Origin of the sequence: Salinicola salarius, from assembly GCF_002179555.1 — a bacterium.
Classification (GTDB): domain Bacteria; phylum Pseudomonadota; class Gammaproteobacteria; order Pseudomonadales; family Halomonadaceae; genus Salinicola; species Salinicola salarius_A.
Genome location: NZ_NHOU01000012.1, coordinates 1 through 100,455, shown reverse-complemented (window position 1 = coordinate 100,455; position 100,455 = coordinate 1). Strand labels below are relative to the sequence as shown.

The following is a 100,455-nucleotide window of genomic DNA, read 5'->3' as shown; positions in this document are numbered from 1 at the left end:
GGATCAGGCAGCGTGACCTGAATAGTTACATCAATTCTTTCTCATAGCGCTGGTTATCGCTGATCTGAAGCCAGGCGCCGGCGGCCACGCGCAGCACCCGCTTGATGCGCCACTCGCCGTGCACCAGCAGGTACATCCCCTCGTGCAGCGGATTGCGGCTTCAGTTCGTCTTTTTCTCCGAGAAACCAGCACCAATCCCACTGTGTCAGCTGCATGGGTGTATCCGAAGAGAAAGCTAGAAACGCTATGTCACCACTCCCAAGCTCACGGCTGCTCACAAAACTTAGGACGACAGTACCGAAAACCTGAACGGCTGTCATTCCTGAATTAGGAAATGACTGCTCAGATGAGGCATAGCTGCAGGAAGAGCGACAGCACGGGAGAAAGGCCGTCCAAGGACGTCTTGAAGGAGCCTATGGAAGCCAGGTGCTAGGTGTGGGTCAAAGTGTGGGTCAAAAAGATACAGACAAAGAAAAAGCCGCTGAAATCAGCGGCTTAATCAAAATTCGTGGCGGAGGGGGAGGGATTCGAACCCTCGAAGCCTTTCGACTTACACACTTTCCAGGCGTGCTCCTTCGACCACTCGGACACCCCTCCGCATTGTCATTCCGTTCGCAATGGCTGTGCCGCTGCGTTCAGAACGGCGCACATAGTATCGAGCTAAACCTGTGATCGCAAGCCATTTTTCCTTTTCCGGCGACCTTTTACGTTATTCGTGCACGACAGGCCGCCGAGTCAGGACCAGCGTTCCACGTATTCGTCCGGATTGCGCGCTGGCGCGCTGGGGTAGCGCCCTCCTGCCTGGCCCAGGTAGAGGTAGCCGATCAGTTCTTCATGCTCGCCGAGGCCGAGACCACGCCATACAGTCTTGTCGTGCGCGTAGGTGCCGGTGCGCCACATGGCGCCGAGTCCCTGCGCGTAAGCGGCGTAAAGCATGGCATGGGCGGCACAGCCGGCCGAGATGATCTGCTCTACCGGCGGTACCTTGGGCAGATCGGGGGTGATTCTGGCGATCACGGCGATGATCATGGGGGCGCGCTTGGGCTTCTTGCGGGCGGCGTCGAGGCTACCGTCGTCGATATGCGGGTTGGCCTGGTAATCGGACTGGGCGAAGAGTTCACCCAGCCTATCGAGCCCTTCCCCGCTGATCTCGATGAATCGATATGGCGTCATTTCCTTGTGATCCGGCGCCCGCAACGCCGCGCGATAGAGCGCGTCCAGCTGCTCGGCGGTCGGTGCCGGACCGGCCAACTTGCCCATCGAGCGGCGCTCGTGCAGCAGTGTCATGGCATCCATGTGTAGCTCCTTCGACGATACCGGTAATGAGACTCAATGCCTGGTCGCCTGACTCTACGTCAAAAGCGTCACTGCCGCAGCAGCCGTGCGGGCAGCTCCGGCGCCCAACCCGGCGTGGCACGCCACGGGTTGATATCCAGCCCGCCGCGACGCACGTAGCGTGCCATCACCAGCAGCGCCTGCGGGCGGCAGCGCGCCATCAGGTCGACGAAGATGTGCTCGACGCAGTGCTCGTGGAAGTCCTGATGCTGGCGATAGGAGACGATGTATCGCAACAGGGCGGCGCGGTCGAGCCGCGGGCCACGGTAGGCGATCAGCACGCTTCCCCAATCCGGCTGGCCGGTGACCGGGCAGTTGGATTTGAGCAGGTGGGAATGCAGCGTCTCCTCGACGACATCGCCCTCGTCGCAGGCAAGCAGCGCCGGTGACGGCGTGTAGCGGTCGATATCGACTTCGATCTCGTCGATGCACTCCCCAGCCGTCGGCCGGGGCGCCAGCGCGGCGTCATCGACACCAAACAGCTCCACGGTGACCGGCGCTCCGGCGGCCGCGCTCAGGTCCCGCTGCAGGAATTCGATCACCGCCTCGCGGTCGGCGAACGTCGTCTGGTTGAAGCTGTTGAGGTAGAGCTTCCAGGACTTGGATTCGATCAGCCGGGGCGAGTCTGCCGGCAACCGGAAGCGCGCGACGGCCACGACCGGCTTGCCGCGCAGATCGAGCCAGGAGAGTTCGAACGCCCACCACTCGTCGCCACCCACGAAGGGCAGCGACGATGCCTCGATGCCCAGCGGCGCACGGTTGGCCGCGCGCTCGATGGGAAACAGCAGCGAGGCGTCGTAGCGCTCGGGATAGCTGGAGACTTCCCCGAGCGGTGCGTCGACCAGGGTCTGCGGTCGATCCTGGTTCATGAGCGAATCCCCTTGCCGCGATTGAGCATCCACAGCGCCAGGAACCAGAACGCGACGATGAAGATGGCAATGGCGACCAGCGCGCCGCCGACGGGAATGTCGGAGATACCGAGAATGCCGTAGCGGAAGGCGTTCACCATGTAGAGGATCGGGTTGATCATCGTCACGTTCTGCCAGAACTCCGGCAGCAGATCGATCGAGTAGAACACGCCGCCCAGGTAGGTCAGCGGTGTCAGCACGAAGATCGGAATGATCGAAATGTCGTCGAACTTCTTCGCCAGCAGGGCGTTGACGAAACCGCCGATCGAGAACAGCAAGGCGGTCATGATCACCACCATCAGGGTCAGCAGCGGATGGTGAAGGTCGAGATGGGTAAAGAACAGCGACACCACCGTCACGATCAGCCCCACGCCGAGCCCGCGCGCCGCCCCGCCGATGACGAACCCGGCCAGGATGACCCAGTTGGGCATCGGCGAGACCATCATCTCTTCCACGCTGCGCTGGAACTTGTTGGAGAAGAACGACGAGGCCACGTTGGAGTAGCTGTTGGTGATCACGGACATCATGATCAGCCCCGGCACGATGTAGGACATGTACGAGATGCCGTGCATCTCGCCGACACGGGAGCCGATCAGGTTGCCGAAGATGATGAAGTACATCGTCATGGTGATGGAGGGCGGCACCAGCGTCTGCGGCCAGATCCGCAGGAAACGGCGTACTTCCTTGACCACCATGGTCCAGAGAGAAATCAGCAGTTGCCGGGTATTCAAGACGCCGTCTCCTTGGCCTGTGGGGATGTCTCGGGTTGCTTGTCGATACCGGTCGCGGCCTCCGGCTGCGAGGTCATCGACACGAACAGTTCTTCCAGCCGATTGGCGCGGTTACGCATCGAGAGCACGCGTACGCCCTGCTCCGTCAGTTGCTGGAAGGCGTCGTTGAGATCGGTACCCTTCCGTACCGACAGCGCCAACTGGTGCGAGTCGACCCGCTCGATCTCGAAGCCTTTGACCAGCGGTGCCGTTTCCAGCGGCTCGGCAAGGTCGAGCAGAAAGGTTTCGGTATCCAGCTCGGTCAGTAAACCCCGCATCGAGGTGTTCTTGATGATCTCGCCGCGATTGATGATCGCGATGTTGCGACACAGGCTCTCGGCTTCTTCGAGATAGTGCGTGGTCAGGATGATCGAGGTGCCCTCTTCCTCGTTGATCCGTCGCATGTATTCCCACATGCTGCGACGCAGTTCGATATCCACGCCGGCGGTGGGCTCGTCGAGAATCAGCAGGCGCGGACGATGGATCAGCGCGCGGGCGATCATCAGCCGGCGCTTCATGCCGCCGGAGAGCATGCGGGCGGCGCCGTTGCGCTTGTCCCACAGGCCAAGATCCTTGAGCAGGCGTTCGCAGCGCGGCCTGGCTTCCTTCATCGGCATGCCATAGTAGCCGGCCTGGGTGAGGATGATGTCCTCGACCTTCTCGAACTGGCTGAAATTGAACTCCTGCGGCACCACCCCAAGGGCGTATTTGGCCTTGGCGAAGTCCTGGTCGATATCGATGCCGAGGATCTTCACCTGCCCCGCCGTTTTCTGAACGAGCGAGCAGACGATGCCGAGCGTGGTGGATTTGCCTGCCCCGTTGGGGCCAAGCAATGCAAAAAAATCGCCCTGAGCGACATCGAGATCGATGCCCTTCAGGGCCTCAAAACCATTACCGTAGACTTTGGTCAGCCCGCGGATGGACAGTGCCGGTTCTGCCATCAGGGTTTCCTGCCATGTTTATGAAATCAAGGTTCGCAACATCAAGCGATACGAGGTGCCAGCCAATATGGGGGCAGTCCCGCCGGGTTCAATCTTTAGCAGACGAATGGATGGCCCGATAAGAACAACGCGAAAATTCCGACTACGCCGCACTGTCGCCAGCCTGATCCTAGAGAAACCGAAGAGAGTGGCGTCCGGGGTTCGAACCCCTGTTACCGCCGTGAAAGGGCAGTGTCCTGGACCACTAGACGAATGGGACGTAATTTGGAGCGGGAAAGGAGATTGACCGGGCTGGCGTTCCAGCTCACGACCCTCGCCTACCGTTCCTACGCTTACGATATGGAGCGGGAAAGGAGATTCGAACTCCCGACCCTCGCCTTGGCAAGGCGATGCTCTACCACTGAGCTATTCCCGCTTATCGCTGTCGACACCTTCCGGCGGCGACGTCATGACCTGGCGATCATGAAGTGGCGTCCCATAGGGGGTTCGAACCCCTGTTACCGCCGTGAAAGGGCGGTGTCCTGGACCACTAGACGAATGGGACGCAAAAGAAGAGATGCGATATGGAGCGGGAAAGGAGATTGACCGGGCTGGCGTTCCAGCTCACGACCCTCGCCTACCGTTCCTACGCTTACGATATGGAGCGGGAAAGGAGATTCGAACTCCCGACCCTCGCCTTGGCAAGGCGATGCTCTACCACTGAGCTATTCCCGCTTATCGCTGTCGACACCTTCCGGCGGCGACGTCATGACCTGGCGATCATGAAGTGGCGTCCCATAGGGGGTTCGAACCCCTGTTACCGCCGTGAAAGGGCGGTGTCCTGGACCACTAGACGAATGGGACGCAAAAGAAGAGATGCGATATGGAGCGGGAAAGGAGATTGACCGGGCTGGCGTTCCAGCTCACGACCCTCGCCTACCGTTCCTACGCTTACGATATGGAGCGGGAAAGGAGATTCGAACTCCCGACCCTCGCCTTGGCAAGGCGATGCTCTACCACTGAGCTATTCCCGCTTATCGCTGCCGACACCTTTCGGTGACGACGCCATGATCTGGCGATCATGAAAGTGGCGTCCCATAGGGGGTTCGAACCCCTGTTACCGCCGTGAAAGGGCGGTGTCCTGGACCACTAGACGAATGGGACGCATATTGGAGCGGGAAAGGAGATCGATCGGACCGGCGTTCCGGCTCACGACCCATACTGCCTATCTGACGCTACCAAAAAATGGAGCGGGAAAGGAGATTCGAACTCCCGACCCTCGCCTTGGCAAGGCGATGCTCTACCACTGAGCTATTCCCGCTTATCGCTGCCGACACCTTTCGGTGACGACGCCATGATCTGGCGATCATGAAAGTGGCGTCCCATAGGGGGTTCGAACCCCTGTTACCGCCGTGAAAGGGCGGTGTCCTGGACCACTAGACGAATGGGACGCATATTGGAGCGGGAAAGGAGATCGATCGGACCGGCGTTCCGGCTCACGACCCATACTGCCTATCTGACGCTACCAAAAAATGGAGCGGGAAAGGAGATTCGAACTCCCGACCCTCGCCTTGGCAAGGCGATGCTCTACCACTGAGCTATTCCCGCACCGTACTTCGCTTGAACCGAGTGGCGTCCCATAGGGGGTTCGAACCCCTGTTACCGCCGTGAAAGGGCGGTGTCCTGGACCACTAGACGAATGGGACGTGATGTCTCGGCTCCGTCGAAGTGGCGCGTATGTTACTGAGCCGTTTTTGAGGTGTCAAGCGATTGATTTCACCGATTTTCACCACAACCCAATCAAGGCTGGTCAGCGGCCGACAAATGGCCTGTAATGCAGGGCACGCAGCCGAAGCGAATAGTGCCAAAGCGATGAGGAGAGCGAACATGAGCAAGGTACAGAAGACAGAAGCCGAGTGGCGCGAGCAGCTGACTCCCGAGCAGTACCACGTCACCCGCGAGAAAGGCACCGAGCGGCCTTTCACCGGCGACTATCAGGTCGAGCCGGTCCAGGGCATCTATCATTGCATCTGCTGCGGCGCCCCGCTGTTCGAGAACGAGCACAAATTCGAAGCCCACTGCGGCTGGCCGAGCTTCGACCGCCCCTTGGCAGCGGCAGCAGTCGAGGAGCATCAGGACGACAGCCATGGCATGCGCCGGATCGAGGTGACCTGCCGGCGCTGTGATGCGCATCTTGGCCACGTTTTCCCGGACGGCCCGGCGGAAACCACCGGCCAGCGGTACTGCATCAACTCCGTGGCGATCACGTTCCACGCGGGCGAATAACCCCCCACTATCGAGCCACGCCGAGCGGGCAGCCATTCTGATAAGATGGCTGCCCGCTTTTCGTTGGGCTCGCCCGACAGGCACGACACAAGCATTGCAGGCATAAGCAGGCACGACGCAGTCATTGCAGGCACAAAAAGTAGGCAGGAGACAGGTATGCTCGGCTGGTATCCCGGACACATGAACAAGGCGCGGCGCCAGATCACCGAGGCGCTGCCGGAAATCGACGTGGTGATCGAAGTACTCGATGCCCGTCTGCCCTACTCCAGCGGCAACCCGATGCTGGCCGAACTCACCGAGCACAAGCCGGTCCTCAAGATTCTTTCCCGCGCCGATCTGGCCGATCCCGAAGCCACGAAACAATGGGTCGCGTTCTTCGACGCGCAGCCGGACAGCCGCGCCATTGCCGTCACCACCACCCAGGCTCGCGAGCTCAAGCAGATCCCGGCGCTTTGCCATGAACTGGCAGGCCAGGTACGCGCCGACCGCGATGTCCGCGTGATGGTGATGGGCATACCCAACGTGGGGAAATCGACCCTGATCAATGGGCTGGCCGGCCGCAAGATCGCCAAGACCGGCAACGAGCCGGCGGTGACCAAGCGCCAGCAGAAGATCCGAATCGACGGCCGCGTCTCGCTGATCGACACGCCAGGCGTGCTGTGGCCCAAGATCGAGAACCAGGCCAGCGCCTATCGACTCGCCGCCAGCGGCGCGATTCGAGACACCGCGATCGAATACGTCGACGTTGCCATCGTCTGTGCCGCCGAGCTGGCCAAGCGCTACCCCGAAAGCCTGCGCGAACGCTACAAGCTCAGCGAACTCCCCGTCTATGTGCCCCCGACCGACACCGACATCGTGGACGCCGACGGACCCAGGCTGGTCGACCTTCAGGCCAGGGCCGGCTTCGACGGGCACGCGATCATGAACGAGATCGCCCGCAAGCGCGGCGGACTGAAGGCCGGCGGCGTGATCAATCTGCATCGCGGTGCGGAAGTGCTGCTGCACGAGCTGCGCGACGGCAAGCTGGGCAGGCTCACCCTGGAACTGCCCGAAGACATTCCCGAGCCCATCGAGGAAGCTCTCGACGAATCCGAAGGCTGACCCTCACCCTGCTGAGCTGGTGAAATCCTGCCGCTTCTGCCCCTTGCGCCGCGCCCGCGCGGCGTTATGCTGGAACCTCGGCGACGCAGCCCGCCGAGAAGATACTGCCTGAACGCCTTCAAGAATGGCTCATGGCTTCATTCAGTACTTCCCTGACCCTCTAACCTTTATCCACCCGCCTGACTTTTTAGGCTGTGCAGCATACGGAAGCCCCATGAACAGCCCCATTCGGAAATCGCACAAGCTCGACAATGTCTGCTACGACATTCGCGGGCCCGTTCTCGATCATGCCAAGCGGCTCGAGGACGAAGGCCATCGCATTCTCAAACTGAACATCGGCAACCCAGCGCCCTTCGGTTTCGAAGCGCCTGAAGAGATTCTTCAGGACGTGATGCGCAACCTGCCGACAGCACAGGGTTACTGCGACTCCAAGGGGCTCTACTCGGCGCGCAAGGCGATCATGCAGGAGTGCCAGCGCAAGGGGATTCCCGGCGTCGGCGTCGAGGACGTGTTCATCGGCAACGGGGTTTCCGAGCTGATCGTGATGGCGATGCAGGCCCTGCTGAACGATGGCGACGAGGTGCTGATCCCCGCCCCCGACTACCCGCTGTGGACAGCTGCCGCCAACCTGTCCGGCGGCCACCCGGTTCACTACCTGTGCGACGAGGCCGCCGACTGGTCGCCGGATATCGCCGATATCCGCGACAAGATCACGGCCCGCACTCGCGCGATCGTGCTGATCAACCCCAACAACCCCACCGGCGCCGTCTATCCGCCGACCGTGGTCAAGGAGATCCTGACGATCGCCCGCCAGCATGGCCTGGTCGTGTTCTCCGACGAGATCTACGACAAGATCCTCTACGATGGCACCGAGCACGTTTCCACCGGCGCCCTGGCCGAAGACGATCAACTGGTCGTGACCATGAACGGCCTTTCCAAGAGCTACCGCTGTGCCGGTTTCCGCTCGGGCTGGATGATTCTGTCCGGCGGCCAGGGCAAGCAGAACGCCGAGGACTTCATTCAGGGGCTGAACATGCTGGCCTCGATGCGCCTGTGCGCGAACGTGCCGGCGCAGCACGCGATCCAGACCGGGCTTGGCGGCTATCAGTCGATCAATGACCTGATCCTGCCCGGCGGGCGCCTGCTGGCCCAGCGCGATGTGGTGTTTGATAAGCTCAATGCCATTCCCGGGGTTTCCTGCGTCAAGCCCAAGGGCGCGCTCTACGCCTTCCCGCGGCTCGACCCGGAGGTCTATCCGATCCACGACGACGCCCAGATGGTGCTCGATCTGCTGCTGCAGGAGCGCATCCTGCTGGTGCAGGGCACGGCCTTCAACTGGTCGACGCCGGATCATGTCCGCATCGTGACCCTGCCCTGGGCGGATCAACTGAGCGATGCCATCGACCGCTTCGCTCGCTTCCTGTCGCGCTACCGTCAATGATTCATGAGGCCGCGCGTCGCTGCGCGGCCGCTTCCCCTCTTGAAACCTATTCGCGAAAATCGTATCTAACGGTTCATAACTGCCTGATTATCGGGCGATAACGCATAACAGGCTAACTAAGACTATCGCGCAAGGCGGTGGTAGCGCTTTTCCACGACTGAGGGTAAAGACCGATGATGCGAATCATCCTGTTTCTGGCAACCAATCTGGCGGTGGTACTCGTCGCCAGCGTCACGTTGCGATTACTGGGCGTCGAGCCCTATCTCGATGCCAACGGGCTGAACATGAACAGTCTGCTGATCTTCTATTTCGTATTCGGCATGGCTGGTTCGCTGGTATCGCTGTTCATCTCCAAATGGATGGCGAAGATGAGCACCAAGGCCAGGGTGATCGAGCAGCCGAGCAACTCGACCGAGCAGTGGTTGCTCGATACGGTTCGCGAACTGGCGCAGCAGGCCAACATCCGGATGCCGGAAGTCGCGATCTTTCCCGCTCAGCAATCCAATGCCTTCGCCACCGGCTGGAACAAGAACGATGCGCTGGTCGCGGTTTCCCAAGGCCTGCTGGAGCGCATGCGCCCCGAGGAAATTCGCGCTGTCCTGGCACACGAGATCGGTCACGTCGCCAATGGCGACATGGTCACGCTGGCGCTGATCCAGGGCGTGCTGAACACCTTCGTGATGTTCTTCGCGCGCGTAGTCGCCCAGGTCGTCGACAGCTTCCTGCGTAGCCGCGACAACGAGGGTGGCCTGGGCTTCATGGGCTATTTCGTGGTGGTGATCGTCGCCGAGATCGTATTCGGGCTGGTGGCGTCGATCATCGTCGCCTGGTTCTCGCGCTTCCGCGAATATCGTGCCGATGCCGCCGGCGCCAAGTATGCCGGGAGCGGCGCCATGATCAACGCACTGGCTCGTCTGAAAGCCGAAACCAACCAGCCGGACCAGATGCCGGATTCGCTGACGGCGTTTGCCATCACCACCGGACAGACGCGCAAGGTCATGGAGAAGCTGTTCGCCAGCCACCCGCCGCTGGACGACCGTATCCGTGCACTGAAGGAATCCGCCTATCGCGAGTGAGCCGTGATCGGAGCCCGCTCTTTCGCAGGCCACGTCATTGGCTCACGCAACGCCCCGCATCGCGCGGGGCGTTGCGTTTCAGGCATCAAGAACTCATCCGGTCGACTGGTATCCCCTGCCAATCGATAATGAGAATGGTTGACACTTAGCTGCGCCGAGCGCTTAATTGGTTGATATTATCAACCGATAAGGCGACACATGTCCGGTACGACGGTGGGTGAATCCCTGCATCAGCTCATGCATGCCTACAAGCGAGCCTTGCGCCAGGCCTATGCCGAGGCTGGGTTGGCGCTCACCGTTTCCCACATTCGGACGCTCAAGGCCATTCGTCGCCAGGCACCCTGCACCGCACAGCACATCGCGCATCATACCCAGCGCGACAAGGCCCAGATCACTCGACTGCTTCGCGAGCTTATCGATGCCGACATCATCGTCAGGACCCCGCATCCAGACGATCGACGTAGCCAGATCCTGTCACTGACGGAGCATGGCCGCGCCGTGCTGACGCAAGTCGATGCCTGTGAACGCGAGGCACATACGCGACTATCGAGCGGGATGGCGCCGGCCGATCTCGAGGCATTCCTGCGACTGTCGCGGCTGATGATTTCCAACCTGAATTGACCGGGAGTTCCGATGCCTAAACCTGCCCCCAGACCCTATACCGTGCTGAACCGTCAGCTCGTCACCCCCCACATGCTGCGCCTGACCTTTGGCGGCGAGGGCATGGCGGGATTTCCTGCCGATCAGGAAAGCGCCTATATCAAGCTGGCCATCCCCACCGTCCATGAGTCGATGCCGGAAACCCCGTCAAGCGTGATGCGAACCTACACCGTGCGTCACCAGCGCGACGGCGAAATCGATGTGGATATCGTGCTGCATGAAGACGGTGGCCCTGCCGCGACCTGGGCGGCAGCGGCAGCGCCTGGCAACACGATCCTGATCGGCGGCCCGGGGCCAGCCAAACGGCTGCCGGAAAACGCGGACTGGTATCTACTGGTTGGCGACATGACATCGCTACCGGCGATAGGCGCCAATCTGGAACGACTTCCGTCGAACGCCCAAGGCCGTGCCATCATCGAAGTGACCAGCGAAGCGGATATCCAGGAACTGGACCTGCCAGACGGCGTGCAGATCGACTGGCTGATCAATCCGCACCCGGGCAGTGACAGCGATCGCCTGGTCGACGCCTTGCGCGAATTCGACTGGCGCCCGGGCACCTCGGGGATCTGGGTTGCCTGCGAATTTTCGGCCATGCGCAAGCTGCGCCGCCATCTGATCGATGAGCGCGGCGTGGGCAAGCGGGAGATGTACATTTCGAGCTACTGGAAGCTGGGTACCAGCGAAGACGGTCATCGCGTGGTCAAGCGCGAGGATGCCGACAGGGAAGAAGCCGAGAGCGCCTAGCCCGGCAAGACGCTGTCGCGAACGGCACTCTCGTTTCGGCTCGGCTATTTGCCGAGCTTGACGCTGAAGCCGAACCCTTCCAGAGCGTCACGAAGGCCGCCCTTGTTCTTCTTCAGCTCGACCCGCAGCGTCTGGAATTCACGCCGGGGCGGATATTCGCGGCGGTAGGCATCGAACCCTGCCGCCATGCCCAGGCGGCGGCGGTAGCGGTCGAACGCCAGCATGTCCCGACGCACGTCATAGCAGGCCCGGGCGCATAGCGACAGCGCCTCCAGCGGCGGTGTCCAGCTGTGCAGGACGATCTTGCGCAACCACGGGTCAGGCTTGAGCTGGCCCAGCTTCTTGCGCGCCGGCAAACCGAAATGACGCATGGTCGCCTGATAGATCATTTCGGTGCCCAGCATCTTGCCATCGACGCTATAGCCCGCGATGTGCGGCGTGCCGATGTCGACCAGCTCGAACAGTTCCTCGTCGATTCCCGGCTCGTGCTCCCAGACATCGAGCACCGTGCGCAGATCGGCCTGCCGCTCGAGCCGTTCACGCAGGGCATTGCCATCGAGGCAGTCGCCGCGTCCGGCGTTGATCAGCACCGTGCCCGGCTTGAGAGCCTCGATGCGCTCGCGGTTCATGAGATGATGCGTGGCATGTTCGCCTTCGGCCACCAGCGGCGTGTGCAGACAGACGATGTCGGCCCGCTCGATCAGCGCATCCAGGTCGAGAAAATCGTCCCGATTCTCGGCCTCGGCACGCGGCGGATCGCAGATCAGGCATTCGACGTCCAGGTTATCGAGCCGAGTGGCCAGCCGCCCGCCGACGTTGCCGGCACCGACGATACCCACCGTCTTGCCGGAGAGCGAAAAGCCCTCCTCCTCGGAGAGCAGCAGCAGGCTGGAAAGCACGTAGTCGACCACGGATTCGGCATTGCTGCCGGGAGCGCTGGCGAAGCCGATCCCGCGCTCGGTCAAAAGGTCCGTATCGATATGGTCGGTGCCGATGGTGCAGGTGCCGACGAATCTCAGCTTGTCGGCGCCTTCCAGCAGTGCCGCATTCACCTTGGTGATCGAGCGGACGACCAGAATGTCGTGACCCCTCAGGCTGGCCGCCGTCATCTCGCGGCCGGGCTGGCGAGTGACTTCCCCCAGTTCACCAAAGAATTCTTCCGCCAGCGGAATGTTCTCATCCAACAGGATGCGCATGACTATCCTCTTGTCTCGTTCATCCCGGCGCCAGGCCGGGCCCGGCGATGCGTCGGCTTCGAGCGTGGCACGTCAAAACCGGCGTCGATTTCTGCGGGGCTTGCTTTACAATGTCGCCTGACGCCGGGTTCGCCGCGGAGTTGAAAAACCGCGATGCTCGGCGCAGCCATATTAGGCCGGCCATTCGCGATGAACAAGCGATGAGCACCAAGCAGCAGGAGTCTCCGTGATCGTCCGTTGGGAAAGTGAACATGACTATGTCCTGGTCCATCTGCACCAGGACATGTTTGGCGACTGGATCTACAGCCGCGCCTGGGGCCAGATCGGCACCCAGTACGGCGGCCTGAAACATGCCGTCGCCGACAGCTACGATCAGGCCATGATGTGGATCGACGACCTCTCCCACATCCAGACGGCCCGCGGCTACCGCAAGGTGCTCGAGGCCGACGACGACAGCCCCGAGGGGCGTCAGGCCATGGCCCAGCTATCGCTGCTGGACTAGGCCCTGCCCGAAAACCAGCTGCGCTCGATCATGCAACGTAAGAATACCCAGGCTGGCCGCACTCGCTGAGTCAGACACGAGCCGGCCGTCCTCGACCGGCTAGCTCGCGTGCCGGATGCGGAAGCAGTGGTGCAGGTTGGCGCGCCGGGTGAAGTCCGGATCGTAGGTCTGGGCGGTGATCTCCTCGACTTGATAGGTCGACGCCACCGCGGCATCCAGGCTGAAACGCTGCTGATTGTTGGAGAAGATCAACTCGCCCGCCGGTGCCAGACGTGCCATTGCCAGCTCGATCAGTCGCACGTGGTCGCGCTGGATATCCAGCGTGCCCTCCATGCGCTTGGAATTCGAGAATGTGGGCGGATCCATGAAGATCAGATCGAACTCGCTACCCGCGGTTTCCAGCCAGCGCAAGCAGTCGTCGCGCACGACCCGGTGACGGCTCTGATCGAGCTTGTTGAGCGTGAAATTGTCTCGCGCCCACTCCAGGTAGGTATTCGATAGATCCACGCTGACGCTGTCGCTCGCCCCACCCAACGCGGCATGCACCGTGGCCGTAGCGGTATAGCAGAACAGGTTGAGAAAGCGTTTGCCGGCCGCCTTTTCACCCAGCATGCGCCGAACCGGGCGATGATCCAGAAACAGCCCGGTATCGAGATAGTCCTTGAGATTGACCCACAGCCTGGCGCCCCCCTCCTCGACCACGAAACGGTCGCCGCTGTCGGCCTGCTTGCGGTATTGCGCCTTGCCGCTCTGACGCTCGCGCTGCTTGTAGTGGATCTGCTCCGGCCGCACGTCGAGCGCGACGGGAATCGCGCTCAGCGCGTCCATCAGCCGACGCTGCGCCTTGTTCGGATCGACCGATTTCGGTGCCGCGTACTCCTGCACATGAACCTGATGGCCGTAGACATCAATGGCCAGGGCGTACTCCGGCATGTCGGCATCGTAGAGCCGGTAGCAGGACTCCCCGGATTTCTTGAGCCACTTGCCGAGACGCTTGCGATTTTTCTGCAGACGATTGGCAAACATCCGCGCGCCCTCGCTCAGCGCCGTCTCTTTCTGCACCGACCGGGCTGGCTCGTTGCCACCTTCCGAGTCTGTCCGGCTGGCGATATCGATCAACAAAAGCTTGCAGTCGAGAGGACCGTTCTTGAACGCGTACTGCTTGTGCGCCCGCAGCCCGAGACGATGGCCCAGGTCCGGGTTGCCGGTGAATAGCGCCAGTTGCCAGCCCGGGAACTGCCGGCGCATGCGATCGCCGAGATCGCTGTAGAGCGCGATCAGTTCCGGCAGCTCGCCCAGCCGCTCGCCATAAGGCGGGTTGGTGATGACCATCCCGCTGCTTTCGGCACCGTGCTCGCGAAGCTCGGCCGGGCAGTCGAGCGCTTTCACCGAGCCGCCGGATAGCGTGATCAGCGCGGGAATACCCGCACGCATGGCGTTGCTTCTTGCCGCCGAGATCGCCTGAGGGCTCTGGTCCAGACCGAACAGACGCGACCTGGCCCGGCGCCGACCGAGCTCGGCTCGTGCCTGCGCCTCGCGACGCAACTCTCGCCAGGCTTCGGCGTCGAAGTCGGCCAGCGTCTCGAACGCAAACCGCTCACGGCTCAGTTGAGGCGCCATATCCGCCGCCATCATTGCGGCCTCGATCAATAGCGTACCGGCACCACACATCGGGTCAACCAGCGGTTCACCGCGCTTGGCCCGCGCCGGCCAGCCCGCGCGCACCAACAGCGCCGCCGCCAGATTCTCCTTGAGCGGCGCGTGGCCGGTATCGCGACGATAGCCGCGCTGGTGAAGACTCGCTCCCACCAGGTCGACCCCGACCAGCAATTGCCCCTTGTGCAGGTGGGCATACAGCCGAACATCGGCCTCGCGAGGATCGATGCCTGGCCGTTCCCATCCGGCGTCGCGCAGCGCATCGACCACGCCATCCTTGACCACCTGTGCCCCGAATCGCGTATGCCGAATGGCGGCGGATTGGCCATGGAAGTCCACGGCCAGCGTCTGGCCGGGCTTCAGCACATCCGCCCACGGCAATGCCTTGACCGCGGCAATGATCGCCGCCGACTCCTCGCAGCCGGCTTCCCGGCCGAGGGTCAGGATTACCCGGTTGGCCAAGCGAGACCAGAGGCAAATGCGATAGGCCGTTTGACGGTCGGCGGACGCATGCAGGCCGGCGACCGTAGTTTTTTGTATAACGCCTCCGAGATCGGTGATCTCCTCGGCCAGCAGGGACTCGATGCCCCACGGACAAGTAATATAGAGGCTTAACAGTGAGTTATCGTCTTTCATGGCGGCGTCATCCGACCGTTATGAAGCGGTCATATTCCCGTGAGTGCAGTGAAAAAGAGACTTTATGACGAAACGACTATCGACATCGTTTCTCATTTCGACTAAAGCTAGGAGGTGTAGCTACGAAACAACGCATGCGGTTTTGCCTGTCCGGACGTTTTCGCGGGCAGTCGGTCGGACTTGGCCTAAGGTCGCTCGACAGACTGTGGTTTTCCCTAGGAGATGCACTTGTTCTGACAAGAGGCTACTACACGATGAAACGACAGAAACGTGATCGCAACCAGCGGGCATTTCTCCACGGCTACAAAGCGGGGGTCGTCGGTCGCTCACGCGACGAGTGCCCAAGCCAGGATGTGAATCTGCGCGAAAACTGGATGAGCGGTTGGCGTGAAGGTCGCGGAGACCAATGGGCCGGAATGACAGGCGTTTCGGGCATCCACAAGAACCCGGCGGTAATGACGTAGTTGACACTTACCTCAGTACACTCAAGGCTCGCTACTGGCGGGCCTTTTTATGGCGTGCATTCCACCAGGCGCCCGCCCGCATCATTTCTCACCTGCGCCACTTCTTATGGCCATTTCTAACCGCGTCACTACCCACCGTGTCACTTGGCGCACAGACCATTGCGCTGACCCGCTCCCCTCGTCGCCACACGCTGTCTGGCGCATCTACCGTTCGACGTCCGCTGGCTTCCGGCTCTCAGCTTAATCTCGTGTCTGACCGCTATCGAGCTGAGTCGCACGTACACACTCTCCGATCAGCTCCGGCCCGCGATAGATGAAGCCAGTGTAGAGCTGTACCAGATCGGCGCCAGCCTGGCATTTCTCGCTGGCCCGAACGCCACTATCGATACCGCCCGCGCCAATGATCGGCATCGTCGGCATCAGCTGTCTCAATTCCCTCACTACGGCGGTCGAACTCGCGAACAGGGGCGCGCCCGACAACCCTCCCGCTTCATGCGCATGGGGCGTTCCCGCGACGTGCTCCCGAGACACCGTGGTATTGGTCGCGATGACGCCGTCGATCTCATTGGCCTGGAGCGTGTTCGCGACCAGCGCGATCTCGTCACGCGTCATGTCCGGGGCGATCTTGACCGCCAAGGGCACGCGACGGCCGTGTTCGGCATTCAGCTTGACCACCTCGGTCTTCAACGCGCTCAAAAGGCCATCTAGATGATCGCCAAACTGGAGATTGCGCAGCCCCGGCGTGTTGGGCGAGGAAATGTTTACCGTAATGTAGTGGGCGGCACCGTGCGCCTTGCGCAGGCAGGTCACGTAATCGTCCACCGCTCGCTCGACCGGCGTGGTCAGGTTCTTGCCGATATTGATGCCGATGACGCCGTTGTAGCGGCTTTTGCGCACGTTAGCGACCAGATGATCGACGCCTGCGTTGTTGAACCCCATCCGATTGATGATCGCCTGCGGCCCGGTCAGCCGGAACAGACGCGGCTTGGGGTTGCCCTGCTGTGGCTTGGGCGTCACCGTACCGACCTCGACGAAACCGAAGCCGAGCGCCCCCAGGGCATCGAGATGATCGGCGTTCTTGTCGAGCCCTGCCGCCAGTCCTACCCGATTGGGAAAGGTCAGCCCCATGAGGTCCACGGATGCCGAAGCCACGTAAGTATCGCCGAGCATGCCGGAAAGATGGGCACGGTGTGCGACGTCCAGCGCGGTCAACGTCAGGCGGTGGGCGGCTTCCGGTTCCAGCCGGAACAACAGGGATCGAACGAGGGCGTACATGGATAGATCTCGTCGGTAACGAAAGGGATCGCTTGCGGCGGGCGAGTATATCCCAACTTCGCCTCTCGGGACGAACCCGACCTTTGGCGGTTTCAAGCGCCGGGACAGTTCGAAGCGCCGGGACAGTTCGAAGCGCCGAAACAGTTCGAAGCATCGAGGCGGTTCGACGCGTCGAGAAAGAGAATGGGAAAAGCGGTCATGCACATAAGCCAGATACGAAAAGCCCGGCGCCTTGGCGCCGGGCAATTCCCTGCCACACGATTACTGGGTATCGAGTTGCTGAACCCGCAGCGTGTAGTTGTTGGCAGCGTTCATGGCGGAACCGAACCGTTGCCCCTTGACCCAGACACGATAGCGACCGGGCTGCAGCACGGTTTCGATATCGAAGTCGCCGATCGCCAGTGAACCTTCGTCGCTGGCGACCGTGTTGCCATTGGCGTCGAGGAGCTTGGCCTGCAGACGATACGTGCCTTCGTTGCCGGGGAAGGTGGAGCTGGTGACCGACACCGTGCCCGCCTCGGCGACGTCGAAGCTCAGCACCTCGCCTTCCTGCAGCACCTTGATGTCGGCAACGATCTCGTCGAAAGCGTCCGGCATCTGAGGCTCGTTAGCGCTACCTTGGCCCGCCGCTGCCGAAGTGGCAGCATTTGGTGTCGCGGCAGCGCCGGTGTTGGTGGTGCCGAACGTGGCATCCCCGTCACCCTGCCCTGCCGAGCCAGCCTGAGTCGCAGCGCCGCCAGCGGCAACGCTGCTGGCAGCCTGGCGGCCCGGTGCGCTCAGGGTTGCCACCTGGTCGCTCTCGTCGACGAAGGCCGTGGTTCGGCCACTGGCGCCGGGGCCGCCGAACATGATGCCGCCGCCGTCGTCGACGCCGCCTTCTCCGCTGGCGACCACGTTGCCGCTGGCGTCCAGCCTTGCAACATCGATACTGAAGCTGTTGCCGCCGGTCTTGGTGGTGCCGAACTTCTGACCCGAGACCTGCAGGGAGTAGTCGCCGGGCTCCAGCGTCTCTCTCATTTCAAGGCCACCGGTACTACCCAGCCCGGAACTGCTGGCCAACACGTTGCCGTTGCTGTCCACGAGCTTGGCAGAGATCTTGTAGTCCTCCGACTCCCCCGGCAGGGTCGAGCTGGTGAACTGGTAACGACCCGCTTCGTCGACGGTGAACGGGTGCTGATGGAGGCCGCCGAAAAAGAAGCTGCGGCTATGTGCATCCGAGCTGGATTTGAAAAACTTGGTCAGGTCGACCTTGCTGGCAGCTTCCTGGGCATCCTTCAACGCCTCGCTCTGCGCCAGCGCCTGGGTACTGGCGCCCGCTAGGCTCAACGCCACGAATATGGTGGAAAATACGCGATACTTCATGGGGCCTCTCTGCATTCTGCGACCGAATCGGAGCCAAGCATAACAGAGACGCCCGCCGACGCACCTTAAAGGCCACCGGAGAGCATCTTTGCGCTAGTTAAATCGTGATCTGATGGAATGCGACGCCACCCTCGAATGTTCTTCGAGCGGCAGGTCACCTCCATCCGGCACGGGCGGCATGGCTGCCGCCCGGCCTGCAGGCCACCTTAGCCCTCGCTTTCGCTCTCGGCAAGATCGACCAGTTCGCGGATGGCGACGGCGACCAGCGGGAAGCTGATCTGCGTTCCCGTTCCGATCTCCGCCAGCAGCGCATTCCAGCGTTCGAACAGCGGCGCGTGCTGCTCCTGCCAATGCGCAACCCTGGGCTCGACCTCACGCGGAGCATCCGTCATTCCCAGCACCTTGACCGTCAATGCCAGCTGCTGGCGGTCGAGATCGTCGCGGAACGTTTCCCGCGCTTGCGCCTGCCAGCTGTCGCGGACTTCCAGGCTGTTGATCTGCTGCATCATCCGTGGCAGTTCCAGACGCTGGCCGATGGCATAGTAGGTTTCGGCGACCCGCTGGATCTTGTCGCCGCTGGTTCGCGCGGCCTGAATGATGCCCAGCCCGGCGTAGAGGCTCGAGGCCGCCGCGACGACCGACGCCAGTGCTTCCGGCACCTTCGCCTTGACCAGCGCGTCGCGACGCGTACTCCAGGCCTCGCGCTCGTCGCCGCTGAGGCGATTGCCGATATCCTCCTTCAACTGCGCCAGCTGCGGCGCGTACTGCTCGACGCACTCCTTGACCCCGAGCGACCCGCGATGACGCAGGAACCAGCGCGTCGCACGACGCAACAGCCGCATCAAATCGAGCATCATGGCGTACTGCGTCTGGCTGTCGACACGATAGTCCAGCGCCTCGATTTGCTCCCACAGCGGGTTGAGACCGAAGCTGTCACGGGCGATGACATACGCCTGGGCGATCTCGACTCGCGAGGCGCCGGTGGAATCGCGCAACTGGCGCACGAAAGTGATGCCCATGTGGTCGACCAGATCGTTGGCGATCTGGGTCGCCACGATCTCCCGCTTGAGACGGTGCTCATGAAGATCGTCCGGATACCGTTCGGCCAGCGTCGTCGGGAACGCCTTGGTCACATGCTGCTGCAGTTGCCCGTCCGCCGGCAGACCGGCCGCGATCAGATCGCTCTTGAGCGTGCTCTTGGCGTAGGAAATCAACACGCTCAGCTCCGGCAGCGTCAGGCCGCCGTCGGCATTGCTGCGCTCGATCAGCTGTTCGTCGGTGGGCAGGAACTCGAGCTCGCGATCGAGGCTGCCGGCCGCTTCCAGCTCGTTGATGAACCGGCGGTACGGGCCGAGCCCTTCCTTCGACTGCAGCTCGGAGAGCGACAGCGCCTGGGTCTGACGGTAGTTGTCGCGCACCACCAGCTCGCCGACCTCCTCGGTCATCTCGACCAGCAGCTGATTGCGCTGCTTCTCGGTCATGTCGCCGCGCTGAACGATACCGTCCAGCAAGATCTTGATGTTGACCTCGTGATCCGAGCAGTTGACCCCGCCGGCGTTGTCAATGAAGTCCGTATTGACCCGGATGCCCTTCTCCGCGGCTTCCATTCGGCCCCGCTGGGTGAGACCCAGGTTGCCGCCCTCGCCCACCACGCGGCAGTTGAGCTCGCGACCATCGATGCGAAGGCCATCGTTGGCCTTGTCGCCGACATCCGCGTGGCTCTCGCTGGAGGCCTTGACGTAGGTACCGATGCCACCGTTCCAGATCAGGTCGACCTTCGACTTGAGCATCGCGTTGATCAGGTCGTTGGGCGAGAGCTTGTCCGCCTTGATGCCGAAGACTTTCTTCATCGCCGCGGAAACGGGGATCGACTTGGCATCGCGGGAGAAGACGCCACCCCCTTCGGAGATCGTCTTCTCGTCATAGTCCGACCAGCTCGAACGCGGCAGTGCGAACAGGCGCTTGCGCTCGGCGAAGGACTTGGCAGCGTCGGGATTGGGATCAACGAAAATATGGCGGTGATTGAACGCGCCCACCAGCAGAATCTTGTCGGAGAGCAGCATACCGTTGCCGAAGACATCGCCGGCCATGTCACCGATACCCAGCACGCTGAACGTGTCCTTCTGGGTATTCAACCCCATCTCCCGGAAGTGGCGCTTGACCGACTCCCAGGCACCACGGGCGGTGATCGCCATGCCCTTGTGGTCATAGCCCTGGGCGCCGCCGGAGGCGAAGGCATCCCGCAGCCAGAAGTCGTATTCGATCGAGATCGCGTTGGCGTAGTCGGAGAAGGTTGCCGTGCCCTTGTCGGCGGCGACCACCAGGTACGGATCGTCCGGATCGTGGCGCACGACCGAGCGCGGCGGCACGACGGTGGTGCCGTCGAGATTGTCGGTGATGTCCAACAGGCCGCGGATCAGGGTGCGGTAGCACTCGATCCCCTCGGCCTGGATCGCGTCTCGATCGGCGTTTTCCGGCATCCGCTTGCAGATGAAGCCACCCTTGGCCCCGACCGGAACGATGACCGAGTTCTTGACCTGCTGCGCCTTCATCAAGCCCAGGATCTCGGTGCGGAAGTCCTCGTTGCGGTCCGACCAGCGCAGGCCGCCACGGGCCACCTTGCCGCCGCGCAGGTGAACGCCTTCCATCCGTGGCGAATAGACGAAGACCTCGAACATTGGCCGCGGCTTGGGCATGCCCGGCACCTTGCTGGGCTCCAGCTTGAACGAGATGTACTCCTTGACGCTGCCATCCTCGCGCGGCTGGAAATAGTTGGTGCGAACGGTCGCCTGGATCAGATCGACATAGCGGCGCAGCAACAGATCATCGTTGAGGCTCGCGACCTGATCGAGCATCGCATTGAGCTCGTCGATGCATTGCTGACACTGCTCATCGCGCTTGCCGCTCTCCGGCGAGAAACGCAGCGTGAACAGCCGCGAGAGCCCCCGGGTGATATCGGCATGGGCCGCCAGGGTATTGGCGATGTAAGCCTGCGAAAGCCCGATGCGCAGCTGCTTCATGTAGCGCGCATACGCCCGCAGTACCGCCACCTGACGCCAATCCAGATCGGCGCCGATGATCAGGCGGTTGTAGCTGTCGTTCTCCGCATCACCCACCCAGATCTTGGTGAAGGCATCGATGAAATTGCTGCGCATGTCGCCCAGATCGATCTCGCCCACGCCGTGATATTCGAAGGTGAAATCATGAATCCAGTAGGTCTGCTGCCCGCTCGCGATACGGTAGGGCCGCTCGCTGATGACGCGCAGTCCCAGATTCTCGAGCACCGGCAGCATGTCGGAGAGCGGGATCGGCGTGTCCTGGTGGTAGAGCTTGAGATTGACGCTCTCCGCGGCGCTCTCCGCCAGATGATAGAGACTGACACCGATCGGCGCGCCGTCATCGAGCGCTTCGAGATGGCGAATGTCGTTGGCGGCGGTACGCGCCGAGAAGTCGTCCCGGTAGCTGCTGGGGAAGGCATCGCGGAAGGCCTGGGCCCGGCGATTGCCCGCTTCCTCGCCGAAACTTTCGATCAGCGCCGTATGCAGGTCCTCGCGCCAGTTGCGCGCCAGATTGATGACCTTCTTCTCCAGCGCGCGGCTGTCGAAGTTCACTGGCTTGTCGCCGTTGAAGCGCAGCGTGAACTGGATACGCGCCAGGATCGACTCGGACAGATACGGGTTGAAGTCGGCGAAGGTCGCGTCGAGCTCTTCGCACAGCAATTTCTGGATGCGCAGGCGCAGATCCGTCGAGAAGATATCCCGCGGCACGAACACCAGGCAGGAGTAGAACTGCCCGGCGCGGTCCTCGCGGATGAACAGGCGCACCCGGCGACGCTCGCGGATGTTGAGAATGCCGAACGCGGTCCGGCTGAGCTCTTCGGTGGAGCTCTGGAAGAGATCGTCCCGCGGGTGCACTTCGAGCACCTGCAGCAGCAGCTTGCCGTTGTGCCCTTTCGGATTGACCCCGGCGGCGTCGATCACCGCCTGAACCTTGCGCCGCAGGATCGGCACGGTGCGCGGCGACTCGTTGTAGACCAGCGAGGTAAACAGGCCGAAGAAGCGCCATTCGCCGATCGCCTTGCCCTTGTCGTCGTAACGCGTAATGGCGATGTAGTCGGGATAGGTAGGTCGATGCACGCGCGCATGGTAGGCGCTCTTGGCGAAATGCAGCAGCGCGGACTCTTCGTCCTTCTCGAATCGCACGGGCTCCTGATAGCGCGGTTGATCCAGCTTCAGCACGCCGAGCGCACTGCCCTCCACCCGCTCGCTGTGAACGTTCTTGCCGCTACCGGCGAAGCGGCTTTCGGCGTAACCGAGAAACGTGAAATGCTCGTCCAGCAGCCACTTGAGAAAGGCCACGGTCTCTTTGCGATCCGCCGCCGTGACGCCGCCCGCCTGCTGGCTCTCCAGCGCTTCGATGACGTCGCGAACCTTGTCGCACATCGGGTCGAAATCGGCCACGGCAGTGCGCACGTCGAGCAACACGTCCCGCAAGCCCTGCTCGAGGTCGGACAGCGTCTCGCCATCGGTATGACGATCCACCTCGATCAGAATGATCGACTCGCGCGCTTCCGGCGCCTGCTGGGCGCGAGTCCCGGTAATCCGCGTGGCGTGATGGCGGGCATCGCGCTCGACCGCCAGCACGGCGTTGTGGATCGCATGCAGGGTCAGGCCACGGCGATTGAGCTCCATGCGGACCGAATCGACCAGAAACGGCATGTCCTGATGCAGAACGGCGACCACCGTATGCGGAGACTGCCAGCCATGGGTTTCGAAGTTGGGGTTGAAAACGCGCACCTTGGCTTCGTCGGGATCGAAGGTGCGCATGAAATGCCATGCCGCCAATGTCGCGCCGTAGATATCGTCCAGCTGTCGATCCGCGGCCTCTTCGAACGGCGCGGTAGCGTAGAGATCTTCGGCGAACGCCGTTATCCGCTTGACCTTATCCTCGGGGAGACGCTTGGAAAGCTTTTCCTGCAGCTGTTCCAGGAATTCCGTTTTTCCCTCGATCGCGACGTGTTGCATCTATCACCTCGGCTGGCATCGACCGTCAACATGGCGGCCACATTCAATAGGCTGGAAGCTTACGCCAGCGCCGCATGGCGCCCTACACAAGTGAAGCTTCGTCATGACGCATGTCGGTTATGCATCATCGGCGGCACTGCATGCGCTCGCCGGCAGTTGACAACGCTCGCCGTTACAGCCATGTCACTGGCGAACGGTGCCCAAAATCACGCTGCCGGCAGGCGTTCCAGCAAAACCCCGCACTCACAGTGGTCCGTCCAGGGGAATTGGTCAAACAGCGCCATGCGAACCACCCGGTGGGTCTGGCTCAGCTGTTCCAGATTGACGGCCAAGGTGTCGGGGTTGCACGAAATATAAACGATGCGCGGATAGCGCATCAGCGGCGCGCAACTCTCGGCATCCAGCCCGGCCCGGGGCGGGTCCACCAGCACGGTGGAGAAGTCGCATTCATCGAGTTGCATGGCCGCGACGCGACGCCCCTGCTTTTCCCCCGCCAGTGCCTGAGCGAACTCCTCGGCCGACATTCGCGCCACGTGCACGTTGTCGATGTCGTTGGCTTCGAGATTGGCCTGCGCGGAGGCGACCGATGTTCGGGAGATTTCGGTGGCGACCACGCGGCGGAAATTCTCCGCCAGCGCCACCGTGAAATTGCCGTTGCCGCAGTAGAGTTCGACCAGATCCCCCTGGCTTTCGGACGTCACATCGCGCGCCCAGTGCAGCATCGAGCGGCAGATCTCGGCGTTGGGCTGGGTGAAGCTGTTCTCGACCTGCTGATAGCGAAGTTCTTGGCCATCCACTTCGAGCCGTTCCCAGACGTGATCGCGATCCAATACCAGCCGCTGTTTGCGGGAGCGCCCGATCAGCGACACACCGAGCTGCGCCTGAAGCTCGCGAGCGCGTGCCTCCCACTCATCGTTCAGCGGCTTGTGATAGATCATCGTGACCAGCGCCTCGCCGCTCAGGGTGGTGAGGAACTCGATCTGGAACAGCTTGCGCCGCATCAATGGCTCGTCGCGAATCGCGTCCAGCAGCTGCGGCATCAGTTCGTTGATGCGCTCGCTGGCGACCGGAAAGCGGTCGACCCGGACGACACGCTGCGCGACCCGGCCCCGATGACGCGGCGCCTCCGGATCGGGCTCGAACATCGCGTAGTAGAGATCGTCGCCCTCATGCCAGATCCGGAATTCGGCGCGCATGCGGTAGTGCGACGGCGGCGACGCGAACACCTCCAGCGGCGGTGGCGAGAAGCGGGCGAACTGCCGCTCGATGCGCTCACGCTTGGCCTCGAGCTGAGCGTCGTAGCGGGAAGGGTCGATATCGAAAATCACCAAACCAGAAATCCTCAAGCAGAAATAGCGCAATGGCTCATGAAACGTGGACGGCAACGGCTGGCGAGGCGATCTCGAGCATCGCGGGCGGCGCATAACCGAAACGCATCAGCGCCGATGCCAATCCCGGCGCCGAGGCGGCCGTTGCCCAACTGTTGGTATCCGGCGAAGGGATGGCGCGCTCTTCCGCCTCGGCTGCAGCGGCCAACGCCGGTCGGTCAGCCGGCGCCGAGTCGCCCCAGAGCACGGACTCGAGACGCCTGGCAATGGCCGCCCCGGAATCGATCCAATGAACGCCTGACGGCAGCAAGGGCTCGAGATAATCGTGCAGCAGGGGGAAATGGGTGCAGCCCAGCACGACGGCATCGATCTCCTCCGCTGCCCTGAGCGGTGCGATGGCCTCGCGAACCCTGGCTGGATCGACCGCCTGCCCCTTGAGCAGACGTTCGGCTTCGATGACCAGCGCGTCCGCCGCCACCCGTATGACACGACAGCCCCGCGCATGGTCGTCGATCAGTCGATCCAGATAAGGGCGGCGGACGGTGGCGCGGGTGGCGAGCACGCCGATCGTGCGGCTTCGCGTCGTCTCGGCCGCCGGCTTGATCGCCGGGACCGTACCGATGACCGGTATCGACAGCCGCGCCCTCAGCGCCTCCAGCGCCAGGGTGCTGGCGGTATTGCACGCGATCACCAGTGCGCGGGGGCGAGCTTGTCGGCAGGCGCTTTCGCACACGGCGACGATTCGTGCCACCAGCCAGGCGTCATCCTTGGTGCCGTAAGGCAATGCGGCGTTGTCACAGACGTAGCCCAACGGAAGCCACGGCATCCGCCGCCGAATTGCGGCACTGACCGAGAGGCCACCGACGCCCGAGTCGAAAATCAGCGCATCAATCATACCGCTGACCCTCTCCGAAGTAGTCGAGCAAGGCATCGATCAGCGCCCGCAACCGGGCCGGCATGTAGTCACGCTCGGCATACAGCAGGTGCACATCGAGCGGCGGCATCTCGAACGCCTCGAGCACGCGAACCAGTTGGCCGGCTTTCTCTTCCGGCGCCGCCAGGGAGGCCGGCTTCAACGTCAACCCCATGCCCATCACCGCGGCTTCCACCAGCGCCCGACCGTTGTTGCAGGAAAACGCCGGCTGCAACCGCCAGCGATAGACCTCACCATCGACCCAGAATGGCCAGTAGAGTCCATGCCGCGACAAGGTGTAGTGCAGGCACCGATGATCCTTGAGATCGCGTGGGTGCCGCGGCGTCCCGTGACGGTGGAGATAGGCCGGCGACGCGTATAGGTGCAACGGCATCCGCATCAGCGGGCGGGCGATCAGACCGGAATCCTCCAGTTCGCCGATACGCACGACCAGATCGAAATCCTCGGCCAGCGGGTCGACGCGCCTGTCTTCCAGCACCAGATCCAGCGACACCGCGGGATGCGCCGCCTCGAAAGCCTGCAGCGCCGGCATCAGCGAGCGGGCACCGAAGTCCACCGGCGCCGAAAGTCTCAGTCGGCCACGTACCTCGCCGCGCTGCTCTCCGATTCCCGCCTCCAGCTCCTGCAGCTCGTCGAGCAGGCGAGTCGCCGTCGTCAGGTAGCGCTCCCCTTCCGCAGTCAATTGCAGACGGCGTGTGGTACGTACCAGCAGACGCACGCCGAGAGTCTCCTCGAGCCGCGAGACCTGCTTGCTGACCATGGCATTGGAAACACCCAGGCGCCGGGCACCGCCAGCGAAGCTGCCGGCCTCGATCACCGCACGGAAAACCTGCATCGCTTGCAGCCGATCCATCTTGTCCCCTGCCACTGTTTTCAGGGGGATCATTCTACGCAAGCGACGACGATCGCGCAGTGGCGATCGTCATCGTGGGCAAAGGCAGAGCGGGCAGGATGGAAAACCGGCGGGAGTTGGACAGCCCCGAGGCTACACCGGCGAGGGTGCCTCGCGAAACTCGGTGTACAGCTCCGGGTAGGCCTCCTGCAACCGCGCCAGTTCGGCGCCGGCCTGAGCAGGCAGCTCGGCGGCCAGCCGTGCCAGATCGTCTTCGTCGAAATGCTCCCGGATCAGCGGGAACAGCTCTTCACGTTCGGCTCGCAGGTAGGCCCGATGCGCTTCGAGATAAGACTTGAGATCGTCGGCGAACTTGTCCATCGGCATCACCCCGTCCATGAGGATCATGTCGATGTCCCGGGAGAGCCGCATCAATTGCTGGTGAAGGTGCTGATAATCGCCAGCCAAGCGCTCGGTCAGCGCGTTGATCCCGGATTCCCGGGCCACCAGTCGATCGCTGCAGATTCGCTCCAGCGGAATCGTGAACCCGCTCATGTAGTCGAGGATATAATCCACGACTTCTCGGATCAGCCGAAAATCGGGCCGTTCACCGTCGGCCAGCGTCTTGTGCTTGAGTTGCAACACATGCAGCAGGCGCGCCATGTTGGCATGGTCCTGACGCAATTGAGTCAGCATGGGCATGGTGAGTCTCCTGTCCGTGAAGCGCGATGTCGGGTAACGCCGCGTTTGTCAGCCTAGTGTAGCGCCTGTCTCAAGAGTTGGCGCTGGAACTCGTGATCCTCGCCCTGTCGCGGCGCGACGGGCAACGCCGGCCTAGGTAGACGAGTCTCGGATAGCCTTCCTGTCGACGATCGATTGGGTCTGCCTCCAGTCACACGCTAGAATTTCATACCCTAGCGGTTTTTACGATAAACGCTCTACGCCTAACGTCTGAATCGCTGTAGCGAAATGTACCGTTTCGCTGCCGTCAGCCAGCCTGGAAGATGCCATGGACCTTTTTGCCGACGACGCCTCTCGAGGTGACTCCCGCACCGACAACGCCCCTCTCGCCTACCGCATGCGGCCGCGCCGGCTGGAGGACTACATCGGGCAGCAGGCCCTGGTCGGCCCCGGCAAGCCGCTGCGGCGCATGGCGGAAACCGCCAGTGTGCGCTCGATGATCCTGTGGGGGCCGCCGGGTGTCGGCAAGACGACGCTGGCCGAAATCCTGGCGGAAGCCTCCGGCGCCCGGCTGGAGCAGCTGTCTGCCGTCATGGCAGGCGTCAAGGACATCCGCGCGGCGGTCGAGCGGGCTCGGGACGGCCAGATGCGCGAGCGGCAGACCCTGCTCTTTCTCGACGAGATCCACCGTCTCAACAAGAGCCAGCAGGACGCCCTGCTGCCCCATGTCGAATCCGGCCTGCTCACGCTGATCGGCGCCACTACCGAGAATCCGTCGTTCGAGGTCAATTCGGCGCTGCTGTCGCGAGCCCGGGTCTACGTATTGAAGACACTCGACGAAAGCGAACTGATCACGGTGCTCAAGCGCGCGCTCGGCAACGAACCGCTGGGGCTGGGGGTGCGCAATATCCGCGCCAGCGACGAGACGCTGTCGATTCTCGCCCGCGCAGCGTCCGGAGATGCCCGCCGCGCCCTGGGCCTGCTGGAAACCGCTTGCGATTTCGCCAAGACCGACGAGCATGGCGAACATCTCGATCGGGATGCCGTGATCGAAGTGATCGGCCATCAGGGCGCCGCCTTCGACAAGCAGGGGGAGCACTACTACGACCTGCTCTCGGCCGTTCACAAGTCGGTGCGCTCTTCACGCCCCGACTCGGCCCTGCTGTATATCGCCCAGTTCATCAGTGGCGGCGGCGATCCGCTGGACATCGTCCGGCGCCTGGCCGCGATTGCTTCGGAAGACGTGGGCAACGCCGACCCGCGCGCGCTGCCGCTGGTCATGGCGGCGTGGGATGCCTATCTGCGCCTGGGCGACTACGAAGGGCAGCGCGCCATCGCCCATGCCGCGATCCACCTGGCGATCGCCCCCAAGAGCAATCGGATCGACCAGGCCTGGAGCCAGGCCAAGGCGTTCGTCGCCGCGCATCCCGACCTGGAAGTGCCGGTCTACCTGCGCAACGCGCCCACTAAATTGATGTCGTCACTGGGCTACGGCGACGGCTATCGATATGCCCACAACGAACCCAATGGTTACCCCGCCGGCACCGAACATGACTGCTGGCCGCCGAACCTGCCCCGCGCACGTTTCTACGACCCCAGCGACTACGGTCAGGAAAAGCGCTTCCAGCAGATGCAGACATGGCGTGCCGAACTGGATCGGGAGGCGGACAACGAGTCCTGACCGGCGAACCCGCCCCGGCAGCCTGCTTCCTGAAACGCATTCGCCCCCGCCGTGACGAACACGACGGGGGCGAGTCGACCGAAAAGCGAGAGGGTTACGGCGTCGCGGGGGCCTGCTCGCGGATCACGTCGGCACCTTCGGGCGCCTGGAACTGGAACTGGCCGGGGTCGATATCGATATTGATCTGCGCGTTATCGAAGTCGATGGCCGTGCGCTGGCCGGTGCTGTCGGTCATCTGCAACGCATCGAGCTTCTCGCTGTAGAAGGTCAGCTTGAGCTGCTCGAACAGGGTATCGTTGGCCTGAGGAACCAGGGTAAAGGTCTCGCTGGCGCCCTGTTGCTGACGCGACACGTCATAATTGTCGGAGAGCTCCGAAGCGCTTCCGGAGAGCAGCAGCGCGGGCGTATGCGTAACGCGATCATCCAGCGGCTGAATGGTGACCTGCTCGAGATCCGGGTCGTAGAGCGAGACTTCGTTGCCGTCGGAGACCACCAGCTGGCGATACGGTTCGTTCACTTCCCAGCGGAAATGTCCGGGACGCGACAACCACATGTGCCCGCTGGTGTCCTGCAGGCTCGAACCCGAGGCATCCAGGATCTGCTGTTCGAAATCCGCAGAGTAGGTCTTCAGCGGCTCCAGCAGATGAGTCAGGCGATCGGCAGAGGCCTGGTCGGCCAGCGCGGTCTGCGTCATCAGCACCGGTGCCAGCAACAGCGATCCGGCGACAGCCAACCTCTTCATCTTGCGCATGGGCATTCCTTATCGTGAATCGTCGGACTTTCATCGACGATCTTGGATCAATGGCGTGGAATCATTGTGGTAATGACGTGAAATGATCGTGGTCATTGCTGAGACAGCAAAACGGCCATAGGGTTTTACCTCACCCTATGGCCGTCAGCTCTCGATCAATGGCCGACCGGTGGTGGTGCGAGAACCTCCCGCGAACCATTGGTGCCCATCGAGGAGACGACACCGGCCTGCTCCATCGCTTCCACCAGTCGGGCGGCGCGGTTGTAGCCGATCTTGAAGCGACGCTGGACGGCGGAAATGGAGGCGCGGCGTGTCTCGGTGACGAATTGCACGGCTTCGTCGTAGAGCGCATCCTGCTCGGCGTCGTCGCCGTCGCCGCCGTCGGCTTCGAGCCCGGCCAGGGCGTCGGCGGATACCCCGCCGGACAGGATCTCCTCGATGTACTCGGGCTCGCCGCGACGCTTCCAGTCCTCGACGATGCGATGCACCTCGTCGTCATCGACGAAGGCGCCGTGGACACGCTGCGGCATGCCAGCACCGGCCGGCAGGTAGAGCATGTCACCGTGGCCTAGCAGGTTCTCGGCCCCGCCCTGATCGAGGATGGTGCGCGAGTCGATCTTGGACGATACCTGGAACGCCATGCGCGTCGGGATATTGGCCTTGATCAGCCCCGTTACCACGTCGACCGAGGGCCGCTGGGTGGCCAGAATCAGGTGGATACCGGCCGCACGCGCCTTCTGGGCCAGGCGCGCGATCAGCTCTTCGACCTTCTTGCCGACGATCATGAACATGTCGGCGAATTCGTCGATCACCACCACGATGTACGGCAGCTTGTCGAGCACCGGCGGCTGCTCGTGCATTTCCCAGGGCTGCGGCTCCCATAACGGATCCTGCACCTGGGCGCCATGACTTTCGGCTTCGTCGAGTTTGGCGTTGAAGCCGGCGATGTTGCGCACGCCCATGGCCGCCATCAGCTTGTAGCGTCGCTCCATTTCGGCAACGCACCAGCGCAAGGCGTTGGCTGCCTCCTTCATGTCGGTGACGACGGGCGCCAGGAGATGCGGAATACCGTCATAGACGGAAAGCTCGAGCATCTTGGGATCGACCATGATCATGCGCACCTCGTCCGGCGTTGCCTTGAGCAACATCGACACGAGCATGGTGTTGATCCCCACCGATTTACCGGAGCCGGTGGTGCCGGCGACCAGCAGGTGAGGCATCTTGTTGAGGTTGGCGACCACCGGCTTGCCGCCGATGTCTTGGCCCAGCGCCAGCGTGACCGGCGACTCGGCATTCTGGTAGACGTCGGAATCCAGCACCTGGCGAATGCGAATCATGGCCCGGTTGGGGTTGGGAATCTCGATCCCCACCGTCGGCTTGCCGGGAATGATCTCGACTACGCGCACGCTCTTCACCATCAGCGAGCGTGCCAGATCCTTCGCCAGGTTACTGATCTTGGAAACCTTCACGCCGGCCGCCGGGCGGATCTCGAAGCGGGTGATGACCGGCCCCGGCCAGGTCTCGACGACTTCCGCCTTGACCCCGTATTCGCGCAGCCGCATTTCGAGCAGGTCGGCCATGTCGGCCAGCTGTTCCGGCGTATAGTTTGGCTGCTCCGGATCGGCGGGCGTGGTCAGGCGAATCGACGGCAGATCGCCGCTCGGCTCCGGCATATCATCCATGACCGGGCGCTGGCTCTGCAGATGCTCGACGGTCCACAATGTCGGCTGGTCATCGGCGGCGGCCCTGGCTTGAGCTGCCGTCGCCAGCCGCCCCTCGCTGGGGGGTGCCGATGCCGGCGTCGGCGAAGGCTGCGGCGCCGTCGAAAGGCCGGCAGCCACGCTTTCGCCTCTCTCGCCTCTGTTCCCGCTCCTGTCGCCGCCGCTCACGGATGTCCGATCATCGTCGGCGATATCGAAGCACGGTTCCTGACGCTGCGGCGTTCGCTCGGTAACTGAGCGGCTCGGCTCATGCGCCGACGATGGCGATGGCGATGGCGATGAAGAGATGATTGGCTCCGAGGGTATCTCGCCGCCGTCCGCTTCGGCTTCCCGCCAGTTGATGCCCGAATGGCGAGGCTGATCGTCTGTCGGCTCGGTCGAAAACGCCTCTTCCGGCGCCCTCGCCGATCCTTCGATATCGATCACCGGCTCTTCGGTGTCGGCTGCCGGCTCGTCGGCCTGGGAGGCCGCTACTGGACGCCAATCCGCCATCGGCTCCTCGCGTTCCGCGCGAATCCCCCACTGCTGGGTCGGCGCGTCCTCGTCGTTCGCGGAGAGCCCCGGCTCGCTCTGCGCGGATTCCCGCGCGTTCGTGACGGCACGCTGCTCGTCTGCAGCGAGCTCCGGCGCAGGTTCCCGCGGCTGACGGCTCTCGTCGTCAATCCGGGGCTCCTCATCGTGCCGGAACGCTTCACCGTACCGGAACTCTTCGCCGTGCCGGAACGCCTCACCGTGCTGGCGCTCGTCGATGTCGCCCCGGGGAGCCGGAGGCACGGACGAGGACTCGCCTGCTGGCGCTTGAAAGGCATCGGGTATGCGTCGCCGGGTGACATCGGCGCGGAACGGCGTACTTTCCGGCCCGGATTCCTCCCCGGCATCCGGCCTGCCCTGAGCCTCGGCGGCCGAGATCGCCGACGAGGCAGCGACGGCATTCGTCGAGTCGTCGGTTGCCGATATCCTGCTCGGCCCTGACTCGGTGGAAGATGGCTGCCGGGCCGAGGCCTCGCCTCCAAAGCGGGTCGCCGGCGCCGTTCGCTGCGGTACTTCGGGCTCCTCGCCCGGTAGCCGACCCAGCGTGGGCTCGCGGGCTTCGTCACGCTGCTGGCGAGCGGTGTAGGAAGCTTCAGGCCGTTTGGCAGACGGTGTTCGCGCCGGGACATCCCACGGAATGTCCGTACGACCGTCATGACGCCACATCGAGGTGTCACGAGGCTCGACCCTGTCGGTAGCCGCACCAACGGCGCTTTCCCAAGCAGGTTCCCGCCGGACTGGCCGTTCGGCGGCCATGTCGTCGTCTTCCCACTGCTCCAGATCCGGCGCCCTGTTCCAGGGCAGCCGGTTCCACGGCAGCAACCTGGCCCACCACGCGCTCCGGCGCGGCGCGTCTTCCTCATCCATCGCACCGGCATCGTCCGCCGCTGCCGCGTCATCGGCGGCCATGCTGCGTGCCTCGGCCTTGTCGAGACGACGAGTTTCCCGCGCCTCACGACGCTCGCCAGCGCGAGCTTTCGTCCAATGGAACAGCCGATTGAGCGAGCTACCGAGCTCATCCATCACCGTCAACCAGGACATGCCGGAGAACAGCGTGAAGCCGCACATGAATGCCGCGATGGCGATCAGCGTGGTGCCTCGCACACCGACCAGCGAGCCGAGAGAACCGGCGATGCCACGGCCGAGAATGCCGCCCGCCTGGTTAGGAAGATCGCTGGCAGCGTTGTAGAAATGCAGGTCGCCCAGCGTGGTCGTGCTCATCAACAGCAGCACCAGCCCGCCGGTGTGAACGGCGAGCGCCATGGGGTCCCAGGCGATCTGCACCTGGGTCTGGCGCATCAGTCGCCAGGCGCCCAGACCGAACATGCCTGGCCACCACAGCGCACTGGCGCCGAACAGCGAATAGAGCACATCGGATAGCCAGGCACCGATCCTGCCCATCCAGTTGGAAACCGATTGATCCGGCCCGCTATGGGACCAGCCGGGGTCCGTCGGCGTGTAGCTGAACAGGGCCAACAGCAGAAAAACGCAGATGGCGAGCAACAGAATCACGGCACCTTCGCGAGTCACGCCCTGTAGGCGCATGATCACGTGGCGGGCCTGCTCCTTGGCTTGCGCTTGCGTTGATGGACGACGGCTCTTTTTGGCCGAACTCTTGGCACTCAAATGATCAACCCCCTCGCGCCCGATCTGGCGTGGCGTAACACGATCAACTGCCACGCCGCTGGCGGCATTCCATTCCGCTCGCGGCATTGACGATCACGGCCGAGCCGCTGATGGGCTCGACCTCTTCAACCCGCCATCATACCGGGGGCCGCGTCGACATCACAGGGGGCGCCGGCAGGTCATGAAATCCATGATCCGCGAGGCGCCAGATCAAGCTGGAAGAGGCTCGCCGGCTGGCGTTCGTCGCCCTGTCTCGTCCAGGCGCGAGGCAGCCTCGGGCACTCCTGTCTCAGCCGGCGGCGCGTTACGCAACCGGAACAGCGAGACGGTTTCCGCCAGCCGGCGACTCTGCTCGTTCAACTGCCGGGTCGACACGCTGGACTGACGCACCAGCGCGGCGTTGCTCTGGGTGGTCTCGTCGATCTGCGATATCGCCACGTTGATCTGCTCGATACCGCGAGACTGCTCTTCGGATGCCAGCCGGATCTCCGAGATCAGCGTGCTGATGCGTTCGACCTGGGAGACGATCTCGGTGACCCGCTGCCCCGCCTCGGCCGCGCGCAGGTTGCCGCTGTCGACTTCGTCGACGGTCTTGCCGATCAACGCCTTGATCTGCTGCGCCGACGTCGTGCAGCGCTCCGCCAGGTTCCGGACTTCCTGAGCCACCACGGCGAAACCGCGACCGTGCTCGCCGGCCCGAGCGGCTTCGACGGAGGCGTTCAACGCCAGCAGGTTGGTCTGAAAGGCGATGCCATCGATCACGCCCACCACCTCGGAGATCTGCGTCGCCATGCCGACGATACGCTGCATCGCCTCCGACGTTGCCTCGACGGTGCTCTGCGCTTCACCCGCTGCCGCCACGGTTCGCTGCGCCTGCTCATCGCCTTCCTGCGCCCGCTGCGCATTCTGACGAACCGTCGCGTTGATCTCTTCGGTGCTGGCAGCGGTCTGCTCAAGGCTCGCCGCCTGGGATTCGGTGCGCGACGCCAGTTCAGCGTTGCCGGACGCCAGCTCCCGGGTATGGCTTTCGGTCTGCGCAACTGCCGTACGCACTTGCGCCACGATACGCTCGAGCCCGTTGCCGATACCGTTCATGGCGGCAACCAGTTGGCCGATTTCATCACGCCGGCTCGTGTCGATGCGCTGCGACAGGTCTCCCTCCGCCAAGGCTTGAGCCAGGTTGACAACGCGGCTCATGGGCTGCGTCACCAGCCGCTTGACGATCCAGTAGAGCGTCACACTCAGCGCCGCGGCCAGCACAAGTGCAATCAGCAGGAAGCGATCCCGCGCCGCGATCACCCCCGCCTGCATTTCATCGACCGAGACCGAACCGGCCACGACCCATTGCCACTCGGGATAGCGCGAGTAGCGCACCAGCCGCCCTTCGCCACTGCTGGCGGTATATTCGATGTCGCCGAATGACGCCTCGAACAGCGGTGCGAAGAGCTCCCCCATTTCGCCGTCCAACAAGTTCCGCCCCTCGTAGGGCCCGCCGGCAATGACCTCCCCCTTCTGATCACCGGCTGCCGAGGCCAGCATGGTGTAGCCGGCATCACCGATGCCCATTTCACGAATACGATCCTGAACCTGAGCCATCTCGGCACTGACATCGACACCCACGAACAGCGCACCGACGACCTTGCCATCGCCGTCCTGGATGGGCTGATACTTGGTGATGTAGTCGGTGCCAAAAAGCCTGGCGAGACCAATATACGGCTGATTCGCCATCAGCCTGGCATAGCTCTTCGAGTCCCGACTGAGCAATGTTCCCATCGCCCTTTCGCCATTCTCGTTCTTGAGGGACGTGGAAATGCGCACGAAGTCATCCCCGTCGCGCGCAAAGATCGTTGCTGGCGTACCCGTCTGCTTGGTGAACCGATCGAGCTTCCAGGTATTGTCGTTGAGCACTTCAAGCCCATCCTTGAGCGCCGGTGTCTGGCGCCCCGAGACTTCGACGAGCTGGTCTGGGCTCAATACGAAACGCCCCGAATACTGCTCCGAAAAAATACTCAGGAACCGGTCCGCCTGTTGCTGCAGGCTATAATCGAACAACGACAGCATGTCACCGATGGAATCCTGCTGGGTTTTCAGCTCATGCGTCGTGGCTTCACGCAGTTGCGTCGTGCTCGCCTGGGCCATCGCGAAGGCCAGCCCCAGGAGCACGGCGGCTTGAAGAAAGGCAACGATAAGGGCCAGCTTGGTACCGATGCCGGCACGGCGAAGTCGCTGTCGAAATGCAGCCATGATGGTTTCCGAGATTGAAGGGATCAGGGCTTTTATCGGCGGCGGCGAAGGCAATCTTGATGACACTCGCGACGAAAGATGCAATAGGCATCACGCCATTCAACTTTTGCTATGCTGATGGCCGCTCTCTTGTCCGGCCGAACGCATGCTGCCCTGGTTACCGCCACATATCGTCGCTTTTCCGCCAGCCTCTCAGGCGCTCGATGAACCCGACGGTCTGCTAGCCGCGGGGGGTGCGCTAAGCCCCGACTGGCTGCTGAGTGCCTATCGACAGGGCATCTTTCCGTGGTATGCCGAGGGCCAGCCCATCCTGTGGTGGTCGCCAAACCCCCGCATGGTGCTGTTCCCGGAGGAGATACGCGTCCGCCGAAGTCTGGACAAGCGCCTGCGCAACGGTGGCTTCGAAGTGAGCTTCGACCGGGCGTTCCCGCGTGTCATTGCCGCTTGCGCCGAAACCCGCGCCGATGCCGAAGGCACCTGGATCGACGACGCCATGCGAAAGGCCTACGTGGACCTTCACCGCCTGGGGCATGCGCATAGCGTCGAGGTTTGGCAGTCGCAGACGCTGGTCGGTGGGTTGTACGGGCTGTCGATCGGGCGCGTCTTTTTCGGCGAATCGATGTTCAGCCACGTTGCCGATGCTTCGAAGATAGCGTTGGTACATTTGGCGCGGCACCTTCAGCGCCACGATTTCGCGTTGATCGACTGCCAGATGCATACGCCCCATCTGGCCAGCATGGGTGCCAGAGACATCGCTCGCGAGACATTCCTCGACTACCTTGAGAAGAACGTCAACGCACCCAACCCGGCCAGCCTCTGGCCGACGGAGCCAACGTGAGCAGCGACAATGCGAACAGCCCGCAGCGTCAGGCACGCGATCTTCGTTTCTTCCTGACGGTGCCCCACCCCTGCAGCTACCTGGAGGGCCGGGAGGCAACGACACTATTTCTCGACCCTCAGGAGACCGTCGTTCCGGAGGTTTACGATGCGCTCACGCTACTGGGCTTTCGGCGCAGCGGCAGCAATCTCTACCGCCCCCACTGCGAGAGCTGCAGCGCGTGCACTTCGGTCAGGATCCCGGTCGACGACTTCGCGCCGTCGCGTACGCAGCGCAAGCTGATCAATCGCAACCAGGATCTGACATTCAGGTTACGGCCAGCCGAGTTCGATGAGCAGCACTATGCCCTCTACGCCCGCTACATTCGCGCCCGGCATGCGGATGGCGACATGTTCCCGCCGAGCCGGGAACAGTACCGGATGTTTCTGGCCCAGACCCATCCGTTCGCCAAGCTACTGGAATTTCGACTGGGCGATCATCTGATGGCAGTCGCTGCCACGGATCTGCTCAGCCATGGCCTGTCGGCGATCTACACCTTCTTCGATCCCGACCCGCTCTTCGAGCGGCGCTCGCTGGGCAGCTTTGCCGTCCTCAGCCAGATCGAGCTGGCACGTAAACGCCGCCTCCCTCATGTCTACCTGGGTTACTGGATCCGGGCCTGTCAGAAAATGCGTTACAAGCAGGATTACCAGCCGCTCGAGTATCTCAGTGGCGGACGCTGGCAACGCATGATCCCGGCAACGGCGTTTTCCTAGAGGCGCTGGGAACTTGGCGCGGGCGACCATGCATGGCGACGCAACGACAGCTCCGCTCCCGGATGGCTTTTAGCCCGATTTCAAGCGGTATTTTTGCCTTCCCTGGCGAGATAGCCCATAATATCGCGCACTTCAGAGGCCCAAGCGTGGCTGACTCGATGACGACGTGGATGGCGACACTGCTATTTGCGGTATATCACGTCGATTGCCGACCGCGCGGCGCCATGCCAGGCTCTCACACCAAGCCCCATGCTCAAAACGTTCAAGAGGGATCGCCTATATGGCACGAGAAGATCATATCGAAATGGAAGGCGTGGTCGTCGACACCCTTCCCAACACCATGTTCCGCGTTGAACTGGAAAACGGCCACGTCGTGACCGCACACATTTCCGGCAAGATGCGCAAGAACTACATCCGCATTCTGACCGGTGACAAGGTCAAGGTAGAGCTGACTCCCTACGATCTCTCCAAAGGCCGCATCGTCTACCGTTCTCGCTAATTCGCGAGCCCATCTCGCGCTTCCCGCCCTGCTTTGGCGGCCTTGCCCGTCATCCTGAAAAAACATCTGACATCGTAGTCTTGCGTCAGACGGGTGAGATGAGATGACACGAATCGAAAAACGCCTCGCCATGTTGCCATGGCGAGGCGTTATCGTTTCCGCAGGACCGAGACGTTGCGCCGTCAGGCGACCTCGGCCTCGGTCTCCAGCTGCAGCTCGTCGTTTTCGACCCGAACGTGCACGATACCGCCGTTGTCCGCCAGGTCGCCGAACAGGATCATCTCTGCCAATGGTTTCTTGAGCTTTTCCTGAATGACGCGGGCCATCGGTCGTGCCCCCATCTCCGGATCGTAACCCTTCTGGGCAAGCCAGACGCGGGCGTCTTCGTCGACATCGAGCTGCACGCGCTTCTCGTCCAGCTGTGCCTGCAGTTCGACCAGGAACTTGTCGACCACGTTGCGGACGATGGAAGGCTCGAGGCCATGGAACTGGATGATCCCGTCGAGACGGTTACGGAACTCCGGCGTGAACGTCCGGCGAATCACTTCCATGCCATCGGTGGAATGGTCCTGCGTCTGGAACCCGATCGAACGACGCGAGATCTGCTCGGCACCGGCGTTGGACGTCATGATGATGATCACGTGGCGGAAGTCCGCCTCGCGGCCATTGTTGTCGGTCAGGCGACCGTGGTCCATGACCTGCAGCAGCAGATTGAAGACCTCGGGGTGCGCCTTCTCGATCTCGTCGAGCAACAGCACGCAGTGCGGCTGCTTGGTGATCGCCTCGGTCAACAGGCCGCCCTGATCGTAGCCCACGTATCCCGGCGGCGCGCCGATCAGGCGCGATACCGTGTGACGCTCCATATATTCCGACATGTCGAAGCGAACCAACTCGATGCCCATCAGGTGAGACAGTTGCCGCGCCACTTCGGTCTTGCCGACACCCGTCGGACCAGCGAACAGGAAGCTGCCCACCGGCTTGTCCGGTGACTTGAGTCCGGCACGAGACAGCTTGATCGCGGCGGACAGGCTGGTGATCGCCTCATCCTGACCGAATACCAGCATCTTCAGGTCGCGCTCCAGATTGGAGAGCAGCTTGCGATCCGAGCTGGACACGCTCTTCGGCGGAATCCGCGCGATGGAAGCCACCACGACCTCGACCTGATCGACATCGATCGTGGCAATTCGCGCCTCCGGCGGCAGCAGACGCTGGTGCGCGCCGGCTTCGTCGATGACATCGATCGCCTTGTCGGGGAGATGACGGTCGTTGATATACCGATCCGCCAGCCGGGCGGCACTTTCCAACGCGCCGTCGGTGTACTTCAACTGGTGATGCTCTTCGAAGCGGCCACGCAGCCCCTTGAGGATGCGGATGGTGTCCTCGACGGTCGGTTCCGGCACGTCCACCTTCTGGAAACGACGTGCCAGTGCCCGATCCTTCTCGAAGATACCGCGGAACTCCTGGAACGTGGTCGAACCGATGCAACGCAGCTCACCGGAAGAGAGCAGCGGCTTGAGCAGGTTGGACGCGTCCATGACACCGCCGGAAGCGGCGCCAGCACCGATCACCGTATGGATCTCGTCGATGAACAGGATCGAGTTGTCCTGCTTGCGCAGCTCGGCCAGCAGCCCTTTCAGGCGCTTCTCGAAGTCGCCACGGTACTTGGTGCCAGCCAGCAAGGCGCCCATGTCGAGCGAATAGACCACCGCATCCGCGATGACGTCCGGCACGTCCTCCTCGACGATACGCTTGGCCAGCCCCTCGGCGATGGCGGTCTTGCCGACGCCCGCTTCACCTACCAGCAGCGGGTTGTTCTTGCGCCGGCGCGCCAGGATCTGCACCACGCGCTCGAGCTCGTGGTCCCGCCCGATCAGCGGATCGATCTTGCCCAGACGGGCCTGATCGTTGAGGTTGGTGGCGTAGCTGCTCAGCGGGCTCTGGCCATTTTCGGTGGCTGCCTCTTCGCCCTCCTCGGACTCCTGGGAAGGCTGCTGGGGCTGGCTGTGACCGGCCACCTTGGAAATGCCGTGGGCGATGTAGTTCACCGCATCGACCCGGGCCACGCTCTGCTGCTTGAGGAAATAGACGGCCTGACTCTCCTGCTCGGAGAAGATCGCCACCAGCACGTTGGCGCCGGTCACCTCGCTCTTGCCGGAAGACTGGACGTGAAAAACGGCACGCTGAAGCACGCGCTGGAAGCCCAGCGTCGGCTGCGTTTCCCGATCTTCCTGCTCTTCGGGAATCAGCGGCGTCGTGGAATTGATGAAATCCTGCAGATCGGCACGAAGCTTTTCCAGATTCGCCCCACAGGCATTCAGCACATCGGCTGCCGAGGCATTATCGAGAAGCGCCAGCAGCAAGTGCTCCACGGTCATAAACTCGTGTCGCTTGGATCGCGCCACGGTGAAGGCCGTGTTCAGGGTGAGTTCAAGTTCTTTACTCAACATGGCAGTCCCCTTTTAGCCACTGAGGGCGTCGGTCGGCACTTTCACAATCGGGCACAAACAGCGGTTTCGCAAGTCTTCGAAGACAAAAGCGTCGACGATGTGTGTCCGCTTCCTACTCTGCGGCATCCACGTCACACATGAGAGGATGCTCGCACTCTCTGGCATATTCATTGACCTGATGGCACTTGGTCTCCGCGATATCGCGGGTAAAAATGCCGCAGGTCGCTTTTCCCTGGGTATGGACGGCCAGCATGATCTGAACCGCCTTCTCGCTGTCCATGGCGAAGAACCGCTGCAGCACCTCGACGACGAACTCCATCGGCGTGTAGTCATCGTTGTACAGCACGACCTTGTACATGGGCGGCGGCGCCAGTTGCGGTTCGGACACCTGCTCGGCGACATCGCCCTGCTCTTCATGACCAGGGTCGGGCGGGCGCGTCATACCCATGCGCGCCGGCTCCCTGGAAAGGTACAACGACACTCTATCTAGGTTCTCTGACATACGGTTGTTGGCACAAATCTGGATGAATCCCTGAATGCATCGGCTCGGGTGCATCAAATTGGGACTGGGTCAGGTATTGGATACCATCGAAGGCCCGAGGTTCCCTGAAGATGCGGCCGATAGGGCCCGTATGCAAGCCTTCACTGAAAATAGTCGCGACAGGCTGTCAACGCCATGGCATCGTGGCCCCGATATTACCATCGCGGCTATTCGAGAGGAGCGTTGGCGACCCGGCATGAGTCGAATCTATCTATTGCACAAGCCCTACCAGGTGCTCTGTCAGTTCACCGATGACCAGGGGCGGCCCACCCTGGCCGACTATCTTCAGGTTCCCGACATCTATCCAGCCGGACGCCTCGATTACGACTCCGAAGGCCTGCTGCTGCTGACCGACGACGGTGCCCTGATTCACCATATCAGCGACCCGCGTCACAAATTGTCGAAGCAGTACTGGGTGCAGGTCGAGGGAACGCCGGACGACGATGCGCTCAAGGCATTACGCCATGGCATCACGCTGAAAGACGGCCCGACCCGGCCAGCCAGGGTTCGACGGCTGACCCGGCCGGAGCCTGCTCCACGGGTCCCGCCGGTTCGCTATCGGGAATCCATCCCCACGACCTGGCTGGAAATCGAACTTCGCGAAGGACGCAATCGACAGGTACGGCGCATGACGGCGCATGTGGGCCACCCCACGCTGCGCCTGATTCGCGCCGCCATCGGTCCATGGCAACTGGGCGAGCTGCAGCCCGGAGACTGGCGCAGCGAGACCGTGAACGCTCCCCGCAAGCGCCCACCGCAACACGGCCGCAACCCGCGTTCGAAACCGCGTCGCACTCGATGATCGCCTTCCCCATCCTGGACTTGGCCCGTTGCGGCGAGGCCTTCTTCCGACCGCGGGCTTTCGAATTGCCCCAGACCGGGTATGATCGGCTGAGTCCCGTGGCTCGTTGTCGAGGGCCGCGTACCGAGTTGGGAGAATGAAAAGATGAATCGCTGGACACCCCGCGTGACCGTTGCCGTGATCGTGGAACGGGCCGGTCGGTACCTGATGGTGGAAGAGGATCGCGGCGGGCCGTTCAGTCTGTTCAACCAGCCTGCCGGCCATCTGGAGCGCGGCGAACGCCTGATCGCCGCGGCCGAACGCGAAGTTCGTGAAGAGTCCGCCTGGCAGATCGCCATCACCGACTATCTGGGACTCTATGTCCACCAGACCTCGGATGGCCTCACTTTCCATAGTCACGCCTTCATCAGCCTGCCGCTGGCGCACCTGGGCAATCCGCTCGACAAGGGGATCATCGGCGCCCACTGGCTGACCTACGACGAAATCGACGATCTTGATCGCAGCCGCCGTCTGCGCAGCCCGGTGGTAATGCAGCGTCTGCGCGACGCGCGTGACGGCCGCCGCTACCCGCTCGATCTCATTCGCGAGCGCTGAGACCGGCCTCGTGTTCGGGTGACGGCAGCTCGCCTGACGGGGAATCCCGTCGGGCTCGATGCCCAGCCCCGCTTTCGGCTATAATCCCGGGTCATTTATTCAGGGCGGCGCCCGTTTCGTCGTCGCGCCCAGCCGTCGACGAATCCGATGTCATCGCCCGCCCTCACCTGTCCTCGGGAATCGCCATGACCACTGACAGCTTGCCCAGCGATAGCGTGCGCTCACCCAACGCAGGCGCCTTGCCGTCCCGCGAGAAGGCCAAGAAGGTCATTGTCGGCATGTCGGGGGGCGTCGATTCCTCCGTGACCGCACTGCTGTTGATCCAGCAGGGCTATCGCGTCGAGGGCCTGTTCATGAAGAACTGGGACGAGGACGATGGCACCGAGTACTGCACGGCGATGGCGGATCTGGCCGATGCCCAGGCGGTCAGCGATACGCTCGGCATCAAGCTGCACACGGCCAATTTCGCCGCCGAGTACTGGGACAACGTCTTCGAACACTTCCTGGCGGAGTATCAGGCAGGCCGCACGCCGAATCCGGACATCCTTTGCAACCGAGAGATCAAGTTCAAGGTCTTCCTCGACTACGCCGAGATGCTCGGCGCGGATCTGATCGCCACCGGCCACTACGTTCGCCGAGGTGCCGACGATGCCGACGGCCGGGCGCAACTGCTCAAGGGTCTCGATGGCAACAAGGACCAGAGCTATTTCCTGCATGCCGTTCCCGGCGATGCCATCGCACGCACGCTGTTCCCCGTAGGCGAACTGGAAAAGCCCGAGGTCAGGGCGCTGGCCGAACGTCACGGCCTGGCCACGGCGCGCAAGAAGGATTCCACCGGCATCTGCTTCATCGGTGAACGCCGCTTCAGCGACTTCCTCAAGCAGTACCTGCCCGCCCAGCCCGGCCTCATCGAGACGCCGGAAGGCGATCTGGTCGGCGAGCACATGGGGCTGATGTACTACACCCTGGGGCAGCGACGCGGCCTGGGTATCGGCGGTCTCAAGGATCACAGTGAAGAACCGTGGTTCGTCGCCGCCAAGGATCTCGAGCGCAACGTCCTGATCGTCGTCCAGGGCGAACATCCGCTGCTTTACAGCGATGTCGTGTACTGCGAGCCGGCAGCCTGGGTGGCGGGCGAACCGCCGGCGAAGTCGCGTCTCAGTGCAAAGACCCGCTATCGCCAGCAGGACGTCGCCTGCGAGGTGACACTGCTGGCCGATGGCGAGATCGAGGTTCGCTTCGATGAGCCTCAGCGGGCGGTCACGCCCGGCCAATCGCTGGTGCTCTACGATGGCGACGTGTGTCTCGGTGGCGCTGTCATCCGCGCCACCGAGACCGCCGATACGGCGGCCGTCGCCGAATTGACCGGCGCAGCGCGGCCCGACACCCACCTTACCGCAACGACGGGGAGCCAGCGTTCGGCATGAATCCAACGCCCATTCAATCGGCACCGCTCGACAGCAATGGCCGGCAGGCGCTGGCCCTGGCCGGTGTCTTTCAGGCGGCTTCCGTGGTCGATCAGCTCGCCCGTACCGGCCAGTGCGACGAACGCGCCTGGAACACGCTGCTCCGCGCGACGCTGGATACCAACCCGCCGAGTTTCGAATCGATCTACGGCGGCCATCACAACAACCTGCGCCTGGGCATCGATACCCTGCTCGCGGTGATGTCCCGCCAGCATGCCCAGCCGGCGGTGATGCGCTACGGCTTCTCGATGGTGTTGCTGATGCAACGGCTGCGCAAGGACGATGCCATGATGAGCACCCTCGGCCAGCGTCTCGTCCGCATCCAGGGCCAGGCGGAACATTTCGGCGAGACGCACGAGAACGTCATCGCCAGTCTCGGCGAGCTGTATCAGGAGACGCTTTCCACCTTTCGCTACCGGATCGTGGTGCAGGGCGAGCCCAGCCTGCTGCAGAGCCGAATGATGCCGGAACGTATCCGCACCGCCCTTCTCGCCGGCGTGCGCTTCGCCCTGCTATGGCATCAGCAGGGCGGCCGCCGCTGGCGTCTGATCTTCCAGCGCGGCGCCATCAGGCGCACGCTGCGCGAGCTCGACGCCCCCTGATGTCGAGCCCCATGAATTCGTTAACCGCGAGCTTCGAGCTCGTGCGAGCCTTCGGGAACCCAAGATGATCGAACTTTCCGCATTGACCGCCCTCTCCCCCGTCGATGGCCGCTACGCAGCCAAAGCCGCGCCGCTACGCGAACATTTCAGCGAGTTCGGCCTGATCCGGGCTCGCGTCACCGTCGAGGTGCGCTGGCTCGAACGATTGGCGGCCCATCCCGGTATCGCCGAAGTGCCGCCACTTTCCGCAGGGGCACAGGCGTTTCTGGACAAGCTGGTGAAGGAATTTTCCATCGCCGATGCCGAACGCATCAAGACCATCGAACGCACGACCAACCACGACGTCAAGGCCGTCGAGTACTTCCTCAAGGAAGCGATCGCCGATCAGCCCGAGCTGCACGCCATCACCGAGTTCGTGCACTTCGCCTGCACCAGCGAAGACATCAACAACCTCTCCTATGCCCTGATGATGCGCGACGGCCTGGCCGCGCTGCTGCCGACGATGCACCAGGTTCACGACGCCATCGCCAACCTGGCCCACGAGCATGCCGAACAGCCGATGCTGTCGCGCACCCATGGCCAGACCGCCAGCCCCACGACGCTGGGCAAGGAGATGGCCAATGTCGCCTACCGCCTGCAGCGCCAGCTCAAGCAGATCGAGTCGGTGGAACTGCTGGGCAAGATCAACGGCGCCGTGGGCAACTACAACGCTCACCTGGCGACCTATCCGGAGATCGACTGGGCCGACAACGCCCGCATGTTCGTCGAATCGCTCGGGCTTACGTTCAACCCCTATACCACCCAGATCGAACCCCACGACTACATCGCGGAGCTGTTCGATGCCATCAGCCGCTTCAACACCATCCTGATCGACTTCGATCGCGACGTGTGGGGCTACATCTCGCTGGGCTACTTCAAGCAACGCACCGTTGCCGGGGAGATCGGCTCCTCCACGATGCCGCACAAGGTCAACCCGATCGACTTCGAGAACTCCGAAGGCAATCTGGGGCTGGCCAACGCGCTGCTCGATCACCTGGCCCGCAAGTTGCCGATCTCCCGCTGGCAGCGTGATCTAACCGACTCCACCGTGCTGCGCAATCTCGGCGTCGGCCTGGCCTATGGGCTGATTGCCTACGAAGCCTCGCTCAAGGGTATCGGCAAGCTCGAGGCCAATCCGCAGCGTCTCGACGACGACCTGGACCAGAGCTGGGAAGTGCTGGCCGAGCCGATCCAGACTGTCATGCGCCGCTACGGGATCGAAAAGCCCTACGAGAAACTCAAGGAACTGACCCGCGGCAAGCGCATCGACCAGGCCGGTTTTGCCGCCTTCATCGACACGCTCGCCCTGCCGGACGAAGTCAAGATCGAGCTCAAGGCGCTGTCACCGGCAAGCTACATCGGTAACGCCATCGATCAGGCCAAAGCGCTTTAAGCCCTCAACGATACCCAACTGGAGATCGATATGACGTCGGCCAACTCGCCCCGCACCCTGCTCGGCGGCCTCACGCCCGCCCAGTTTCTCAGCCAGCACTGGCAGAAATCGCCGCTGCTGATCCGCGGCGCACTGCCCGGCTTCGTCTCGCCACTGGAGCCGGACGATCTGGCGGGCCTGGCCTGCGAGGAAGGCATCGAAGCCAGGCTGGTCGAGGAGCATGGCCCCGACAAGGCGTGGCAGGTCAGCCATGGCCCGTTCGACGAGGAGACTTTCTCGCGCCTGCCGGTCAGCGGCTGGTCGCTGCTGGTGCAGGCCGTGGATCACTACGTTCCCGAAGTCGCCGAGCTGCTGGAAGCGTTCGATTTCATACCGAGTTGGCGTCTCGATGACGTCATGGTCAGCTACGCTCCGCCTGGCGGCAGCGTGGGCGCGCACGTCGATCAGTACGATGTTTTCCTGTTGCAGGCAAGCGGCCGGCGTCGCTGGCAACTGGGCGGCACGCCCGGTGACGACGCCAGGCTGCTTCCCGGGATCGATCTGCGGATTCTGGAAGATTTCATGGTCGAAGCCGGCCAGGACTGGGTGCTGGAACCCGGCGACATGCTCTATCTGCCCCCCGGCGTCGCGCACCATGGCATCAGCGACTCCGACGACTGCCTGACCTTCTCGATCGGCTTCCGGGCGCCCTCCACCGATGAGGTCGTGACCTCGTTTGCCGACTATATCGGCGAGCAGCTCGGTGACAGCCAGCGCTATGGCGACGCCGATCTGCAGCCGCCAGCCGCTATCGGCGAACTGGACGATCAGGCGATCGCCCGTGTCCGCGCCTTGCTGCTGGATGCCATCGACAGGCCGGAACAGATGGCGCAATGGTTCGGTCGCGCCATGACCCAGCCCAAGTACCTGGATCAGTTGATCCCGCCCGAATCCCCGGCAGAACCGAGCGAGCTGCGCAGCGCTCTGGAGAGCGGTAGCGAGCTGACCCATAGCCTCGGCTCGCGCTTTGCCTGGCGCCGGCTGGATGACGCCCGGGCCACGCTGTTCGCCGATGGAGACGCCATTGTCTGCGATCTCGAGCTGGCACAGTATCTGTCGGCCAATTCCCGTCTCGATGCGAGGGTACTTGAGTTTCCGAATAGCGAGCCCCTGCTTGCCACTCTCATCAATAGCGGCACCCTGAGCGTACCCGAGGAGGATGATCAGGATTAGCGGGCCAGTGGCAGCGATGTCTACACTCCATGTAGGCATGGTTGGTGCCGTAGCTAAGGATATTCTGCACTGGACTCGTTTTAGAACACTGTTTTAATGTACTGATTCAGTGTACCCGGCACGAAGCCAAATCTGGATGTTAAGGAGAATGGATCATGAAACGACTTATCGCCCCCGCGCTGGTCATGAGCCTGCTGGCCCTGGCTGGCTGCACCAACAACTCGACCTATTCAGGCGACGTCTATCGCGGCGATCAGGCAGGTACCGCACAGACCGTCAGCTACGGCACCATTCAGTCGGTTCGCCCGGTACAGATCCAAGGCGGCAACGGCGAGAGCGTTCTCGGCAGCCTCGGTGGCGCCGTGATTGGCGGCCTGCTGGGTAACCAGGTCGGTGGCGGCTCAGGACGCACCATCGCGACCGCCGCGGGCGCCATCGGCGGCACCGTCGCCGGAAGCAAGATTCAGCAGGCAACGGACCGTGTCGACGGTTACGAGCTCGAAATTCGTCAGGACAGCGGTCAGAACGTCGTGGTCGTCCAGAAGGCCGACCGCAACTGGCAGGTGGGTCAGCGCGTCAAGCTGGTTGCCAGCGGCTCGAGCGTGAGCGTGGCCCCTTATTGATCCAGGCAACGAAGGATCAAGGCAACCAGGACGGCAGAAAACCGCGTCCAATGTAGAAAGCCTGTCTATAGTCAATAGACGTCAACGGCGCCCTCAGGGCGCCGTTTTTCGTTAGCGTGATATTAATTCCAAAGGTTATCGACGCTTTACCTTCGCTGTTGTATGTTGTGTAGAGCACACCATTCGTTCAAGGGAATAATACGATTCATGAAGGGACTAACGTGGGCAAGAACCGGCTCCGCCATCGCCTTGGCTGGAATATCCGGCTCGGTTTGGGCTGATGGCATCCTGACACTGAAATCGGAAAACGATATTTTTGCCAGCGGTGAAGACGGCCACTACACCAACGGACTGGAGATCGACTGGTCTTTCAAGCCCGACCGGGACCACTGGACTCGCGCCCTTGCCGATGCCCTGCCCGGCTGGAGTGCAAACTCGCTCGATGGTGCCGCTTATCGTTTCGGGCAACAGATCTATACCCCCGAGGACATCGACAAGCGTCGTTTGATCGAGGACGACCGCCCCTATGCCGGCGTTCTCTATGCCGGGCTCTCATTGTTCGATGACGAACAGCTCGTCGGGTGGCGTCGCACCAGCGGCCTCTATTTCGATGTGGGTATCGTGGGCCCTGGCGCCGGCGGTCGTACCGTGCAGAAAAATTTTCATCACTTGATCGGTAGCGACGAGCCCGAAGGCTGGCACAACCAGCTCCACAACGAGCCGTTCGTCAACGTAGCGTATAACACCGCCTGGTGGAAGCAAGGTCAACTGGGCACGCTGGAAACCGAATACGGCCCTTCGGTCGGATTCGCGGCCGGCAACCTCTATACCTATGCCGCGACGGGGCTCGGGCTGCGCCTGGGCCAAGGGCTGAACAAGAGTTTCGGCGTTCCGGCCGTGGCACCCGCCCAAGGCAGCCGGATCTTCTTCGAAGCCGACAGTGGCTTCAACTGGTACGTCTTTGCCAACGTCGAAGGCCGGCTCATGGCCTACAACATGCTGCTCGACGGCAATACGTTCGAGGACAGCCACTCCGTCGACCGACGCCCCTGGGTCGGAGATGCCCAGATCGGCCTGGCGCTCTCCTGGAACCGCTGGCAGCTGACCTACAGCTCCGTCTGGCGCACTCACGAATTCGAGGAGCAGGACAGTGGCGATCAGTTCGGCTCGATCACGCTCTCGACCTGGCTGTAAAGCTAGCTGGTGATCGTCACTTCAAACGCAACTCGAGCGCAAAGGTAGCATCAGACGCACGACGGGCGATGCTTCAAGCATCGCCCGTCGTGCGTCTGATGGCCCCGACCGAAATGACGGACCATCGGTCCGCTCAGTGCAACCTGGCTTTACGCATACCCCAGCAGACGACGCGCTTGCCTACCCAGAGCACGATCGCCAGCAGGATCAGCGTCAAGAGCATGGAAACGGGTTTCACGATGAAGGTCGCTCCGAGCACGGCCAAGGCGATCGCCATCACCCAGCGATCCTGGGCGGGATCTCCCTGTAGTTGTGCCGGCAGCCGGCGCTTGACCGCCGCTCCGAGCGCGCCATCCCAAGCCTTGAGCAACAAAAAAATCAGAACGGCGAAGGCAATGAGCCAAACGACGAAAACGGTCATGACGAACTTCTCCTCAACCGCAGAATCACGGTAGTTTATCCTCGAATCAGGGTAACCACACCCATGAAGCGGCGCAACTGCTATGGAGGCCGTCCCGTGGGCTGCATCGAGCCGGCTAGACCAATATCCAACGTCATTGCGACCTGACAGAAAGGCCGTGGCACGTTAGGATGGGACAGACATGCACAAACGCAAAGGTTTCGAGATGCAGATTGCCCAGAACTCCGTGGTCGCGTTCCACTATAAACTGACCAATGATGCGGGAGAGGTGCTGGACAGTTCCGAAGGTCGGGAGCCGCTGACCTACCTGCACGGTGCGGGCAACATCATTCCGGGCCTCGAGAAAGAGCTCGAGGGTCACGGTAGCGGTGATAAGCTTCAGGTCGCCGTCGCACCGAGCGAAGGTTACGGTGAAGTCCAGCCGGCACTGGTTCAGGAAGTTCCGCGCGATGCCTTCCAGGGTGTCGATAACGTCGAGCCCGGCATGCAGTTTCAGGCGCAGACTCAGGAAGGTCCGTTGATGGTCACCGTCACCAAGGTAGAAGGCGATACCGTAACGGTCGATGGCAACCATCCGCTGGCTGGCGAGAAGCTGAACTTCGACGTCGAGATCACCGAAGTTCGCGAAGCGACCGAAGAAGAAGTGTCCCATGGACACGTCCATGGCGAAGGTGGTCACCAGCACTGATCGTGTCGGAGCCCCTCGCCGGGATCCGTTATCGGTGTCATCGCCATCAAGTAAAAGGGCAGCCTCATGGCTGCCCTTTTGATGTCCGCTTACTGCTCGGTCGAGACGACGACACTCACGACCGATCTCAACCTTCGCTGGCCAGCATCACCCGCTGGGCCAGTTGTGTGCGCTCGACAGGGCGCCGCGCCTGCCAGTAGTAGCGCTTCCAGTAGACGTTATCGAGACGAGACAGCTTCACGCCCTGGGATGACGACGCATGAAGGAAGTAGCCATCACCCACGTAAACGCCAACATGGTTGTAAGGCCCTGGCGGCCGGAAGAAGACCAGATCCCCCGCCTTTAGGCTATTCTCTGCCACTCGACTCCCTTCCAGCACCTGCTCTTCCGTCGTGCGCGGCAGCTCGAGAGCGAAGGCTTCCCCAAACACGTGCTGCATCAGTGCGGAGCAATCGATACCGTTGCGCGTCGTCCCACCGAGCACGTAAGGCGTTCCCACCCAACGCTCGTGTTCGTCCAGCAGCGCCTTGCGAATTACTGCCGGAGAGACATTCTGCGGCCGAAAGTCCCGGATTGTCTGAGGCGCAGGTGGCACACTCCGGTTTTCGCTGGTAGCAACAGTCGGGGATTTGACCACGGGAAGTGAATACTGCGCGTTGACCTGTTGTTGTTTTACAGGAGCGGAGCAACCGGACATGACCATCACCAGTGCCAGTGCCAGCCCCATGGCTGTGCGTCTTAGCATTCAGCGCGACCTCGTTCGCCTGTGAGCCGTCACGGGCACCGCCGACGACTCGTGAGGAGTCGTCCGGCGAAATGGAGTCGCTGTGGTGGTGACACACCTCGACGAGGTGTCACCGCCAAAACGGCCTGTATTCGGCTCGAATCATCGATCAATCGGACAGAATAAAGCCACGCCCTCTTTCCAGTGGGCGTAGCACAACGGAGATCATATGTCATTGAAAACGCTTTGGCGAGTCTTCAGGATCAACGAATAACGTCAATGCAGATGATGCGCCTCGCCCGGCAGGATATCGACATGGAGCGATGTCCAGTGAGTCATGGCGCTACCGGGAAAATCGAGGCTCGCCCAGGCGCCGGCCAATAGCGGCCTTGCTTCCAGCCAGGCATTGAGAGCCTCCCGAAAGCGCATCAGAAAGGCCTCTCGCTCGGGCGTGTCGTCCATGAAGAATCCGAAACCGCTGTACAACCCTTCGGCGTAATCGTGCCAACTGCTGTAATGCCGCCCAGCCAGGCGCATCGCGGCGTCGAGATAGTGGGAAAGCCGATCCTCGTCGAGCCAATCGAGCTGCCGACCGGCCAAGGCAAGATCCACCAGTTGCGCGATATCCCAGGCTGTCATGTCCTGATCGTTGCAGCGGCAGGCATTGTCCCGCACGTGTTTCAGGCGCAATAGATGGACGCGCTCCTCGTCCGCACACTCACCTGACTCGAGAATCGCGATTTCCGCCTCGAGCCGAGCGCGATTGAGCGTATAGGGCGCATAGTTGATCTGGTAATCCTGACGGTCACCCGCTTCGACCAGAAAATCCAGGAAGTCGATGAGCCCGGCAGCCCCCTGCAAGGCATACTGATGCTCTACCCACTCCCCCAATGCCTGCCGATCCTGCGGCGCCAGAGGCTGCGGTGCCTGCCACAGCGCTTCATTGAGCGGCCCAGCCAGCGATATCGCCGTGAAGCGCGTCAATGTCGGCCGCACGCCTGGCTCGAGCCAGGTCAGAGACCGCGACGTTGTCAGCCAATGAAACGGCGACCCCGGATCCTGCCGATGCCAGGCAATATCATCCGCCAGCGAGACTTCTTCCGGCGCTTCATCCTGACTCAAGACGATTTCCCAGGCATGCCAGGCCGAGAGCATGCGCAAGGGGTCGCTGTAAAAGCGACTCAGCACGTCACATAGCGACTGGGCCAGCGCCTTGATTTCGAAAGATGGATAGCGGCCGCTATCGGCGGCCATCACCAGATAGAACGCGTACTTTTCCGCCATGGCGATCGTCGCTGCATGATCGGCACAGGCGGCCAGTCGCCGCGATGCCTCCCGCGACGATTTTCGACCGACGTGATGGCGAGAATCCGCCGCCAGCTGATTGAGATGATGCGCCTGCGCAGGCATCCAGAACCTCGCCAGCCCAGCGGTGCCCTCCTCCCGACGCAGGCCGAGAACTTCTTCGAGGTAGCGTTCGGCATCCTCAGTCCGAGCCTGCCCCAGCGGCTCTTCGAGATGGCGACGATGGATCAGATCCGGGTCCCGTACCGCCGCAATGGCCAGCACCCAACTGTCGGCTTCTCCACGCTGCTGCTGGATGAACGTCCGCGCCATCTGGCGCTGCTCCTCTCCCAGAATCAGGGAAAGTGGCGTTTCCCACGGGCTTCGGCTGGCGACGAGCAGACCGCCCCAGTCGCTGTCGAACGTCTCTCGCAGGTCCCGGCCTTCGAACAGGCTACGCCCTCGCTGATAGGCACGTGCCACCGCTTCCCAATCGGCATAGCGCTGCTGCATGAGATCGATGGCATGGGCCGCGAGCACCTCCGCCTCCGAGACAGAAAGCCAGCCAGCGCAGCAGCCGAGGTAAGCCTGGTCGACGAGCCGCAGCCAGTCCCACGCAGCCCAATCCAGCGGCTCCTCTTCGACCAGGAACTGCAGCAGCACCCGGCCGTAGTCCTGCTGATCGTTCAACCCGGCCAACCACTCGACGCGAGCTTCAGCCCCTTGGCGCGCGAGTCGAACCGCGTCCATCTCCCAGCCGTAGCGGTGCCCTTGGCCAGCGAGCCAGAACAACAGCGACTTGAGCTCATCCGGACCACGGACCTCGCCCTGCTCGCGTAACAGCGCCTGCTGCTGCCGCTGTTCTTCCGGAGAAGGCTGGATTGGCCAGGCAAGAACCGGCGCGATAGCGGCCCTGGCTCGCCAGAGATCTGCGGGCCAAAGCGGAGCCGGCATATCGATCGATTTCAGACTGTGCCGAACCTCACGCCAGGAAACGCCTCGCTGTTGCCGTTCCCGGGCCAACAGTGCCTGCCCCGCCAGATCCAGCGCCGGATCGCCCAGATTCGCCAGCGCCTGCACCCAGGTCTTGAGCGTCGGCATGTCGGTCACGATGTCGCGTGCCAGGGCAAGCAGCCAGGCCTCATCCGTTCGAGGATGGGTCCAGCCGACGGTACTTCCCAGCGCCAGCAACTCCAGAGCGGCCAGCCGTGCGATTGGAGGCTCGCCTGTGTCGGAAGCGTTCTCCCAGAGTCGCCACGCAAACTCGTCCCGACTATCGATCCCGAGCAACATGAGGCGCTCGAACGCTTGGTCGGCGCTGAGTGCCAGTCGAGGATCGCTGACAAGGGGCCAACCACAAAGCGTCAATTGCTGGGCCCACCATGGGACGAGAAGTTCGCTCAAGAGAGACCTCATGCTACGGGAAACGGCTTGCGCCGGACGCCGAAAGGATTCCGACAGGGCGCATGCGGCGGCACAGTATACCGGAAAGGTGCTCGTGCGCCGATGGCTCGGCGCACGACGACATGACGGAGATCTAGCTCAACTTCTCGGTATGAGAGCGCGGGGTCTTGCCGAGCAGATGACGTAACAGGAACTTCCTGACGCGCACCACGAACTGTTCTTGGAACAACACACAGAAAAGCACGGTGAGAACGAGGAACAGCGGGTATAGCCAGAGATGCAACTCACCCGCCGCTGCCAGGCAGCCCTGAAAATCCGTCCTGCACAGGCCGGGATCTCCGGAGAGTACACGCTCGACTCGCGAGAACACGGCATAAAGCGGCACATGCAGTGCGAACATCGGCAACGATGCGCCGCCCAGTCGGGTTGCCCAACGCATCAATCGACGACTGCGAGGCTCTCCCCAATGCGCGGCAACGTAGATTAGCGCCAGTTGCGCCGGCAGCAGCAGACCATTATGCAGGGCGTAGTACCAGGCATGTCCCAGCCCCAGGAGCGTGACTGCCAGAGTCACGCTGACGGCAACCGCCAACAGCGTCAGGCAGCACTGGGGAAGCGTCATCAGCCGCCCCTGCGCCTTGCGTTGCGCATAGAACGTGCAAAGCAAGATGCCGGCGGCGAACTCAGGCAGACGAATCAGCGGGTTGCGGTGCAGGATGCCGGTCTCCGGCACGCCGTAATCGGTGGTCAGAATGACATACAGAGGCGGAATCAAGTAGACCAGATTGACCAGCAACATGGCGCGACGCGGGTGCAGAACGCGGCGCAGCCGAGGCGCCAGCCAGGGAAACGTCAGATAGAAGAAGAACAATGCCGAGATCGACCAGGACGGTGGATTGAAGGTCAGGTATAGCGGATTCCAGGCATGCAGCAGGGTAAAATTGAGCAGCAGATTGATGCCGGTTTCCAGCGGCCCCATGGTGTGGTTCAGGCTCTTCCAGTCGAGCTGGCCGATATCGTTATTGACGTCATACACCACGAACCGCAGCGAGATATCGCTATCCCCCGGCGCGATCGCCAGGTAGCCGACCAATGCCGATACTGCCATGGCGAGAAGCAGTGATCCGATGTGAATCGGGTAGAGATTCGAGAAGCGCTTGAGCCAGAAGCTTCTGGGCGACTCGCGCATCTGGTATGACGAGTCGAGATAGACATGGGTCAACAGAAAGCCGGATAGCACGAAAAAGGCGCTGGTCGAGAAGAAACCGATATCGGTCACGTAGTGCGACCAATCGCGAATGGAAGGATAGTTGTGAAGCGTATGGAAAATGACGATGTAGAGGCCGAGCAGAAAGCGCAGCCATTCGAGCCCAATGAAGCGCTCTTTACGCGTGCCGGTCGTTGAATCGGGCATCCTTGCAGATCTCTGTCCGTCAAAGGCGCTAGTGTACCCGATTCCAGTCAGCAAACACTTGGCCTGGATTGCTTTTCCGCGAGCGCAACGGCCAGCCAGAACCAAGAAAGCCGCGCAACGCGCGGCTTTCTCTCCTAGGCCAACCGGTATGAAATCCGTCTAGGCTTTCTTCACCTTGGCGACGATCCACAACAGGATGATCGCACCGATGGTCGCCACGACCAGGGACCCGATCAGCCCGTTCGACGATAGCCCCAGGAGACTGAACAGGAAGCCACCGATCACGGCACCGACGATCCCGACGACGATATTCCCGAGAATACCGAACCCACCGCCACGCATGACTTTTCCAGCAATCCAGCCCGCAATGCCACCAATAATCAGCCACAGGATGAAGCCCATAGTGTTACTCCTTGATTCCCTTCAGCATGAATAGCTCATCGGGCAACTTCTCATTGCCTAGTCCAAGCATAGACAGCATTCTCGAATTGTTCGAAGTTCGAGACCAAAACGGGCCCACATGTGTGGGCCCGCTTTCGCGTCGACAGGCGCATGGCAGCCGCGACTCAATGGAATGCCGGCACCCGCAGCGATACCCTTGGCGGCAATCCGTAATGACGCCAGGCAGCGTGAGCCTCGGGATCCTCCCACACTCTCCAGTGCAACTGGGAAAGCATCACCGGATCATCCAGAAACGCCAGGCGCTCGAGATTGTTCATCGCCACCGGCCCCTGCTTGACAGCCTGGCTGACGCGCTCGTGGCGCCTCCGTTTCAACGGCTCGGCATGCGCATGGCGCGACGTTCCCAGCGCCGTTGCCAGGGCGTTCGATACCGGATCCACGACCACCTGAATAAAGGTCGGCGTGGGTGCCGCGGCATTCATTCTGCCCAGATGACGCACCATCCGGCGCAGTACACGTGGAGGGTGAGTCTCTTCAGGGATCCGGAACAGCCGCGCGCGGAAGCAGGCGCTCCCCAGCGACACGCGGCTGGATAGGGTCGAGACCGGTATCGATATCATCATCGCCCCCACGATCGGCGACAGCCACCACAGGAAGGTCGGCTCCATGAGATAAACCCCCACGGCCCAGACCGCCCCGATCACGGTTTGACTCCAGTGATTGCGAATCGCGTCACCCCAGGTCGTGTCGCTGTTTTCCCGGGACGGTGATCGCCACTGGATGGACCAGCCCATGATCGAGGTCAGCACGAAGCGCGTGTGGAACAGCATCCGTACCGGGGCCAGGGCCATCGAGAACAGCGACTCCAGCACCATGCTCGCCAGCACCTTGAGCGGCCCGCCGAACTGGCGACTTCCCTGCACCCACACCAGGATCACGCTCAATACCTTGGGCAGGAACAGCAGCGTCGCGGTGGCCCCGAACAACCCGACGGCAAGCGTAGGATTCCACTGCGGCCATACCGGGAACATCATCCCCGGCTCCGGGAAATAGTTGGGCGTACTCAACGTATGGACGGCAAGTAGCGCCGTCGACAGGACCAGGAAGAGACACCACAGCGGCGCCGAGATGTAGGACATCAGGCCGGTCAGGAACACCGCGCGGTGAACGGGATGGATCCCCTTGGAGAGGAACAGTCTGAAATTCATCAGATTGCCGTGGCACCAGCGCCGGTCCCGGTTGAGCTCGTCGAGCAGGTTGGGCGGCATCTCCTCGTAGCTTCCCTCCAGCTCGTAGGCGATCCAGACGCCCCAACCGGCACGCCGCATCAGCGCCGCCTCGACGAAGTCATGGGACAGGATCTCGCCGGACATCGAGCCCTTGCCAGGTAACGGTGCCAGCATACAGTGCTGCATGAACGGCGCCATACGGATAATGGCGTTGTGCCCCCAGTAATGCGACTCGCCCAGTTGCCAGAAGTGAAGTCCGGCAGTAAACAGCGGCCCATATACCCGCGTGGCGAACTGCTGCATGCGCGCATAGAGATTCAGTCGCCCGGAGGCCCTGGGCGCCGTCTGGACGATACCGGCATCCGGATGCGCTTCCATCATCTGAACCAGGCGCGTAAGACAGGCCCCGCTCATCACGCTGTCGGCGTCCAGCACCAGCATGTAACGGTAGAGCGCGCCCCAGCGACGACAGAAGTCATCGAGGTTGCCGCTCTTGCGTTTCACCCGGCGCTGACGACGACGGTAGAACACCTGGCCAAAGGCATCGAGATCGCGGCACAGAGCCAGCCAGGCGTGGGTCTCCTGGATCGCGATGTCGGGATCGTAGGTATCGCTCAGGATAAAGACATCGAAATGGCGACCGTTGCCGCTCTGGCGCAGGGACTCGATCGTCGCGCGAACGCCGGCGAAAACTCGCGGGACGTCCTCGTTGCAGATCGGCACCAGCAATGCCGTGCGCGCGTCGTCCGGGATCGGCTCGTCGCCGACCTCGGAATCGATGGCGTAGCGATCCCGGCCTCGCAACAGCTGGAAGAAGCCCATCAGGGCGGTCCAGAAGCCGGCGGAAACCCACGCGAACAGCAGCACGAACAGCGCCAGAATGGCAACTTCCAGCCATTGCTGGCCCTGATAGGGCAATACCGTTCGCATCTGGTTGGCGGCTACGACGCTCTGGCCGAAAATCAGCACCAGCAATACCCAGCGCCGCGCGCTCGCGATCCACTGCCAGCGCGGGGTCGGCTTGGCCTCGCGCTGCCTGCGCCGATAGCCACGATCTGCCCAGTTCTTCAGACGCTGGCCAAACCGCACGAAGGGATTGGTGGACCACGCCTCCGGTGCCAGTGGCGTCCGACGCATGGGCGGCGCTGTCTGCAGGCGGGTGATCCCATGCTCGTCGGTGCTCAGGACGTCCGGCGGCGCCAGCGGCGGCTCGGCATAGGCCAGCGCCAAGCGACGCCCCACCGATGTGGCGGCAGGATCATCGCTGTCGACCTCTCGCCCGCCCAACGCCGCATGCAGCGATGCCATATCGTGAGTGTCCAGATCGCTGGCGAGCAGCTTGCGCCGCTCGTCACGATCCTGGGTTTCCAGTGCCAACCGCTCCAGGTATTGCTCGGCTGACGTCATCCGTGAGCTGGACGTCGCTTCAGCCATTGGCAGGCAGCCGGTAGTACCAGGTTTCGGAGACCCGCTTGTCGCCCTGATTCAGATAGGCGCGGATATCCAGCGGCTGGGCGTTGTCGCTGCGCTTGATCTTGACGAACACACGCCAGCCACCGGTCGCCGGGTTACGCTCGGTAGAGGCGTCGACCAGTTCGCCATTGTCGCCGACACTGGCCTGAACGCTCAGGTTGGCATCATCGCCAAGGCCGGAGAGCGAAGGGCCTTCGAAATCCAGCACGAAGGCAAGCGAGCCGTCTGCTTCACGCACCAGATTGTCCTTACGCACTTCGCCACGCGAGCGGCGGGTCTGCTCGACCCAGGCCAGCGATGGGTCGACGTAACGGCTCTCGTCCTTGGTCACGGTGAAGCGATAATCGTAATCCAGCGGCGTGCCCGGTTGCGGAGCGGTTTCCGGCAGCCACATCGACACGATGTTGTCGTTGGTTTCATTGGGGGTCGGGATCTGGATCAGCTCGATCTTGCCCGCGCCCCACTCGTTCTGGGGTTCGATCCAGGCGCTCGGCCGCAGGTCGTAACGGCTGTCCAGATCCTGGTAGCTGTCGAACTCGTGATCACGCTGCATCAGGCCATAACCACGCAGGCGCGGTGTCGCATGCTCGTTGATCATCAGCTTCGCCGGATTGGCCAATGGCCGCCAGGTCCAGCCGTTCTGCGAGTCGCTGATCAGCAGGCCGTTGGAGTCATGAATGGCCGGACGGTAGTTCAGCGTCGATGAGGGCTGCTCCGGACCATAGAGATACATGCTGGTGAGCGGCGCCACACCCAGCTTCTCGACCGCGCGGCGCAAGAAAAGCCGCGACTTGACGTCGACCACGGTGTCGGCACCCGGGCGTAGAACGAAGCGATAGGCGCCCGTCAGGCTGGGAGAATCCAGTAGCGCGAAGATGGTCAGATACTGGCTCGTCTTGCTCGGCTTGACGATCCAGAACTCCTTGAAACGAGGGAATTCTTCGCCGGAAGGCAACCCCGTGTCCACGGCGAGGCCGCGACCGGAAACGCCATAGACCTGGTTCTTGCCGACGACGCGAAAGTAGCTCGCGCCGAGGAATACCATCGTCTCGTCCTTGCGATCCGCCTGGTTGAGGGCGTAATTGACCTTGAAGCCCGCGATGCCCAAGTCATCGTCGTTCTTGGCGCTGTCCGGCAAATCGAGATTGCCGTAGGTAAAGTCATCGGGATTGTAGGCGAAATCCTGAACGCCCTGATCATCGACACTATGAAGCTGAATGGCACTGTCGTAATGCATGCCCTCATGGAAGAAGCTCAGAGTGAAAGGCACCCCGTCTCCACTCCAGACATCGCGGTCACGCTTGTACTGGATCTGCTCATACTGGCCGTAGTCCAGATTACGCAGCGCTTCCGGCAGATTTTTCTCAGGTTCGCTATAACCCTGCTTCGAGAGGTCTTCGGCTTTCTTCGCGACATCATCGAAACCAAAAGCCAATACATTTTGGGCGATACCGCTGAGTAGCAACCCTGTCAGGGCTACCACCGGAAGAAGCGCCTTGCGTTTTTCAAGGTTACTCCGCCGGATCGATGCACTCACACTCATACTCCTGTCATAACTATCTTGGCCGATATCAACGAGCTCGAAATGTTCAAGACCGCACATAGCCATATCGTAAACGGTCAGCCCAGCCGGTAGCCGCACTGCCGGTATTCAGGACGCGGACGCAACTCACGATGAAGGACGACGAGATAGCGAAGCCTCCGTGCTTCGTATGGCCGAAGTCTAGCATACGCTACACTGCGGACACGGAAAGACCTCGATACCGGTCTGCGACCGCGCTATTTGACTCATGTTCTATTCACACACACTTTATTAGCCCGCGCCCCGGTTCACCGACGGATGAGGCCGATGAATGCGTATCGATTCGCACCCCAACCAGGTGAACATGACAACCGGATTACGCCGCTGGCTGGGCATAATGGCGTATCTGGTCATTTTCAGCTACCCCCTCGTCCACGCCGACCACCTCTACCGTGACGATATCTGGCGCAGTTTCCATGGCGAAATGGGGTGGGTCTCCAACGGGCGTCCGCTCTCCAGCCTGATCGCCTTCCTTGTCAATGGTGGCCCACGTCTTGCCGATCTCGCGCCACTGCCGCTATGGCTGGGGCTGGCTGCCATCACCGCGGCGATTCTGCTGTGGCGCCGTCGCCTGCTTGCATTTGACACGGGTTATGCCTGGCTCGCGATGCTGATACTGGTCGTACAGCCATTTTTCCTACAAAACCTCTCCTATCACTTCGATGCGTTGCCCATGGCGCTCGCCCTGGCCTGCGCCATTGCCGGTATCGCCTGCGCCCTGGACCCGCGCGAAAATCATCTCTGGAAAGCGCGGTTTCGCTGGCTGACAGGCGGGGCCGGCGTACTGGCTTCGCTGCTGTTCTACCAGCCGGCGGCCAACGTCTACTTCATCCTGCTGGCATTTCATGTTGCCTTGACCATCTCGCACCATGGCCGCCCGGACTGGAACCGGCACCTGGGGGCACTGGCGGTGGGCGTGTTGGCACTGGTGATATCGAAGCTCGTCTCCGCGGCATTGATCGAGGGCGACTACAGCGAGCAGCACAGCAGGCTGGCGCCGCTCGGGCAGTTGCCCGGCCACCTGCTCGACCAGACCGGGCAATTCTGGCATTACGCGGCAACGATGGTGGACACGCCCACCTGGTGGCTATTCACGGCGCTGGCCATCGTGACACCGACAGGCTTGCTGGTCGCCGCGTGTCGTCGCCGCAGCGTCCCCGGGCTGCCGGTAATGGTGCTGGTGCTGGTCTGCTTGCCCTTCGGCGGGCTGGGATTCCTCTCGGCCCTGGCCCATCCGATCTGGCAACCCAGGGTGATGATGGGTTTCGGCGCGCTGTATGCCGGCCTGCTGTTCTGCGTTCTTCATTGGCTGGGACGTCCACGCCAGTCCAAGGGCTGGTCCCTGCTGGGTTGGCCACTGATCGTCTTGGCACTCGGCACGCCACTGACCCTGGCTTACGCCTACGGCAACGCACAGCGTCAACAGGCGCTCTTCGCCGATGAGGTGTCGATACAACTGATCGACGATCTCGCCACACAGCCATCAGCCACGCCGTTGGTCATCGATGGAACGCTGCCCTTCACGCGTGCGACACGTAACGCGATCGCCGTGCATCCCTTGATTGGCGAGCTGATCCGTCCCTATCTCGACAATGGCTATTGGTGGGGCTATCAGGATCTCTATCGTCGTGGGCTTTCCTCGGCCTTCGAACTCAGTGACGACCCGCCGCTGCGTCGGCGCTTCGAGGCGCAATGCCGACGGCTCGAACCGCTGTCCCGGCGCGCCTGGTATACGCTCTACCAATTCGAAGGGAGTTATGTGGTGTCGTTCGACCGCAAATGTCATCACGCGCTGACCACGACAGAACTTCCGATCGACGACTGAGCCGATTCGGCATGCGTCTTCCCATTGCCGCCTGCGCGATGTCACGCCCGATGTTCCCCTTGTCGCCTGCTCTCATGGGTCGGTGCTCAATAAACATCTACACATTGGACAGGTTATGTCAGACAAATGGCGAATGGCGATTTACGACTAGTTGACCAACAATTCGCAGGGTAACGTGGCGCAACTCAACGTTAATTACGTTGGCGCGCCCCCCGGGATGCATTCAACAAGGATACCCCCTATGCATGCGTGGACTTTAATCTCGTTTCTGTTCTTCACGGGATTGGTCGCCTTGATTACCTGGCGTATCACTCACCGTGACGATCTCAGTAACACGCGCGGCTACTTTCTCGCAGGACGCAGTCTCAGTTTTCCGCTGATCGCCGGCTCCCTGCTGATGACCAACCTCTCGACGGAGCAGATGGTCGGGTTGAACGGTTCGGCCTTCTCGGACGGGCTGAGCGTCATGGCATGGGAGGTCGTTGCCGTCGTCGCCCTGGTGCTGCTGGCGCTATTCTTCCTGCCGCGCTTCTTGCGCAGCGGTATCGCCACCGTCCCGCAATTGCTGCAGGAACGCTTCGGCCCGACGACGCAATTGATCTGCAACGTCATCTTCCTGGTCGCTTACGCCGTCATTCTGCTGCCAATCATCCTCTACTCCGGCGCCGTCGGCCTGCAGGGCATGCTGGACTTGCCGGTACTGACAGGCATCGACTCCAGCACGACGCTACTGTGGCTGACGGTCTGGGGCGTCGGCATCATCGGCGCTGTCTATGCCCTGTTCGGCGGTCTGCGCACGGTCGCGGTTTCCGACAGCATCAACGCCATCGGCCTGCTGGTCGGCGGGTTCGTCATCGTCTATCTCGGTCTCGATGCCGTAGGAGACGGCAACGGCATCGCTGCCGGCTGGCAGGCCATCCAGGAGGCCCAGCCCGATCGCCTCAACTCGCTGGGACGCCCGGATCAGCAGGTTCCGTGGCCGACATTGTTTACCGGGGTCTTCCTGATCAACCTGTTCTACTGGTCCACCAACCAGCAGATCATCCAGCGCACCTTTGCGGCAAGGAGCCTTTCCGAGGGCCAGAAAGGCGTGCTGCTGACCGGCTTCCTCAAGCTGCTCGGGCCACTCTACCTGGTGCTGCCGGGCATCATCGCCTATCAGCTTTATGCCGATGAAGGCATCGCCGGCGACCAGGCCTACGGCTATCTGGTTTTCCACCTGCTGCCGCCGTGGCTGACAGGCTTCTTCGCGGCCGTCATGGTCGGCGCCATCCTGTCATCGTTCAACTCGGCGCTGAACAGCACCACGACTCTTTTCAGCCTGGGTATCTACAAGTCGGTATTCAAAAAGGATGCCAGCGAACAGGAAGTGGTCAATTCCGGCAAGGTCTTCGGCTGGATCATGGCCGTCGCGTCGATGGCCATCGCCCCGCTGCTGGCCGGCCAGGACAGCCTGTTCGACTATCTGCAGACCATGAATGCCATCTATTTCATTCCGATCCTCGCGGTGGTGATCGTTGGCCTGCTGACCAAGCGAGTGCCGGAGTCGGCCGCCATCTTTGGCCTGGTCGGGGGGATCGTGCTGATCGCTGCGGGCTACTTCGTGCCGCCGTTCAACGGCATCCTCGAGATCACCAACCAGTATCACTTCGTCGCCGGCGTCTTCGTGCTGCTCATCGTCGTGATGCTGTTGATCGGCAAGATCGCGCCGCGCCGCGAGGCCTGGGTCCATGAAGACGTCAAGGCCGTCGACCTGACGCCCTGGAAAGGTGCCGTGCCGGTGGGCATCGTACTGCTGATCCTGGTCTTCGCGATCTACTTCGCCTTTGCCGGCTGATCGCGACGACAGATACCCGGCACAGCAGCAACAACGATGACGACGCCTCGCCACCGCGCGGGGCGTCGTCTTTTCAGCCTCTTTTCACGGCAAAATCCTTTCACGGCCTCGCCGCCACGCCCGCATACCCGCTCATATCGTTTACCATGCAGGCATGGTTTTCTTCGGAAACGAAGCGATGCGCCGACAACTGACCCACGAATTTCAGAACCTGATCGATCGCAGCCGGGATCGCCAGTTGCGCCTGGCGGTGACCGGGCTTTCGCGCGCCGGCAAGACGGCGTTTTTGACCTCGCTGGTCAACCAGCTGCGTCACGCGGGTATCGATGCCCGTCTCGACCTGCTCAAATCCGCCCGTGAAGAACGCCTGCTGGGTGCGCAGCGCGTCTCTCAGCCCGATCTCGGGGTCCCGCGCTTCCCCTACGACGAAGCGATGACCTCCCTCAAGTCGACACCGCCCCATTGGCCCGAGCCGACTCGTGGCATCAGCGAGCTGCGCCTGCAACTGCGCTACAAGACACGACGCGCTCGTGGGCTGCTGGGTGACACGGCGACGCTGACGCTGGACCTGATCGACTATCCCGGCGAATGGCTGCTGGACCTGCCGCTGCTCGAGCATGACTTTCTCAGCTGGAGCCAGGCCCAGCTCGAAAGCATGGGCCCGGAGCGGCAGCGCTACGCCAGGACCTGGCAAGACGCCGTCGCGACCCATACCGCCGACGAGACGGTGGATGAATCGCGCCTGGCCGAGCTCGCCGAGCATTACGCCGCCTCGTTGCGCCAGGCCCGGGAAGCCGGCTTTTCTCATCTGCAGCCGGGCCGCTTCCTGCTGCCCGGCGATCTGCAGGGCGCGCCGGTGCTGCAGTTCTTCCCGCTGCCGGGCGTCACCGAGAAGGATCGTCAGACGCTGGAAGCCCTGCCCGCCTCCAGCCTTTACCAGACGCTGAAAAAGCGATTTCGCTTCTACCAGCAGCACGTGGTCAAGCCTTTCTATCGTGAGCACTTCCGCCGCTTCGACCGCCAGATCGTACTGGTCGACGTGCTCGGCGCGCTCAACGCCGGCTCCGAACGCTTCGAGGATCTGTCGCGTGCGCTCATGACCTTGATGCGAAGTTTCGACTACGGCAAACGCAGCCTGCTGAACCGGCTGTTCTCGCCGCGTATCGACCGGCTCGCCATCGCCGCCACCAAAGCGGACCACGTCACGCCGGACCAGCATGCCAACCTGGTCACGCTGCTCGAATCGCTGCTGGCCGAACCGATCAAGGATCTACGCTACGCCGACGTCCCGGTTCGGGCTTTCTCGCTGGCTTCGATCCAGGCTACCGAGACCCGTGAAGTCGAAAGCGACGGCAGACGTCAACCGGCGCTGCGGGGGCATGGCCTCGACGGCGAGCCGCTGCTGGTCTATCCCGGCGACGTCCCGACCCGGCTCCCCGAGCCTGAATTCTGGCAGCGCCAAGGCTTTGCCTTCACGGCCTTCCGGCCGCCACCGTTCACGCCAGCCGCACTACCCCATATTCGCATGGACGCGGCCCTGGAATGGCTGATGGGAGATAAACTGCGATGAGCGATCCCCGCCCCGGGCAGCGCTTCACGTTCGATGAACCGCCGACGCCTGCCGACGACGTCTCGTTGAACGGCGCGCAAGTCTACGCCCCCACGCAGGCCAGCGATCCCTACTCCGCGGACGACGACTCGCCCGCGCTCGATGCCGCCATCGAACCGCCGCGCAAGCGCCGCTGGGGACTGTTGGCCATCTTCGGCGGCACGCTCGCGCTCGGCACGATCGAGGCCGCACAGTCGCTCTATACCTCGGCGCTCGGCGGCGACTGGCTGTCGGGCGCCTGGAGCATGCTCGGCCTGCTTGCCGTCGGGCTGGCTGCCAAGGCGCTCGCTGGCGAGGTGTGGCGGCTGCGCCAGTTGCGCCGCCACGCACGCCTGCGGCAGCAGTTGGACGACGAATGGATCGACGACACCGACAACGCCCGCACGGACCCGGCCACACTGGCCGACGAACTTCGTAGCCAAATGGGGCTCTCCCGGGATCATCCGCACTGGCAGTCCTTCCTGCGCGCCCACCAGGCGCACCATACGGCGCACGAGACCCGCGAACTGATCGCGCACCATATCCTCGCGCCGCGCGACCGGGCGGCACGACGGCTGGTGACGCGAATGTCGGGAGAAACCGCCGTCATGGTCGCCGTCAGCCCGTTGACCCTGGTGGACATGTCGCTGATGGCCTGGCGCAACATTGCCATGCTCGATCGCATCGCCGCGCTCTATGGACTGCAGCTCGGCTACGCCAGCCGTCTCAAACTGTTCAGGGAAGTGCTGCGCAACATGGCCTTCGCCGGTGCCAGCGAGATGGTCACCGACGCCGGCATGGATCTGCTGTCGATGAATCTGGCGGCCAAGCTATCGAGTCGCGCCGGTCAGGGCCTGGGTGCCGGGTTGCTGACGGCACGTCTGGGCCTGCGCGCCATGCGAACTACCCGGCCGATCGCCTTCGAGCCTGGCGAACAGCCGCGCCTCGCCGACCTGCGGCGTGAAGTGTGGCAGCAACTGCGGCGGCTGGATGATACTGCGGAGAAGGGTTGACTCGGCGAACGGAAATCCGCCGCCGAGTCGATCGAGAGCACGTGAAGCGACACCGTGACATCAATCGAGCGAAAAGAACGCTCGCAGCGTGTGGGCCACCGCCGACTCGTGATGCGCGCCAATCCTCTTGGCCCGTGGCAGTTGGTCGATGACCTCGGGATGGGCGTTGGAAACGACATAGGCATTGCCCACCAGCGTCAGCATTTCGACGTCATTGAAGTTGTCGCCGAACGCCAGCGCCCGCTCGATGGGAAGATCGAGCGCCTTGATCGCGCGGCTCAGCGCGGTCGCCTTGTTCACGCCCCGATGCATGACCTCCAGCGAATTGGCCGCCGAATAGGTGATATGCAACGCCTCCCCATACTCCTCCCGCAGGGTGTGCTCCAGCGGCTCGAGCAATGCCGGCTCGCCAATATAGAGCACCTTGCCGACGTGTTCATCCGCCAGGTCGCGCATGTCATCGACCTGGTAGGTGAATCCCGTCATCGCATGAAGCGGCAACAGTTCCGGCGCCTCGGCGTCGATCAGCCAACGGTCGTGGGTGTAGAGATTGAGCCGCACCGTCTCCGGACGTGGCAGCGCCACCAGTGCCTGAACCAGCTCGATCGGCACCAGCGTTTCGTTGACGAGCCGATCGTCGGCATCGTGAACGTGGGCGCCGTTGCTGCTGATGATCCAGGTCGGGATCTCCAGCTGTCGTCGGATCGCCGCGATATCGTGATAGTGCCGCCCGGAGGCCAGCGCAATCACATGGCCCTGCGCCGACAATGTCCGCAAGGTGTCTCGCGTCAAGGCGTCGACGCGATGCTCGGCATTCAACAGAGTGTTATCGAGATCGCTGGCGATCAGATGCTGGGCCATGGAGTCTTCCTTGGGTCGATAGCGTCGAACTTCGGCGGCCAGTGTCAGCCACGGTTTTCAAACTCGGGGCGTTCAGTGTCGGCGGCCGGCCAGCGGGCGTCAATTTCCCACTGGCCACCGTACGCTATCCCACTCTCTACACTCTCCCAGAATCGCAGCCCTCAACTCCGGTCTGTCATCTGGTCTCGAGACTATTGGCCACCGCGCCGGCCTGCCGCCCCATCACCAGATGCAGAACGCCGTGACCAATTTCCTGGATACCGGCAGCCCCCAGCGCCAGGAGCGCAGACTCATCGATACGATCACGGTCCCCTAGCTCCACCCGCAACCGGGTCGTTGCCACGGCCGCGACGAGGCGAATATTCTCCGCACCACCCAGCGCCGCCAGCCACGCTTGTCGCGAAGCCGAATCCAGCACGGCATCGTCCAGTGCCGTGTCGCTCTCCATCGCCGCCGGTACATCCGGCGTCTTGCCTTGATCCCGCATCGCCGCGCGGATTTCGTCGGCGATGCCATCGGCGATCGGCCCCAGGATCACCTGAAGGCCACCACCGCGCAGATGCAGCACGCCACGCGCACCAAGCTGCTTGAGCGCCGGCTCGTCGATGGCCTTGTCATCGACCAGTACCAGTCGTAGGCGTGTGGTACAGGCTCCCACGCTGGTGAGATTGGCCGCGCCGCCCAAGGCGCGCACGAACGCCGGGCCCCGTTCGCCGGCCTCGACCGGAGCGCCGGCAGCCTCTGCCGTTTCCGGCTCGCGGCCCGGCGTAGGCAGGTCGAAGCGCACGATGGCCCAGCGGAAGATGCCGTAGTAGAGCACGAAGTAGCAAAGCCCCACCGGAACCATCATCCAGCCGTTGGTCGACAAACCGTAGGAGAGCGCATAGTCGAAGGCCCCGGCCGAGAAGGTGAAACCCAGCTTGACGTCGAGCATGTTCATCAGCGCCATCGAGATGCCGGTGAGAACCGCATGCATCGCATACAGTGCGGGCGCCAGGAACATGAACGAGAACTCGATCGGCTCGGTGACTCCGGTCAGAAAGGCAGTCAGCGCCAGCGACAGCAACAAGCCGCCGACCTGGGCGCGACGAGACTTGGGCGCAGCGTGATACATCGCCAGCGCGGCCGCGGGCAGGCCGAACATCATCACCGGGAAGAAGCCCGCCATGAAGCTCCCCGCACTCGGGTCACCGGCAAAGAAGCGATTGAGATCGCCGGTGGCGCCGTCGAAGCTGCCGAACACGAACCACACGAAGCTGTTGAGCACGTGATGCAGGCCGGTGACGATCAGGATGCGGTTGAGCACGCCGTAGACGAACAGCCCCAGATCGCCGGCGTCGATCAGCCACTGCCCCAGTTGATCGATGCCCTGCTGGACCGGCGGCCAGATCAAGCCGAAGATGCCGCCGAGCACCACCGCCGAAAGCCCGGTGACGATGGGAATGAAGCGCCGCCCGCCGAAGAACGCCAGGTAGTCCGGCAGCTTGATCGCCTTGTAACGGTTGTAGAGCAACCCGGCCACACTGCCGATGATGATCCCCGCAAGCACCCCCATGTTGATGTCGGGATTCAGCGTTTCCAGTACCGCGTTGAGTACCAGGTAGCCGATCACCCCCGCCAGTCCGGCGGCACCGTTGTCGTCGTCGGCAAAACCGACCGCCACGCCGATGGCGAAGATCAACGCCAGGTTGGAAAAGATCGCATTGCCGGCATTGGCGATGAAGGCGATATCGAGCAGATCGGGCTGGCCCAGGCGCAGCAGCAGGCCCGCCACCGGCAATACCGCGATGGGCAGCATCAGCGAGCGCCCGAGTTTCTGCAGACCGGCCATGAGCCGGGAACCGAAGGTCGTGGTCATGACGCGCTCCTCAATCTCTTGTTGTCGCGTTATCTCGTGTCGCGTTATCTCGTGTCGCGTTATCTCGTGTCGCGTTATCTCTTGCTGTCGCGTTGCCGATGCCGGACCTGGCCTCGCCGTCGCTCGAGGACACGCCGTCGACACCCTGGGCACCAGCGTCTGGCACGTCATCGTCCGAACCGAAAACCGCTTTCGGCAGATCGCCCAGCGCCTGTCTCACCGCAGCGCCATCTTCCAGCGCCAACAGCGAGGGGAGCCGGCTGGCCAGGGCAGCGGCGTCCAGCCGACGCAGTGCGGCCTTGACCGCGGCGATACGGCCGGGTTCGACGGAGAGCTCGTCGACGCCCATCGCCGCGAGCAGGACTCCCGCCAGCGGATCCCCCGCCGCCGCGCCGCAGACAGCGACCGGGCATTGGCCCGCCACCCCTTCGAGACACAGCGTGATGAGCCGCAGCACTCCGGGATGGAGCACATCGTTGCGCAGCGCCAGCGACGCCACTTCGCGATCCATGGCCAGGGCGTACTGGGTCAGGTCGTTGGTGCCGATGGAGAGAAAATCGGCTTCGTGAGCCAGACTGGCCGCACATAGCGCCGCGCTCGGCACCTCGATCATCGCCCCCAGCGCCAGCAGCCGCTCGATGCCCAGCGCCGCCGCCCGTGATACGAGCCGCTCCCGCACCCAGCGCAATTCGCCGACATCGGCCACCATCGGCACCATCAGCCGCAGTGACGGCAGCCCGTCTTCACAAAGCGGCAGACCGCGACCCGCTTCGAGCAGCGCGTCGAGCTGTGTCTCGAAGAGATCGGGATGTGTCTGCCAGAGTCTGACACCCCGCTCACCCAGCGCCGGGTTGGGCGTTGCCGATAGCTGGAGATAGGGAAGCTGCTTGTCGGCGCCGATATCCAGCAACCGTATGACGACTGGTTTGCCATCCATCGCCTCGACGGCGGCGCGGTACTCGGCCTGTTGTTCGGCCAGCGTCGGTGCGGTCTGCCGCTCCAGAAACAGGAATTCGCTGCGCATCAGCCCGACGCCACCGGCGCCCGCCCCGGCAGCCTCCCGCGCCTCCATGGGAGAGGCGATATTCGCCGCGACATGAAGGTGCCGCCCGTCTCGGGTCGATACCGGGTCGAAAGCAGCCGCCCGCTCCGCTGCCGCCTGCCGCCGCTGACCGGCCAGTTCGGCGTCGACCGCCGCCAGGCGGCTTTCATCGGGCGCGAGCTCGAGTACGCCATGATGACCATCGCGACGGACATCCAGGCAGGCCTTGTCGCTGTCCGCCTCCAGCAGCGCCTCGCCCATCGCCACCAGGCATGGCAGGCCTCGCGCTCGCGCCAGGATCGAGACGTGGGAGGTCAGGCCGCCGGCTGCCAGACACAGGCCGGCTATCCGATCCGCCACCTCGACGAACTGCGAGGGCGTGAGCTCTCGCGCCGCCAGAATCGCGCCGTCGATCCCCGAAACGGTTGTCGCCGCCTCGGCCGCGAGAGGCTGCATGACCCGGCGCTGCAGATCACGCAGATCGTCGGCCCGCGCCGCCAGCAAGGGACTGTCGCCGGCCTGCAAGCGTTCAATCTCGCGCTCCAGCGCCAGGAACCAGGCCCGCCCGGCGCTGTGCCCGCTGGCGATTTCCGCCTCGGCCGCTGCGCGCAGATCGGGATCGTCCAGCCAGGCGCGGTGGGCTTCGAAGATTTCCGTCTCGTCTTCTCGGCCCTGCGCCCGGGCGTCTTCCATCGCCTGGGCCAGCGAGGCGTCGGCATCGGCCACGGCCTGCGACAGCGCCTGGCGCTCCCGCTCGGGATCCTCCCCTTTGTCAGGCACATGCGGTAGCGCGACCGCGTAGCGAACCAGCGGCCCCACCACCAGACCAGCGCTTGCGGCCAAACCGGTCAGAACGCCAGCCGGGGACTCGATGGCGGCTGCCGGCGATGCTCGTTGCTGCCGGCCGGGCTGCGTCTGAGGCGGCTCGTTCTGGCCGCCATCATCAGCGGCTTCAGGCGCTTCGAGCAACGCCACCGCCGCCTCGACAGCGGCCTGCGCGCTCGCCCCTCGCGCCATGATCCGCACCCGATCCCCCCGAGCCAGCCCCAGGTTGAGCAGAGCGCTCAGGCTGGCAGCGCTGGCGCCGGTTTCGTCCTCAGGGGGTTCGCCGACGCTGCCATCGCCAGCCCGCGTCAGCGTCAGTTCGACCGCATGCGCCTGGGCGATGGCTCGCAGCCGCGCCGCCGGACGAGCATGCAACCCGCTGGCCGAAGCGATCGTTGCCTCGCCATGCGCGGTTTCCTCGCGTCCGGAGTCGTCGTGACCTGCGCTTGCTGCCTCGACGGCTACCTGCCAGCGGAGAAGCGCTTCGCCCATCTCGACGACCGTTCCCGGCGTGACCAGCGTTTCCAGCTGGATCTCGGCGCCGTTGGTCAGCACGATGGGGCTGACCAGCGCCGTGGCGCGCTGCGCCAGCCGGTCGGCGTCGAACCGGCACAGCGGATCACCGGCCGAGACGTGCTCGCCGGCCGAGACCAGCAGCTCGAACCCCTCGCCACCCAGATCGACGGTATCGAGCCCGATGTGCAGCAGCCATTCGTGGTTGCCATCGTCTCGCAGCGTGATCGCATGGGCGGTCCGGGCGCACTGGATGACCTCGCCGTTGCAGGGGGCGTGCAACGTTTCCCCCAGCGGGTCGATCGCGATACCCGGCCCCATGACGCCTTCGCCAAAGACCGGGTCGGGCACTTCCGACAGCGGGACCACGACCCCGCGCATCGGGGCACTGAGAAACCGTAACGTGGATGACATGAAGACTCCCGACTTGTTGTTGTTTCGATTTCGATCCTGTTTCAATCCGGCACGCGCCGAACGCCCGGTATCGAGTGGCTAGCCGAGACCAGCGAACCGCTGGCGATTCAGAGCGTGCGCGTCACCTTCTGCAGGTGGCGCGGCTGATCCGGGTCGCCACCGCGTGCCACCGCCAGCTTCGCGGCCATCACGTAGAAGCTCTGGATCACCGATAGCGGCTGCAGATCGTCATGACCGGCATCGATCAACGGCAGATGACGCTCGGCGACACTGTCGTCGGCCGCCAGCAGCACCTTAGCGTCGATGCTCTCCAGCCATTTCACCAACTCCAGTAGGCCGGGTTGGTCCGGCCCCGGCGGCGCGAAGACCAGCACCGGATAGCCCGGCCCGATCAGCGCCATCGGCCCATGGCGAACCTCGGCGGCACTGAACGGTTCGGCCTGGATGGCACAGGTCTCCTTGAACTTGAGCGCGGCTTCCTGAGCGATGGCGAGCCCCACGCCGCGACCGATCACCAGCAGCCTGTCGACGTCGACCAGCGCATCTATCGCCGGCTGCCAGTCCTGTCGTGCTGCCGATTCGAGTCTCGACGGCAGCGCTTCCAGCGCCGACAGCAGCGCCTCGTCACCGCCCCAGGCGCCGACCAGATGCGCGCAGGCGGCAAGCGTGGCGAGATAACTCTTGGTTGCCGCGACACTCTTCTCGACTCCCGCATGCAGGGCGATTTCACGCTCGGAAGCGTGCCCCAGCGGGGAGTCGGGCGTGTTGACCAGCGCCAGGCTGCGCGCCCCGCCGGCGGCCAGCGCCTTCTGCGTCGCGACCAGGTCCGGGCTGGCGCCGGACTGCGAAATGGCCACCGCCAATTGCCCCTGGACACGCCATGGCGCATTGGCAACGGTCGTCAGCGAGGGCGGCACCGACGCCACTGGCAGCCCGAGATGCTTCATGCCGAGATAGCCGAAATAGGCAGCAGCATGGTCGGAACTGCCACGCGCCACCGTCAGCGCGCCATGCAGGTCCGCCTCGCGCAGAATCTGGCCGAACTCGGCCAGCGTATCGGCGTTGGCCTGCCATTGGGCTCGCAGGCATTCCGGGGCGCTCTGCGCCTCTTCCAGCATCAGTGACATCAGTGGCTCTCCCGCGGCGCGCCGGCCGCCCGTGTTGTCGTCTGTTCTCGTGACGTCGCCGATGCCTGGTGAGCGAGCTCGCCCCCGACATAGACAGAATCGATCTCGAGTCGAGCATTCATGACCACGACATCGGCACGGCAGCCGATCTCGAGCCGGCCGATGTCGGTCTCGCCGAGGAAATCGGCAGGATACTGAGATAGCCGACGACAGGCGTCGTCCAGATCGAGGCCGATCTGGAGGAGATTGCGCAGCGCCTGATCCATGGTCAGCGTGCTGCCGGCCAACGTGCCATCGGCCAGTCGCACGCCGCCCAGGCACTTGGTGACATGCTGCTCGCCGAGCCGATATTCGCCGTCGGGCATGCCGGCCGCGGCGGTGGAGTCGGTCACGCCATAGAGGTGAGGAATGCAGCGCAAGGCCGTCAGAATCGCCCCGGGATGGACGTGCAGGAGATCGGGAATGATTTCGGCGTAGTCGGCATGCGCCAGCGCCGCGCCGACCATTCCCGGTTTGCGATGATGCAGCCCGGTCATGGCATTGAAGAGATGAGTGAAACCCTGGGCGCCGTGAGCCAGCCCGGCCACGCCCTCTTCATAGCTGCCCAGGGTGTGCCCCATCTGCACCCGCACTCCGCGCTCGCGTAGCAGGCGGATGAGCTCGGCATGGCCGGACAGCTCCGGTGCCAGCGTCAGCAGCCGGATCGGGGCGAGCGCCATCAGGGCTTCGACCTCCTCGATCACGCCGGGGTGGGCATACGGCGGCTGGGCGCCCAGCTTGCCGGGGTTGAGATAAGGCCCTTCGAGGTGCACGCCCAGCAGTCGCGAGGCCTGAACGGGCGACTCGTCGATCAGCCGAGCGATATCCCGTAACGCCTGACGGATATCGGATACCGGCGCGGTCATGGTGGTGACCAGCAGGCTGGTGGTCCCGAAGCGCACATGGGTACGTGCCATGGTGGCGGCGGCATCGCCTCCTTCCATGGCGTCCGCCCCGCCGCCGCCGTGGACATGCAGATCGACGAATCCCGGTAGCAGGCGGGGATGATCATTGGCGTCCGGATCGACCGCCTCCCCCTCGAGGGTGACGATTCGCCCGTCACGCCAGTCGAGCGTGCCGAGCCGCCACCCTGCCGGGGTCAGAATGTTGCCGTAAAGCATGTCCTCTCCTGCTCGAACGCTCTCACTGGGTCATTTCCTTCATTCATTTTCCTGGGCTGCCATCATTGGGTGAGTTCCACCATGAAGTCGTAATAGTCGGTGCGACAATAAGTCACCGTCAGTTCGCCGGGCCGGCCGTCGGCGAGATAGCCGAGCCGGGTCATCATCAGCAGCGCCTGGGATGGCGGCACCTGGGCCAGTTGCGCCAGCTCGGCATCGGCGTTGACCGCCGACACGTGCTGCAGGGCCCGTACGATCGGCGTGCCCAGGTCTTCGAGACGGCGATAGAGCGAATGGGTCACGCTCTCGGGATCCGACAGGACATGGCTCGGCAGACAGCTCTCCTCGACCGCGACGACCACGTCATCCGCCAGTCGCAGCCGCTTGAGCCGCGAGACCTGGTGGTCCGCGCTCAGCCCGAGGCGCAGGCTCTCCTCCGCCGTTGGCGTGCCCAGGCGCCGGCTCAACCAGCGCGAGCTGGGGCGATGACCGCGCTGAACCAGCAGTTCGGTAAAGCTGGTCAATCGTGTCAGCGACTGATTCAGACGCGGGGCGATGAAAGTGCCCGAGCCGTGGGTCCGCTGAATCAGCCCCAGCGCCACCAGGCGATCCAGCGCCTTTCTGGCCGTGATGCGGGAGATGTTGAGCGATTCCGCCAGCACTCGCTCCGAGGGCAATGCCTCGCCAGTCTCCCAGTCGCCCGCTTCGATCGCCTCGACCAGTTGCTGGGCCAGCTGGCGATAGAGCGGGGTCGACTGGGCAGCGTCCAGTTTCAGCCGAGAAAGCGTGGGTTCCATGGCAGGTCGGTTCCGGTGTCGCTGTGGTGGAGCTCGTAGTTAATACCACTTCAATACCACCAACATAACCAGTCGAATACCAATCTGCCAGTTCGGCTACTGCCGACATTGGTCGAATGCCACCGCCTGCCACACCCTGCCATACGACGGCCCGCCACGAGCAGCCGTCGACCACCGCATGATTGGCGTGCCCCACGCGGAATCCGTATAGTGTCGCTCTCGTCCACCGACCGATCCGAACCGATGCTGCAGAACAACTCTCTTCTGGCCCAGCTGAAGCAAGATATTCGCGCCAACACGCCGCGCGTTCAGGGCACCATCAAGGCGACAGACAAAGGCTTCGGTTTCCTCGAAGCCGAAGACGGCACCTCCTATTTCATTCCACCACCCGCCATGAAGCAGGTTCTCCACGGCGACCGCATCGAAGCGATCGTCAAGGAGAACGGCGACAAGAAGCAGGCCGACCCCGAGACGCTGCTCGAGGCGTCGCTGGATCGCTTCGTCGCACGGGTGCAGAAGCGCGACGGCCGCCTGGCCGTGGTGCCGGACCACCCCTCGATCAATCTGTCGCTCAAGGCCCGTCTCAAGCGTTCGCTGGAAGAGTCCGACATCGCCGATGGCGACTGGGTCGTGGCGCGCCTGATTCGTCATCCGTTGCGCCCGGACGATCGCGCCTTCTTCACCCAGATCGACGAGGTGGTGGTCAAGAGCGAAGATCCGGCCGTGCCGTGGCGCGTCACTCTGGCACGCCATGCCCTGGAGCAGGAGTGCCCGCCGGCGGCCGATGCCTGGCCGCTGAAAGACGAAGGGTTGACGCGCGAAGACCTCACCGCCGAGCCGTTCTTCACCATCGATGGCGAGAAGACGCGCGACATGGACGATGCGCTGCGTATCGAAACCACCGATGACGGCTGGGCGCTGACTGTGGCGATCGCCGACCCGACGGCCTACGTGGACGAGTCTCACGCCGCGGACAAGGAAGCACGCACGCGCGCCTTCACGGTCTACCTGCCGGGTCAGAACATCACCATGCTGCCGGAAGCGCTGGCCGATGACCTGTGCTCGCTGAAGCCGGACGTAGAGCGGCCGGTACTGGCCTGCCGGCTACAGGTCGGTCGCGATGGCACCCTGGGCGAGTACCGCTTCTTCGCCGCGACGATCCGCTCCCAGGCTCGCCTGGTCTACGACAACGTCTCCGACTGGCTGGAAGACAAGGCAGGCACCGAGGCGCCGGCAGCAGCGATCGCCGAGCAGCTCAAGGCACTGGCCGAGCTCTCTCGCGCTCGTGCCGCCTGGCGCGAAGCCAACACGCTGGTGTTCAAGGATCGTCCCGACTACGTGTTCGACCTCGACGATGCCGGCAACGTGCTGGGCATCCGCGTCGAGGAGCGCCGCATTGCCCAGCGCATGATCGAGGAGGCGATGATCGTCGCCAATGCCTGCTGCGCCGATCTGCTGGCCAAGGAAGTGGGACACGGCATCTTCAACGTGCACCACGCTTTCGAACCGGAAAAGATCGATCAGGCGCTGGAGTTCCTGACCGCCCAGGAGATCCCGGTAGAGCGCGAGCAGCTCGCCGAGCTCCCCCGCTATCGCGAGTTGCGCCGGGCGCTGGACCTGCGAGAAGACGCCTGGCTGGACGCGCGCCTGCGGCGCTTCCAGGGCTACACCAACATGTCGGCACGACCGGGACCGCATTTTGGCCTGGGGCTTTCCGCCTACGCGACCTGGACATCGCCGATCCGCAAGTACGGCGATATGGTCAATCACCGCTTGATCAAGCGGGTACTGAAGGCCGAGGCAGCCCCGGCGGAAGCCAGCCAGCAGTTGACCGAACAATTGACCGAGCGCCGTCGACTGAACCGAATGGCCGAACGCGACGTCAAAGACTGGCTTTACGTGCGCTATCTGGCTACCGCCATCGAGCAAGGCGATGTATTCGATGCCGATATCATCGACATCCGCCGAGGCGGCATGCGGGTTCGCCTGACCGCCAACGGTGCCACCGCCTTCGTGCCGGCACCGTTGATTCACAGCGACCGCAATCAGGTCGTGATCGACGACAAGGAAGGCCGCATCCAGGTCGCTGGCGAGCCTCGCTATGCGCTCGGCGGTACCCTGCGCGTCAAGCTGGTCGAAGCGCGTGAAGCAACACGCTCGCTGGTGGCCACTCCCACCGAATGAGCGTGGTAACGGCCTGGCAGCGCTGGATATTATGGCGCTGCCAAGCTACCACTATGGTGTGAACGCCCTGTGGCAGTAACCCGATATACTGCAATGTAGTCATCGCCATTCTCCGGAATGTGCTTTATCGACAGGAACGTTCTGACAGGGAAAGCCTTTTAGAGGAGCGGCTCGTTGCACATTGCCGACGTTACGATGTTCTATGCCCCCGCCAGTGGCGGGGTTCGTACTTACCTCGATGCCAAGCATCGGCGCCTTGCCAAGCGACCGGGCATTACCTGCAGTCTACTGATACCCGGATCCCAGCTCTTTACTCACAACGGCATTCATGAAGTTCCGTCACCGCCGTTGCCGTTCAGCCAGGGTTATCGATTTCCGCTTCGCCGTCGCGGCTGGGAGCGTGAGCTCGTTCGTCTGTCACCGGATATCATCGAAGCCGGCGATCCCTACGTGACCGGCTGGGCCGCGGTGCGGGCCGGACGCAAGCTCGATATCCCCGTCGTCGGTTTCTATCATTCCGACCTGCCGCGGTTGATCAGCAATCGCATGGGCAGCGGTATCGACAAGCTGGTGGAGCGCTATGTCTACCAGCTCTACCGGCGGTTCGACCAGGTACTCGCGCCAAGCCGCGTGATGGCGGAGCGACTGACCCGTCTCGGCATCGAACAGGTCGCCATTCAGCCGCTGGGCGTCGACCTGGAGACATTCCATCCCAGTCGCCGGAACCCGGCGCTGCGTCAGCAGCTCGATCTCGACGACGATACGAAACTGCTGATCTTCGTTGGTCGCGGCTCTCGCGAGAAGAACCTTCACGACCTGCTGGAAACCGCGCGCCTGCTCGGCAAGGGCTATCACTTGCTGCTGGTCGGCCCGAGCATGCCTAGCCGCGTCCCCGACAATGTCAGCGTGATCGACCGCTACACGCCGACCGAAGAGGTCGCGAGCTGGCTGGCATCGAGCGATGCGCTGGTCCATGCCGGTACCCAGGAAACGTTCGGCCTGGTCGCGCTGGAAGCGATGGCGAGCGGCATTCCCGTGGTCGCCGCACGCGCGGGGGCGCTGGCCGAAAACGTGCCGCTGGGCTGTGGATTATTGAGCGAGCCGCATATACCGGCCGACATGGCCCGCGCCGTGAAGGAACTGTTTTCCAATCACGATGCCGCGCAAGCCGGTCGTCGCGCCCGGCGATACGTGGAGCGTAATCACGACTGGGACATCGTCATCGACGGCCTGCTTTCCCACTACCGCCGGCTGACCAGTGCCACCGAAGGCGCAGGAGAGGCCCAGCAGGGTTCCCAGCATGGATGATCGTCATTTTTCGCTGGTGCTCCACGACATCGCCCCCGAAACCTGGCCGGACTATTGTGGATTCGTCGAGGCGATCGATCGTCTCGGTGAACGCCTGGGCCGGCGTATTCCCATCACCTGGCTCGTCGTGCCCAACTTCCACGGTCGTGGCGAATGTCGCGACAGCGACACCCTGCGCCGTGTGCTCGACACCCGTCTGGCGCTGGGCGACGAGCTGACACTGCATGGCTACTATCATCGGGACGATGCCCCGGCGCCGCGCTCGCTGCGCGATTTCTATATGCGCCGGATCTACACCTGGGAAGGTGAGTTCTACACCCTGGACCGCGCTCGCGCTGGCGCTCTGCTCGACGAAGGCATGGCGCAATTCGAGGCCTGCGGCTGGCCTCACGGCGGCTTCGTGGCCCCGGCCTGGCTGATGAGCCAGGGCACCCGCGAGGCGCTGCAGGAACGGCCATTCACCTACACCAGCGACCCGCAACGACTCTATCGCCTGCCAGCCTTTTCCGCGCTGGAAGCGCCTAGCATCGTATGGAGCGCGCGCAGTGCGTGGCGGCGCGGCATGTCGAGAGTGGTCAGCGCCATTCAGTATCGCCGCTTTCAGCACGCCCAACTGTTACGCCTGGCGCTGCATCCGGTGGACATGCGCCATCGCCCTTCGTACGACTACTGGCTGCATTTCGTCGAACACCTGCTCCGACAGGGACGACAGCCGGTGACCAAGCAGGACTGGCTGGCCCATGAAGCTCCTGACCTCGCCCCCGGCAATCTCGCCAATCGGGCGAACAAGGATCGCCCCGCGGCATGAAGCGTATCCTGTGGCTACTGGCGCTGGGTCTGGTGGCGGCGCTGGCGATACCGATCCTGATCGGTGGGCGCGGCATCGTCACCGAACTGCGGGGCTTTCCTACCTCGCAACTGCTGATGATGCTGGGCATGATCTTCGTCTGCTGGAATCTCAACGCCCTACGTCTGAGGTTGTTGCTGGCGGGTCGCGCCGGGAAGCTGTCCCAGACCCGCGCCTTTTCGATCGTCATGGCCACCGAGTTTGCGATCTGCGCCACACCGGGTGGTACCGGAGGGCCACTGACTCTGCTCGGCCTGCTGGCCCGACGAGGCATTCGGCCGGCCCAGGCCTCCGCCATTTTCGCCGTCGATCAACTGACCGACCTGCTGTTCTTCCTGTCCGGCCTGGTAGGTGTCGCCATTTATGTACTGATCGAGGCGGTCGATCTCAAGCTCGGCTGGCTGGTGGGGCTGCCCACCTTGCTACTGGTCTCGGCATTGGTGCTGCTGTGGCTCACGCTCAACAACTACGCCCGCGTCATGCACGTCACCGGTCGCTGGCTGGCCAGGCTCAACGTCAAGCGGCGCTCACGCTTCGGCTTCGCCCGCCGGTTGCTGCACTTTCGCAACTCCCTGATGGAAACCCTGCGTCTGCCGCGCTGGCTGCTGCTGGGCGTCTTCCTGCTCTGCTGCGCGCACTGGCTGATCCGTTACAGCATTCTCTATCTGGTCGTTCAGGGGCTGGGGCAGCATATCGACTGGGCGTGGACTTTCCTGGTCCAGATGGTATCGATGGCCGCAGGTCAGCTGAGCTTCCTGCCGGGTGGCGCGGGCGGCGCCGAGCTGACATCGTCCGCGCTGCTGACGCCACTGATCGGCGCGCAGAGTGCCGCTGCTGCCGTACTGATCTGGCGTTTCGTCACCTACTATTTCTATCTGCTGGCCGGATTTCCGATATTCATCGCCACCGCCGGCAAGGCGTTCCTGCGGATGATGAACAAGCGCAAAGCCTCCGATAAGCGCTGATACCGATATATCAAGCGCTGATACCGATACATCAAGCGCTGATACCGACACATCGCATAACGCAGTTCACGGAGCACGCAAATGCAATCGCCCCGTCAGGCAGGCCTGACGGGGCGATGACAGAGACGTATTGTCTCGAGCGGTCAGCTCACGGCTTACCAGCCAGTAGCCGCCTTCAGTGCATCACCGATTTCGGCGAGCGAACGTACGGTCTTGACGCCAGCGTCTTCCAGCGCAGCGAACTTTTCGTCCGCAGTGCCTTTACCACCGGAGATGATCGCACCGGCGTGACCCATGCGCTTGCCCGGAGGCGCGGTAACGCCCGCAATGTAGGAAACTACCGGCTTGGAGACGTTGGCCTTGATGTAGGCCGCGGCTTCTTCTTCGGCGGTGCCGCCGATCTCGCCGATCATGACGATCGCTTCGGTCTGCGGATCCTTCTCGAACATCTCGAGGATGTCGATGAAGTTGGAGCCCGGGATCGGGTCGCCGCCGATGCCCACGCAGGTGGACTGACCGAAGCCGTGGTCAGTGGTCTGCTTGACCGCTTCATAGGTCAGGGTACCGGAGCGCGACACGATACCGACGCGGCCCGGCTTGTGGATGTGACCCGGCATGATGCCGATCTTGGTCTCGCCCGGCGTGATCACGCCCGGGCAGTTCGGGCCGATCAGGCGAACGCCCAGCTCGTCGCACTTGACCTTGACGTCCAGCATGTCGAGCGTCGGGATGCCTTCGGTGATGCAGACGATCAGCTTGATGCCGGCATTCGCGGCTTCGAGGATCGAATCCTTGCAGAACGGGGCCGGCACGTAGATGACGGAGGCTTCCGCACCGGTCTTCTCGACCGCTTCCTTGACGGTGTTGAACACCGGCAGGCCCAGATGCTCCTGGCCGCCCTTGCCCGGCGTGACGCCACCCACCATGTTGGTGCCGTAGGCGATCGCCTGCTCGGAGTGGAAGGTCCCCTGGCCGCCAGTGAAGCCCTGGCAGATGACCTTGGTGTTCTTGTCGATCAAGATACTCATTACTTGCCCTCCGCCGCTTTGACGACCTGCTGAGCCGCGTCAGTCAGGCTGGTAGCAGCGATGATGTTGAGTCCGCTGGACGCCAGTTTCTCGGCACCCAGCTCGGCGTTGTTACCTTCCAGACGCACCACGACCGGCACGTTGACGCCAACCTGCTCGACGGCACCGATGATACCTTCCGCGATCATGTCGCAACGCACGATACCGCCGAAGATGTTGACCAGCACGGCCTTGACGTTGGTATCGGAGAGGATGATCTTGAACGCTTCCGCCACACGCTCCTTGGTCGCGCCGCCGCCAACGTCGAGGAAGTTGGCCGGGCTGCCGCCGTTGAGGTTGACGATATCCATGGTGCCCATGGCCAGGCCAGCGCCGTTGACCATGCAGCCGATGTTACCGTCGAGCGCAACGTAGTTGAGCTCCCACTCCTGGGCATGCGCTTCGCGCTCGTCTTCCTGCGACGGATCACGCATCGCCTGCAGGTCGGGGTGACGATACAGGGCGTTGGCGTCGAGGTTGATCTTGGCGTCGAGGCAGTGGAGGTTGCCTTCGTCGGTGATCACCAGCGGGTTGATCTCCAGCAGCGCCAGATCCTTGTCGTGGAACAGCTTGGAGAGACCCAGGAAGATCTTGGTGAACTGCTTGATCTGGTCCTTGTTCAGGCCCAGCTGGAAAGCCAGTTCACGCGCCTGATACGGCTGTGCGCCGACCAGCGGATCGATTTCGGCCTTGAGGATCTTCTCGGGGGTTTCCTCGGCGACTTTCTCGATCTCGACACCGCCTTCGGTGGAGGCCATGAAGACGACACGACGCGTGGCGCGATCGACGACGGCGCCCAGATACAGCTCGCTGGCGATATCGGTGCAGTTCTCGACCAGGATCTTGGCAACCGGCTGACCTTTCTCGTCGGTCTGATAGGTCACCAGATTCTTGCCCAGCCACTGCTCGGCGAACGCCTTGGCGGCTTCCGGGCTATCGACCAGCTTGACGCCACCAGCCTTGCCGCGGCCGCCCGCGTGAACCTGTGCCTTGACGACCCACTTGTCGCCACCGATTTTCTTGCAGGCCTGTGCGGCTTCATCCGGCGTGTCGACGGCGAAACCCTTGGACACTGGAAGACCGTAATCGGCAAACAGCTGTTTGCCCTGATACTCGTGAAGGTTCATCGATTCATGCCATTAGGTTGCATGTGACTCGAATGGCAACGAGCCGAGACATCGGCTCGTTGCCCCCGTGCCATTCCGACAGGGAATGGCACCTAGTGCAGGAAACGCGAAAGGAAAGACTTACTTGCGCTTCTTGCGGTTGGCCATGTGAATGGCGTGTCCATCGACGGCCAGCGCCGCCTCGTGCACGGCTTCCGACAGGGTCGGGTGCGCGAAGCAGGTCAGCGCCAGATCTTCGGCACTGGAGCCGAATTCCATGGCGATCACGCCCTGGGCGATCAACTCGCCGGCGTGCTGACCCAGAATATGGACACCGAGCACGCGGTCGGTTTCGGCATCGGCGATTACCTTGACCATGCCTTCCGGCGCGTTGTTGGCGAGCGCGCGACCACTGGCCGAGAACGGGAAGGCACCGGTCTTGACCTCGATACCCTGCTCCTTGGCCTGCTGCTCGTTGATACCCACCCATGCCACTTCCGGGGCAGTGTAGATGACGCTGGGGATGGCATCGTAATTCATCTCCGGCTTCTGCCCGGCGATGATGTCCGCCACCATGACGCCCTCTTCGGACGCCTTGTGGGCCAGCATCGGACCACGGACCACGTCACCGATGGCGTAGACGCCGGAGACGTTGGTACGGCACTGGTCATCGACGAAGATGAAGCCACGCTCGTCGAGCTTGATACCGGCAGCGTCATCGAGCAGATTTTCGGTGTAAGGCTTGCGCCCGACACAGACGATCAGCTTGTCGAAGGTCTGCTCCTGCTCGCCTTCGCTGTCGGTGTACTTGACCACGACTTCGCGGGACTTGCCCTTGCCCTTGATCTCGGAGCCGGTCACCCGCGCGCCCATCTTGATGTCCAGACCCTGCTTCTTGAACAGCTTCTGGGCATCCTTGGCGATCGCCTGATCGACCATCGGCAGGAACGTATCCAGCGCTTCGAGCACGGTGACTTCACTACCCAGGCGATTCCACACGCTGCCCAGTTCGAGGCCGATGACACCGGCGCCGATGACACCCAGACGCTTGGGTGCTTCGGTGAACTCCAGCGCACCGGCTGAGTCGACGATGACATCGTCGGTCATCGGTGCCGGCGGAATGTTCACCGGCACCGAACCGGAGGCGATGATGACATTCTCGGCCTCGTAGGTTTCGGTCTTGCCGTCGTGGCCGGTCACTTCGACCTTCTTCCCGTCGAGCAGCTTGCCGGTGCCTTCCAGCGCGGTGACGCCGTTCGATTTGAACAGCATGCTGATACCGCCGGTATTCTTGGCGATGACGCTGTTCTTGAACTCCAGCATCTTCTTCACGTCGGTGGAAATGTCACCGACGTTGATGCCGATCTCGGCGTAATGGTCGCGAGTCTCGACGAACTTGTGCGAGGTCTCCAGCAACGCCTTGGAGGGGATACAACCCACGTTCAAACAGGTACCACCGTGGACCGTCTTGCCTTCCTTGTTGACCCACTTCTCGACGCAGGCCGTCTTGAGACCCAGCTGAGCGGCGTGGATCGCGGCGACGTAGCCTCCAGGGCCCGCGCCAATGACGATCACATCGAATTTATCGGCCATGAGATATTTCCTGTTCGCTTCGTTTGCCATTCGCCGGGCGAACCCGGCGAATCGAAAGTCCGGTGTTTAGAGATCGAATACGCTCAGATGTCCAGCAGCAGGCGCGCCGGATCTTCCAGCAGCGACTTGATCGCCACCAGGAACTGGACCGCATCCTTGCCATCGATCATGCGGTGATCGTAGGAAACGGCGAGGTACATCATCGGGCGAATCTCGACCTTGCCATTCACCGCCATCGGACGCTCCTGGATCTTGTGCATACCCAGGATCGCGGTCTGCGGCGGATTCAGGATCGGGGTGGACATCAGCGAGCCGAAGATACCGCCGTTGGTGATGGTGAAGGTACCGCCCTGCATGTCCTCGATGCCGAGCTTGCCTTCACGACCCCGCTTGCCGAAGTCGCCGATCGCCTTCTCGACGTCGGCCAGCTTCATGCTGTCGGTATCACGCAGCACCGGCACGACCAGGCCACGCGGCGTGGAAACGGCGACGCCGATATCCTGATAACCGTGGTAGACGATGTCGGTACCGTCGATGGAGGCGTTGACGTCCGGGAAGCGCTTGAGCGCTTCGGTCGCCGCCTTGACGAAGAAGCCCATGAAACCGAGCTTGACGTCGTGCGCCTTGAGGAAGGTGTCCTTGTACTGGCTGCGCAGCGCCATGACCGCACTCATGTCCACCTCGTTGTAGGTGGTCAGCATGGCGGCGGTCTGCTGAGCCTGCACCAGGCGCTTGGCGATGGTCTGACGCAGGCGGCTCATCGGTACGCGCTGTTCGGGACGCTCGCCCTCGACCGCCGGAGCGGCAGCGGCCTTGGGTGCTGCAGCGGCCGGCTTGGCGGATTTCTTCGCCGAACCGTCCTTGATCGCCTTCTGGACGTCTTCCTTCAGAACGCGACCGCCTTTGCCGGTGCCCTCGATCCTGCTCACGTCGAGATCGTTTTCCGCGGCGAGTTTGCGTGCCGCCGGTGCCAGAATCTTGTCGCCAACCTTGGTATCTTCTTCACCATCGGCAGCGGACGCCTGATCCTGGTCGCCAGCGGATTCGGCGGAAGCGCCGCTGTCGCCACCAGAGCCTTCGCCGCCTGCGCCTTCGGAGAAGGTCGCCAGCAGAGCCTCGGACTCGACGACTTCGCCTTCCTGAACCTTGATTTCGGAAAGCGCGCCGTCAGCCGGAGCGACCACTTCCAGCACGACCTTGTCGGTCTCGATTTCGGCCAGCACTTCGTCACGCTTGACCGCTTCGCCGACCTTCTTGTTCCAGCTGGCGACGGTGCCTTCCTGTACGGATTCCGGGAAGCTCGGCGCTTTGACCTCAAAGCTCTTGCCGGCGGCAGCGGGCTTGGCAGCCGCTTTCTCTTCACCGCCCGACTTCTGCTCACCGCCTGATTTTTCTTCGCTCTTGGCCTCGCTCTTGCTACCTTCGGAGGCAGCACCGAGGACGCCCAGCACCTGCTCGGACTCGCAGGTATCGCCTTCTTCGATCTTGATCTCGGAGAGCGTGCCGGCCTCGGGCGCCACCACTTCGAGGACGACCTTGTCGGTTTCGATCTCGACGATCAACTCATCGCGCTCGACGCTATCGCCCACTTTCTTGTGCCATGTGGCGACCGTTCCCTCGGCAACGGATTCGGGAAAACTCGGCGCTTTGATATCAGTAGCCATGTCGTATCCTTAGTCTCTTTTCTCTCGCGCCTGTCTCAGCGGCAAGGCGCCTTACGCGTTGAAAGCGTCGTCGACCAGTTGGCTCTGTTGTGCCACGTGGACAGACATATAGCCTGCGGCTGGCGCGGCGGATGCCGGACGACCAGCAAACTTGAGGCTGTGATCCAACCCTTCGCGCACCATGCTCGCCACCAGGCGCAGATGATGCTGGCTCTGATACCAGGCGCCCTGGTTGAGCGGCTCTTCCTGACACCAGACGACCTGCTCCAAATTCGGATAGGTCCTGAGCGCTTCCAACAGCTCGTCCTTGGGGAACGGGTAGAGCTGCTCGACACGGATGATTGCCGTGTCGTCACGCTCGTTTTCAGAACGATAGGTCGCCAGGTCGTAGTAGACCTTGCCCGAGCAGAGGACGGCTCGCTTGACCTGCTGGGGATCCCGTTCGCCAACGTCGGGGATGACCATCTGGAAACGGCCTTCGGCCAGCTCTTCCATGGTCGAAGTCGCGTCCTTGTGGCGCAGCAGGCTCTTCGGCGACAACACCACCAGCGGCTTGCGCAGCGGACGGATGACCTGGCGGCGCAGCAAGTGGAAGATCTGGGCCGGCGTGGTCGGTACGCAGACCTGCATGTTGTGCTCGGCGCACAGCTGCAGGAAACGCTCCAGGCGTGCCGAGGAGTGCTCCGGGCCCTGGCCTTCGTATCCATGCGGCAACAGCAGCGTCAGTCCGCACAGGCGCGCCCATTTCGACTCGCCCGAGGAGATGAACTGGTCGACCACGACCTGCGCACCGTTGAAGAAGTCACCGAACTGGGCTTCCCAGATGATCAACGAGTTGGGCGCAGTCGTCGCATAGCCGTATTCGAACGCCAGCACGGCCTCTTCCGAAAGGAAGGAGTCATAGATGGCAAACGAGGGCTGATCGTCCTTGATGTGTTGAAGCGGGACATAAGTCGAGGCGTCGGCCTGGTTATGCACCACGGCATGACGGTGGGAGAACGTCCCGCGGCCGGTATCCTGCCCGGTCAGGCGGACCGGATGACCGGCATCGACCAGAGTGGCGTAAGCCAGCGTTTCGGCAAAGCCCCAGTTGAGCGGCTGGTTGCCGGCCAGCATCTTGCGCCGCTCTTCATAGACTCGTGCCACCTGCCGCTGCACGTCGATCCCGTTGGGAATCTCGCTCATCTTCTGCGCCAGTTGCGTCAGATGTTCGAGATCGCAGCTGGTATCGGTGTCGCCGCTCCACTCGTGGCCGAGATACGGTGTCCAGTCGACGAACAAGCCCGTGTTGGGCTGCTTGACCAGGGCATTGGCAACGTGATTGCCGGCCATCAGGTCGTCGCGATACTGCTCGCCCATCTGCTTGGCCTGATCCTCGGTCAGCACGCCCTCCTTGATCAACTGCTCCACGTACAGGGTACGCGTCGACTTGTGCGACTTGATCTTGGAATACATCAGCGGCTGCGTACCGGAAGGCTCGTCGGCCTCGTTGTGTCCCCGGCGACGGTAGCAGACCAGATCGATGACGACATCGCGCTGGAATTCCTTGCGATAGTCGACGGCGACCCGGGTCGCATGCAACACCGCTTCGGGATCGTCACCATTGACATGGAAGATCGGCGCCTGAACCATCTTGGCGATATCGGTGCAATACTCGGTGGAACGCGCGTCATCGGCGCGCGACGTCGTGAAACCGACCTGATTGTTGATCACGATGTGCAGCGTGCCGCCGGTCTTGTAACCGCGGGTCTGCGACATCTGGAAGGTTTCCATCACCACGCCCTGACCGGCGAAGGCGGCATCGCCATGCACTACGACCGGCAGGACCTGCTTGCCTTCGACGTCCTGGCGGCGATCCTGACGAGCGCGAACGGACCCTTCCACCACCGGCGAAACGATTTCCAGGTGCGACGGGTTGAACGCCAGCGCCAGGTGGACCTCGCCTCCGGGCGTCATCACGTTGGAGCTGAAGCCCTGGTGATACTTGACGTCGCCCGACCCTTGCTCGATCTGCTTCTTGCCGTCGAACTCGTCGATCAGTTCCGACGGGCTCTTGCCAAGGATATTGACCAGCAGGTTGAGGCGGCCGCGGTGGGCCATGCCGATCACCACTTCCTTGACGCCGTAGTTGCCGCTGCGCTGGATCACCTCGTCCATCATCGGAATGAAGGACTCGCCACCTTCCAGGCCGAAGCGCTTGGTGCCGGGATACTTGGAAGCAAGATAGCTTTCCAGCCCTTCAGCGGCGGTCAGGCGCTCGAGCAGATGCTCCCGTTCGCTCTGGCTGTACTTCGGCTTGGAACGCACCGACTCGAAGCGCTGCTGCAGCCAACGCTTCTCTTCGGTGTTGACGATGTGCATGAACTCACAGCCGATCGAGCGGCAGTAGGTCTGCTCCAGCGCCTCGACGATCTCCTTGAGCGGCGCCTCTTCCTTGCCCAGGAAGAACGAACCGGTCTGGAACTCGGTGTTCATGTCGGCCTGGGTCAAGTCATGGAAAGAGAAATCGAGGTCAGGGACCGTATCGGGCTTGCGCAAACCGAGCGGATCGATATTGGCACGCTGATGGCCACGGAACCGATAGGCATTGATCAGTTGAAGAACCTTGACCTGCTTACGGTTTTCGCTGCTGCCGGTGGCGGCCGATACGGTGGGACGACGCTCGCGCGCCAGCTGGTAGAACTGTTCCCGAATGGGGCTGAGAGGAACGTCTTGGGAGGGAGTGCCTTCCAGGCGCGGCAACTGATCAAACGCTTGGCGCCATTCATCGGGGACAGTCGCGGGGTCATTCAGATACTGCTCGTAGAGCGCTTCCACATAGTGGGCGTTGCCGCCGCTCATATGGGAAGTGCGCCACATCAACTCCATTATGCCTTCTTGCATCTCTCGTTCACCCTACACTGATGGGGTGTTGTCGGCGCCGGTCGCAGCTGCGCGCCTCGGCGTCACTCCGGAACCGTCGCGAGACGGCCAACGACCATGCCAATTCAAGGCGTCGTCATGATCGTTAAAAGCCGGTGCGCGAGGCACCGGCCAATATCTTGAGCTGGATCGGCTGCGACAACGCGTCGCAGCCAATAGCGTGGCGACATGATAACAAGCCAAGCGCTACGATTTAAGTCGTAGATGCCGCCTCTGACCATCAAGTCGCGTTGGACAGTAGCATTTCGCGGATTTTGCCGATCGCCCGGGTCGGATTCAGCCCCTTGGGACAGACCGCAACACAGTTCATGATGCCACGACACCGGAATAGGCTGAACGGATCTTCCAGCTCTGCCAGACGGGCCTGCGTCGCGTTGTCGCGAGAGTCCGCCAGGAAACGGTATGCCTGCAACAGACCGGCCGGACCGACGAACTTGTCCGGATTCCACCAGAAGGACGGGCAAGAGGTCGAACAGCAGGCGCACAGGATGCACTCGTACAGACCATCCAGTTTGTCACGCTCTTCCGGGGACTGCAGACGCTCGATCGCCGGCGCTGCGGTATCGTTCTGCAGATACGGCTGCATACGCTCGTACTGCTTGTAGAACAGACCCATATCGACCACCAGGTCGCGCATGACCGGCAGACCAGGCAGCGGCCGCAACACCAACTTGTTGTCCTTGACCACGGCCGACAGCGGCGTGATACAGGCCAAACCATTGGTGCCATTCATGTTCATGCCATCGGAGCCGCAGACACCCTCGCGGCAGCTGCGACGAAACGCCATCGAGCTATCCTGATCCTTGATCATGGTCAGGATATTGAGAACCATCAGATCGCGCCCTTGGGTATCGATCTGAAACTCCTGCATATACGGTGCGGAGTCGGTCTCAGGGTTGTAGCGATAAACGGAAACCTGAAGACTGGACATCGTTGACAACCCTCTTAATAGGTACGGACTTTCGGCTCGAAGGTGTCGACCGTCTTGGGCGTGAAGTTGACTTCACGCTTGGTCACGGTCTTTTCGCCCGGATGAAAGAGCGAGTGCTTGAGCCAGTTGACGTCATCGCGATCCGGATAATCGTAGCGAGAGTGAGCCCCACGGCTCTCCTTGCGTTCCAGTGCCGCGATGGCGGTGGCTTCGGCCACTTCCAGTAGATTGTCTAGCTCGAGCGCCTCGACACGCGCCGTGTTGAAGACGTCGGACTTGTCACCCAGATGCGCCTGTCCGATACGCTCACGCAGCTCCGCCAGCTTCTTGACACCTTCCTGCATGTTGTCTTCCTGGCGGAAGACACCGAATGCATTCTGCATGGTGTTCTGCAGCTCGGCCTTGAGCTCGGAAACCGACTCGCCGCCACCGGACTCGTTCCAGCGCGCCAGACGGCTCGTAGCACGCTCGACATCCGACGCGGAAGCGTCGAGATACTCGATCCCTTCGCTGAGCGCCTTGTCGATGTAGATGCCGGCAGCACGACCGAACACCACCAGATCCAATAGCGAATTACCGCCCAGACGATTGGCGCCGTGCACCGAAACACACGCAGCTTCACCGCAGGCAAACAGACCATTGATGATCTGATCGTTGCCATCGCCGTCCTGCATGATGGCTTGCCCATGCACGTTGGTGGGAATACCCCCCATCATGTAGTGGCAGGTCGGCGTGACCGGAATCGGCTCCTTGACCGGATCCACGTGCGCGAAGGTCTTGGAGAGTTCGACGATACCCGGCAGGCGCTTCATCAGCACCTCTTCACCCAGGTGGTCGAGCTTGAGCATGACGTGATCGCCGTTCTCGCCGCAGCCACGACCTTCCAGCACTTCCATGACCATGGAGCGTGCCACCACATCGCGACCGGCGAGATCCTTGGCGTTGGGCGCGTAACGCTCCATGAAGCGCTCGCCGTCCTTGTTGATCAGGTAGCCACCTTCACCGCGGCAGCCTTCCGTGACCAGAGTCCCCGCACCGTAGATACCGGTCGGATGGAACTGCCACATTTCCATGTCCTGCATCGGGAAGCCGGCACGCAGCGCCATGCCGATGCCGTCGCCGGTGTTGATCAGCGCGTTGGTGGTCGAAGCGAAGATACGCCCTGCCCCGCCGGTCGCCAGCACCGTCGCCTTGGATTTGACGTGCACGACTTCGCCGGTTTCGATGCACAGCGCGATACAACCGACCACGTCGCCGTTGGCATTCTTCACCAGATCGATGGCATACCACTCGTCCAGGAAGACGGTGTTGTTTTTCAGATTGTTCTGATACAACGTGTGTAGCAGCGCGTGGCCGGTACGGTCTGCAGCTGCGCAAGTACGCGCCGCTTGGCCACCCTTACCGAAATCCTTGGACTGACCACCGAAAGGACGCTGGTAGATACGACCATTGTCGAAGCGCGAGAACGGCAGGCCCATATGTTCGAGTTCGAAGACCGCCTTGGGCCCCTCGGAGCACAGATACTCCGCGGCGTCCTGGTCAGCAATGTAGTCCCCTCCCTTGACGGTGTCGTACATGTGCCAGCGCCAATCGTCGTTGGGATCGGCAGAGGCAATCGCGCAGGTAATACCGCCCTGCGCCGATACCGTGTGCGAACGGGTCGGGAAGACCTTGGACAGCACGGCAGTCTTCTTGCCGGATTTGGCCAGTTCGAGCGCCGCTCGCAGGCCGGAACCGCCACCACCGATGATGATGGCGTCGAATGTCAGGTTACGCATGGTAGACATGGATCAGGCTCCCCAGAGGACTTGAACGCCCCACACCAGAAAAACGAAGATGGCGAGAATCACGATGGCCTGGAAGCCGAAGCGAACACCGGTGTGTTTGAGATAGTCAGTGGAAACCGTCCACAGACCGACCCAAGCGTGAGCGGCCATGGAAATGAAGGCCAGCAAGGAAAAGATACGCATCCAGGTCTGGGCGAACAGGCCACTCCAGGCGGCGTAGTCCAGATTGGGATGGAACAACAGATAGGCCACGACGAACAGCGTATAAAGCGCCAGGACGACGGCAGACACGCGCTGAAGGAGCCAGTCGGACAGCCCGCTGCGGCCCAGATTCGTAATATTGGTTACCATACCCAGACTCCCGCCAGAACCACCAGGACAGCACTGATCACGACCGTGATTTGCGCCTTGCGATTGCCACCTTCAAGATCGACACCGTAACCGGTGTCCATGAGCAGGTGCTTGATTCCCGCCACGAAGTGAAAGCCGAGTGCCGACAACAGGCCCCAGGCGATCAGTTTCGCCAACACGTTATTCGCCAGCGCGTCGCGTACTGATTCGAACCCCTCGGGAGAGGACAGCGAAGCATCCAGTGCCCAGAAGCCAAAGATCAGCCCGACGAACAAGATGACGCCGGTAATGCGATGTGCGATGGAAGTGAGTGCGGGAAGTGGAAAATGGATGGTGGATAGGTCGAGGTTTACTGGACGTTTGCTATTCACGGCTCTTAAACACTCTCTTAACCCTGACGGGTTGTGCCCGTTCAGGGGCGGTGGTTTTTAGAAGCAGGATCACGGTCGCGGAAGCAGTTCCGATGCGGCCCAAACCGGCTGACGATGCCATCTCGTGCGGTAGCAGATTATAGGGTTTGGGTAACCGGATGACAAATCGCTCCATCGCCCGGAGGCGAAAGAAATGCCCCGAACCTACGCCAGCACGGCCTTCAGGTTGTCGACACTCGATTCAAATTCTTTCGTTACTGTCAGCCTGCCCCTCTCAATTGGTATGATAGTGGCTAGATTGGCAGAACAACGAGCTCCCTTCGCACAAGCCCGCCCCCTCCGCCACCTTGCAACTCGGCAACAACGCCGAAGCCACGGCACAAGGGCGACCCAGGCGAATTGACAATCCCCCGCGGAAATCTATAGTGGGCGAACTATTTTTCGCCCGCACGGCAGTAAAGACAAAGGCTTATGTCACGATAAAGGAGGCCATAATGGCTGACAGAAAAGCGAAATTATCGGTCGATGGTGTCGACAATGCCATTGAGCTACCGGTATACCCCGGTACCGCTGGTCCCGACGTCATCGACGTCCGCGGCCTGACCGCAGAAGGCCTGTTTACCTACGACCCTGGCTTCGTTGCTACTGCTTCGTGCGAGTCCGGCATCACTTACATCGATGGCGCCGCCGGCACACTGCTTCATCGTGGCTATCCCATCGAACAACTGGCCGAAAGCTCCAACTATGTAGAGCTCTGCTATCTGCTGATGTTCGGCGAGCTCCCCTCCCCCGACGAGTACGAGACGTTCAGAAGCACGATTGCCCGCCACACCATGGTTCACGAGCAGATCGTCAACTTCTACAAGGGCTTCCGACGCGACGCACACCCGATGGCCGTTCTCTGCGGCGTCGTGGGCGGGCTGGCAGCTTTCTATCACGATAATCTCGACATCACGCAGGCCGACCAGCGCCACGTCAGCGCCATTCGCCTGATCGCCAAGATGCCGACCCTGGCGGCGATGTGCCACAAATACAACATCGGCCAGCCATTCATGTACCCGCGTAATGACCTCAATTACTCGGAAAACTTCCTGTACATGATGTTCGGCAATCCGTGCGAGAACTACGAGGTCAATCCGGTCATCGCCAAGGCGATGGATCGTATATTCATGCTTCACGCGGATCATGAGCAGAACGCCTCGACGTCCACCGTACGCTTGGCGGGCTCGACCGGCGCCAATCCTTTCGCCTGCATCAGTGCCGGCATCGCTGCACTCTGGGGGCCGGCACATGGCGGCGCCAACGAGGCGGTCCTGGCCATGCTGGACGAGATCGGCGACGACTCCGAAGAAAACATTCAGCGCTTCATCGATAAGGCCAAAGACAAGGAGGATCCGTTCAAGCTGATGGGCTTCGGTCACCGGGTCTACCGCAACTTCGACCCGCGCGCCAAAGTGATGAAGGAGACGTGCGATGAGGTGCTGGGCGAGCTGGGGATCGGCGACGACCCACAGCTGCAGATCGCCAAGCGCCTGGAGCAGATCGCCCTGGAAGACGAATACTTCATCGAGCGCAAGCTCTACCCCAATGTCGACTTCTATTCAGGCATCATTCTCAAGGCCATTGGCATTCCGACCAATATGTTCACCGTCATCTTCGCGATGGCACGAACCGTTGGCTGGATCTCTCACTGGAACGAGATGATCACCAACGGCTATCGAATCAGCCGGCCTCGCCAGCTCTATACCGGCTATGACAAGCGCGATTACCCCAAGAAATAACGCTTGACCTGATATGGCACTGGAACGCAAGCCGCCGACTTCTGTCGGCGGCTTTTTTGTGCCTGCCCAGCGGCACGGAAGATTTCCACACTTCCTGTGGATAACCCTGTTCAAAACCCTTCGATAATGTCACCAAACCGCCTTCAGAAGCGCCCTGGCAGCAAATTGCCTAAATTTTAATCAAATATAAAGCACTGATTTTTATGAAAAAAATCTACATCCACGTATTTTCAGCAAGTTAGCCGTGGCGCCAACAAGCGAGGAGCGAACAGTGGAAAAGCCTGCCGATGTCAAGCATTTCGACAGCAAAATCAGAGAGGTTATCAACAGCTGCAGATACCCGGAAAACCCGGTATCGAAGAAGAAACAGAAGGAAGGAATGAAATAGAGTGGCGTCCCATAGGGGGTTCGAACCCCTGTTACCGCCGTGAAAGGGCGGTGTCCTGGACCACTAGACGAATGGGACGCGGAAAACAGCCTGTTGGCTGGTTCTTGTGGTGGAGCCTAGCGGGATCGAACCGCTGACCTCAACACTGCCAGTGTTGCGCTCTCCCAGCTGAGCTAAGGCCCCGTCTCAAGAACGGGGCGAAATATACGGTCATCTCACTGATAAGTCAACGCTTTATTACCAGAAAAACTCGGCGGTTCGATCCGAACCAGCATCCTGACGCGCTATAGCTCCCGATACTGCTTTTCCAAGCGCTTAGCCTGCTTTTTGGAAACGCCACCCAACACCTCGATAGCATGCCGGAGACGAGCCCGTGTCATATCCGATCCGAGAATCGCCATGGCATCGAGCACCGACGTCGAATGGGCGCTGCCCGTCACCGCAATGAACACGGGAGCCAGAAAGACTTTCATCTTCAACTCGAAGTGCTCGGCCAGAAGCTTGACCTGTGCCAGCAGCTCCTCCTTTTCCCAGCGCGTCACGGTTTCCAGTCGCCAGACCAGGAACTGCAACAGCGCCACCAAGGTATCGCGCTCGAGGTCGAGATCGGCAAAGCTGGCCTCGCGAACGTCGGGCAGCCCCGCGAAGAAATGCCCGGCCAGCGGCATGGCATCCGACAGCGTCGAGATACGCGGCCGGATCTGCGGAAGGATCTGGCCGACATACGCCTCGTTGAACGACCAGTCACGCAACGCTTTCATCAGCGCCGCGTCATCGAGATCCTCGCGAATGTAGACACCGTTGAGCCAGGTCAGCTTGTCGAGATCGAATACCGGCCCCCCTAGCGAAACCCGCTGTATGTCGAAGTGAGCCATCATGTCGTCGAGGCTGAATTTCTCGCGCTCGTCCGGCATCGACCACCCCATCCGGCCCAGATAGTTGGTCACGGCCTGCGGCAGGAACCCCATGCGCCGATAATAGTTGATCGAGGTAGGGTTCTTGCGCTTGGACAGCTTCGATTTGTCAGGATTGCGAAGCAGCGGCATATGACACAGCTGCGGCATGGACCAGCCGAAATATTCGTAAAGCAGCTTGTGCTTGGGCGCCGAATTGATCCACTCCTCGCCTCTCAGGACGTGAGTGATTCCCATCAGGTGGTCGTCGACCACATTGGCGAGATGGTAGGTCGGCATACCGTCCGACTTCATCAGGATCTGGGCATCTACCTGTGCCCAGTCGACCTCGATCCGCCCACGCAGCATGTCGTCGACTTCGCACACACCTTCGGAAGGCACATTCATTCGAATGACGTAGGGATAGCCCTCGGCCTCCCGTCGCCGCTGCTCTTCCGGATCCAGAGCGAGATCCTGCGGCTTCAATGCCAGATGAAGCCCCGCTGCCTTGCGCTCTTCCCGCAAGGCGTCGAGCTCTTCGCTGGTGCGATAGCATTTGAAAGCGTGCCCGCGCTCCAGCAGCTGTTGGGCATGCTCGGCGTAGATATCGCCGCGCTCGCTTTGCCGATAGGGACCGTGCGGGCCGCCGACATCTGGCCCTTCGTCCCAATCCAGCCCTAGCCAGCGCAAAGAATCGAGAATCATCTGCTCCGACTCAGGCGTAGAACGCTGGCGGTCGGTATCCTCGATGCGCAGAACGAACTGCCCACCATGCTGGCGAGCGAAGCAGAGATTGAAGAGGGCGATGTAAGCCGTGCCGACGTGCGGATCGCCGGTGGGCGAAGGCGCAATACGCGTGCGTACCGTCATGAAATCCATTCCGTTGATGAACGAGCCGCCACATTATACGCCCCCAAGGCGACGGGCTGCAGCGCCCGACTCGTCGTCTTCGGCGCTTTTCGATGGTGGCAATGCCGACGACGGACTACTATCGGACTGATCGACTGCACTTCCGAAGTGCCGGCTTCCCGTCCTCACGGCACACGCAGACGACCGCAAACATGAATCACGATAAGAATTTCCAGAAGGTTTCGGGCGACAAGTTCGTAACCCGAAACATACTTCGGCGGTGAGTGGATATCCTCACTGCATCAATAACGCAGGCGAGATTCATGGATGGACGGGTTAGGACCACGAATCAAACAGCTACGCCTTCAGGCCGGCATGAGCAAGGCCGCGCTCGCAAGACGGGTAGGCGTCTCCGACGTCACGATCTCCTACTGGGAATCAGGCACGATCAAGCAGATCGGCCATGAGCGCCTGGTCGCGCTGACCTCGGCGCTGTGCTGCTCGATCAAACAGCTGCTCGATGATGACTCGTTAAACGCAATGGCGGCCGCCTCTCGTACGTCAGGCGGGACCGTGCTCAGCCTGCAGGCGAATCTTGCTGCACCCTGGGAGCAGCGGGAAGACGAACCGGGAGAGATGTCCACGCTACAGATGCTGACTCAGGACTGTCACCTGGTAACGCCAGCGGAGAACGAGTCTTTCGATTTTCTGTTCGAGGGGGATCTTGCCGCCATCGCACCCTGCGATAAATTTCAGCAGGACGGACTGTATCTGCTGGAGCGCGAAGGTCTGTTGCAGATTCAGTATCTGGAACATCTCGCTTCCGGCAGAATGCGGGTCAGCGGTGAGCAGCTTCAAGGCGCGACCGTGGAAAGCGTCCGCCACCCTCCCTTTCGCATCGTGGGCTATATCAGAGCCCGCTGGTGTCGCCAATAGCAGCCTGGATAGCCGTACCCTAGAATTCAGGCCTGAAATTCGTAGTTTGAAATCTCTAGCTTGAAATCTGTAGATGGGAATTCGCACAATGTAGACAAGTGCCGATCCGGCCACGCGGCGAGCGCTGAATCACCGCGTGGTCCGGCCCTCTTCGGGCATTCCCGTTCAATCGCCTTCGTTCAGCCGTGGCGCTGTTGCTGGCGATAGGCAAAGAAGAACACGACCAGTCCGCCCACCGCGGTAGCCGCACCGACATAGCCGGTCACGGTCCAGCCGAAACCCGCTCCAATGGCCATCCCGCCCAGCCATGGCCCCAAGGCATTCGCGACATTGAACGCCGCATGGTTGGATGCAGCCGCCAGCGTTTGCGCGTCCGCCGCCACATCCATCAGGCGTGTCTGCAGCGCCGGCGACAGTGAAACCATGGTGCCCACGGCTACGCAAATGAGCAGGATCGACCAGAGCGACTGCGCCGCCAGCGGAAACAGCAGCAGAATGGCGATGCACCAGACCAGCAGCCAGCCGACGCCCTTGAGCTGCATGCGATCGTAGAGCTTTCCACCGACGATATTGCCGATGATGGCGCCCGCACCGAATGCCGCCTGAGCGACCGGTATCCAGTAGGGCGACACCTGAGTCACGTTGATAAGCACCGGAGCCAGATAGCTGAACACGCAGAACATGCCGGCGAAGCCGATCGCCCCGACACCCAGCGTCAGCCAGACCTGGGAGCGCTTGAGCGCCGTCAGTTCCTGAGCAGGGCTGTTGCGTTTTTCCTGGCGGTTCAACGGCAGATAGATGAACACCAGCACCACGGTGAGAATGGCGATGCCGCCGACCATCGCGAAGGCAAGACGCCAGCTCATCATCTGGCTCAACCAGGTGGCGAAGGGATTGCCTACCAGCATGGCGATCGTCAGCCCCGACATGACCCGGCTGACCGCCTGCGCACGCTTGTGCGTCGGAACCAGCGAGGCCGCGACCAGAGACGCCACGCCGAAATAGGCGCCGTGCGGCAATCCCGAGATGAAGCGGAAGATCATCAGGGTGTGATAATTGGGCGCCAGAGCACTGGCGATGTTGCCCAGCGCAAAAAACGCCATCAGCATCAGCAGGAGATGGCGTCGATAGAAATGCGAGCCCATGACGGCGATCAAGGGCGCGCCAACGACCACCCCCAGCGCATAGGCACTGATGACGTTGCCAACCTGCGGCTCCGAAATGTTCAACGCCTCGGCCACGTTGGGCATCAGCCCCATGATGGTGAATTCGCCGACCCCGATGGCGAATCCACCTACGGCCAGCGCCAGCTCTATCAACAGAGCAAACCGCCGCGACGGCTTCGCAGCGCCGGTCTCGAATGTGTCAGCCACAAGCTACCCCTACTTTAGTCTAAGGCGTAAAGGTCTCGATTATTCACACCTCGCCACGGATTGGAAACCGCTGATGCGCTATCTGCGATGTTTTCTGCTGCCGAATGGCGAGGCACGACGTCCAGACAACCCTCTTCGAGAAGCCGGATTTCTGCCGCCGGGGAACTTTTTCGTCGATTGCCGCTCACAAGAACAAGCAAGAGATTCGACACAGCAGTTGCTATGCGGTTTCTCGAGCTTACTGTAACGATCGTTATCGCCGCGCCATGCGCGGCGATTTTTTGTCGGTACGATGTCTCTCGCTCGCTTTTTTTCCCGTCATCTCGCTGTTCGCCGCCAGCCAGCTCCCGCCAAAGGGCAATAGCGAACGCCGCCCCAATCCATTACTGTCTCGCGGTCGCCCCACAACCCGACAACAAGCGCGACCTGAATAACGATATTGATATTTCGCTGAAGACACCGTACGGACTCATATCATGCGCTCCTCCTCCCCTTCTGCTTCCAGAATCACTGCTTCTCCGGCCAATTTCTTCAAGCTTGCGTGCCAAACGCTGCCCTTGGTGGCGGTGATGCTTGCCGCTCCTGTGCACGCCGCGCCGCAAGGCAAGGTCGACTGTATCGCGCCTGCCCAGCCGGGCGGAGGATGGGACTTCACCTGTCGTTCGGTAGCCAGAGCGCTCCAGGAGCTCTCTCTGATCCCGGCGGCCATGCAGACGCTCAACGTCCCCGGCGCAAGCGGCGGCGTAGCCTTCAGCCATGTACAGGCGAAACGTTCCAGTGATGACGATCTGATCGTGGCGGCGTCGACCGCCACGACCACGCAGCTGGCGCTGGGCAATTATCCCAACGGCAATGCCGATCAGGTTCGCTGGGTGGCGACGCTTGGCGCCGACTACGGCGTGATCGCCGTGGCGGCCGACTCGCCCTACCACTCACTTAACGAGCTTCTCGACGACCTCAAGGCAGATGCCGGCAGCGTGACGTTCTCCGGCGGTGACGTTGCCGGTGGTTTCGATCACATCAAGGTACTGATGGCTGCCCGCAAGGCCGGTATCAAGTCCATTCGCGACATCAAGTATCTGGCCTTCGATTCCGGCTCGGTGGCGATCAGCCAGTTGCTCGGCGGACACATCGACGCCTTCACCGGCGACCTCAGTGAAGCCAAGAGTTTCGTCGACAGCGGCGATCTTCGCATTCTGGCAGTCTTCGCCGAGGACCGCTTGCCCGGCGAGCTGGCCGATATGCCTACGGCAAGAGAGCAAGGCATCGATGTGGTCGCCCCCAACTGGCGCGGATTCTATACCCCCGCAGGCGCTTCCGAAGCGAGCTACACATGGTGGAAACAGACACTGAACGATCTTTACGCCTCTCCCCAATGGAAGCAGATCATGACCCAGAATGGCCTGCTGCCGTTCCACAAGTCGGGCGACGAGCTGAACCGCTTCGTCGATCAACAGATCACTGACATTCGAGAGATCGGCAGCGAACTGGGCATGATTCGCTAACGGTCGCGTCTACGTTCGTTTGGAGGCTGCGGCAACCAGCGTGGTAAACTGCGCCGGTTGTCGCGCACCGGGAGCGTCTCCATGTCACTCTTTCTCATGGTTTTCACCGTCTGTCTGCTGGTCAGTGTGGCCACCGTGACGGCGCTGATGCTGTCTCGCACGCCCCGCTACCGCACCCAGGCGCAGGATATGCTCGATCTCTTCGATGCGGTGCTGGATAACCGTGCCAGCGAAGCACGCTGGCATACCCTGATCGGCTATCCGATCCGCCACGATGCCTATCTGGAAAACCTGCGCCGGCGAAGCCAGCATCTGATGGAAACCCACGGGCGCCCCTGGCAAGCTGCCCAGGGCGGGTCGCTGTTTTCCCGCAGCGGACGTGAAGAGCTGGTAGCACTGCGCGATCATCTGGCCGTCCACCAGGCGCTTCAGGGAGGCGAATATCGTGCCTGATCCGGCTCTCTTGCGGCAGACATCATGACCGACACGATTCGCCTGGCGCCGCTCGACAACGCCATTCAGCATCATCATCACGACTATCACCAGATCGTGATCGGGTTGTCCGGCTATGCGGAATTCGAGATTGCCGGCCAGGGCGGCGTCGTGGCGCCGCTTTCCGGTTGCCTGGTGCCGGCCAATATCGAGCATTATTACGAAGGAATTGGCGACAACCGTCAGTTGATCATCGACCTGCCGGACGACGCCGCTTCCCTGACCGGCATGCACCGCCAGTTGAGAAGCCTGTTCGACCGTCCGGGCTATTTCTCGCTGGACGAGTCGCTGCAGCATTATCTCCAGTTCCTGATTCAGGAGATGACCCATGCCAGCCATGCGCCAGCGGATCTGCTGGTCACGACGCTACTGAGTTCGCTGCACGCCCGCCTCAGCGCGGCGTTCCGCTCTCCGCCGCTGACCAGGCGAACCAGCCGGTCGCTGGACATTCAACGACTCGAGCAGTTCGTGCTGGAACGTCTGGACCAGCGCCTGAGCGTATCCGACCTGGCCAATCTCGCCTGCCTCAGCGAGGCGCACTTCTCCGAGCGCTTTCGCCAACAGACAGGTATCACGCCGTATCAGTTCGTGATGCGGTTGCGGCTGACCCGGGTTCGCGAGCTGACGACATTGACCGACATGCCACTGGCCGAGATCGCGGAACGCACCGGATTCGCCAGCCAGAGCGCTCTGAGCCATGCCTTTCGCCGTCGCTACGGCCACTCTCCCATGCAGCTGCGTCGCCCCTCTCGCTAGCGGATACCCGGGCTTTTTCGCAAATCTCCCCGGATAATTGGCAAGAACCCTTCCCCTGTTTCACGCTAGAGTCAGCCACCACGCCTTCCATTATTGACGGCCACCGCCTGCTTGCCGCGAGCGGTCGCCGAGGCTAACGCCGATTCCTGTGGACCATACTGCAGTGGTCCATACTGCTATAGGGGCGTAAGCGTTCATTCCAGGACGCCCTGCCA

General features: G+C 62.3%; 76 protein-coding genes and 13 tRNA genes. 34 read left to right on the top strand and 55 right to left on the bottom strand.

The window, feature by feature from the left end; all coding sequences use genetic code 11:
* Positions 1–509 precede the first annotated feature (509 nt).
* The 15 genes from CCD76_RS11170 to CCD76_RS11100 form a co-directional block, all read right to left on the bottom strand.
* Positions 510–597: transfer RNA gene (locus CCD76_RS11170), tRNA-Ser, on the bottom strand.
* 138 nt (positions 598–735) lie between these two features.
* Positions 736–1,296, bottom strand: coding sequence for a nitroreductase family protein (locus tag CCD76_RS11165; RefSeq protein ID WP_087719585.1), 561 nt, complete (start codon positions 1,294–1,296; stop codon positions 736–738).
* A 68-nt stretch (positions 1,297–1,364) separates the two neighbouring features.
* Complete coding sequence (gene queF / locus CCD76_RS11160; protein WP_087719584.1) at positions 1,365–2,204, bottom strand: NADPH-dependent 7-cyano-7-deazaguanine reductase QueF; 840 nt, start codon at positions 2,202–2,204, stop codon at positions 1,365–1,367.
* Positions 2,201–2,974, bottom strand: coding sequence for an ABC transporter permease (locus tag CCD76_RS11155; RefSeq protein WP_087719583.1), 774 nt, complete (start codon positions 2,972–2,974; stop codon positions 2,201–2,203). The genes queF and CCD76_RS11155 overlap by 4 nt, the downstream gene beginning before the upstream one ends.
* Positions 2,971–3,954, bottom strand: coding sequence for an ABC transporter ATP-binding protein (locus CCD76_RS11150; protein ID WP_087719582.1), 984 nt, complete (start codon positions 3,952–3,954; stop codon positions 2,971–2,973). Before CCD76_RS11150 ends, CCD76_RS11155 begins: the two co-directional genes overlap by 4 nt.
* Positions 3,955–4,294: 340 nt before the next feature.
* Positions 4,295–4,369, bottom strand: a tRNA-Gly gene (locus CCD76_RS11145).
* A gap of 53 nt (positions 4,370–4,422) precedes the next feature.
* A tRNA-Glu gene (locus CCD76_RS11140) sits at positions 4,423–4,498 on the bottom strand.
* 95 nt (positions 4,499–4,593) lie between these two features.
* Positions 4,594–4,668 (bottom strand) — tRNA-Gly (locus CCD76_RS11135).
* 53 nt (positions 4,669–4,721) lie between these two features.
* Positions 4,722–4,797 (bottom strand) — tRNA-Glu (locus CCD76_RS11130).
* A 95-nt stretch (positions 4,798–4,892) separates the two neighbouring features.
* Positions 4,893–4,967 (bottom strand) — tRNA-Gly (locus tag CCD76_RS11125).
* A gap of 54 nt (positions 4,968–5,021) precedes the next feature.
* Positions 5,022–5,097 (bottom strand) — tRNA-Glu (locus tag CCD76_RS11120).
* A gap of 82 nt (positions 5,098–5,179) precedes the next feature.
* Positions 5,180–5,254 (bottom strand) — tRNA-Gly (locus tag CCD76_RS11115).
* A gap of 54 nt (positions 5,255–5,308) precedes the next feature.
* A tRNA-Glu gene (locus CCD76_RS11110) sits at positions 5,309–5,384 on the bottom strand.
* 82 nt (positions 5,385–5,466) lie between these two features.
* Positions 5,467–5,541 (bottom strand) — tRNA-Gly (locus tag CCD76_RS11105).
* A gap of 22 nt (positions 5,542–5,563) precedes the next feature.
* Positions 5,564–5,639 (bottom strand) — tRNA-Glu (locus CCD76_RS11100).
* 181 nt (positions 5,640–5,820) lie between these two features.
* On the opposite strand from CCD76_RS11100, the gene msrB reads away from it, so the two are divergent.
* From msrB to CCD76_RS11070, 6 genes are all read left to right on the top strand, one after another.
* Positions 5,821–6,219: a peptide-methionine (R)-S-oxide reductase MsrB gene (gene msrB, locus CCD76_RS11095; RefSeq protein WP_087719581.1), complete on the top strand. Its 399-nt coding sequence runs from the start codon at positions 5,821–5,823 to the stop codon at positions 6,217–6,219.
* Positions 6,220–6,375: 156 nt separating this feature from the next.
* On the top strand, positions 6,376–7,320 hold the full coding sequence (gene ylqF / locus CCD76_RS11090) for a ribosome biogenesis GTPase YlqF (protein ID WP_087719580.1): 945 nt from the start codon (positions 6,376–6,378) through the stop codon (positions 7,318–7,320).
* A 214-nt stretch (positions 7,321–7,534) separates the two neighbouring features.
* Positions 7,535–8,761: a pyridoxal phosphate-dependent aminotransferase gene (locus CCD76_RS11085; RefSeq protein ID WP_087719579.1), complete on the top strand. Its 1,227-nt coding sequence runs from the start codon at positions 7,535–7,537 to the stop codon at positions 8,759–8,761.
* 173 nt (positions 8,762–8,934) lie between these two features.
* The gene (gene htpX / locus CCD76_RS11080; protein WP_087719578.1) at positions 8,935–9,837 is read left to right on the top strand and encodes a protease HtpX; all 903 of its coding nucleotides are present in this window, start codon (positions 8,935–8,937) and stop codon (positions 9,835–9,837) included.
* A gap of 198 nt (positions 9,838–10,035) precedes the next feature.
* Positions 10,036–10,458 (top strand): MarR family winged helix-turn-helix transcriptional regulator, encoded by a 423-nt coding sequence (locus CCD76_RS11075; protein WP_087719577.1) that lies wholly within the window; start codon positions 10,036–10,038, stop codon positions 10,456–10,458.
* Positions 10,459–10,470: 12 nt separating this feature from the next.
* Entirely contained in the window at positions 10,471–11,241 is a 771-nt protein-coding gene (locus CCD76_RS11070; RefSeq protein ID WP_087719576.1) for a siderophore-interacting protein, read from the top strand.
* Positions 11,242–11,285: 44 nt separating this feature from the next.
* Here the strand turns inward: CCD76_RS11070 and pdxB are convergent, their stop codons facing one another.
* Complete coding sequence (pdxB, locus tag CCD76_RS11065) at positions 11,286–12,437, bottom strand: 4-phosphoerythronate dehydrogenase PdxB (RefSeq protein ID WP_087719575.1); 1,152 nt, start codon at positions 12,435–12,437, stop codon at positions 11,286–11,288.
* A 226-nt stretch (positions 12,438–12,663) separates the two neighbouring features.
* Here pdxB and CCD76_RS11060 point away from each other — a divergent pair, with 226 nt between their 5' ends.
* The gene (locus CCD76_RS11060) at positions 12,664–12,939 is read left to right on the top strand and encodes a WGR domain-containing protein (protein WP_087719574.1); all 276 of its coding nucleotides are present in this window, start codon (positions 12,664–12,666) and stop codon (positions 12,937–12,939) included.
* Positions 12,940–13,038: 99 nt separating this feature from the next.
* Here the strand turns inward: CCD76_RS11060 and rlmKL are convergent, their stop codons facing one another.
* On the bottom strand, positions 13,039–15,231 hold the full coding sequence (gene rlmKL / locus CCD76_RS11055; protein ID WP_087719573.1) for a bifunctional 23S rRNA (guanine(2069)-N(7))-methyltransferase RlmK/23S rRNA (guanine(2445)-N(2))-methyltransferase RlmL: 2,193 nt from the start codon (positions 15,229–15,231) through the stop codon (positions 13,039–13,041).
* 254 nt (positions 15,232–15,485) lie between these two features.
* On the opposite strand from rlmKL, the gene rmf reads away from it, so the two are divergent.
* Positions 15,486–15,695 (top strand): ribosome modulation factor, encoded by a 210-nt coding sequence (gene rmf, locus CCD76_RS11050; protein WP_087719572.1) that lies wholly within the window; start codon positions 15,486–15,488, stop codon positions 15,693–15,695.
* 240 nt (positions 15,696–15,935) lie between these two features.
* Here rmf and CCD76_RS11045 read toward each other — a convergent pair whose 3' ends face one another.
* The 7 genes from CCD76_RS11045 to CCD76_RS11015 all read right to left on the bottom strand — a co-directional run bounded on the left by CCD76_RS11045 (position 15,936) and on the right by CCD76_RS11015 (position 27,146).
* Entirely contained in the window at positions 15,936–16,970 is a 1,035-nt protein-coding gene (locus CCD76_RS11045; protein WP_087719571.1) for a quinone-dependent dihydroorotate dehydrogenase, read from the bottom strand.
* Between the two features lie 261 nt (positions 16,971–17,231).
* Positions 17,232–18,332: a hypothetical protein gene (locus CCD76_RS11040; RefSeq protein ID WP_179208903.1), complete on the bottom strand. Its 1,101-nt coding sequence runs from the start codon at positions 18,330–18,332 to the stop codon at positions 17,232–17,234.
* Positions 18,333–18,538: 206 nt separating this feature from the next.
* Positions 18,539–23,356, bottom strand: coding sequence for an NAD-glutamate dehydrogenase (locus CCD76_RS11035; protein ID WP_087719570.1), 4,818 nt, complete (start codon positions 23,354–23,356; stop codon positions 18,539–18,541).
* 206 nt (positions 23,357–23,562) lie between these two features.
* Positions 23,563–24,687, bottom strand: coding sequence for a tRNA (uridine(54)-C5)-methyltransferase TrmA (gene trmA, locus CCD76_RS11030; RefSeq protein WP_087719569.1), 1,125 nt, complete (start codon positions 24,685–24,687; stop codon positions 23,563–23,565).
* A gap of 34 nt (positions 24,688–24,721) precedes the next feature.
* Positions 24,722–25,579, bottom strand: coding sequence for a glutamate racemase (gene murI / locus CCD76_RS11025; RefSeq protein ID WP_256961280.1), 858 nt, complete (start codon positions 25,577–25,579; stop codon positions 24,722–24,724).
* Positions 25,572–26,471: a LysR family transcriptional regulator gene (locus CCD76_RS11020; RefSeq protein WP_087719567.1), complete on the bottom strand. Its 900-nt coding sequence runs from the start codon at positions 26,469–26,471 to the stop codon at positions 25,572–25,574. The genes murI and CCD76_RS11020 overlap by 8 nt, the downstream gene beginning before the upstream one ends.
* Before the next feature lie 132 nt (positions 26,472–26,603).
* Positions 26,604–27,146, bottom strand: a complete 543-nt coding sequence (locus CCD76_RS11015) for a hemerythrin domain-containing protein (RefSeq protein WP_087719591.1) — start codon at positions 27,144–27,146, stop codon at positions 26,604–26,606.
* A 313-nt stretch (positions 27,147–27,459) separates the two neighbouring features.
* Between CCD76_RS11015 and CCD76_RS11010 the strand changes: the two genes are divergently transcribed.
* Positions 27,460–28,812 carry a replication-associated recombination protein A gene (locus CCD76_RS11010; RefSeq protein ID WP_087719566.1) on the top strand — a complete coding sequence of 451 codons (1,353 nt, stop codon included), beginning with the start codon at positions 27,460–27,462 and terminating at the stop codon, positions 28,810–28,812.
* Between the two features lie 94 nt (positions 28,813–28,906).
* Here CCD76_RS11010 and lolA read toward each other — a convergent pair whose 3' ends face one another.
* The 3 genes from lolA to CCD76_RS10995 all read right to left on the bottom strand — a co-directional run bounded on the left by lolA (position 28,907) and on the right by CCD76_RS10995 (position 35,685).
* Positions 28,907–29,563, bottom strand: coding sequence for an outer membrane lipoprotein chaperone LolA (gene lolA / locus CCD76_RS11005; protein WP_087719565.1), 657 nt, complete (start codon positions 29,561–29,563; stop codon positions 28,907–28,909).
* A gap of 155 nt (positions 29,564–29,718) precedes the next feature.
* A complete protein-coding gene (locus CCD76_RS11000) occupies positions 29,719–33,360 on the bottom strand; it encodes a DNA translocase FtsK (protein ID WP_087719590.1) in 3,642 nt (1,213 codons plus the stop codon).
* 291 nt (positions 33,361–33,651) lie between these two features.
* The gene (locus CCD76_RS10995) at positions 33,652–35,685 is read right to left on the bottom strand and encodes a methyl-accepting chemotaxis protein (RefSeq protein WP_087719564.1); all 2,034 of its coding nucleotides are present in this window, start codon (positions 35,683–35,685) and stop codon (positions 33,652–33,654) included.
* 145 nt (positions 35,686–35,830) lie between these two features.
* Between CCD76_RS10995 and aat the strand changes: the two genes are divergently transcribed.
* From aat to infA, 3 genes are all read left to right on the top strand, one after another.
* Complete coding sequence (gene aat / locus CCD76_RS10990) at positions 35,831–36,523, top strand: leucyl/phenylalanyl-tRNA--protein transferase (RefSeq protein ID WP_087719563.1); 693 nt, start codon at positions 35,831–35,833, stop codon at positions 36,521–36,523.
* Positions 36,520–37,278, top strand: a complete 759-nt coding sequence (locus CCD76_RS10985) for an arginyltransferase (RefSeq protein WP_087719562.1) — start codon at positions 36,520–36,522, stop codon at positions 37,276–37,278. The genes aat and CCD76_RS10985 overlap by 4 nt, the downstream gene beginning before the upstream one ends.
* Before the next feature lie 280 nt (positions 37,279–37,558).
* The gene (gene infA / locus CCD76_RS10980) at positions 37,559–37,777 is read left to right on the top strand and encodes a translation initiation factor IF-1 (RefSeq protein ID WP_013332816.1); all 219 of its coding nucleotides are present in this window, start codon (positions 37,559–37,561) and stop codon (positions 37,775–37,777) included.
* Positions 37,778–37,959: 182 nt separating this feature from the next.
* Here infA and clpA read toward each other — a convergent pair whose 3' ends face one another.
* On the bottom strand, positions 37,960–40,224 hold the full coding sequence (clpA, locus tag CCD76_RS10975; protein ID WP_087719561.1) for an ATP-dependent Clp protease ATP-binding subunit ClpA: 2,265 nt from the start codon (positions 40,222–40,224) through the stop codon (positions 37,960–37,962).
* A gap of 112 nt (positions 40,225–40,336) precedes the next feature.
* Entirely contained in the window at positions 40,337–40,672 is a 336-nt protein-coding gene (clpS, locus tag CCD76_RS10970; RefSeq protein ID WP_179208902.1) for an ATP-dependent Clp protease adapter ClpS, read from the bottom strand.
* 289 nt (positions 40,673–40,961) lie between these two features.
* Here clpS and CCD76_RS10965 point away from each other — a divergent pair, with 289 nt between their 5' ends.
* The 8 genes from CCD76_RS10965 to CCD76_RS10930 all read left to right on the top strand — a co-directional run bounded on the left by CCD76_RS10965 (position 40,962) and on the right by CCD76_RS10930 (position 48,690).
* Positions 40,962–41,567, top strand: a complete 606-nt coding sequence (locus CCD76_RS10965) for a pseudouridine synthase (protein ID WP_087719560.1) — start codon at positions 40,962–40,964, stop codon at positions 41,565–41,567.
* A 144-nt stretch (positions 41,568–41,711) separates the two neighbouring features.
* Entirely contained in the window at positions 41,712–42,161 is a 450-nt protein-coding gene (locus CCD76_RS10960) for an NUDIX domain-containing protein (protein WP_071233190.1), read from the top strand.
* Positions 42,162–42,346: 185 nt separating this feature from the next.
* On the top strand, positions 42,347–43,588 hold the full coding sequence (gene mnmA / locus CCD76_RS10955; protein ID WP_087719559.1) for a tRNA 2-thiouridine(34) synthase MnmA: 1,242 nt from the start codon (positions 42,347–42,349) through the stop codon (positions 43,586–43,588).
* Positions 43,585–44,229: a high frequency lysogenization protein HflD gene (hflD, locus tag CCD76_RS10950; RefSeq protein ID WP_087719558.1), complete on the top strand. Its 645-nt coding sequence runs from the start codon at positions 43,585–43,587 to the stop codon at positions 44,227–44,229. Before mnmA ends, hflD begins: the two co-directional genes overlap by 4 nt.
* Positions 44,230–44,296: 67 nt before the next feature.
* Positions 44,297–45,661, top strand: a complete 1,365-nt coding sequence (purB, locus tag CCD76_RS10945) for an adenylosuccinate lyase (protein WP_087719588.1) — start codon at positions 44,297–44,299, stop codon at positions 45,659–45,661.
* A gap of 30 nt (positions 45,662–45,691) precedes the next feature.
* Positions 45,692–46,873, top strand: a complete 1,182-nt coding sequence (locus CCD76_RS10940; protein ID WP_087719557.1) for a cupin domain-containing protein — start codon at positions 45,692–45,694, stop codon at positions 46,871–46,873.
* A 155-nt stretch (positions 46,874–47,028) separates the two neighbouring features.
* Complete coding sequence (locus tag CCD76_RS10935) at positions 47,029–47,496, top strand: outer membrane lipoprotein (RefSeq protein WP_087719556.1); 468 nt, start codon at positions 47,029–47,031, stop codon at positions 47,494–47,496.
* Positions 47,497–47,703: 207 nt separating this feature from the next.
* Complete coding sequence (locus CCD76_RS10930; protein ID WP_087719555.1) at positions 47,704–48,690, top strand: lipid A deacylase LpxR family protein; 987 nt, start codon at positions 47,704–47,706, stop codon at positions 48,688–48,690.
* Positions 48,691–48,823: 133 nt separating this feature from the next.
* Here CCD76_RS10930 and CCD76_RS10925 read toward each other — a convergent pair whose 3' ends face one another.
* Entirely contained in the window at positions 48,824–49,111 is a 288-nt protein-coding gene (locus CCD76_RS10925; RefSeq protein WP_087719554.1) for a hypothetical protein, read from the bottom strand.
* 205 nt (positions 49,112–49,316) lie between these two features.
* Here CCD76_RS10925 and slyD point away from each other — a divergent pair, with 205 nt between their 5' ends.
* Positions 49,317–49,799: a peptidylprolyl isomerase gene (slyD, locus tag CCD76_RS10920; protein ID WP_087719587.1), complete on the top strand. Its 483-nt coding sequence runs from the start codon at positions 49,317–49,319 to the stop codon at positions 49,797–49,799.
* A 127-nt stretch (positions 49,800–49,926) separates the two neighbouring features.
* Here slyD and CCD76_RS10915 read toward each other — a convergent pair whose 3' ends face one another.
* From CCD76_RS10915 to CCD76_RS10890, 6 genes are all read right to left on the bottom strand, one after another.
* Complete coding sequence (locus CCD76_RS10915) at positions 49,927–50,544, bottom strand: C40 family peptidase (RefSeq protein WP_087719553.1); 618 nt, start codon at positions 50,542–50,544, stop codon at positions 49,927–49,929.
* A gap of 255 nt (positions 50,545–50,799) precedes the next feature.
* On the bottom strand, positions 50,800–53,100 hold the full coding sequence (locus CCD76_RS10910; protein WP_256961276.1) for a DUF1266 domain-containing protein: 2,301 nt from the start codon (positions 53,098–53,100) through the stop codon (positions 50,800–50,802).
* A gap of 244 nt (positions 53,101–53,344) precedes the next feature.
* Positions 53,345–54,625: an acyltransferase family protein gene (locus CCD76_RS10905; protein WP_087719551.1), complete on the bottom strand. Its 1,281-nt coding sequence runs from the start codon at positions 54,623–54,625 to the stop codon at positions 53,345–53,347.
* Positions 54,626–54,784: 159 nt separating this feature from the next.
* On the bottom strand, positions 54,785–55,027 hold the full coding sequence (locus CCD76_RS10900; RefSeq protein WP_071233199.1) for a GlsB/YeaQ/YmgE family stress response membrane protein: 243 nt from the start codon (positions 55,025–55,027) through the stop codon (positions 54,785–54,787).
* 164 nt (positions 55,028–55,191) lie between these two features.
* The gene (gene mdoH / locus CCD76_RS10895; protein ID WP_087719550.1) at positions 55,192–57,663 is read right to left on the bottom strand and encodes a glucans biosynthesis glucosyltransferase MdoH; all 2,472 of its coding nucleotides are present in this window, start codon (positions 57,661–57,663) and stop codon (positions 55,192–55,194) included.
* A gap of 19 nt (positions 57,664–57,682) precedes the next feature.
* Entirely contained in the window at positions 57,683–59,266 is a 1,584-nt protein-coding gene (locus CCD76_RS10890; protein ID WP_244179904.1) for a glucan biosynthesis protein G, read from the bottom strand.
* A 316-nt stretch (positions 59,267–59,582) separates the two neighbouring features.
* Between CCD76_RS10890 and CCD76_RS10885 the strand changes: the two genes are divergently transcribed.
* The 4 genes from CCD76_RS10885 (at position 59,583) to CCD76_RS10870 (ending at position 65,574) form a co-directional block, all read left to right on the top strand.
* On the top strand, positions 59,583–61,136 hold the full coding sequence (locus CCD76_RS10885) for a glucosyltransferase domain-containing protein (protein ID WP_087719549.1): 1,554 nt from the start codon (positions 59,583–59,585) through the stop codon (positions 61,134–61,136).
* Between the two features lie 241 nt (positions 61,137–61,377).
* The gene (locus tag CCD76_RS10880) at positions 61,378–62,973 is read left to right on the top strand and encodes a solute:sodium symporter family transporter (RefSeq protein ID WP_087719548.1); all 1,596 of its coding nucleotides are present in this window, start codon (positions 61,378–61,380) and stop codon (positions 62,971–62,973) included.
* A gap of 178 nt (positions 62,974–63,151) precedes the next feature.
* Positions 63,152–64,543 carry a YcjX family protein gene (locus CCD76_RS10875; protein ID WP_087719547.1) on the top strand — a complete coding sequence of 464 codons (1,392 nt, stop codon included), beginning with the start codon at positions 63,152–63,154 and terminating at the stop codon, positions 64,541–64,543.
* On the top strand, positions 64,540–65,574 hold the full coding sequence (locus tag CCD76_RS10870; protein ID WP_087719546.1) for a YcjF family protein: 1,035 nt from the start codon (positions 64,540–64,542) through the stop codon (positions 65,572–65,574). Before CCD76_RS10875 ends, CCD76_RS10870 begins: the two co-directional genes overlap by 4 nt.
* 60 nt (positions 65,575–65,634) lie before the next feature.
* On the opposite strand, the gene CCD76_RS10865 is transcribed toward CCD76_RS10870, so the two are convergent.
* From CCD76_RS10865 to CCD76_RS10840, 6 genes are all read right to left on the bottom strand, one after another.
* On the bottom strand, positions 65,635–66,435 hold the full coding sequence (locus CCD76_RS10865) for a Cof-type HAD-IIB family hydrolase (protein ID WP_087719545.1): 801 nt from the start codon (positions 66,433–66,435) through the stop codon (positions 65,635–65,637).
* A gap of 175 nt (positions 66,436–66,610) precedes the next feature.
* Positions 66,611–68,293, bottom strand: a complete 1,683-nt coding sequence (gene nagE, locus CCD76_RS10860) for an N-acetylglucosamine-specific PTS transporter subunit IIBC (protein WP_087719544.1) — start codon at positions 68,291–68,293, stop codon at positions 66,611–66,613.
* Between the two features lie 10 nt (positions 68,294–68,303).
* Positions 68,304–71,087 (bottom strand): phosphoenolpyruvate--protein phosphotransferase, encoded by a 2,784-nt coding sequence (gene ptsP / locus CCD76_RS10855; protein WP_087719543.1) that lies wholly within the window; start codon positions 71,085–71,087, stop codon positions 68,304–68,306.
* A 107-nt stretch (positions 71,088–71,194) separates the two neighbouring features.
* On the bottom strand, positions 71,195–72,214 hold the full coding sequence (locus CCD76_RS10850; RefSeq protein WP_087719542.1) for an SIS domain-containing protein: 1,020 nt from the start codon (positions 72,212–72,214) through the stop codon (positions 71,195–71,197).
* Positions 72,214–73,374: an N-acetylglucosamine-6-phosphate deacetylase gene (gene nagA, locus CCD76_RS10845; protein ID WP_087719541.1), complete on the bottom strand. Its 1,161-nt coding sequence runs from the start codon at positions 73,372–73,374 to the stop codon at positions 72,214–72,216. Before nagA ends, CCD76_RS10850 begins: the two co-directional genes overlap by 1 nt.
* Before the next feature lie 62 nt (positions 73,375–73,436).
* Positions 73,437–74,171, bottom strand: coding sequence for a GntR family transcriptional regulator (locus CCD76_RS10840; protein WP_087719540.1), 735 nt, complete (start codon positions 74,169–74,171; stop codon positions 73,437–73,439).
* Between the two features lie 243 nt (positions 74,172–74,414).
* Between CCD76_RS10840 and CCD76_RS10835 the strand changes: the two genes are divergently transcribed.
* From CCD76_RS10835 to CCD76_RS10820, 4 genes are all read left to right on the top strand, one after another.
* On the top strand, positions 74,415–76,355 hold the full coding sequence (locus CCD76_RS10835; RefSeq protein ID WP_087719539.1) for an exoribonuclease II: 1,941 nt from the start codon (positions 74,415–74,417) through the stop codon (positions 76,353–76,355).
* Between the two features lie 174 nt (positions 76,356–76,529).
* Positions 76,530–77,663, top strand: coding sequence for a glycosyltransferase family 4 protein (locus CCD76_RS10830; RefSeq protein ID WP_087719538.1), 1,134 nt, complete (start codon positions 76,530–76,532; stop codon positions 77,661–77,663).
* Positions 77,656–78,471, top strand: a complete 816-nt coding sequence (locus CCD76_RS10825; protein WP_087719537.1) for a DUF2334 domain-containing protein — start codon at positions 77,656–77,658, stop codon at positions 78,469–78,471. The genes CCD76_RS10830 and CCD76_RS10825 overlap by 8 nt, the downstream gene beginning before the upstream one ends.
* Positions 78,468–79,475, top strand: coding sequence for a lysylphosphatidylglycerol synthase transmembrane domain-containing protein (locus tag CCD76_RS10820; RefSeq protein WP_087719536.1), 1,008 nt, complete (start codon positions 78,468–78,470; stop codon positions 79,473–79,475). The genes CCD76_RS10825 and CCD76_RS10820 overlap by 4 nt, the downstream gene beginning before the upstream one ends.
* Positions 79,476–79,630: 155 nt before the next feature.
* Here CCD76_RS10820 and sucD read toward each other — a convergent pair whose 3' ends face one another.
* From sucD to sdhC, 9 genes are all read right to left on the bottom strand, one after another.
* Positions 79,631–80,503: a succinate--CoA ligase subunit alpha gene (gene sucD, locus CCD76_RS10815; protein ID WP_087719535.1), complete on the bottom strand. Its 873-nt coding sequence runs from the start codon at positions 80,501–80,503 to the stop codon at positions 79,631–79,633.
* Positions 80,503–81,669: an ADP-forming succinate--CoA ligase subunit beta gene (gene sucC, locus CCD76_RS10810; protein WP_071233214.1), complete on the bottom strand. Its 1,167-nt coding sequence runs from the start codon at positions 81,667–81,669 to the stop codon at positions 80,503–80,505. The genes sucD and sucC overlap by 1 nt, the downstream gene beginning before the upstream one ends.
* 120 nt (positions 81,670–81,789) lie before the next feature.
* Positions 81,790–83,241, bottom strand: a complete 1,452-nt coding sequence (gene lpdA / locus CCD76_RS10805) for a dihydrolipoyl dehydrogenase (RefSeq protein WP_087719534.1) — start codon at positions 83,239–83,241, stop codon at positions 81,790–81,792.
* Between the two features lie 83 nt (positions 83,242–83,324).
* The gene (gene odhB, locus CCD76_RS10800) at positions 83,325–84,905 is read right to left on the bottom strand and encodes a 2-oxoglutarate dehydrogenase complex dihydrolipoyllysine-residue succinyltransferase (protein WP_087719533.1); all 1,581 of its coding nucleotides are present in this window, start codon (positions 84,903–84,905) and stop codon (positions 83,325–83,327) included.
* A 51-nt stretch (positions 84,906–84,956) separates the two neighbouring features.
* The gene (locus CCD76_RS10795; protein WP_087719532.1) at positions 84,957–87,788 is read right to left on the bottom strand and encodes a 2-oxoglutarate dehydrogenase E1 component; all 2,832 of its coding nucleotides are present in this window, start codon (positions 87,786–87,788) and stop codon (positions 84,957–84,959) included.
* A 259-nt stretch (positions 87,789–88,047) separates the two neighbouring features.
* A complete protein-coding gene (locus CCD76_RS10790) occupies positions 88,048–88,758 on the bottom strand; it encodes a succinate dehydrogenase iron-sulfur subunit (RefSeq protein ID WP_087719531.1) in 711 nt (236 codons plus the stop codon).
* Between the two features lie 14 nt (positions 88,759–88,772).
* The gene (sdhA, locus tag CCD76_RS10785) at positions 88,773–90,545 is read right to left on the bottom strand and encodes a succinate dehydrogenase flavoprotein subunit (RefSeq protein ID WP_087719530.1); all 1,773 of its coding nucleotides are present in this window, start codon (positions 90,543–90,545) and stop codon (positions 88,773–88,775) included.
* A gap of 3 nt (positions 90,546–90,548) precedes the next feature.
* The gene (gene sdhD / locus CCD76_RS10780; protein WP_087719529.1) at positions 90,549–90,896 is read right to left on the bottom strand and encodes a succinate dehydrogenase, hydrophobic membrane anchor protein; all 348 of its coding nucleotides are present in this window, start codon (positions 90,894–90,896) and stop codon (positions 90,549–90,551) included.
* Entirely contained in the window at positions 90,890–91,267 is a 378-nt protein-coding gene (gene sdhC, locus CCD76_RS10775) for a succinate dehydrogenase, cytochrome b556 subunit (RefSeq protein WP_075569934.1), read from the bottom strand. Before sdhC ends, sdhD begins: the two co-directional genes overlap by 7 nt.
* Before the next feature lie 494 nt (positions 91,268–91,761).
* Here sdhC and gltA point away from each other — a divergent pair, with 494 nt between their 5' ends.
* Positions 91,762–93,048, top strand: coding sequence for a citrate synthase (gene gltA, locus CCD76_RS10770; RefSeq protein WP_087719528.1), 1,287 nt, complete (start codon positions 91,762–91,764; stop codon positions 93,046–93,048).
* A 390-nt stretch (positions 93,049–93,438) separates the two neighbouring features.
* Here gltA and CCD76_RS10765 read toward each other — a convergent pair.
* The 3 genes from CCD76_RS10765 to gltX all read right to left on the bottom strand — a co-directional run bounded on the left by CCD76_RS10765 (position 93,439) and on the right by gltX (position 95,199).
* Positions 93,439–93,514: transfer RNA gene (locus CCD76_RS10765), tRNA-Glu, on the bottom strand.
* 29 nt (positions 93,515–93,543) lie between these two features.
* A tRNA-Ala gene (locus CCD76_RS10760) sits at positions 93,544–93,619 on the bottom strand.
* Between the two features lie 101 nt (positions 93,620–93,720).
* Positions 93,721–95,199 (bottom strand): glutamate--tRNA ligase, encoded by a 1,479-nt coding sequence (gene gltX, locus CCD76_RS10755; RefSeq protein ID WP_087719527.1) that lies wholly within the window; start codon positions 95,197–95,199, stop codon positions 93,721–93,723.
* 306 nt (positions 95,200–95,505) lie between these two features.
* Here gltX and CCD76_RS10750 point away from each other — a divergent pair, with 306 nt between their 5' ends.
* Positions 95,506–96,114, top strand: a complete 609-nt coding sequence (locus CCD76_RS10750) for a helix-turn-helix domain-containing protein (protein ID WP_083387503.1) — start codon at positions 95,506–95,508, stop codon at positions 96,112–96,114.
* Between the two features lie 179 nt (positions 96,115–96,293).
* Here CCD76_RS10750 and CCD76_RS10745 read toward each other — a convergent pair whose 3' ends face one another.
* On the bottom strand, positions 96,294–97,487 hold the full coding sequence (locus CCD76_RS10745; protein WP_256961270.1) for an MFS transporter: 1,194 nt from the start codon (positions 97,485–97,487) through the stop codon (positions 96,294–96,296).
* A 569-nt stretch (positions 97,488–98,056) separates the two neighbouring features.
* Between CCD76_RS10745 and CCD76_RS10740 the strand changes: the two genes are divergently transcribed.
* The 3 genes from CCD76_RS10740 to CCD76_RS10730 all read left to right on the top strand — a co-directional run bounded on the left by CCD76_RS10740 (position 98,057) and on the right by CCD76_RS10730 (position 100,240).
* On the top strand, positions 98,057–98,992 hold the full coding sequence (locus CCD76_RS10740) for a Bug family tripartite tricarboxylate transporter substrate binding protein (protein ID WP_256961269.1): 936 nt from the start codon (positions 98,057–98,059) through the stop codon (positions 98,990–98,992).
* 81 nt (positions 98,993–99,073) lie between these two features.
* Positions 99,074–99,445 carry a hypothetical protein gene (locus tag CCD76_RS10735; RefSeq protein WP_087719525.1) on the top strand — a complete coding sequence of 124 codons (372 nt, stop codon included), beginning with the start codon at positions 99,074–99,076 and terminating at the stop codon, positions 99,443–99,445.
* Between the two features lie 24 nt (positions 99,446–99,469).
* A complete protein-coding gene (locus tag CCD76_RS10730; RefSeq protein ID WP_087719524.1) occupies positions 99,470–100,240 on the top strand; it encodes an AraC family transcriptional regulator in 771 nt (256 codons plus the stop codon).
* Positions 100,241–100,455 lie beyond the last annotated feature (215 nt).

Excerpts from the sequence above, each read along its gene's own strand:
- CCD76_RS11165 (WP_087719585.1), bottom strand. The coding sequence starts at position 1,296 with ATGGATGCCATGACACTGCTGCACGAGCGCCGCTCGATGGGCAAGTTG.
- queF (WP_087719584.1), bottom strand. The coding sequence starts at position 2,204 with ATGAACCAGGATCGACCGCAGACCCTGGTCGACGCACCGCTCGGGGAA.
- CCD76_RS11150 (WP_087719582.1), bottom strand. The coding sequence starts at position 3,954 with ATGGCAGAACCGGCACTGTCCATCCGCGGGCTGACCAAAGTCTACGGT.
- msrB (WP_087719581.1), top strand. The coding sequence starts at position 5,821 with ATGAGCAAGGTACAGAAGACAGAAGCCGAGTGGCGCGAGCAGCTGACT.
- ylqF (WP_087719580.1), top strand. The coding sequence starts at position 6,376 with ATGCTCGGCTGGTATCCCGGACACATGAACAAGGCGCGGCGCCAGATC.
- CCD76_RS11085 (WP_087719579.1), top strand. The coding sequence starts at position 7,535 with ATGAACAGCCCCATTCGGAAATCGCACAAGCTCGACAATGTCTGCTAC.
- htpX (WP_087719578.1), top strand. The coding sequence starts at position 8,935 with ATGATGCGAATCATCCTGTTTCTGGCAACCAATCTGGCGGTGGTACTC.
- CCD76_RS11075 (WP_087719577.1), top strand. The coding sequence starts at position 10,036 with ATGTCCGGTACGACGGTGGGTGAATCCCTGCATCAGCTCATGCATGCC.
- CCD76_RS11070 (WP_087719576.1), top strand. The coding sequence starts at position 10,471 with ATGCCTAAACCTGCCCCCAGACCCTATACCGTGCTGAACCGTCAGCTC.
- pdxB (WP_087719575.1), bottom strand. The coding sequence starts at position 12,437 with ATGCGCATCCTGTTGGATGAGAACATTCCGCTGGCGGAAGAATTCTTT.
- rlmKL (WP_087719573.1), bottom strand. The coding sequence starts at position 15,231 with ATGAAAGACGATAACTCACTGTTAAGCCTCTATATTACTTGTCCGTGG.
- rmf (WP_087719572.1), top strand. The coding sequence starts at position 15,486 with ATGAAACGACAGAAACGTGATCGCAACCAGCGGGCATTTCTCCACGGC.
- CCD76_RS11045 (WP_087719571.1), bottom strand. The coding sequence starts at position 16,970 with ATGTACGCCCTCGTTCGATCCCTGTTGTTCCGGCTGGAACCGGAAGCC.
- CCD76_RS11040 (WP_179208903.1), bottom strand. The coding sequence starts at position 18,332 with ATGAAGTATCGCGTATTTTCCACCATATTCGTGGCGTTGAGCCTAGCG.
- CCD76_RS11035 (WP_087719570.1), bottom strand. The coding sequence starts at position 23,356 with ATGCAACACGTCGCGATCGAGGGAAAAACGGAATTCCTGGAACAGCTG.
- murI (WP_256961280.1), bottom strand. The coding sequence starts at position 25,579 with ATGATTGATGCGCTGATTTTCGACTCGGGCGTCGGTGGCCTCTCGGTC.
- CCD76_RS11020 (WP_087719567.1), bottom strand. The coding sequence starts at position 26,471 with ATGGATCGGCTGCAAGCGATGCAGGTTTTCCGTGCGGTGATCGAGGCC.
- CCD76_RS11015 (WP_087719591.1), bottom strand. The coding sequence starts at position 27,146 with ATGCTGACTCAATTGCGTCAGGACCATGCCAACATGGCGCGCCTGCTG.
- CCD76_RS11010 (WP_087719566.1), top strand. The coding sequence starts at position 27,460 with ATGGACCTTTTTGCCGACGACGCCTCTCGAGGTGACTCCCGCACCGAC.
- lolA (WP_087719565.1), bottom strand. The coding sequence starts at position 29,563 with ATGCGCAAGATGAAGAGGTTGGCTGTCGCCGGATCGCTGTTGCTGGCA.
- CCD76_RS11000 (WP_087719590.1), bottom strand. The coding sequence starts at position 33,360 with ATGCGCCTACAGGGCGTGACTCGCGAAGGTGCCGTGATTCTGTTGCTC.
- CCD76_RS10995 (WP_087719564.1), bottom strand. The coding sequence starts at position 35,685 with ATGGCTGCATTTCGACAGCGACTTCGCCGTGCCGGCATCGGTACCAAG.
- aat (WP_087719563.1), top strand. The coding sequence starts at position 35,831 with ATGCTGCCCTGGTTACCGCCACATATCGTCGCTTTTCCGCCAGCCTCT.
- infA (WP_013332816.1), top strand. The coding sequence starts at position 37,559 with ATGGCACGAGAAGATCATATCGAAATGGAAGGCGTGGTCGTCGACACC.
- clpA (WP_087719561.1), bottom strand. The coding sequence starts at position 40,224 with ATGTTGAGTAAAGAACTTGAACTCACCCTGAACACGGCCTTCACCGTG.
- clpS (WP_179208902.1), bottom strand. The coding sequence starts at position 40,672 with ATGGGTATGACGCGCCCGCCCGACCCTGGTCATGAAGAGCAGGGCGAT.
- CCD76_RS10965 (WP_087719560.1), top strand. The coding sequence starts at position 40,962 with ATGAGTCGAATCTATCTATTGCACAAGCCCTACCAGGTGCTCTGTCAG.
- CCD76_RS10960 (WP_071233190.1), top strand. The coding sequence starts at position 41,712 with ATGAATCGCTGGACACCCCGCGTGACCGTTGCCGTGATCGTGGAACGG.
- mnmA (WP_087719559.1), top strand. The coding sequence starts at position 42,347 with ATGACCACTGACAGCTTGCCCAGCGATAGCGTGCGCTCACCCAACGCA.
- hflD (WP_087719558.1), top strand. The coding sequence starts at position 43,585 with ATGAATCCAACGCCCATTCAATCGGCACCGCTCGACAGCAATGGCCGG.
- CCD76_RS10940 (WP_087719557.1), top strand. The coding sequence starts at position 45,692 with ATGACGTCGGCCAACTCGCCCCGCACCCTGCTCGGCGGCCTCACGCCC.
- CCD76_RS10935 (WP_087719556.1), top strand. The coding sequence starts at position 47,029 with ATGAAACGACTTATCGCCCCCGCGCTGGTCATGAGCCTGCTGGCCCTG.
- CCD76_RS10930 (WP_087719555.1), top strand. The coding sequence starts at position 47,704 with ATGAAGGGACTAACGTGGGCAAGAACCGGCTCCGCCATCGCCTTGGCT.
- CCD76_RS10925 (WP_087719554.1), bottom strand. The coding sequence starts at position 49,111 with ATGACCGTTTTCGTCGTTTGGCTCATTGCCTTCGCCGTTCTGATTTTT.
- slyD (WP_087719587.1), top strand. The coding sequence starts at position 49,317 with ATGCAGATTGCCCAGAACTCCGTGGTCGCGTTCCACTATAAACTGACC.
- CCD76_RS10915 (WP_087719553.1), bottom strand. The coding sequence starts at position 50,544 with ATGCTAAGACGCACAGCCATGGGGCTGGCACTGGCACTGGTGATGGTC.
- CCD76_RS10910 (WP_256961276.1), bottom strand. The coding sequence starts at position 53,100 with ATGTTGCTCGGGATCGATAGTCGGGACGAGTTTGCGTGGCGACTCTGG.
- CCD76_RS10905 (WP_087719551.1), bottom strand. The coding sequence starts at position 54,625 with ATGCCCGATTCAACGACCGGCACGCGTAAAGAGCGCTTCATTGGGCTC.
- CCD76_RS10900 (WP_071233199.1), bottom strand. The coding sequence starts at position 55,027 with ATGGGCTTCATCCTGTGGCTGATTATTGGTGGCATTGCGGGCTGGATT.
- mdoH (WP_087719550.1), bottom strand. The coding sequence starts at position 57,663 with ATGACGTCAGCCGAGCAATACCTGGAGCGGTTGGCACTGGAAACCCAG.
- CCD76_RS10885 (WP_087719549.1), top strand. The coding sequence starts at position 59,583 with ATGCGTATCGATTCGCACCCCAACCAGGTGAACATGACAACCGGATTA.
- CCD76_RS10880 (WP_087719548.1), top strand. The coding sequence starts at position 61,378 with ATGCATGCGTGGACTTTAATCTCGTTTCTGTTCTTCACGGGATTGGTC.
- CCD76_RS10875 (WP_087719547.1), top strand. The coding sequence starts at position 63,152 with ATGCGCCGACAACTGACCCACGAATTTCAGAACCTGATCGATCGCAGC.
- CCD76_RS10870 (WP_087719546.1), top strand. The coding sequence starts at position 64,540 with ATGAGCGATCCCCGCCCCGGGCAGCGCTTCACGTTCGATGAACCGCCG.
- CCD76_RS10865 (WP_087719545.1), bottom strand. The coding sequence starts at position 66,435 with ATGGCCCAGCATCTGATCGCCAGCGATCTCGATAACACTCTGTTGAAT.
- nagE (WP_087719544.1), bottom strand. The coding sequence starts at position 68,293 with ATGACCACGACCTTCGGTTCCCGGCTCATGGCCGGTCTGCAGAAACTC.
- ptsP (WP_087719543.1), bottom strand. The coding sequence starts at position 71,087 with ATGTCATCCACGTTACGGTTTCTCAGTGCCCCGATGCGCGGGGTCGTG.
- CCD76_RS10850 (WP_087719542.1), bottom strand. The coding sequence starts at position 72,214 with ATGTCACTGATGCTGGAAGAGGCGCAGAGCGCCCCGGAATGCCTGCGA.
- nagA (WP_087719541.1), bottom strand. The coding sequence starts at position 73,374 with ATGCTTTACGGCAACATTCTGACCCCGGCAGGGTGGCGGCTCGGCACG.
- CCD76_RS10840 (WP_087719540.1), bottom strand. The coding sequence starts at position 74,171 with ATGGAACCCACGCTTTCTCGGCTGAAACTGGACGCTGCCCAGTCGACC.
- CCD76_RS10835 (WP_087719539.1), top strand. The coding sequence starts at position 74,415 with ATGCTGCAGAACAACTCTCTTCTGGCCCAGCTGAAGCAAGATATTCGC.
- CCD76_RS10825 (WP_087719537.1), top strand. The coding sequence starts at position 77,656 with ATGGATGATCGTCATTTTTCGCTGGTGCTCCACGACATCGCCCCCGAA.
- CCD76_RS10820 (WP_087719536.1), top strand. The coding sequence starts at position 78,468 with ATGAAGCGTATCCTGTGGCTACTGGCGCTGGGTCTGGTGGCGGCGCTG.
- sucD (WP_087719535.1), bottom strand. The coding sequence starts at position 80,503 with ATGAGTATCTTGATCGACAAGAACACCAAGGTCATCTGCCAGGGCTTC.
- sucC (WP_071233214.1), bottom strand. The coding sequence starts at position 81,669 with ATGAACCTTCACGAGTATCAGGGCAAACAGCTGTTTGCCGATTACGGT.
- lpdA (WP_087719534.1), bottom strand. The coding sequence starts at position 83,241 with ATGGCCGATAAATTCGATGTGATCGTCATTGGCGCGGGCCCTGGAGGC.
- odhB (WP_087719533.1), bottom strand. The coding sequence starts at position 84,905 with ATGGCTACTGATATCAAAGCGCCGAGTTTTCCCGAATCCGTTGCCGAG.
- CCD76_RS10795 (WP_087719532.1), bottom strand. The coding sequence starts at position 87,788 with ATGCAAGAAGGCATAATGGAGTTGATGTGGCGCACTTCCCATATGAGC.
- CCD76_RS10790 (WP_087719531.1), bottom strand. The coding sequence starts at position 88,758 with ATGTCCAGTCTTCAGGTTTCCGTTTATCGCTACAACCCTGAGACCGAC.
- sdhA (WP_087719530.1), bottom strand. The coding sequence starts at position 90,545 with ATGTCTACCATGCGTAACCTGACATTCGACGCCATCATCATCGGTGGT.
- sdhD (WP_087719529.1), bottom strand. The coding sequence starts at position 90,896 with ATGGTAACCAATATTACGAATCTGGGCCGCAGCGGGCTGTCCGACTGG.
- gltA (WP_087719528.1), top strand. The coding sequence starts at position 91,762 with ATGGCTGACAGAAAAGCGAAATTATCGGTCGATGGTGTCGACAATGCC.
- gltX (WP_087719527.1), bottom strand. The coding sequence starts at position 95,199 with ATGACGGTACGCACGCGTATTGCGCCTTCGCCCACCGGCGATCCGCAC.
- CCD76_RS10750 (WP_083387503.1), top strand. The coding sequence starts at position 95,506 with ATGGACGGGTTAGGACCACGAATCAAACAGCTACGCCTTCAGGCCGGC.
- CCD76_RS10740 (WP_256961269.1), top strand. The coding sequence starts at position 98,057 with ATGCTTGCCGCTCCTGTGCACGCCGCGCCGCAAGGCAAGGTCGACTGT.
- CCD76_RS10735 (WP_087719525.1), top strand. The coding sequence starts at position 99,074 with ATGTCACTCTTTCTCATGGTTTTCACCGTCTGTCTGCTGGTCAGTGTG.
- CCD76_RS10730 (WP_087719524.1), top strand. The coding sequence starts at position 99,470 with ATGACCGACACGATTCGCCTGGCGCCGCTCGACAACGCCATTCAGCAT.